Genomic DNA, 115343 nt, shown 5'->3' on the forward strand with positions numbered 1-115343 from the left:
GCCCCGCTCCCCCCCCTCCCCCATCGCCCCCCGGGTGGGGGTCACCGGGGCCCCCCCCCGGGGGGGGGGGCCCCCCCCCCCCCCCCCGCGGGGGGGGGGGGGGGGGGGGGGGGGGGCCCCCCCCGCCCCCTCGCGTGTCCCACCACGTCAGGAGCATGAGATGACCACAGTCGACCAGGAGCAATTCCGCACCGCCCGTGACATGTTCGCCGCCGACACCGCGTCCCGCTCGCTGGGCATCGAGGTGTGCGAGCTGGGCGAAGGCCGGGCCGTCGCGACGATGACCGTGAGCGGGGCGATGGTCAACGGACACGGCATCACCCACGGCGGATACGTCTTCCTGCTGGCGGACACCGCCTTCGCGCTGGCGTGCAACAGCTACGACCAACCCGCCGTCGCCGCACGAGCCGACATCCGGTTCCTGCGTTCCACCAGGCTCGGCGCGGTCCTCACCGCGACGGCGGTCGAACGGTCCCGGTTCGGCCGCAGTGGCCTCTACGACGTCACAGTCACCGACGGGTCGGGTGCGGCGATCGCCGAATTCCGTGGGGACAGTCGGGTGATCGCTCGTCCCTGAGGCTTCCAGGCGTGCTGCCTAGCGCTGCGGATCCGAGGTGACGAGTCCGATCACGACGTCCTCGAACGCGGCGACCGATTCGTTGGTGTCGTCCTTCCGTGAGCACATGAGAACCCGGTTCGGTGGCAGATCGGTCACGGGTAGGAACCGCACACCGGGGTGGGAGTAGAACTGTGCGACCGCGGATGCGGTGATCGCAACACCGTGGCCGGCTGCGCACTGCTCGAGCATCTCCTCCACTGTGGAAATGGCCGGGCCCGTGCGTGCCCGGCTCCCGTCGGGGCGAGGATTGACCAGCCAGTAGTCGATCCACTCCGGATCGCCTGTGGCACTGGGGAGGAACCTCTCGTCTGCGATCTCGTCGAACGTCACGCCGGAGACCCGCTCCGCGAGCCGATGACGAGCGGGCACCAGCACCATACGCGGCTCGCTGAGAATCGGTCGACACCGGAGTCGTTCGGTGTTCGCAGGCTCGCGGACGAACGAGACGTCGACGCGGCCGTCGAGCAGGGCCCGCGTCTGGTCGCCCCATTCGAGGTGCACGAGCTCCACCTCCATCTCCGGCCGCTGACGTTCGACGGACTCGAGAACCTGCTGTGTCAGCGTGCCCGCGCCAGACGCCATGAACCCCAATCGAATCCTCGACGAACCCGATTTCGCGCGTGCGGCCCACGCGTCGAGCTTCTCACTCGCCTCGACCACTGCCCGAGCGAGCGGCACCATGTCGCGCCCGCGCTCCGTCAGTGCCACGGATCGGGACGTTCGCGTGAACACGGCGAATCCCAGCTGATGCTCGAGTTGCCGAATCTGTTGGCTCAGAGCAGGACCGGTCACGAAGAGTCGATCAGCCGCCCGGGTGAAGTGCAGTTCCTCTGCGACTGCCAGAAAGTAGCGCAACATGCGTGGATGCAGATCCATGATGCCCCGAATTCTACGTCGTGCGTCCACACGCTGAGTCGATAACGGAACCTTAATGATCGGCGGAAGATGCGACCTGGTGTCCCTCGACGCAGGCCGGAATAGTGATGCAAGCCACATGATGCCCGTCGGCCAGTGGCTCCCCTCATCACCCCGTCCCGTCGAAGGAGACACCCATGACCCTCGCCGAGCAGACCTCGCGCAACCCGCTCTTCTGGATGACCAGCCCGGGCAACACACCCAAGGGCGACCGTCGCGACTTCTACGCAATGGACGAAACGGACTGGACCGACTGGCTGATGCCCGGTACCCGCTACAAGTTGCTCTACTGCAACCTGGCGACCGGGGCATTCACCCTTCTGTTGCAGGTCGACCCGAACATCCAGGCCACCTCGCACTGGCACATCGGAAATCTCCAGGTCTACATCCTGGAGGGGGGCTTCTACTACGGCGACGGTACCGCGACCGTGAACGGTGAGATCGTGCCCGATGCCGGCCTACCCGACACGTTCACGGTCGAAACCGCAGGCACCGTTCACCAGCCGTTCGCAACCGAGACCGGTTGCATCATGCTGGCGATGTTCGACGGTCCCATCGGCGGCTACACCGAGGACGGGCAGCTGGCCGTCATCGGTGACGCCAGACTGCACTACTACATGGCCCGCGACAACGGCGCAGTTCACAACACGCAGCTCGTCGATTACACCTACGGCTCCACCGAACTCCAGTGACCGACCACAGCATCTCGCCAGCCCACGAGACGAGGTCTCACATGCCCCTTCCCATCTCACCGACGTTCAATCACGTCGGCATCACCGTTCCCGATCTCGATCGGGCAGTCGCCTGGTACCGAGACGTCCTCCATCTCGAGGTCGTCGGCGGACCACTCGAGGTCCATGCAGACGACAAGCCCTTCGGGGAAGTGCTCCAGGACATCTTCGGGTCGTCCTGGGGCGGTGTGCGTGTCGCGTTCCTGGCCACGTCCGAGGGAGTGGGGTTCGAGCTCTTCGAGTTTGTCGAGCCGGCCACCGTCACGACGAAGGCCGAGTACTGGCGGACCGGACCCTTCCACCTCTGCTTCACGTGGCCGAACGTGGCCGAGCTCGTGCACCGAATCTGCGAACACGGAGGCAGGAAGACCAGCAAGGTCTGGACCCTGTTCCCCTCGCGCGACGTCGTCTACTGCGAGGACCCCTTCGGCAACATCCTCGAAATCAGCTCGGGGAGCTTCGAGCGGACCTGGGCGAACCGTGACACCAACGACAACGAAGGGAGCGTCGGGTGACCGCCGCAGACAGGTTCTCGGGCAAGACCGCACTCGTGACCGGAGCCGGGGGAGGGTTCGGTCGCGCCATCAGTGCCCGACTTGCGGCCGGCGGCGCGCAGGTGGCGTTGCTGGACCGGGATCGGTCCGCAGCCGAGGAGACAGCTCGGATCATCGAGGAGGACGGCGGAACCGCGACGGTGTTCGGGGTCGATCTCACCGATCCGGACGCAGTCGACGACGCGGTTTTCGGCACGGTGAAAGCCTATGGTGGACTGCATATCTGCGTGAACAACGCGGGAATCGGTGGAGAGATGTCGCTGCTGGCGGACTATCCGCTCGAGGCGTGGCGCCAGGTCGTCGACGTGAATCTCAACAGTGTCTTCTACTGCCTGCAGTCGCAGCTTCGCGCCATGACGTCCGGCGCAGCGCCCGCCGGAGGAGCGATCGTCAACATCGCATCGATCATGAGCACTGTTGCAATGGCCAACATCAGCGCGTACGTCGCGTCGAAACACGCCGTGCTCGGGCTGACCCGTGCGGCCGCACTCGAATACGGTCCCTCGGGGATCCGCGTCAATGCAGTCGGTCCCTCCTTCTCCCGGGTCGGGTTCACGGCGGAGAAGATCGACGACGACCGTCAGTGGGAAGCGATGGCCGCGCAGCACCCACTCGGGCGGACGGCCACACCGCAGGACGTGGCCACCGCAGTCACGCAGCTCGTCTCCGACGAGGCTGCGTACATCACCGGGCAACTCCATCTCGTCGACGGCGGCTACACGCTGCACTAGATCCGGTCGGTGATCGACAACAAGGGAAGTGGAAGATTTGTCAGTAGAGCCGAAAGTCGCGATCGTCACGGGTGCGAGCGGCGGGATCGGGGCAGCGACGGTCCGCCGCCTCGTTGCGGACGGTGCGCGCGTTGCCGCCGTCGACCTCAACCAGGAAGCGCTGAATTCGCTTGCCGCCGAGGTCGGTGAGCAGTGCCTTCCCATTTGCGCCGACGTGTCCACCCCGGTGGGCGTCGACACCTACGTCCGAGCGACACTCGATCACTTCGGTCGGATCGACCACCTGCACAACAACGCGGGGATCGAGGGCCGGGCCGAACTCGTCGAAGACACCGAACCTGCTCACGTGCAGCGGGTACTCGACGTCAATGTGGGAAGTGTGTATCTCGGCATGCGGGCGGTGCTTCCGGTGCTGTACGCGCAGGGCCATGGGGCAATCGTCAACACCGCGAGCCAGGCGGGGATCAGGGGCGTTCCGCGACTGTCTCCGTATGTCGCGAGCAAGCACGCTGTCGTCGGACTGACGCGCAGCGCGGCGCTGGAAGCCGGTGGACGAGGTGTCCGCGTGAATGCAGTCGCACCGGGCCAGATCGCCACCAGAATGATCGACAGTCTCGAGGAACAGTGGAGCCCGGAGGACTCCACCGCCATCCGCGATCAGCTGATCTCACAGATCCCGCTCGGTAGGTACGGCAGCCCCGGGGAGGTGGCCGAACTCGTGGCCTGGTTGTTCTCCGATTCGGCTTCGTTCGTCAACGGGGCGATCCTGACCGTGGACGGAGGCACCACCGCATAGTCGCCGCGATGCTGTGCACGTGCGACCAAGCAACCGTGCGTCAGCAGACATGAATCCGGCACCGTCTACCGCAATCATCTATGTCGTACATCACATCGGCCCCCCAATTTCGCCTCCACGGCGCGGAATTGGGTGGGCCCCAATGCCGCGGCCACGTTCCGGCACTTCGCCGGATGGACGGACAAGATCACCGGATCCACCATTCCCACGGCCGGCTACTTCGGTCAGCCCACCCTCTCGTACACGGTGCGCGAACCGGTCGGGGTGATCGGCGCGATCATCCCGTGGAACACACCGCTGATGATCACGGCATGGAAGCTCGCCCCGGCACTGGCCGCCGGGAACACCGTGGTGATCAAGCCTCCGGAGGACGCGCCGCTGTCGATCCTGCACCTGGCCGGGCTCCTGCAGGAGGCGGGAGTGCCCGACGGTGTCGTCAGCGTCGTCCCCGGACTCGGCGCGACGGCCGGGGACGCGCTGGTACGGCACCCGGGTGTCGACAAGATCAGTTTCACCGGCAGCCCCCGGGTCGGACGGCTGATCGCGCGCAACGCCGCCGAGACGTTCAAGCGCACAACCCTGGAACTGGGCGGCAAGTCCCCGCAGATCATCCTCGCGGACGCCGACCTCGAGGCCGCGGTGGGCGGCACCGCTATGGGCCTGTTCTTCAACCAGGGTGAGGTGTGTGCCGCGGGAACCCGTGTGCTGGTGCACCGTTCGCTCTACGACCAGGTGGTCGACGGACTCGCCGCGGCAGCCGCGGCCCAGGTGCTCGGTGACCCGTTCGACCCGGCCACCACGGTGGGCGCACTGGTGAACGCCAAGCAACGCGACACCGTCCTCGGCTACATCGAGGCCGGGAAGTTCGAGGGCGCTCGCGTCGCCGCGGGGGGCGGCGCTCCGGACCGGGACGGGTTCTTCGTGCAGCCCACCATCTTCGCCGACGCGCACAACGACATGCGGATCGCTCGCGAGGAGATCTTCGGCCCGGTCGGCACCGTGATCCCCTTCGACGACGTCGACGGCGCGATCCGCATCGCCAACGACACCGACTACGGGTTGGCCGCCGGCATCTGGACGCGCGACGTCTCGCACGCCCACTCACTGGCCGGCCGGGTCCGCGCCGGCGCGGTCTGGGTCAACGGCTGGGCCGCGATCGACCCGGCGTTGCCATGGGGCGGGATGAAGACCAGCGGCGTCGGCCGCGAACTGGGCTGGGCCGGAATCGAAGCCAACACCGAAGAGAAGGTCGTCACCGTCGTTCTCTGAACCGACGCCGACACCATTCCCGACACCGAAACGAGGACACGATGAAATCGCAGGCAGCTGTTCTGTGGGAGCCCGGACGCCCCTGGGAGATCGAGGAACTCGAACTCGACGCCCCGAAGTACGGAGAGGTCAAGGTCGAGTTGGCCGCGTCGGGGATGTGCCACTCCGACGAGCACGTGCGCGACGGCAGCGTCCCGGTGGGACTGTATCCGTTCATCGGCGGGCACGAGGGCGCCGGTGTGGTCACCGAGATCGGCCCGGGCGTCACCAGTGTCGAGGTCGGCGACCACGTCGCGCTCGGGTTCATTCCCGCGTGTGGGCGGTGCAGAGCCTGCGCCACCGGCAAGTCGAGCATCTGCGACCTCGGCGCCCACCTGCTCGGGGGCCACCAGATCTCCGACGGCACCGCCCGCCACCACGTGCGCGGTCAGGGCGCCGGAATCCAGTGTCTGCTGGGCACGTTCGCCCCGGTGACGGTGGTCAACGAGGCGTCCTGCGTGAAGCTGACGAAGGACATTCCACTGGACAAGGCCGCGCTCGTCGGGTGCGGAGTGACGACGGGTTGGGGTTCCTCCGTCTATGCCGCGGGCGTCTCCGCAGGCGAGACGGTGGTCGTCCTCGGTATGGGCGGCGTCGGCTGTGGTGCGGTCCAGGGGGCGGCGCTGGCCGGTGCCCGGCACGTGGTGCTGGTCGACCCGTCGCCCTTCAAACGCGAGCAGGCGAAGGTGTTCGGCGCCACCCACGCCGTGGCGAGCATCGAGGAGGCGCTTCCGCTGCTGCACGACCTGACCTGGGGTCAGCTCGCCGACAAGGTGATCATCACCGTCGCCGTGGCGGACGGCGCCCTCATCGCCCCGGCGATGAGCCTGGTCGCCAAGGGTGGCACCTGCGTCCACGTCTCGGTCGGCGACGTCACCGCCACCGACACCTCGCTGAGCCTGTTCGACCTGACCGCCATGCGCAAGACGCTCAAGGGCGCCTGGTTCGGCAACGCCAACATCCGCTTCGACATCCCGCACCTGCTCCGGCTGTACATGGAGGGTCAGCTCGAGCTCGACGCGATGATCACCCGCACCTACACCCTCGACCAGGTCAACGACGGCTACGAGGCGATGCGCAACGCCGAGAACGTGCGGGGCCTGATCCTGTACTGATCGAAACGTCTGCACGATCGGCCTGCCGGCTTCTCGATCGTCGAGGGGGCGGCGTTCGCCCTCGGACCTGAGGTGAACACGGCAGCCTCGCGTCTGTACGCGGTCGAAAGCCAGTGCTTCGTACTCGCCCCGTGCGGGCTCGTCGGTGAGGCTGCCCATGACGCCTTCGCCGACACCGAGCTGAAGAAGCAGCTGTTGACGCTGGGAGGCGGGCACGCTCGCATCTTCGGTCCCGACGGCCGCGAGCTTGCCGAGCCGCTGCCGGCGACCGAGGAGGGCATCCTGTATGCAGACATCGACTACGCCCACATTCTGGCGGCGAAGAGTGCTGCCGACCCGGTGGGGCACTACTCGCGGTCGGATGTCTTCACCCTCCACATGAGCGCCGCCGGACGACTGCCGAAGGTGGCGTCCGCCAAGCCCGTGCTCACCGTCGGCAGCGAGGGAACCGACGAGAGCGACGCGCTGCCCGAGCTCGCGGCGCCCTGACGGAAGAGACCGAGGTGACAGGGGGCAGGGGCCGGTCGTTTCCGACCGGGCAGAATGGTGCGGGTGAGCCAGACGCAGACGACCGCCGACGTGGATTCGACCGTGCTCGGACCGCGGACCTGTTCCGCGATCTCCGCGCTCGACGAACCGCTGCCGGGGACGGCGGCGCAGGTCGCGGCCTGGTTGTGTCTCGAACACACCGGTGTGTGGGGACGGGACGTGTTCGCCGGCGATGCGTTCGGTCCCGAGTTGTCGGCTCGCCTGCAGGCCCACGTCGACGCCGCCGGGGTTCGGCTGCTGCTGATCCGGCGCGCGGGACGGGTCACGCCCGCGCCGACCCGTACCGTGCTGTTCGCGCGGTCGGCGCCGGACGGCACCTGGTGTGAGCGGTTCGAGGTGACGGACCCGCAGGAGTTGCTCGCCCTCGACCTGACCGCGGCGGCCACCGCGCCCGGCATCGGGCGACCGGTGACCGACCCGGTCGTGCTGGTGTGTGCGCACGGCAAGCGTGACCGATGCTGCGCCGTGCTGGGTCGCCCCGTCGCAGCGGAGCTGACCGCCCGGTTCGGGGACGCGGTGTGGGAGTGCTCGCACACCGGAGGGCACCGGTTCGCGCCCTCGATGATCCTGCTGCCCACCGGCTACACGTACGGCAGGCTCGGCGCCGCCGAGTCGGTCCGTGCGGTCGAGGCCGCGGCCCGGGGCGAGGTGTACCGCACCGGCCTGCGTGGCCGCAGCTGCTGGACTCCGGCCGGTCAGGTCGCGGAAATCGCGGTGCGGGACGGTGTTCCGGCCGGTCCCGCGGACCTGACGGTGACGGGCCCGGACGACTGCCCGGTGGTCCGGCACCGGGACGGTCGGTCGTGGAGCGTCCCCGTCGGCGGCATCGACCTGCCGCCCCGGCCCGCCAGCTGCGGTGCGGACGCGAAGCCTGCGCGGGCGCTCGTTGCCGGTGCCGTGTCCCCACTCGGCGGATAGCTGTCACCAGTGCGTGCCGGGCACCAGCCGGGCCAGGCGCCGGCCCACGCGTAGTGTGCGGTTGGTCCGGTACGGTGAGCGCGACGGTGCCTGCTCGGTGTTCGGGTCCGGCTGCGGGACTTCACCTTTTGCCGCGGGTGAGTCGGGGTACGCCCGGTAGAGCTCGCTGCGCATCCGGTCCGCGATGCGCGGTGCGAAGAGGTGACCGTACTCGCCGAGCGTGCCGATCGGGACGTCGATGCGCTTGGGTCGCTCGACCAGGGCACGTACCACCATCGCCGCGGCGTGCTCCGGGCTGATCGCGCGACCTGGGTTGGCGCGGCCGGTCGGGGCGATCATCGGGGTCCGGACCAGGGGCATGTGGATGGTGGTGAACGTGATTCCGTCGGAGAGGGTTTCGGCGGCGACGGTGTCGGTGAAGCCGTCGAGCGCGGCCTTGCTCGCGACGTAGGCGGAGTAGCGGGGTACCCGCCCCTGCACCCCGGCGGTGCTGACGTTCACCACGTGCCCGAACCGGCGTTCGCGCATCGACGGCAGCAGGGCGAGCACCAGGCGAACGGCACCGAAGTAGTTGACGGCCATCGTGCGCTCGTAGTCGTGGAACCGCTCCGTCGACGCGTACACCCCACGCCGGATGGACCGGCCGGCGTTGTTGACCAGCATGTCGACGTGTCCGTGGTCGGCGAGGACGCGGGCGACGGTGGCGTCGACCGCGTCGCCGTCGGTGATGTCGCACGGGTAGGCGGCGGCGTGGCCGCCCGCACCGCGGATCTCGCCGGCGACCACGTCGAGTTCCTCGGCGCGGCGGGCGATCAGGGCGACGGTCGCTCCCTTCGCCGCGACCGCGCGCGCCGCGGCCCGGCCGATCCCCGAGGACGCCCCGGTGATCAGGACGACCCGGCCGACGAGCGGTCCCGCCGGGTCACGCCGGCGGTGCCGGGTCGGGTCGAGGTGCGCCCGCCAGTACCGCCACAGCGCGTCCGCGTAGGAACCGAACGGCGGCACCGCGATTCCCTGCGCGTCGAGGATCGCGCGGGAGCCGGTGGAGTCGAACGTGCTCGGCAGCGTCAGGAGGTCGACGACGACCGGGGGAATGCCGAGGCGGCGCAGCACGACGTCGCGGACCGGCGACGCCGACAGCACCGGAGCGGCGACCACGGCGGGCAGGTCCGCCACCGGGTGGGGAGCGCCCGCCGCCGCCGCCAGCGCGGCGTACACCTCGCGGACCGGCTGCGGTCGCGGGTTCACCAGATGCGCCGTCCGCCCGTCGAATCCGGGCGCGGAGATCAGTTCGACGATCGCCCGCGCCACGTAGTCGACGGGAACGAGGTTGGTGGCACCGACCTTCGGCACCGCTACGGGCAGCAGTGCCGGGAGCCGACGCAGTTCGGCGATGAGCGGAAAGAGGTAGTAGGGGCCGTCGATCTTGTCCATCTCCCCGGTGCGGGAATCGCCGACGATCGCCGCCGGCCGGTACACCCGCCAGCGCAGGCCCTCGGCCTCGCGCACGAGTTTCTCCGCCTCGAACTTGGTGCGGTGGTACGCGGTGGGGAAGGACTGGCCGAGATCGAAGTCGTCCTCGGTGAAGGGGCCGCGGTGATCGCCCGCGACCGCGATCGACGACACGTGGTGCAGGGTGGCGCCGAGCTGGGTCGTCAGGGCGATCACCGCGGCGGTGCCGTCGACGTTGGTGGCGGCCTGCTCGTCGCCGGCCGTCAGGTCGTAGATCGCGCCGAGGTGCAGTACGTGCTCGGCAGCGGGTGCCGGACCGGTCAGGCCGAGGCCGGGGGCCGTGAGGTCGCCGGGCAGCGGAACGATCCGCTCGCCGCCGGACCAGTCGGTGGCGAGGCGTTCGAGCCGGCCGACGGACCCCGGGCGGACGAGTACGTGGACGTCCGCGTCGGGGTGGCGGCCCAGCAGCAGGGGAAGGACGTGGCGACCGAGGAATCCGGTTCCGCCGGTGACGATGAACGTCGGCATCGAAGCTCCTTCGGGTGGGGCTGTCACCGACGAACTTACTTCAAAGTAAGAAGGTGCGACAGCCCCTACCGGCCGACCGTCAGTGCCCGATGCCGACCTTGTCGTGGATCCTGCGCATCCACGCGGGCGCCCACCAGTTCGCCTCGCCCATCAGTTTCACCAGCGCCGGCACCAGCAGCATCCGAACGACCGTGGCGTCGATGATCAGGGCGATGATCATGCCCACACCGAGGAACCGCATGATCGACAGGCCCGACAGGGTGAATGCCCCGGTCACGATGATCAGCAGCGCGGCGGCCGCCGTCACGATGCGTCCGGTGCGTGCGGTGCCGATCCGCACGGCCTCCTCGGTGCTCGCGCCGTTCGCCCGCGCCTCGACCATCCGGGACATCAGGAACACCTCGTAGTCGGTGGACAGACCGAACACGACCGCGAGGATCAACACGACGAACGTCGGTTCCAGCGGATTCGGGGTGACACCGAGCATGGCCGCGCCGTGGCCCTGCTGGAAGATCCAGGTGAGCATGCCGAACGTCGCGGCCAGGCTCAGGCCCGCCATCGCGACCGCCTTGATCGGCAGCACCACCGACCCGAACGCCAGGAACAGCAGTACCAGCGTCGAGACCACCATGATCGTGATCATCAGCGGCAGGTGCGCCACGATCGAGTCGTTGGTGTCCACGGTCAGCGCGGCGCCGCCACCGACCAGCACCTCGGTGCCCTCCGGTGGGTCGATCGCCCGCAGCGCCTGCACGGTCTCGGCCGGCGGCACGGCGTTCGCGAACGTCGCGTTCAGCACCGACGCGTCACCCGGCGTCGCGACCAGGGTCACCTGCGCGACCCCGTCGAGCGCGCGGGCCTGCGCCGTGAACTCGGCCAGCTGCGGGGTGGTCGGCGGGCTGCCGTCCTCACCACGGAGCAGCACACTGGCGCTGTCCCCGGTGGACGTGAACTCCGTGGACAGCGTTTCGGTGGCGATCCGTGCCGGGTCGTCGGCGGGAAGCGCGGTGTAGGTGATCTCGCCGAGGCTCACCCGCAGCAGCGGAGACGCCAGCACCAGCAACCCGGCGACGATGGTCACGGTGAACACGACCGGCCGCTTCATCACCCCGGTGACCACCCGGCTCCAGAAACGCGACGCCCGTTCCTCTCCGCGCTCGACCGCGCCGCGGCGCCACGCCAGCGAGTTGATCCGGTGACCGAGGATCGCGAGCAGCGCCGGAATCGCGGTCAGCGACAGCAGGGCCGCGCTCGTCACCGCGGCGATCGCGCCGAACCCGAGGGACCGGATCACCGGTTGCGGGAACACCAGCATTCCGGCGAACGCGCACACGAGCAGCAGTCCCGAGAACATCACGGTCCGGCCCGCGGTGAGGACGGTGCGGCGTACCGCGGCCGGCGGTTCGCTGCCTGCGGCGAGCTCCTCCCGGAAACGGCTGACGATGAACAGTCCGTAGTCGATGGCCAGTCCCAGGCCGAGCAGCGACGCCACGTTCAGCGCGAAGGAGGAGACCTCGGTGATCTCGGTGAGCAGACGCAGGGTGCCGAGGGCGCTGAACACGGTCAGCATGCCGACGAAGACGGGGACCGCGGCGGCGGTGACGGTGCCGAAGATGACCACGAGCAGCAGCAGGGTGATCGGCAGGGCGATCGCCTCCGCCTTCACGAGGTCCTGCTGCAGGTGCTGGTTGAACGAATGGCCCACGAGCGTGCCGCCCGCGAACTCGGCGTCGATGCCCGGCGGACTCAGCGCCGACGCCATCGCGTCGAGGTCGGTGAGCCGGGGACCGGCGTCCCAGTCGACGAACACCGTGGCGAGGGCCTTCGTGCCGTCTTCGGAGAGCAGCTGCGTGGCCGACGCCTGATCCACCGACCAGTACGAGGTGACCGACCGCGTCGGCCAGGCCTTCCGGAAGTCGGCGAGCGTCTGCTGCACCTGCGGCCCGATGTCCGCGACCGTCTTGCCGTCGGGCACGTCGTAGATCGCGACGATGTCCGGTGACTGCTGGCCGAGTTCGCGGTTGATGAGCGTACTGACCTGCGCGGCTTCGCTGTTCGGGTCGAAGTAGCCCTCCTGGCTCATCTTCCCGAACACGCCGAGTCCCCACACTCCGGCGACCACGACGGCGAGGACGGCAACGGCCAGTGCCCACCATTTCCGGGAGACGACGAATGTGGCCCAGCGCGTCATTGAATCGAGATCCTCGTCGGTTCGTGGGGTCAGCAAACGCCACGACTCTACCGACGGCCCGTCGGACGATGGCCGGCCTCGGGTGTGGGCTGGCGCACGCCCGGCGATCGGGGGACAGTGGACGGGTGGACGTCCCCGGCACGATGACGGCCTGGCGGGTGCGCGAGCCCGGGCCGATGCGCTCCCGCCCGCTCGCCCAGTTCACCATGCCGGTGCCCGAACCCGGTCCGGACGAGTTGCTGCTCCGGGTGCTGGTGTGCGGGGTGTGCCGGACGGACCTGCACGTCGCCGAGGGTGACCTGCCCGTGCACCGTGACGCCGTCGTCCCCGGACACGAGGTGGTCGGGGAGGTCGTCGGGTGGGGCGAGCGCGTGGGGGACGGGTTCGGGCTCGGGGACCGGGTCGGGATCGGCTGGCTGCGCGGGACCTGCGGAGTGTGCCGCTACTGCCTGCGCGGCGACGAGAACCTGTGTCCCGATTCGCGATACACCGGCTGGGACGTCGACGGTGGTTACGCGCAGTACACGGTGGTGCCTGCGGCGTTCGCGCACCGGCTGCCCGACGGGTACCTCGACGAGGAGCTCGCGCCGCTGCTGTGCGCCGGCATCATCGGCTACCGCGCGCTGCAGTGCGCCGCCGTCCCCGACGGTGGGCGGCTGGGGATCTACGGTTTCGGCGGCAGCGCGCACCTCGCCGCACAGGTGGCGTTGGCGCGTGGCGCCGAGGTGCACGTGATGACCCGGGGCGAGCGGGCCAGGAAGCTGGCCCTCGAACTGGGGGTGGCCTCGGTGCAGGGGCCGAGCGATCCGCCTCCGGTGCCCCTCGACTCGGCGATCCTGTTCGCGCCGGTCGGCACCCTGGTCCCGCCCGCACTCGCGGCGTTGGACCGTGGTGGCACCCTCGCCGTGGCCGGCATCCACCTGACCGACATCCCGCGACTCAACTACCGCGAGCACCTGTTCGAGGAGCGGACCCTGCGCTCGGTCACCGCGAACACCCGAGCCGACGCCCGCGAGTTCCTCGACTTCGCCGGTCGGCACCGGCTTCTCGTCACCGCGAACGCCTACACCCTCGACGAGGCCGATCGCGCCCTCACCGATCTGAGAGAGGGCCGTGTGGTGGGTGCGGCGGTCCTGATCGCCGGCTGAGCCGGGTCCGGGCGGTTCGTTAGGCTGATCGTCATGGTGAACGACGGCCGGCCCCCGACCCTGGGCGAGCTGATCCGGCAGCAACGGGAGCTGGCGGCTGTCCCGATGCGCAAATTCGCGGAGATGGTGGGGATCTCGAATCCCTATCTTTCCCAGATCGAACGCAACCTGCGTGCGCCCAGTGAGCAGGTGCTCGAGGCGATCGCCGAGCACCTGCACGTGTCCGCGGACGTCCTGACCGCGCAAGCTCGGCGCGTCGACGGCGGGTCGGTGCCGGAGGTGGTCGCCGCGATCCGGCGCGACCCGGATCTGACGAAGGCGCAGCGGTCCGCGCTCGAGGAGATGTACGGGACGTTCCGCGAGGTGACCATCGCGAAGCGCCGCCGTGGGGGAGCGGCCTCGCGTGCCGACTCTGCACCGGCCGAGCCGGACGACTGACGCGACTCGGGCCCGGACGGGTTCCCGGGGGAACGCCGTCCGGGCCCGATGGGACACCGGCCGTGAGGGCTGCGGCTACTTCAGCACCTCTCGCGCAGCGGTCGTGGCGGCGGCCGTGACGCCCCGGACGAGCGTTGCCTGCGCCTCGAAGAGTGCGGAGAACGCGTCGATCCGGGTGGCGCCGACGATCGACTTCTGGAAGTCGAGGGTCGAGGTCACGGCCTTCTCGTAGGCGTCGAGGGTGGCGGTGCCGCTGAGCTTCGCGGCCTCGACGAAGCGCTCACCGAGGTCCTGCGCGCGCTCGAGGTTCTCGTCGAACGTCTGGGTGATCGTCTCGACACCACCGGCGACGGCGCCGGCAACAGTCTCGGTGGCAGTGGTCTTGGCGGACTGGGTGTTGTTCTGCGAGGCAGTCGTGGTGGCCATGTGGGCTCCTTTGTTGTCGTGTCGACTGTTAGCAAGTTAGCACGATCACTGCTAACGGTCCAGTGTCAGCCGAACACGTAGGTCCCCGGGGCGTCGCCGAGTGGCGGATGGGTATCGGTGCCCATCGTCGGCGGCGCCTGGAGGTCGCCGGCCCGGGCGGCGGACCACACTGCCCAGTCCTCCCACCAGGACACCGCGGTCGGCTGCGCGGCCTCTCGCCAGACCGTCGAATCCTCCGGCAGCGCTGCGGACTTCGACGTCGGATCGCCCGCGGCCTCGATCCGGCACTTCTTGCCCGGCGGGTTGACGATGCCGGCGATGTGCCCGCCGTTGGACAGCACGTAGCGAACCGAGCCGCCGAACAGTCGGGCGCCCGCGTACGACGAGGTCCACGGCACGATGTGGTCGTCGACCGCGCCGACGACGTACACGTCGCTGGTCACGTCGCCGAGGGAGATCGGTCGGCCGGCGATCTCGAATGTGCCCTTCGCCAAACGGTTCTCGCCGTAGAGGGTGCGGAGGTAGGTGCTGTGCATCGTCGCCGGCATGCGGGTCGAGTCCTCGTTCCAGGCCAGCAGGTCGAACGCCGGCGGCTCCTCGCCCAGCATCCAGCGGGTGACCCAGTACCGGAAGATCAGGTCGTTCGAACGCAGCAGGTCGAAGGTCAGGGACATGTTCGCGCCGTCGAGGTAGCCCTTGGCGGCCATCAGTGTGTCCAGGGCCTCGCGGGACTTCTCGTCGGTCAACAGGCCCAGCTGGCCGGGTTCGGCGTAGTCGAGCAGCGTGTTCGCCAGGGTGATGGTGCCCAGCCGCCGGTCGCCCGAACCGGCGAGGTAGGCAGCCGCGATCGACGCCATCGCGCCGCCGAGGCACAGACCGACGACGTCGACCTTTTCCGCACCGGTGATCTCGCCGATCACGTCCATCGCGGTCGCGACGCCCTTGGTGAGGTAGTCGTCGAACGTGATCCCGCTCATCGATTCGTCGGGGTTGCGGTAGGAGATGAGGAAGACCGTGTGGCCCTTCCGGACCGCCCACTCGACGAAGCTTCGGCCCGGCCCGATGTCCATGATGTAGTACTTGTTGATCCACGGTGGGCACGCGAGCAGGGGGGTGGCGTGCACCTGTTCGGTCTGCGGCGCGTACTGGATCAGCTCGATCAGGTCGTTGCGGTACACCACCTTTCCGGGTGTGGTCGCCATGTTCTCGCCGACGGTGAAGGCGCCGTCGGGCACCCGCTTCGGCCGGCCGCCGCGCTTGACGACGTCTTCGACGAGGTTGGACGCACCGCGGACGAGGCTCTTGCCGCCGGTGGTGATGGCCCGGGTGAGCACCTCGGGGTTGGTGACCGGGTTGTTGGTCGGCGCTGCCACGTCGAACAGCAACTCCACGAACTGGCGCGCCTTGGCGGTGGCGACTGCGTCGTTGGCGCCCGCGTCGAGGAGTTCGTCCGCGTACGAGCGAGTCGCTAGGTAGGACCGCAGCACGGAGTAGTACGCAGGGTTGCCCTGCCAGGCCTGGTTGCGGAACCGGGCGTCGTCGGGGAATTCCACCGCGGGCTCGGTTCCGACCGCGACGCGCGCGGCGTCGGCCGGGATCTGCGCGAGGTCGCGCGCGTACCGTCCGGTCGCCGTGGTGACGGCACCCGGGTTGCGTGCGGCGCAGAGGGCAACCGAGGTGGTCGACGAGAGCCAGCCGACGGGGTCCACCCGGGCGGTGAGCCGACGTTTCGTGGACTCAAGCAAGTTCGCCTCCGGTCAGATAGCGCACGATCATCTGGGCGATGCACACCGGCCGGTCGACGCCGGTGGCGGTGAAGGTGAGCGTCGTGGCGAGCTGGTGACCACCGGCGCACGGCGAGACCGAGGTGATGTCGGCGACGGCGGTGACCGAGGAGCCGACCGGCACGGGCGCGGGGAAGCGGACCTTGTCGAGTCCGTAGTTGATCACCTGGGCGGAGTCGGTGACCTCGAGCAGGTCGAAGAAGAGCTCGACCGCGAGCGAGAGGGTGAGGTAGCCGTGCGCGATCGTTGTGCCGAACGGGCCGGCGGCTGCCCGGACCGGGTCGACGTGGATCCACTGGTGGTCTCCGGTGGCGGCGGCGAACTGGTTGATCCGATCCTGGGTGATCAGGATCGGACGCGACGCCCCGAGGCTGGTGCCGGCGAGGCCGGGCAGGTTCGCCATGGTGACACTGTGTGTCGACGGGCGGCTGGTCGCAGCGGTTGACAATGCATCCCCCTAGTTGTACATTTCCCGATTTTTTCTGGCGAGCTCTCGATTAATTTCGAGACTTCACGTTTTGTGATCGCTCCACATTTTGGGGTGTCCGCGAGATACATTCATTCCGCCCATGTGGACACAACGAATCTCGCAACGATCGAGGTGGAGCATATAGCCGGCTGGGCGCTCTCGCTGGGGAATTGAACGAAGTCGTCGTGAAGGAAATTGCGCGGAAGGCTTACTTTCGAGTCAGAATTCGCGTCACGGGTAATTCTCGAATCGGCCTTAATGGACGTTTGTCCGACACTTTTCCGCCCGCAATTGTCCCCTGTGGCGCAGTTGACGGGACGTACGGTCACATGCGAATGTGTGTTCGAAGCGTCTTCCCCGCTTCGGGTTCGTCGGCAGGTTCTGTCGGCGCTGTCGAGCGGGAGGAGTGTGTCGATGGGCTGGAACAACGGGCCGCCCACCTGGTCGGAGCTGGAGCGGGTGCTCTCGGGGCGGTCGGGGCGCACTCCGCCGGAGGCGATGTACCCCGGTGACGGGAGCGACAGCCCTGCCTGGTCCCGCAAACGGGGTGCCTACCGGGCCGGTGAGGTCGTCCGCGCCGCCGCCGCCGTGCCCTACGTCGAACTGCACGCCCACTCGTCCTTCAGCTTCCTCGACGGTGCAAGCGCGCCGGAGGAGTTGGTCGAGGAGGCGGTCCGGCTCGGCCTCGAGGCGATCGCCCTGACCGACCACGACGGGCTGTACGGAGTGGTCCGGTTCGCGGAAGCCGCGAAGGAACTCCGGATGCGGACGGTCTTCGGTGCCGAATTGTCGCTTCCGGCAACGGGTGCCGTGGCCGCGCCGCCCCGCACCGGAACTCCCGACCCGGACGGCACGCACCTGCTGGTGCTGGCACGCGGGCAGGAGGGGTACCGACGGTTGTCCCGGCAGATCGCGGCCGCGCACCTGGCCGGAGGCGAGAAGGGCAAGCCGCGTTACGACCTCGACTCCCTGGCGGAGGCGTCCGACGGGCACTGGCAGATCCTCACCGGGTGCCGCAAGGGGAACGTGCGCGCCACACTGGCGTCCGAGGGGGAGTCCGCCGCGGAGCGGGAACTGCGTTCGCTGCTGGACAGATTCGGTGCCGACCGGGTGGCGGTCGAGCTCACCGCGCACGGGATCGCCGAGGACGCGGAACGCAACGCGGCGCTGGCCGCGCTGGCGGACCGCTGTGGTGTTCCCGTGGTCGCGACCACCGCCGCGCACTTCGCCGCACCCGACCGGAGCCGACTGGCGATGGCGATGGCCGCGGTCCGTGCGCGGCAGTCGCTGGACGAGGCCGCCGGGTGGCTGGCCCCGACCGGCGGTGCGCACCTGCGGTCCGGGGCGGAGATGGCCCGGCTGTTCGCCGAACACCCGTCGGCTGTCCCCGCCGCCGTGGATCTCGGCCTGGAGTGCGCCTTCGACCTCGCGCTGATCGCTCCGAAGCTGCCGCCGTTCGACGTGCCGGACGGTCACACCGAGGACAGCTGGCTGCGGGAACTGACGATGGCCGGTGCGCGGCACCGTTACGGCACCCCGCGGGAGCGTCCCGACGCCTATCGGCAGATCGAGCACGAGTTGGGTGTCGTTGCACAACTGGGCTTTCCGGGTTACTTCCTGGTGGTGCACGACATCGTGTCGTTCTGCACACGCAACGACATCCTCTGTCAGGGGCGGGGATCGGCGGCCAACTCGGCCGTCTGTTACGCCATCGGCATCACGAACGTCGACCCGGTCGGCAACAAGCTGCTCTTCGAACGATTCCTGTCCCCGGAACGGGACGGGCCGCCGGACATCGACGTGGACATCGAGTCGGATCGGCGCGAGGAGGCCATCCAGTACGTCTACCGCCGGTACGGCCGCGAGTACGCCGCGCAGGTCGCGAACGTCATCACCTACCGAGGCAAGATGGCGGTCCGGGACATGGCCCGCGCCCTCGGCTACTCGCAGGGTCAGCAGGACGCGTGGAGCAAGCAGGTCAGCCGGTGGACCGGCGTCAAGGACGAGAAGGGGACGGACATACCCCCGGCGGTCCTCGAGCTGGCCGGTGCGATCGAGGGCTTCCCCCGGCATCTCGGGATCCACTCCGGCGGCATGGTGATCTGCGACCGGCCGATCGCGGACGTGTGCCCGGTCGAGTGGGCGCGGATGGAGAACCGCAGCGTGCTGCAGTGGGACAAGGACGACTGTGCGGCGGTCGGTCTGGTCAAGTTCGACCTGCTCGGCCTCGGCATGCTCTCGGCGCTGCACTACATGATCGACCTGGTCGCCGAGCACAAGGGCATCGAGGTGGACCTGGCGAAGCTGGACCTGTCCGAGGGTGCGGTGTACGAGATGCTCTGCCGCGCAGACTCGGTCGGGGTGTTCCAGGTGGAGTCGCGGGCGCAGATGGCGACGCTGCCGCGCCTGAAGCCGCGCACGTTCTACGACCTGGTGGTGGAGGTGGCGCTGATCCGGCCCGGCCCGATCCAGGGCGGCTCGGTGCACCCGTACATCCGGCGCCGCAACGGCCGGGAACCGGTCACCTACGACCATCCCAGCCTGAGGCATTCGCTCGAACGCACCCTCGGGGTGCCGCTGTTCCAGGAACAGTTGATGCAGATGGCCGTCGACGTCGCGGGCTTCACCGCCGCCGAAGCCGACCAGTTGCGCCGGGCGATGGGGTCGAAGCGGTCCCCGGAACGCATGGAGCGGCTCAGGGGACGGCTCTACGACGGCATGCGGGATCTGCACGGCATCACCGGCGAGGTCGCGGACCGGATCTACGAGAAGCTGTACGCGTTCGCGAACTTCGGTTTCCCCGAGAGTCATTCGCAGTCGTTCGCGTCGCTGGTGTTCTACTCGGCGTGGTTCAAGTTGCACCACCCGGCGGCGTTCTGTGCCGGCCTGCTGCGGGCCCAACCGATGGGGTTCTACTCACCGCAGTCGCTGGTCGCCGACGCGCGCAGGCACGGTGTCGTGGTGCACGGGCCGGACGTGAACGCCTCCCTCGCGTACGCCGGCCTGGAGCGGGGCGGTACCGAGGTGCGGCTCGGGCTGGACCCGGTGCGGCACATCGGGTCGGCGTTGGCGGAGAAGATCGTCGCCGCCCGCGAGGCGGGAGGACCGTTCACGTCGCTGCTCGATCTGACCGGGCGGGTGGAACTGACCACCGCGCAGGCGGAGTCGCTGGCGACGGCGGGTGCGCTGGCCACTGTCGCCGGGACCCGCAGGCAGGCGCTGTGGGCGGCCGGGGCCGCGGCGGGCGAGCGGCGCGACCGGCTGCCCGGCACCGGGGCGTCCGTGACCGCGCCGACGCTGCCGGGGATGAGCGACGTGGAGCTGGCTGCGGCGGACGTGTGGGCGACCGGCGTCTCGCCGGACTCGTACCCGACCGAGTTCCTGCGGCCCCAGCTCGACGCGCTCGGCGTGATCCCGGCGGCGCGGCTGCTCGCGGTGCCGGACGGGGACCGGGTGCTGGTCGGCGGGGCGGTGACGCACCGGCAGCGGCCCGCGACCGCGGCCGGGGTCACCTTCATCAATCTCGAGGACGAGACCGGGATGGTGAACGTGGTCTGCTCGGTGGGACTGTGGGCCCGCTATCGCACCCTCGCCCACACCGCGCCTGCCCTGCTGGTGCGGGGACGGGTGCAGAACGCGGAGGGCGCGGTGACGGTGGTGGCGGACCGGCTGCAGCGGATGGACCTGCGGATGGCGGGGAAATCGCGGGACTTCCGGTGAGTGGCGTAGCTCTCGATCCGGGGCCGCATATACCCATGGGGGTATATTGGTGGCCGAGAGAAGGGAGTCGACGTGAAGGTCGTCATCGTGGGTGGGGTCGCCGGGGGGATGTCCGCCGCGACCCGGTTGCGGCGGTTGAACGAGGACGCGCAGATCGTGGTGTTCGAACGGGGCGCACACGTCTCGTTCGCGAACTGCGGGCTGCCCTACTACGCAGGTGGGGTGATCGAGGATCGCGCGGCGCTGCTGTTGCAGACCCCCGAATCCCTTGCCGCCCGATTCGGTCTGGACGTGCGGGTGCGCACCGAGGTCACCTCGATCGACACCGTGGCGCGCACGGTCACCGCCCGCGACCTCGCCACCGGCGCCGAGCACGTCGAGACCTACGACGAGCTGGTGCTCAGCCCCGGCGCGAGCCCGGTCGTTCCCGACCTTCCGGGCGCCTCGCGGGCGTTGGTGCTGCGCGACGTCGAGGACGTCGACCGGCTCGTCGCCGCGCTCGACTCCACTGCCCGTACCGCGGTCATCGTCGGTGCCGGCTTCATCGGCGTCGAGCTGGCGGAGAACCTGCGGCGCCGCGACCTCGACGTCACGGTCGTCGAACTCGCCGACCAGGTGCTCGCACCACTCGACCCGGAGATGGCGACACCTGTCGCGGAGAAGCTGCGTGCCAACGGGATTCGGCTCGAATTCGGGACCGGTGTCGTCTCGGTCGGCGCGGACGAGGTCACCCTGGCCGACGGTCGGACGCTGTCCGCGGACATCGTGGTCACGGCGATCGGCGTGCGTCCCGAGTCCGGACTCGCCGTCGCCGCCGGGATCGTGACCGGTCCGGGTGGCGGCATCGCTGTCGACGAGACGATGCGGACCTCCGCGGCGCACGTCTACGCGGTCGGTGACGCGGTCGAGAAGGTCGACGCGCTTTCCGGGGAGCCCGGACTCGTCCCGCTCGCCAACCCGGCCAACAGGCAGGGCCGTCTCGTCGCCGACGTCATCTCCGGGCTGCCAGTCCGGCCGCGTCCGGTCGTCGGCACCGCCATCGTCGGCGTGTTCTCCCTGATGGCCGCCGCCGTCGGATGGAACGAGAAACGGCTGCGTGCCGCCGGGCGGCCGTACCGGGCGATCCACACCCACCCCCAGTCGCACGCGGGGTACTACCCGGGCGCGCAGGGCATGTCGCTGAAGCTGCTGGTCGACCCGGACAGCGACGCGATCCTCGGTGCCCAGGGCGTCGGCGGGGACGGGGTGGACAAACGCATCGACGTGATCGCGACCGCGATGGTCGGCGGCATCACCGCGTCGGAACTCGCCGATCTCGAGTTGGCGTACGCGCCCCAGTTCGGGTCCGCGAAGGATCCGGTGAACATGCTCGGCTACATCGCAGACAATCTGCGGACCGGCACGGCGGACACCGTCCAGTGGCATGAACTCGACTCCGTGGTCGACGACGGCGCCACGCTCGTCGACGTCCGCACTCCCGCGGAGTTCTCGGCCGGATCGATCCCCGGCGCCGTCAACATCGAACTCGATGCACTGCGGGCCCGGGCCGACGAACTGCCCGCCGGCGACATCGTCGTGCACTGCCAGGTCGGCCAGCGCGGTCACACCGCCGCGCGGATCCTGCGACAGCTCGGCCGCGACGTGCGCAACCTCGACGGCGGTTACCGCACCTGGCTGACCGGACAGGCGCACGCCGCCGCTCTGGTCTGATCCTTCGAGTGAACCCCCGGGCGGGCGATCAGTGTTCCGGGTCGGGCTCGGTGTAGTCGTCGGCGCCGTCCGTCGGTCCCGTGCCGGTGTCGTGGTCGTCGTCGAGGGCGCCGACCGCGATGCCGTAGGGCAGGAACCGGACCCGGCGGTGCGGATCGGTGTTCGACTTGTTGGCACGCAGCGCATCGAGTTCGGTGGCGAAGACCTGCTCGACGGAGGCGGTTCCCTCGTCGTCGACGACGAAGACGGCCCAGACGCCGTTGCCGGTCTCGCCGGTGGTGGGCCGGCGCGGGCGGTTGACGGTCACGTCGTCCGGCCCGCTGCCGCTCGACCACACCGTGCCCACCCCCATGTCGCCGAAGATGTTGCCCAGCCTGCCGAGGGCGTCGCGGATGCCTTCTCCGACCTCGCGGGCCTTGCGGTCGAAGTCGTCGGCGTCGAAGCCGAACGGCCCGTTGTTGCTCATGGACCTCTCCTGTCGCTGGGGGATGGGGGAGCGTTCGCCTCTGTGACTCCAGTGTGGCCGCGCGGACCGCGTGCCGCCAGGGAGAACGTGGGATACCCCAAGGGGTACCCTGCGAGTGTTGGTCGTCAACAGGAAGAACAGGTGCCGAAGATGACGGGTGACGAGGAGAGCATCGCCCTGGTGCTGAACCGGTTGCGCCGGGCGCAGGGTCAGCTGGCGGGAGTCATCTCCATGATCGAGAACGGCCGCGACTGCAAGGACGTGGTCACCCAGCTCGCTGCGGTGTCCCGGGCCCTCGACCGCGCCGGGTTCAAGATCGTCGCGACCGGGCTGCGGGACTGCCTCGAGGGCACGAACCGCGACAACCAGGAACCGATGACCGAGGCGGAGCTCGAGAAGCTGTTCCTCACCCTCGCCTGATCGCGAGGGTGGCCCTGCCCGACCGGACGGTGAGATCGTCCGCGTCGGAAGGATGTGTGCTGCGCGCGGTGTGGTGAGGGACCTCCCCACGACCGCGTAGATTGCTGTCTGTTCGTCGCGCGAATGGAGTAGACGCATGTCTGTGGGAATTGGGATCAGGATCGGCAGTCTGGTGTCGACCCTCGTGGTCGCGTCGAACGAACCGGGCACTCCCGACCCGATCGTCATCGTCCGGGACACGGTGCTGTACATCTGCTCCGACGGCCGGGCCCTCCTCGGTGGCGGCGACCCGCCCGAGGGGACCGAGTTCGTCAGCACGGTGTCGGGATTCGTTGCGCGCGTCGGAGATCCGGAGGGCGTCGCGACCAGTGACGGCACCCGGTACCGGGCGGAGGACGTCGTCGTCTCGGCCCTGCGCAGTCTGATCCGTGAGTGCGAACCGTTGCCGACCTTCGGAGGTCGCGACGGTGGCGCGCCCGCCGTCGTCACGACGTATCCCTCCATGTGGGATGCCGATCTGGTGGCGGACCTTCGCAACTCCCTGAACTACGCGGGCCTGAACGAGATCTCGCTCGTCTCCGACGCCGAGGCGGCGGGAGCGTGGTTCGAGTCCGAGGTCGCGGAGCAGCCGGGACAGTTGATCGGCAGCTATCACGTCGACGACGCCGGCGCGACCGTGACGCTGGTCCGCTCGGGCGTCTCGAGCGGTCGTGCCTTCCGGTTCGCCGCGGGTCGCGGATCGTCGCCGACCGCGCAGTTGTCCAGTGCCCTCGGTGCATTCGGGTGGTTGCCGTCGAACCTGGACGCGGTGGTCGTGACCGGCGACGGACTCGTCGCCCGCGACGACGTCGCGATGCGGGGTGTCGCCGACGCCCTGGCAGGCAAGTTCGGTGTGCACGTGGTGGTCGGTCCCGGCCCGGAGCAGGCCGCGGCGCTGGGTGCGGCGATCCTCGCGGCGGGGTTCCGCAGTTCCACGCGGCCGAACCGGCCGATCGGGCTGCCGCCGTCCTACGACGTCACCGAGGTGCTGACCGCGATCCGGGCTCCGCTGCCGGTCGAGGCGGAAGCGGATGCGGCGGCGATCGAGGCGGTCGCGGCGGGTGCCTCGACCGGCGAGCGGTCCGTGCCGGTCCTGGCGTCGGGGGAGATGCCGGTCGTCACGGTGGCGGAGGCGGACGGTTCCGCCGCGACGGAGACCGAGTCCGGCTGGCGTTCGGCGGGGAAGATCCTCGTGTGGGTGCTGGTGGCACTGGTGGGGATCGCCGCGGTCGCCGCGGCGGTGCTGGTGCTCGCGCTCTGACGCGGGCGGACACCGCGTCGGACCGCTGGGCACAAGCGAGGGTTGTGGGCGAGTTATCCTGGCGGCATGCCGCTCTCACCCAGAGTCCCCGAACTCGGTGCTCTCGACGTACTGGTCTCGGTGGCGCGCCTGGGCAGCATGGGCGCCGCCGGGCGCGAACACGGACTCAGCCAGCAGGCCGTCAGCGCGCGGGTGCGGTCCGCGGAGCGTCAGCTCGGCATCAAGGTCTTCGATCGCAACCCGACCGGGGTCACCCCCACGTACGAGGGTGGGCTGGTGCTCGAGTGGGCAGCCGGAACCGTCACCGCGGCAGAGCATCTCGCATCCGGAATCTCAGCGCTGCGGGGGGAGCGGGAGGCGAACCTCACCGTCGCGGCGAGCATGACCATCGCCGAGTACCTGGTTCCGGGCTGGACGGTGACGATGCGGCGCAGGCATCCGAACGTGGTGACGTCGGTGCGCCTGCTCAACTCCACCGACGTGGCGGCGCTGGTCCTCGCCGGCGGGGCGGCCCTCGGTTTCGTCGAGGGCCCCGAGGTGCCGTCGGGACTCGACTTCCGGGAGGTTGCCCGCGACGAACTCGTGGTCGTCGTCCCGCCCGCGCACCCGTGGGCCCGGTCCGGCCCGATCGCGCCGACCGAACTGGCTCGCACCCCACTGATCCAGCGCGAGTTCGGGTCCGGCACCCGCAACACCCTCGAGCAGGCGGTGCCCGGCTGTGTCGCCCCGTTGCTCGAGCTCACCTCGTGCACCGCGGTCAAGGCGGCGGTCGTCGCCGGCAACGCACCCGCCGTGGTGTCGTCGCTCGCCGTCGCCGCCGACCTCGCGGACGGCCGGCTCGTCGCCGTCGAGCTGGCGGGTCTGCGGATTCCGCGCCGACTGCTCGCGGTCTGGGACCGGGATCGGGGACTGCGCGGCTCGGCGCGCGAGTTCCTCGACATCGCTGCCGGCGGCCGGTAATCCGCGCAGCGCGAGCCGAACCCTTCCGCAGGCGCGGCCGCCGAGTCATCCTGTGCCGGTGTACCGGTCCAGCGTGATTGAACTCGAGGCGGTCGAACGTCGCGGCCGCTGCCCGTCGTGCGGCCATCCGGCCTGCACGGCGCCGCCGCAGCGGATCGGCCGACTGCTGCGTCTGCGGCCCGCCCCCGCGCGGTGCGCGGAGATCCTGATGGTCGATCACACCGTGCCGTGTGCCATGTACTGCCAGTGTCAGGACCCGTTCCACGGGTCCTGACGAACCGGCGTCAGACCCCGCTGGTGGCGTCGTCGAGGATGCCTCGGTCCGAGCTGAGACCGGACCGGACGTTCGGGGCCGAGTCGAGCTTGGCGAGGTACTCCGCCATCGCCCGCTTCGCGTAGGCCGTGCCCTCCTCCTCGCTGGGGATCCGGTCGCCGGTCGTCTCCCGCCAGCGCTGCAGTTCCGCGGCCAGCTCCGCCTCCACCGCCGCGAGCGCGGGGGTGCCGGCGAGGTTGACCACCTCGTCGGGGTCGGAAGCCAGGTCGTACAGTTCCCGGCCGGCGCGGGGCACCAGGTGGTCGGTGCCCAGCGCGGCCCGCGACGGGCTGTTCTCGATGTCGAGCGGCAGATCCAGTGCGGGCCGGGGCGCGTAGTTCTCGATGTAGCTGTAGCGCGTCGAGCGCACGGCCCGGATCGGGTCGAAACTGTCGTGGTACGTCTTCTCGGTGAACAGCAGGTCCCGGGCCGGTGCGCCGGTCCGCCCGAGCCATCGGTCGGCGTGGGAGACGCCCGCCACGGACCCCGGGACCTCGACGCCGAGCAGCTCGAGCAGCGTCGGAACGAAATCGACGCCGCTGAAGAGGTTGTCGTCCACGAGGGGGCCCCGGCGCAGCCGGCGCGGCGGACGCACGATCATCGCGATCCCGGTGCCCCGCGTGTACAGCGTCGACTTGGCCCGGGGGAACGCCTCGCCGTGGTCGGTGAAGAACACCACCCACGTGTTGTCGTCGAAGCCCTCCTCGGCGAGGGTGTCCAGCAGCCGGCCGACCGCCGCGTCGGCGACCTCGATGGAGCCGTGGAACGCCGCGAGGTCGTCGCGGACGCCGGGGTGGTCCGGCAGGTACGACGGCACGTCGAAACCGTTCGGGTCGTCGACCGGGTACATGTCCGGCGGGTAGGGGCGATGGGTCTCGAAGAAGCCCGTCGTCAACATGAACGGTGTCGGGGGGTGGCGTGTGAGCCAGTTCGACGCCCGGTCGACGACGAAGTCGCAGTACGAGTTGGACACGTCGTATTCGTGGTACCCCAGCCGGCTCGGATAGGCGGTCTCGTGCTGCATCCCGAAAAGCGCTGTGTACCAGCCCGCCTCGGACAGCACGGACGGCAGGGTCCGGACATCGGGGTGGTACTCCCAACCGTGGTGCGCCAACCCGACCAGACCGTTCTCGTGCGGATACCGACCGGAGAACAGTGCGCCGCGGGACGGGGAGCACAGCGGCGAGGCGGCGTGCGCGTTCGTCAGCAGGATGCCCTCGGACGCCAGCCGGTCCATGTTCGGACTGTGTGCGCCCGACGCCCCGTAGCACCCGAGATGCCTGCCGAGATCGTGCCAGTGCACGACCAGGACGTTGTCGGGTGTGGGCATCTGAACTCCTTCGAACGGTAGACAACGGTCGATTCTGTCGCCCCCACCCGAGCCGTTCAAGACTTCGGCTCACGCCTGTCTCCAGCGGTTGCGCATCGTTGCCGCGACCCTACTGTTGCCCGCATGTCCGAGCCCAGTTCGTATCTTGTCTGCGCGTCCCAGCGCAGTGGAAGCACCCTGCTCGTCGAGTCCCTCCGGGCCACTACGGTTGCGGGCAATCCCGAGGAGTACTTCCAGTACCTGCCGTCCACCAGCCGCTCACCGCAACCCCGGCAGTGGTTCGAGGGTGTGACGGACGAGAGCGTGCTCTCGCTGCTCGCGCCACTCGAGCCGGGCGTCGTCGACACCCGCACCTCCGAGCAGTGGCGCGACCAGCTGCTCAGCCTGGGCCGGACCCCGAACGGCGTGTGGGGCGGCAAGCTCATGTGGAACCAGGTGCCGCTGGTGCTCGACCGCGCAGCGCAGCTCGGGAACCGCTCCGGAACGGGCCTGCGGGCAGCGCTCGACGACATCCTCGGATCCGACCTGACCTTCATCCACGTCTTCCGCGGCGACGTCGTCGCGCAGGCCGTGTCGATGTGGCGGGCGGTGCAGACCCAGGTGTGGCGCGACGACGCCACACCACCCGCCCTCGACGACGGCGCCGAGTACCACGCCGAGGGCATCGCGCACCTGCTCCGCATCCTGCGACACCAGGACGAGCAGTGGCGCACGTGGTTCGACGACGAGGGGCTGGACCACGTGGACGTCAGCTTCGAGGATCTCGTGAAGGACCCCCAGGCCACGGTCGCCAAGGTGCTGGTCGACCTCGGTCAGAATCCGGAGCTGGCGCCCCCGCCGCCGATCAAGCGGCAGAGCGACGGCCGGTCCCGGGAATGGGTGGAGCGGTACCGCGCCGAAGCCGCCGAGAAGGGACTTCCGCTGTGACGGTCGTGGACAACCCGGTGTGGGTGGACGAACTGCGCGCGCTCGAGGCCGAAGCCGTGCACATCATCCGTGAGGTGGTGGCCGAGCTGGAACGCCCCGTCCTGCTGTTCTCGGCGGGCAAGGACTCCATCGTGCTGCTGCGGCTGGCGGAGAAGGCGTTCCGGCCTGCCCCCCTGCCGTTTCCGATCCTGCACGTCGACACCGGGCACAACTTCCCCGAGGTGATCGAGTTCCGCGACCGGTTGGTCGCCGACACCGGTCACCGGCTGATCGTGGCGTCGGTTCAGGACTCGATCGACCGGGGACGGGTGACCGAGGCCGACGGCCCGGGTTCGTCCCGCAACCGGCTGCAGACCCGCACCCTGCTCGACGCGCTCGAGGAGCATCGCTTCGACGCCGCGTTCGGCGGGGCCCGGCGGGACGAGGAACGTGCCCGGGCGAAGGAACGGGTGCTGAGCTTCCGCGACGAATTCGGACAGTGGGATCCGCGCTCGCAGCGGCCCGAACCGTGGTCGCTGTACAACGGCCGCATCCGCCGCGGCGAGCAGGTGCGGGTGTTCCCGCTGAGCAACTGGACCGAGATCGACGTGTGGCGGTACATCCAGCTGGAGAGTCTCGCGCTGCCGTCGATCTACTTCGCGCACGACCGCCAGGTCTTCGAGCGCGACGGCATCCTGCTCGGGCTCTCCGAATACACGATTCCGACCGAGGACGAAACGGTGCACCGCCTCCGGGTCCGGTACCGCACCGTCGGCGATCTCACCATCACCGGGGCGGTGCGCTCCGACGCCGACGACGTCGACGGCGTCATCGCGGAGATCGCCGCGGCGACGGTCTCCGAACGCGGCGAGACCCGGGCCGACGACAGGACTTCCGCAGCCGCGATGGAAGACCGCAAGCGCGAGGGATACTTCTGATGACCAGCACCGCACCCCGCCAACTGCCTCCCCGCCAGTTGCTCAGACTCGCCACGGCGGGCAGTGTCGACGACGGCAAGAGCACCCTGATCGGGCGGCTGCTCCACGACACCGGTTCACTGCCGGCCGACCACCTCGAGGCGGTCACCGGCGACGACGGTGAACCGGACCTCGCCGCGCTGTCCGACGGTCTGCGCGCCGAGCGTGAGCAGGGCATCACCATCGACGTCGCCTACCGCTTCTTCTCCACGACCACCCGCAGTTTCGTGCTGGCCGACACACCGGGTCACGAACGGTACACCCGCAACATGTTCACCGGCGCCTCCAACGCCCACGTCGCGGTGCTCCTGGTGGACGCGCGGGCCGGTGTGCTGCGCCAGACCCGGCGGCACGCACGGATCGCGTCCCTGCTCGGGGTCCCGCACCTGGTCGCGGTGGTGAACAAGATCGACCTCATCGGCTTCGACGAGGTGCGGTTCAAGGAGGTCGAGGCCGAACTCGCCCAGCTCGCGCACCGGCTCGGTGTCCCGGAGATCACGGTGATCCCCGTGTCCGCGACGCGGGGCGACAACGTGGTCACCCGCTCGGATTCCACCGAGTGGTACGAGGGCCCCACCCTGCTCGAGTACCTCGAGGACGTCGAACTCGCCGCGCCGTCCGCCGTCGCGTCCGGTCTGCGCCTGCCGGTCCAGTGGGTGTCGCGTCCCGGTGACGGCCGCCGCCGTCGCTACGCAGGCCGGCTGTCCGCCGGGACCCTCGCCGTCGGCGACGAGGTGGTCGTCCTGCCGTCCGGCTCGCGCAGCCGGGTCGTCGCTCTCGACACCCTCGACGAGGATCGGTCCGTCGCGGTCGCGACGCTGTCGGTGTCGTTGGAGCTCGCGGACGAGATCGACGTCGCCCGCGGGGACCTGATCGTCAGCGCCGCCGCGGACGAGGTCCCGGTGTCCGCCCGCGAGATCGACGCGACCGTGTGCTGGCTCAGCGAGACACCGTTGCGGGCCGGTGACCGGGTGCTGCTCAAGCACACCACGAGCACGGTGCGGGCGACGGTGCAGGAGCTGCACAGCCGCATCGACCCGGAAACGTTGGAGGAGAACGAGTCTCCCAGCGAGCTGGCGCTCAACGACATCGGCCGGATCACCCTGCGGACGAGCACGGTGGTCCTCGCCGACACCTACCGCGCCAACCGCGACACGGGCGCGTTCATCCTGATCGACGAGCACAGCAACGACACGGTCGGAGCCGGAACGGTCGGCGCGACAAGGGAAGTCGTTCCGGGCGAGCAGGCGCGTCGCGACATCACCTGGCACCCGTCCGCGGTCGAGCGGGGACGCCGGTGGGAGTCGACCGGCCAGCGAGGCGCCACGATCTGGCTCACCGGGCTGCCCGCGTCGGGGAAGTCGACCGTGGCGGTGGCGCTCGAACGCGCGCTCGTCGACTCGGGCCGCGCCGCCTACCTGCTCGACGGCGACAACGTGCGGCACGGCATCTCGGACGACCTGGGTTTCACACCGGGCGATCGGGCGGAGAACATCCGCCGTGTCGGGCACCTCACCCGGCTGTTCGCCGACGCCGGAGTCGTCGCCATCGCGTCGATGGTCTCGCCGCTGCGCTCGGACCGGGCCATCGCCCGAGCCCTCAACGAGGCCGCCGACCTGCCGTTCCTCGAGATCCACGTGAGCACCCCGGTAGAGGAGTGCGCGCGACGGGACCCGAAGGGACTGTACGCCCGGGCGAAGGCGGGGGAGTTGCGCGGACTGACCGGCATCGACGCCCCGTACGAGGCGCCCGAGAACCCGGACCTCGCCTTCGACACCACCGGCGCCGACATCGACGCCCTCGTCGATCGCATCCTCGACACGCTGGCCCGGTACGAAGCCGGCCGGGATCAGGGCTGATCGGCAGTCTCCGCGGCGGATCCTCCGTATGCTGACTGCGTGCCTGCGTGGGACGGTCGCGACTACGCCGAGGTGAGTGCGCTGCAGCGCACACTCGCCGAGCAGGCGCTCGCCGGTCTCGATCTCGCCGGTGACGAACGGCTCCTCGACGTCGGGTGCGGGGACGGCTCGGTCACCCTCGAGTTGGCGGAGCGCCTGCCGCGGGGCTCGGTGGTCGGGGTGGACGCGTCCCCGCGGATGATCTCCACGGCCGCGAGCCGTCCGGTGCCCCAGGGGGCCACGGCGCGCTTCCTGGTGGCCGACGCGCGGGACCTGCCGTTCGCGGGCGACTTCGACGTGGCGGTCTCGTTCAACGCGCTGCACTGGGTGGCGGAGCAGCACGAGGCGCTGTCGGCGATCGCCCGGGCCCTGAACCCGTCGGGTCGGGCGATGGTGCAGATGGTGTGTGCATCCGCCCGGCCGAGCATCGAGGACGTCGAGACGGAGGTTGCGCGTCGGCCCGAGTGGGCCGCCGACTTCACCGGCTTCACCGCGCCCTACATCCACCCCGATCCGGAGTCGTATCCGGAACTCGCGGCGTCGTCCGGGCTCGCCGTGACCGCGCTGCGCACCTGGGATGTGGAGTGGGACTTCGGTTCCCGTGACGACTTCACGCGGTGGGCCGCTGTGGGGTCCACCGACTGGACGGGTCGGCTGTCGCCGGACCGGGCCGACCGGTTCATGGCCGAGGTGATCGACGCCTACGAGCAGGTCGTGGACCGGCCCGGCGTGTTCCGCTTCACCCAGATGCGGGTCGAGGCGAGACGGGCCTGACGGAAAGGGCGGGGCGATGGCCGATGTCGAGTTCACCGACGACCAAGTGTGGGCCGCGATCGACGCCCAGCGCCTGCGCACGGCCGACCTGCTGTCCGAGCTGAAACGGAGCGACTGGGACTGCCCGTCGCTGTGCTTCGGGTGGACGGTCCGTGATGTCGCGGCGCATCTGACGCTGCAACAGCTCACGATCGGTGACGTGCTGCGCCTGGCCCTCCGGCACCCGGGGGTGCTCGGCGGGGTGAACCGCGTGATCAGGGAGAGCGCACGCCGGCGGGCGGGGATGCCGACGGACGAGATGATCGCCGCGATCCGGGCGATGGTCGGGTCGCGACGCCACAACATCGGGGTGACTCCCGCCGAAACGCTCGTCGACATCCTCGTACACGGCCAGGACATCGCGATCCCGCTCGGGCGTGATCTCGAGATGCCCACGGAGGCATCGGCCTTCGCGGCCACCCGGGTGTGGTCCACGGTATCCGGGCGGTGGCGCGTGCCCTACCGCGGTGACGGGAAGTCGCGGGTGTTCCGCCGGGTGCCGTCGGAGGAGTTCCGGTTCCGCGCCACCGACATCGACTGGGCCGTCGGGTCGGGGCCGGAGGTGACGGGCCCGATCGACGCGATCCTGCTGTTGCTCACCGGCCGGCGGGCCGCGCTGCCCCGGCTCGGTGGCCCGGGCATCGACGAACTGCGCCGCCGGGCCGCGGTCGCCTGACTCAGACGCCCCCGGCGAAGCCGTGCTGGCGCCACGCCTCGTAGGTCACCACCGCCGCCGCGTTCGACAGGTTCAGCGACCGACGACCGGGGATCATCGGGATCCGCACCCGGCTGGTCACGTGCGGATCGGCGAGTACCTCCTCGGACAGACCCGTCGGCTCCGGACCGAACAGCAGCACGTCCCCGGCGCGGTACTCGATGTCGGCGTACGACGTGTCGGCGTGCGCGGTGAACGCGTACACCCGCTCCGGCGCCAACGCCGCCCACGCCGCCTCGAGGCTCGCGTGCACCGTCACCGACGCCAGGTCGTGGTAGTCCAACCCCGCCCGCCGCAGCTTCGGCTCGGACAGATCGAAGCCCAACGGCTCGACCAGGTGCAGCTCACACCCCGTCCCGGCGACCAACCGGATGGCGTTGCCGGTGTTCGGGGGGATGCGGGGCTCGTGGAACAGGAGACGGAACACCCGACAAGCTTGCCATCGGCGCCGGCGGCGTCGGAGGCGCCCCTCGACACTTGGGTCAGCGACGGCGAACGATGCCCACCACACGTGTTGTGGCGTTGAACGCGGCCTTCATCGCGCGATCCGCCATCGATCCGTCCGGGGGCAGCATGTGGATCTGGCGGGCGAACTCCATCTGGTCGTAGCGCACGGTGTTCGTGTCGACTTTCCCGCCCGCGACGACGAAGTGATCGATGCCCTCGAAGTCGATACGCCGCCCGGTCCCGGCGACGCCGACGAAGGTACCGACGTGACGGCCGGTCACATGCCAGTGGACGAACACGTCGTCGCCGGACTCGGAGATCGACACGACCTCCATCGCGAAGTCGGCCACGGCGGCGAAGAGCTGATCGAAGTAGGCGGCGATCTCGGCGGTTCCACGACAGGTGCCGGTGGGGAAGCGCACGACGGAGTCGGCCGTCCACCAGAAGCTGCGCAGGCTGTCCACGTCGTTGGCGTTGAGGCGGCCGAAAGCCCACCGGACGAGTTCGGTGTTGGAGACGTCCCTCGGCGGGGCGGTGGTGGTCGATGTGTGGCTGGGATCGGACATCTCTGCTCCATGTGCTCCGTGCGGTACTCGGTGCGCGGCAAAGTGCGTCAGCGCGGTGCCGAAGCACCCCTGTCGCCGCCTCTGTCGCGGCGCCGAACGCGCGAGAAGTCGACTACTCGATCACTGATCAAGGGTACGGCGACCGGATGGTGGGTGTCGGACTTTCCGAGGCCGTCCCTCGAGGTGACCGAATCGACATTCGGCGAGACGGTGCGCAGATCAGGGGCCGTGCAGTGAGGTTCCGGCGGTGTGTCCGTGGCGTTCCCGCGACGTTGCCGCGTAGTGCGGCACCACGCTTGCCGAGCAGTCGGTGTCGGCCTGTGATGAAATTCGGGCTGGTCGGCACGTGGGTTGGAGGCTGGATGGGGATCAAGGTCGCGCTCGAGCACAGGACGGTCTACGAGTTCGATCGGCTCGTGGAGATGCATCCGCACGTGATCCGGCTGCGTCCGGCGCCGCACACGCGTACTCCGATCGAGGCGTACTCGCTCACGATCGAGCCGCGCGAGCACTTCGTCAACTGGCAGCAGGACGCGTTCGGGAACTTCCTGGCGCGCGTGGTGTTCCCGGAGCGTGCGCGGAAGCTGTCGATCACGGTGGGACTGGTCGCGGACCTCGAGGTCGTCAACCCGTTCGACTTCTTCATCGAGGACCACGCCGAGTACTTCGGCTGGGAGTATCCGCCGGAACTGGCAGCCGAACTCGAGCCCTACCTGCGGCCCGTCGACGAGGACGAACCCGGTTCGGGGCCGGGCGACGTGGTGCGGAAGTGGTTGCAGGGATTCCACATTCCCGACACGATTCGCACCATCGACGTCCTGGTCACCCTGAACCAGGCGCTCGAACGGGACATCGACTACAGCATCCGGATGGAACCCGGGGTGCAGAGCCCCGACCACACCCTCACCACCGCGGTCGGCTCGTGCCGCGACTCGGCGTGGCTGCTCGTGTCGATCCTGCGGCAACTCGGCCTCGCCGCCCGATTCGTCTCCGGCTACCTGGTGCAGCTCTCGGCCGACGAGGTCGCACTCGACGGCCCCTCCGGCCCCGACACGGACTTCACGGACCTGCACGCGTGGGCCGAGGTGTACGTGCCGGGCGCCGGCTGGATCGGCCTCGACCCCACGTCCGGACTGTTCGCGGGGGAGGGGCACATCCCGCTGTCCGCGGCGCCGCACCCCACGTCGGCCGCCGCGATCACCGGCGCCACGGGGACCTGCGAGTCGACCCTGGACTACTCCAACACCGTCACCCGCATCCAGGAGGATCCGCGGGTCACCCTGCCGTACACCGACGCCCAGTGGGCGAACATCCTGGCTTCGGGTGCGGCACTGGACGAGAGGGCCGCCGCGACCGACCTGCGGCTCACCGTCGGTGGGGAGCCGACATTCGTCTCCGTCGACCACTACGGCACCCCCGAGTGGACCACCGACGCGGACGGTCCGCACAAGCGTGAGCGCGCGTCCGACCTGGCCGAGCGGCTGCGCCGCATCTACGCACCCCGCGGCCTGGTGATGCGCGGGCAGGGCAAGTGGTATCCGGGAGAACCGTTGCCGCGCTGGCAGATCGCCCTGCTGTGGCGTAAGGACGGCGGGGTGCTGTGGCGCGATCCGTCGTTGCTGGCCGATCCGTGGGATCCGGACCGGGTCCACGCGACACCCGTTGCGGGCGCGCACAGCCTGGCATCCGCGCTGGTGGAGCGACTCGGACTGCCCGCCGATGTCGTGCAGCCCGCGTACGAGGACCCGCTGGCCCGGCTGCACCGCTGGGTCCGACTGCCCGCCGGCCCGCCGCCGTCCGGCGACGAGGATCTGCCGCCCGACGTCGACGGCCGTGACGCCCGGCAGGCGCTGCTCGACAAGCTCGACACGGCGGTCGACACTCCGGCGGCGTGGGTGATCCCGTTGCAGTGGGCGGCCGACGACTCAGGTTGGGAAAGTGGACGGTGGCCGATGCGCCGCGGCCGGATCGTGCTCGTGGAGGGCGATTCGCCGGCCGGGCTGCGCCTGCCGATCCGGTCGATCGCGTGGGATCAGCCGGACCCGCGGCCGGAGGCGGACCCGCTCGACAACCGCCCGCCGCTGCTGTTCCAGCCGACGCACCGGCCCGAGCCGACGACGATCGAATCCGCGGTCGTCGACCTGCCGACCTCGCTGGTGACCGAGGTCCGCGACGGGGTGCTGTACGTGTTCCTGCCGCCGCTCGGTGCGCTCGAGCACTTCAGCGACCTGGTCGCCGCAGTGGAACAGGCTTGCGCCGCAACGGGTCTGCCGGTCGTGGTGGAGGGATACGGGCCGCCCGACGACGGCCGCCTGCAGTCCCTGTCGATCACCCCGGACCCCGGGGTGATCGAGGTCAACGTCCAGCCCACCGGCAGTTTCGCCGAGCAGTTGGCGCTGACCGAGACCCTGTACGCACAGGCCCGGTCGGCGCGGCTCGGCGCCGAGTCGTTCGACGTCGACGGCACCCACAGCGGCACCGGCGGCGGCAACCACATCACCCTCGGCGGGGAGCGGCCGAGCGAGTCGCCGCTGCTGCGCCGCCCCGACCTGCTGGTCTCGCTGGTCACGTACTGGCAGCGGCACCCGTCGCTGTCCTACCTGTTCTCGGGTCGGTTCATCGGCCCCACGTCGCAGGCGCCGCGCGTCGACGAGGGCAGGCCGGAAACGCTGTACGAACTGGAGATCGCGTTCAGCGAGATCGCGCGGCTCACGGGTGACGGCAGCCGGACGCCGTCGCCGTGGATCGTGGACCGGGCACTGCGCCACCTGCTCACCGACGTGACGGGCAACACGCACCGCGCGGAGTTCTGCATCGACAAGCTCTACAGCCCGGACTCGGTCCGCGGCCGCCTCGGCGTGCTCGAGCTGCGGGGCTTCGAGATGCCGCCGCATCCGCGGCTGGCGATGGTGCAGTCGCTGCTGGTCCGCGGACTCGTCGCCCGGTTCTGGGACGAGCCGCTGCGGGCGCCGCTGATCCGGCACGGCGCGAATCTGCACGGCCGCCACCTGTTGCCGCACTTCGTTGCCGCCGACATCGCCGACGTCGCCGCCGACCTGCGCGACCACGGCATCGACTTCGACACCTCCTGGCTCGATCCCTTCCTCGAATTCCGTTTCCCGAAGCTGGGTTTCGTCCAGGCCGGCCCGGTCGGGCTGGAACTGCGGTCCGCGATCGAACCGTGGAACGTGCTCGGCGAGGAGGCGACGGCCGGCGGCACCGCCCGCTACGTCGACTCGTCCGTCGAGCGTCTGCAGGTCAGTGTCACCGGCGCCGATCCCGGCCGGTACGTGGTCACCTGCAACGGGGTGCCGCTGTCGCTGCTCGCGACCGACAAGGACGACGTGCAGGTGGCCGGCGTGCGTTACCGGGCGTGGCAGCCGCCGAGTGCACTGCACCCGACGATCGCGGTGCACAGTCCGCTCGTGTTCGACGTCGTGGACCTCGAATCGGGGCGTTCCCGCGGCGGGTGCACGTACCACGTCGTGCACCCGGGCGGCCGTGCCTACGACACGCCGCCGGTCAACGCGGTCGAGGCGCATTCCCGGCGGGGACGCCGATTCGACGACAACGGGTTCACACCGGGCGACTTCGACCTGGCACAGTTGGCCGAGACGCAGTCACGACTTGCCGTGGACCGGACCGCACCGGGCATACTCGACCTGCGCCGGATCGACACCGCCCGGACATGACGGCGCGAGCCGCCGTCGACCCCCGTGCAGGAGGACAGTGAGCGATGACCGAGGCGTTGGCCGATGTGGCACTGAGCGGGTACCGGCCGCCGGCCGGGTCCGGGTACGACGAACTGTACGACGGCAAGGGACGCATTCGCGGCCAGTGGGACGAACTGGCCGCCGGGTTGACCATCCGTGAGCCCGAGATCCTCGCCCAGTACCGGCAGCGGCTGCGCACGCTGATCGACAACCACGGGATCACCTACCACCCGGTCGACCGGACGGACGGGCCGCCGGTTCGCTGGGACGTCGACGGCGTTCCCTTGGTGCTGGCCGCGGACGAATGGGCCGAACTCGAGCGGGGCCTGGTGCAGCGTTCGCGGCTGCTGGACGCCCTGCTCGCCGATCTGTACGGCGACCTGCGGACCGTGCGGGAGGGCCTGATCCCGGCGCGGCTGGTGTTCGCGCACTCCGGCTACGTGCGCGCCGCGCACGGGCTGACCCTGCCCGGACCGCACCAACTGTTCAGCCACGCGGTGGACGTGGCCCGCGGCGCCGACGGCCGGTTCCGGGTGCTGCGGGACCTGACCCAGGCGCCGTCCGGGGTCGGATACGCGATGGCGGACCGGCGGGTGGTGGCGCGGGCGATGCCGGACCTGTACCAGACCAGCAGCCCCCGGCCGCTGTCCCCGTTCGCGCAGGCCATGCGGCTGGCGCTGCGGGACGTCGCCCCCGTCGGGGCGGAGGATCCGGTGGTCGTCGTGCTCTCGCCCGGCGCGGCGTCGGAGACGTCGTTCGACCAGGCCTACATCGCGGGGTTCCTCGGATTCCCGTTGGTCGAGTCCGCCGACCTGGTGGTGCGTGAGGGCCGGGTGTGGATGCGTTCGCTGGGATCACTCACCCGGGTGGATGTCATCCTGCGCCGCGTCGACGCGGCGTACGCCGATCCGCTGGACCTGCGGCCCGACTCGCAGCTGGGCGTGGTGGGGCTCGTGGAGGTCCTGCGCCGCGGCGGTGTCACGGTCGTCAACACTCTCGGCAGCGGTGTTCTCGAGAATCCCGCGCTGGCGAGCCTTCTGCCGACGCTGTGCCGGGCGTTGCTCGACGAGGACCTGCTGCTCGACTCGTTGCCCTCCTTCTGGGGCGGCACCCCGGAGGGACTGTCGGCGATCACCGCACGGTTCCCGGACCTGGTGATGAAGTCGGCGGTCTCGTCGCAGTCCGTGGTCGTCGGCGCACTCGCCTCGTCCGAGCGGGAGGACCTGCTGGCCCGGGTGCGGGCCGAGCCGGAACGCTGGGTCGGATGCAGCCGGGCCGAGTACTCCCAGGCGCCGACGCTGTCCGGTCGGAGCACGGAGATCACCGCCGCGCCGGCCCGCGTGCGGCTGTTCACCGTCGCGCAGCGGGTCGGGTTCACCCCGATGGCCGGCGGACTGGGCGAGGTTCCGGGTTACGGGGATTCCGGCCGGGTGCTCGCGAAGGACGTGTGGGTGCGCTCCCGGACCCTCGCCGTCACGGCCGACTCGGCCGCCGCGACCGAACCGCTGCCCGATTTCGCGGTACCCGCGGTGGACGTCGTCACCTCGCCCCGTGTGCTCGGTGACCTGTTCTGGATCGGCCGCTACTCCGAACGGGCCGAGGACGCGGCGCGGCTGCTCATCGCGGTCCGGGAGCGCTACCAGGACTACCGGTTCCGGCCCTGGCTCGAGGGCAGCGGGTGCCTGCCGGTGCTGCTCGGGACGCTGACCACCGCCGCACCGTCGACCTTCGCCGTCGCGGACCCGGCGGCGACACCGGAGGCATCCGGGTCCACCCTCGACGCCTACCGCACCGCCACCGCCGAATTCCGGTCCCTGACCGTGGACCCGGAGCGGCTCGGCTCACTGGCACAGTCGTTCGCCGGTCTCGACAAGGCGGCCCGTTCGGTGCGCGACCAACTCTCGGCCGACACCTGGTCGGTGCTCGCCGACGTGCAGCGCGCACTCGACGCCCTCGCCGACGAACCCGGCGACGACGGCGCGCTGCTCGGCGTCACCCAGTCCGCGGTGCTCGGCGGCATGCTCGCGCTCTCGGGACTGGGCGCGGAATCGATGGTGCGGGACCTGGGCTGGCACGTGATGGACATCGGCAAGCGCATCGAGCGGGCGCTGGCGCTGTCGGCGCTGCTGTCGGCGACACTGACCGAGGTGCGTGACCCGGCCACCGAACGGGCGCTGATCGACTGCGTGCTCGTCGCGGCCGAGAGCGCGGTGACCTTCCGTCGCCGCCACCGCCGGGTCCGGCTCGCCGCGGTCGCGCAGCTGCTGCTGTTCGACACCACCAATCCCCGTTCGCTGGCGTACCTGCTCGACCAGATCCGGGACAACGTTCGCGCCCTTCCTGATTCGTCCGGTGCCTCGCGGCCGGAACTGATCGTCGAGGAGCTGCTCGCCCGGTTGCGGCGTGCGGACCCGGTCGACCTCGAGACGGTCGAGGACGGCGGCAGACCCGAACTCGCGGACCTGCTCACGGCGATCCACGGCGGGCTCTCCGAACTGTCCGACGTGCTGCTGCGCGGCCCGCTGTCCCTGCCCGGTGGAACGCGCCCGCTCTGGGGCGGTGCGCAGAACAGGATTTCGACGTGACCGACGACGCCCGCCGCTACCGGATCGTGCACCGCACCACCTACCGCTACTCGGGCTCGGTCACCTCGTCCTACGGACGCGGCTACCTCACACCCCGGGACACGGACCATCAGCGGGTCCTCACCACCGATCTGAGCGTCGATCCGCTGCCCGCCGACTCCTCCACCGGTGTCGACATCTGGGGGAACCGGGACCTGTACTTCCACGTGACGCAGCCGCACGACACCCTGGTGGTGACCGCGCGGACCGACGTGGAGGTGACGCCACCCGATCCGGGCCGGCTGTCGGGTCCGGCCGAAGAGCCGTGGGAGTCGGCCCGTCCCGCCGGGACGCTCGGCGCGCTGGCGGCCGACTTCGTGCTCGACCTCGACCCACCCGAGATCGACGCGGCCGTGATCGCCTACGCTGCACCGTCCTTCCTCCCGGGACGCCCGCTGCGGGACGTCGTGGTCGACCTCACGCACCGGATCTTCACCGACTTCACCTACCGCTCCGGCTCCACCCTCGTGTCCACGCGGGTGGCCGAGGTGCTCGCCTCCCGCTCCGGTGTGTGCCAGGACTTCGCGCGGCTCGCGATCGCCTGCATGCGCGCCAACGGGCTTGCCGCGCGGTACGTCTCGGGTTACCTGGCGACCGACCCGCCGCCCGGCAGGGAACGGATGGTCGGCATCGACGCCACCCACGCGTGGGCGGCGGTGTGGATGCCCGGCGAGGTCTGGCTCGCCTTCGACCCGACGAACGATCAGCTCGTCGACGAGCGGTACACCACCGTCGCGTGGGGTCGTGACTACGCGGACGTGCCGCCGCTGCGCGGCGTCATCTACACCGAGGCGACCGGGAGCGTCATCGAGGTGTCGGTGGACGTCGCGCCGGTGTCGGGAGACGCCGATGCGTGACTTCGCCTGCCCCTCCTGCGGGCACCAGTTGGCGTTCGAGAACTCGCTGTGCCTGCGGTGCAACACCCGCATCGGGTTCGACCCGGAGTCGGTCACACTCGTCGCGATCGTCGAGGACGCGCAGCGGCCGAGCGACGGTGAGGTGCCCGCGGACGCATTTCGGTTGTGCGACAACATGCATCTCGCCCGGTGCAACTGGATCGTCCGCGTCGACGAGGACGCGTCCGGTCCGGCGCTGTGCCCGTCGTGCGCACTGACCCGCACCCGTCCCACCGACGACGACACCGCGGCACTCGACGCGTTCGCCGAAGCGGAGGCGGCCAAGCGCCGGCTCCTCGTCGAGCTGACCGAACTGCGGCTGCCGGTGGTCAGCCGGGACGAGGACCCGGAGTCGGGTCTGGCGTTCGACCTGCTGTCGAGCCGCGACCGCCCGGTGACCACCGGGCACGCGTCCGGGGTGATCACCCTCGACCTCGCCGAGGGCGACGACGCCCATCGCGAGCAGTTGCGGGTGGCGATGGCCGAGCCGTACCGGACGCTGCTCGGTCATTTCCGGCACGAGATCGGCCACTACTACCAGTCCGTCCTGGTGGCCTCGGACGAGAGCCGTGCGCGGTTCGTCGAACTGTTCGGCGACCCGGAGGAGGACTACCGCGCGGCACTCGACAGGTACTACGCGGACGGTCCGGTCGCCGGCTGGGCCGACATCCACGTGTCGGCGTACGCCTCGATGCACCCCGCCGAGGACTGGGCGGAGACCTTCGCCCACTACCTGCACCTGCGCGACACCCTCGACACGGCTGCGGAATTCGGGCTGGCGCCGGCGCGGACCAGCCTGGACCGCCGCCGCGTCGAGCCGGGGGAGTTCGACCGGCTCATCGAGTCCTGGCTGCCGCTGGCATGGTCGCTGAACATGCTGAACCGGTCGATGGGCCGCCCGGATCTGTACCCGTTCGTACTCGCGCCCGCGGTCCTGGACAAGATGCGGTTCGTGCACGCCCGGATCGCGGATCCACCGGCCCCGGGAGGCGCCGACCCGGTGTCCGGTCGAGCGGAGGCCGCTTCGAGCCGGTGACCTGGGCGAATGCCGGCCTGTCGCCCGGGAGGGGCAGTATCGGGGTATGTCAGCAGCGCAGGAGATCCAGGACATCGTCGGTGAGGACTTCTCGGATGCCCGGCTGCCGCGGCAGCACTGGGTCAGGCAGCACTACACGGGCTGCACGTTCCGCGACGCCGACCTCAGCGAACTGCGCACCGAACACGTCGTCTTCACCGACTGCGATTTCACCGGCGCCGACCTGTCCGACGGGGTGCACACGGTGACGGCATTCCGGTCGTGCACCTTCGCTCGGACATCGCTGTGGCACAGCACATTCCACAGCTGCACGCTGATGGGGTCGACGTTCGAGCAGTGCCGGATGCGGCCGATCGAATTCGACGAGGTGGACCTCACCCTCGTCTCGTTGGGGCGTGCCGACCTACGCGGCGTCGACTTCACCGACTGTCGGCTGCGGGAGGCGAACCTCGTGGAGACGGACCTGCGGAAGGCTGATCTGCGCGCGGTGGACCTGCACGGCGCCCGCACCTTCGGGATCCGCCTCGAGGACGCGGACCTGCGGGGCGCCCACGTCGATGCGGTGCTGTGGACCACCGCGAAGCTGACCGGCGCGAGGATCGACCTCACCCAGGCCGTCGCGATGGCCGCCGCCCACGGACTGGTGGTCGAACGGTGAGGCCGCGCCGCTGACCTCAGCGCACGAACTCGCGGGCCAGCAGATCCATCAGCAGTCCGTCGTCCCAGGTGCCGTCGTGGCGCATCTCGTACTCCCGCATCACCCCGACGTCCATGAACCCGACCTTGCGGTAGCAGGCGATGGCCGCGGTGTTCGACGCCTTCGGGTCGACGACCAGGCGGTGGTAGCGGTGGTCGTCGATCAGGTGTGCGCACAGCACCCGCACCGTCTCGGTGCCGAGACCGCGACCGTGCACGTCGGCGGTCAGGAACAGGTCGAGCCCGGCGTGCCGGTACATCGGGTCGGGTTCGAGGTACCACTGCGCGAAGCCGACGATCCGGTCGCTCTCGAACACCGTGTACGCGGTGGTGTCGGAGTCGGTGGCCTCCGGCCAGTCGTCGTCGGGCATCTGCCACCAGCGCCGCACCTCGGGCTCGCGGTGGATCTCCCGCAGCCGCACCCGGTGGTCGCGACGCAGCGGCGTCAGTACCACTCGCGGGCCTCGCAGTTCCGGCGTGAGTTCAGGACTGTCTGCCATCACTCCAGTGTCACCTGAAACAATGGTGCCCGTGACTGCAACGATCCTGGATGGCAAAGCGACCCGTGACGAGATCTTCATCGACCTGAAGGCCCGGGTCGACGCACTGAAGGACAAGGGCATCACCCCCGGACTCGGCACCGTCCTCGTCGGTGACGACCCCGGCTCGGCCTCCTACGTGCGCGGCAAGCACGCCGACTGCGCGAAGGTCGGCATCAACTCCCTGCGCCGCGACCTGCCCGCGGACATCACCCAGGCCGAGCTCGAGGCCGTCATCGACGAACTCAACGCCAACCCGGAGTGCACCGGCTACATCGTGCAGCTGCCGCTGCCCAAACACCTCGACGAGAACGCCGCCCTCGAGCGGATCGACCCGGAGAAGGACGCCGACGGCCTGCACCCGGTGAACCTGGGCCGGCTCGTGCTCGGCAAGGAGTCGACGCTGCCGTGCACCCCGCGCGGTGTCGTGCACCTGCTGCGTCGCTACGACGTGCCGATCGACGGCGCCCGCGTCACCGTCGTCGGTCGTGGCGTCACCATCGGCCGCCCGATCGGTCTGCTGCTGACCCGTCGCAGCGAGAACGCCACGGTCACCCTCTGCCACACCGGAACCAAGGACCTTGCCGCCGAGGTGCGCCGCGCCGACATCGTCGTCGCGGCGGCCGGTGTCGCGGGTCTGATCACCGCGGACATGGTCAAGCCGGGTGCCGCGGTCCTCGACGTCGGGGTCAGCCGCACCCCGGACGGACTGCGCGGCGACGTCGCCGACGACGTCCGTGAGGTGGCCGGCTTCCTGTCCCCGAACCCGGGCGGCGTCGGACCGCTGACCCGCGCGTTCCTGCTGAGCAACGTGGTCGAGCGCGCCGAGCAGCTCGCGCCCGAGTCGGCCTGACCGCGGTGACCGCCACGGCCGGCTCCACGAACCGGTGGGTGAGGTTCGCCCGCCGCAACCTCCCACTGCTCGTGGTGTCGGCGGTGGTCCTGGTCGGGATCGGGTTCGTGCTCGCCGAGCGGTGGCGGCGCGGCGCGTTCGTGTTCGGGATCGCGACGCTGCTCGCCGCCGGCTTCCGGCTCTGCCTGCGACCCGAGGAGGTCGGGCTGCTCGCCGTGCGCAGTCAGACCTTCGACGTCGCCGCCCTCACCGTGGTCGGTGGCACCATCGTCTGGCTCGCGGTGTCGATCGACCCGCTGGGCACGGGCTAGCGGGTCACGGACCCGGCCCGGCCCTCGCGGGCCAGCGCCATCGTCTCGCCGAGCAGGCCGGTCACCCACTCCGCCTCGGTCAGGAAGCCGTCGTGGCCGTCGCGGGAGTGGACCACCCGCAGGCCCTCACACCCGCCGAGGTGCGCGGCGATCTCCTCCTGCTGACGCAGGGGATACAGCCGGTCCGAGTCCACACCGCCGACGATCGCCGGGACGGTGCTCGACGCCAGCGCCGCCTCGACGCCGCCGCGCCCGCGTCCGACGTCGTGCCGGTTCATCGCCTCGCTCAACAGCACGTAGGTGGCGGCGTCGAACCGGGCCACCAGCTTCGCGGCCTGGTGTTCGAGGTAGCTCTGCACGGAGTAGCGGCCACCGTGCCACGGATCCTCGCCGTCCTGGGCGGTGTTGGCGAAGCGGGCGTCGAGTTCGCCCTCGGTGCGGTACGTCAGGTGCGCGATCCGGCGGGCGATGCCGAGTCCGGCCTCGGGGAACCGGCCGGTGCCGTGATAGTCGCCGCCCTGCCAGTGCGGGTCGCTCGTGATCGCCGCGATCTGCGTGGTCTGCGTGCCGATCTGATCCGCGGACGCCCGCGCACCGACGGCGAGGACGAGCGCGGAGGTGACGCGGTCCGGGTAACCGATGATCCATTCGAGGGTGCGCATACCGCCCATCGAGCCACCGACCACCGACGCGAACCTGTCGATGCCGAGGAGGTCCGCCAGCGCGGCCTCCGCGGCGACCTGGTCGCGGATGGAGATCTCCGGGAACCGCGAACCCCACGGGCGACCGTCGGGCGCGATCGACGACGGCCCGGTGGTGCCGCGGCAGCCGCCGAGCACGTTCGAGGCCAGTACACACCACTCGTCGGTGTCGATCGGGGCGCCCGGCCCGATCATGCCGTCCCACCAGCCGGGGGACGGGTGCTCCGCATCCGCGGGACCGGTGACGTGCGAGTCGCCCGTCAACGCGTGTTCGACGAGGATGACGTTGTCGCGGGTCTCGTTCGGCTCGCCCCACACCTGCACCGCGAGGGTGACCTCGGGCAGCACCGCGCCGCTCTCGAGCGTCAGCGAGCCGATGGAAAGCGGGGTCAACCGCCCGTCCGGCGTCGGGAACCCCTCACGGGACCCGGCCGGACGGGCGGTTGACACGGAGCCGACTGTCAAGACGCCGCCGCCGCGAAACCGGTCTCGAGATCGGCGAGGATGTCGTCGATCCCCTCGATGCCGACGGCCAGGCGAACCAGGCCGGGGGTGACACCGGACGCCAGCTGCTCCTCGGGGGTCAGCTGCGCGTGGGTGGTGGAAGCCGGGTGGATGACGAGCGAACGCACGTCCCCGATGTTAGCGACGTGGCTGTGCAGGGTGAGCGCGTCGACGAACTTCTTGCCCGCCTCGATGCCCCCGGCCAGCTCGAACGCGACGATCGCGCCCGCGCCCTTCGGGGCGAGCTTCTGAGCCCGCTCGTACCAGGGGGAGCTGGGCAGACCGGCGTAGGCGACCGAGGTGACCTCGTCCCGGCCCTGCAGGAACTCCGCGACCCGCTGCGCGTTCTGCACGTGCCGCTCCACCCGCAGGCTCAGCGTCTCGATGCCCTGGCTGATCAGGAACGCGTTGAACGGGGACACCGCCGACCCGAGGTCGCGCAGCAGCTGAACACGCGCCTTGAGCGCGTACGCCGGCGCACCGAGGTCCGCGAACACCACGCCGTGGTAGCTGGGGTCCGGGGTGGTGAAGCCGGGGTGCCTGCCCTGCGTCCAGTCGAAGGTGCCGCCGTCGACGATGACACCGGCGATCGCGGTGCCGTGGCCGCCGAGGTACTTCGTCGCCGAGTGCACCACGATGTCCGCGCCGTGCTCGAGCGGGCGGAGCAGGTACGGGGTGGCGACGGTGTTGTCGACGATCAGCGGGATCCCGGCCGCGTGGGCCACCTCGGAGATGCCGGGGATGTCGAGGACGTCGTTGCGGGGATTGGAGATCGATTCGCCGTAGAACGCGACGGTGTTCGGGCGGACGGCGGCGCGCCACTGCTCGAGATCGTCCGGGTCGTCGACGAACGACACCTCGATGCCCAGCTTCGGCAGGCTGTAGTGGAAGAGGTTGTAGGTGCCGCCGTACAGGCTCGGGCTCGACACCACGTGGGAGCCCGCGCTCGCGATGTTCAGGAGCGCGAACGTCGACGCCGCCTGACCGGACGACAGCAGCAGCGACGCCACGCCACCCTCGAGCGCGGTGATCCGCTGCTCGACCGCGTCCTGCGTCGGGTTCATGATGCGGGTGTAGATGTTGCCGGGCTCGGCGAGACCGAACAGCGCGGCGGCGTGATCGGTGTTGTCGAAGGTGTACGACGTCGTCTGGTAGATCGGCAGTGCACGCGCCTTGGTGGTGGCGTCCGACGTCTGGCCGGCGTGGATCTGCTTGGTCTCGAAGGTCCAGTTGACGGTCGGATCGACAGGAATGTTCTCGCTCATGGGTTGTCTCTACTCCAGGAATGCGGGGGAGAGGGCGCAGCGGCGCCCGGGGCTGCTGGGGCCTATCTGCGACAACAACACATGGTGAACCTCCGGTGGGTCGTGGCCCGGTTGTGGGTCCGTCCCAGCGGACCCGCGCTTGTCCTCCGACTGCCCGGAGGACCAGGTCATCACCCGGGGCACCCCACCGCGGATGGAGGGTTGCCGACCAGCGAGCCGGGGCTTGGCGCTGGCACTCATGACCTGCCAGGGATCTTAGCGGCTCGGGTGGCGTCGTCGACAGCCGGGACTCGACCCGAACTGCTGCGCCGGAGGGCGCTGCCGATTTCCGGGTAGCGGACTACTCGTGACGCGGCAACCCGGACGCGTCACCGTGGACTGACAGCGACCCGTTCCCGAGTGCCCAGTGGTGATCCGCAATGTCGCGCGTGTTCCTCAGTCATTCCAGCCGTGACAACCGGCAGGCGATCGCGCTCAAACACTGGCTGGTCGAGAAGGACCCCGGACTGGCGGACGAGATCTTCCTCGACCTGGACCGTCACACCGGCATCCCCGTCGGCGTGCGCTGGAAGGACGCGCTGACGCGGGCCAACGCGCGCTGTGAAGCAGTGATCTGCCTGCTCTCCCGGCACTGGGACGACTCCCGCGAATGCCAGGCCGAGTACCGGACCTCGGAGAACCTGAACAAGCCGATCTTCTGCGCGCGACTGGAACCACGCGTCGGACGCGAGATCACCGCGGAGTGGCAGCGTTGCGACCTGTTCGGGGAGGGGCCGACCACCGCGATCACGATCGCCGGCGAACCGGAACCCGTCGTGTTCCTGACCGAGGGGCTGGAGCGGCTCTACGACGGGCTGGTGCGGGCCGGGGTCGGTGCGGGTGGCTTCCCGTGGCCGCCGCCGGGCGACCCGGGCCGGGCGCCCTATCGCGGGTGGGAGCCGCTCGACGAGGTCGATGCGGCCGTGTACTTCGGCCGGGACGCGCAACTCGTGCGCAGTCTCGGAGCGCTCCGCGGCATGCGCACCTCGGGCGCCGACACCCTCTTCGTGATCCTCGGCCCGTCGGGGGCCGGGAAGTCGTCGTTCCTCCGAGCGGGCCTGTTGCCGCGACTCGCTCGTGACGACCGGCATTTCCTACCGCTCGACGTCGTCCGGCCCGGGCGACGACCACTGACCGGTGACGGCGGACTCGCGGACGCGGTCCACGCGCTGCGCACCCGGCTCGGCCTGACCCGGCCGACGTTGGGTGAGATCAAGGCGGCCTGCCTCGACGAGGGCGAGCGGCTCGCGCAGTGGCTGCACGAGGCGCAGGACGCGGCGCTCGGCAGGCTGGTCGACGTTCCGGTCGGGATGCCGCCGCCGACGCTCGTGCTGCCCGTGGATCAGGCCGAGGAGTTCTTCGGCGCGGAATCAGGTCCGGAGGCAGCGCAACTCCTCGCCCTGCTCGCGCGACTGCTGGACACCGGCACCGGCACCGGCGCGGCGCTGCCGATGCTCGTGGTCTTCGCGATTCGCTCGGACTGCTACGAGCCGCTGCAGACGGCCCCCGAACTGGCGGCGCTCGGGTCGGTCGTGTTCGACGACCTCAAACCGATGCCCCCGACCCAGTTCAAGGAGGTCGTCGTCGGGCCCGCCGACAGGGCGACCGAGGCCGGCCGGCCGCTCACCGTCGAGCCGGAACTGGTCGACCGGCTGCTCGACGAGTCCACCCACGGTGCGGACACCCTGCCGCTGCTGGCACTGACCCTGTCGCGGCTCTACCGGGACTACGGGGGAGACGGCGACCTCACCGTGGCCGAATACGAGGCGATGGGCGGGATGCGGCAGGTCGTGCAGACCGAGATCGACGCACTGCTCGCCCGCGACCCCGACGAACGGGCGCGGCAGCTCGAGCGGCTGAAGGCGGCGTTCATCCCCTGGCTGGCCACTGTCAACCCGGACAACGACCAGCCCCTGCGACGTGTCGCCCGCTGGTCGGATCTGCCCTCGGACAGTCGTGCGCTGATCGACGCGTTCGTCGCCCGACGCCTGCTGGTCAAGGGCGAGCGGAACGGCGAGGTCGTGGTGGAGGTGGCCCTCGAGTCGCTGTTGCGGCAGTGGGCCGACCTGGTCCGGTGGCTCCGCGCCGAAGGGGCCGACCTCAAAGGGGCCGACGACCTGGAGCGGACCGCGGCGGCCTGGGAGAAGAACGACAGGAGCGAATCCTGGCTGCTCGGCGGCGAGCGGCTCGCCGACGCCGAAACCCTCGCTGCCAAACCGGGTTTCCGGGACCGCCTGAGTCCGACCCGCGAGTACCTGCTCGCGTCCAGGAGACGCGAGGACGCCCGCCTCGCGGACGAGAAGCGGCGCAGGGACGCGGAACTGCAGGCCGCCCGGGACCGGCAGCAGGCCGCCGAAGCCCTCGCCGCCGCCGAGTCCGAGGCCAAGGAGAAGGCGCAGGCGCACGCCACCGCGCTACGCAAACGGACCCGGACTCTGCGGGCCGTGGTGGCGGTGACCACGGTGGTCGCGGTCGTCGCGGCCGTCGGATGGGTGCGGGCGAAGATCGCGGAGGGCGAGGCCGACACCCGGGCCCGCGAACAGGCCGCAATGGTGATGATGGCAAGCGCCACAATCGAGTTCGACGGTCTGAACCCGGGCGCCAACGACGCGACAGCCATCCAGCGCGTCCTCACCGCACATGCGGTCGACCCCGGCGACAACACGAAGTACGGACTCATGCACGCCGCGCTCGCCGAGCGCGACCTCGTCAGGATCATCGATGCGCCGAACTGGGTCATGGGCGTCGCGGTCAGTCCCGACGGCCGCCGCATCGCCTCCGCCGGCTGGGACGACAGCGTGCAGCTGTGGGATGCCCGGACCGGACAGCCGATCGGTGATCCGATGACCGGGCACGAGAACACGGTGGCGAGCGTCGCCTTCAGTCCCGACGGACGCCGGATCGTCTCGGGAAGCTGGGACAAGACCATCCGCATCTGGGATGCCGACACGCAGCAACCGGTCGGGGATCCGCTCCGTGGCCACGAGAACCTGGTCCTGAGTGTGGCATTCAGCCCGGACGGGCGACGCATCGTGTCGGGAAGCGGGGACAAGACCCTCCGAATCTGGGACGCCGACTCACGAACACAGATCGGTGACCCCCTGACCGGACACGGTGATCAGGTCAACAGCATCGCCCTGAGTCCGGACGGGCGACGCATCGTGTCGGGAAGCACGGACGGGACTGTCCGGATCTGGGATGCGGACACGCACCGGCAGGTCGGGGGGCCGCTGGAGGGGCACACCTCCTGGGTTGTCGGTGTCGCGTTCAGTCCGGACGGGCGCACCGTCGTCTCGGGCAGCACGGACAAGACGATGCGCCGCTGGAACGCCGAGACCGGTGCACCGATCGGCGAACCCCTGACGGGGCACACCCAGGCACTCGAAGCTGTCGCCTTCAGCCGCGACGGGTCACGGATCGCGTCGGGCAGCGACGACAAGACCGTCAGACTCTGGGACGCGAACACCGGTCAACCGATCGGTGACCCCTACACCGGTCACGAATGGTTCCTGTCGAGTGTCTCCTTCACGCCCGACGGCGATGTCGTGTCGGGCAGTTGGGACCGGACGATCCGGGTGTGGTCCACGAAATCCGTTCGTTCTCTCCCGTCACCGGCCGGCGAGGACTCGTGGGTGCTCGCAGTCGCCGTCAGTCCCGACGGTCGCCGGATCGCGACCGGTGGTCTCGACGGGGCGGTGCGGATCTGGGACCGGGAATCCGGCCTGCCGATCGGGGTCACGCCCGCCGTGCCCGAGGGCGTGACCGGCGTCGCCTTCGGCGCCGACGGCCGTCTCCTCGTGTCCGCCGGCGCCGACAGCACGATCCGGCGATGGGATCCGGTCACCGCGACGCCGATCGGTCCGCCGCTGATCGGGCACCGCGACGTCGTGAACATGGTTGCGGTCAGCCGCGACGGACGCCGTATCGCGTCGGCGAGTGACGACGGCACGGTACGGCTGTGGGATGCCGACAGTGGTCAGGAGCTGAGGCGGTTCGACCACGAACAGAACGTGCGGAGCGTGGCGTTCAGCCCCGACGGTCGTCGTCTCGTCACCGGCAGCACCGACGGGAAGGTACGTGTCTGGGATGCGGACTCGGGGAATCTCGTGGGCACGCCGTTCGAGGGGCACACCGGCTGGGTGACGAGTGTCGCCTTCAGCCCGGACGGAAGCAGGATCCTCAGCGGGAGCACGGACCGGATGGTGCGACGGTGGGACGCGGCGACCGGCGAACCGATCGGTGAGCCGATGTGGGGGCACGACGGATACGTGAACAGCGTCGCGTACAGCCCGGACGGGACCCGGATCGTGTCCGGGGGCGCGGACAACAACCTCCGGATCTGGGATGCGGAATCGGGGGAGACGGTCGGCCCGCCCCTCACCGGTCACCACGGCGCGGTGACGAGCGTTGCGTTCGCTCCCGACGGCGGGAGCATCGTCTCGGGTAGCGCCGACTCGACCACGCGAGTCTGGGCGGTTCCGGAGGCGACCGCGGAGGCGTTGTGCGCCAAGATCACCGAGAACATCAGCCGTGAGGTGTGGCGGGACTGGGCACCGGACGGAGCCGGGTACGAGGAGATCTGCGACGGCCTTCCGGTTCCGCCGGACACCTCGGGCGATGCGAGTGCCGGAGGTGACCGATGAGCACCGAGGGCCGGGTGAATCGGGCCGACATGATCGTTGCCTCGATGTGGGACAACCGCATTCGCTGGTCGCGCGCGGCGGATTCCGGGAAGCGGCGGATCGGCCGGGCCCGCGCCGCCGTGCTGGGTCTGAGCAGTGTCGGCGCGATCGCCGCGACGCTGACCGCGACGGTTCTGCAGACTCCCGGCCCGCTGCGGGTACTGGCCGCGACAACGGGTGCCGTGTGCCTGGGGCTGGCGACGGTGGTCTCCGCGATGTACCTCACCGGCGACGCGATCCGCCGGTGGACCCGGGCGCGTGCCACGTCGGAGGGCATCAAACAGCTGGTGTTCCGGTACCGGGCCGGGGCGCTGTCGGACGGGGGTGACGCACTGGAGCGGTTGCAGGAGGAGTACGCCGAGATCGAGGAGGCGTCCGCGGACCTGCTGACGATGATCGCCGACGTCCACTTCGGGGGGTCGGCGGCGCCGGGGCCGATGTCACCCCGGGAGTACGTCCGAGACCGGGTCGAGGCACAGGTGTCCGGGTACTACCTGCCGCGAGCGCGGGAGCACCTCGCCCGCGCGCGCCGGCTCCGGAGACTCGCGCTGACACTGAGCGTCGTCACCGCGGTGGTCGCCGCCGTGGCCGCGGGTGTGGCCGGTCGGGCAGGAACGCAGGCCGCGGGTCTCGCGCCGTGGGTGGCGGTGCTGACCACGCTCGGCGGCGCGGTGGCCGCACACCGCGCCGCGTGCCGGTACGACTTCCTGGCGATGAGTTTCGCCGCGACCGCGGCCAGACTGCAGCGACACCTGAATCGCCGGCGCAGCCAGGGTTCACCGACGGACCCGGTGAGCTGGATCCGCTTCGTCGACGAGTGCGAGGCCGCGATCGCGGCGGAGAACGCGAGCTGGATGGCGAAGTGGTGCGAGAACAAGGCGGAGCCGGCCTGACCGGACGCCGGACCCGCTGCCACCGAGGACGTGACGGTCGTACGCTGGTCTGATCCGTCGCCGGGAGGTGCCGCATGGACAGCGTGGTCGTCGGGACCGGTCCGCTGAGCCCGGTCGAGGTGTCGGCCGTGGCCCGGGAGGGCGCCTCGGTGCGGGTGGCCGACGCCGCGACGGCCGCGATGGCCGAGACCCGCAGCCGCATCGAGGATCTCGCGGCGCAGGAGCGTCCGGTCTACGGGGTCTCCACCGGATTCGGTGCCCTCGCCACCCGATACATCGCACCGGATCTTCGGGTCCGCTTGCAGCACAGCCTGATCCGGTCACATGCCGCCGGGAGCGGTCCGCCGGTGGAGCGGGACGTGGTCCGCGCCATGATCCTGCTCCGCCTGGCCACCCTCGCGACCGGCCGCACCGGGGCTCGGCCCGTCGTCGCCACCACCTATGCGGCGCTGCTCAACTCCGGGATCACTCCCGAGGTGCCCGAACACGGCAGCCTCGGCTGCTCCGGAGACCTGGCGCCGCTGGCCCACGTGGCGCTCGCCGCGACCGGGGAGGGCCACGTGCGGGACGCGACCGGTGCCCGGGTGCCTGCCGCCGTGGCGCTGGCCGCGGCCGGGATCACCCCGCTGGTGCTCGCCGAGAAGGAGGGACTGGCGCTGGTCAACGGCACCGACGGGATGCTCGGGATGCTGATCCTCGCCTGCTCCGACCTGCACCGGCTGCTGCAGCTCGCGGACGTCGCGGCCGCGATGAGCGTCGAGGCGCTCCTCGGCAGCGACCGGGTGTTCGCGGCCGACCTGCAGGCGCTGCGCCCCCACCCCGGGCAGGCCGTCGCGGCCGCGAACACGGCCGCGATGCTCGCCGGCTCCGACATCGTGGCCAGCCACGCGAACCCCGGCTGCCCGATCGTCCAGGATGCCTACTCGCTGCGGTGCGCACCTCAGATCGCCGGCGCCGTCCGCGACACCCTCGCCCACGCCGAGCTCGTCGCGGGCCGCGAATTGGCCAGTGCCATAGACAACCCCGTCGTCACGACGGACGGCCGGGTCGAATCGAACGGCAACTTCCACGGCGCCCCACTCGCTCACGTCCTCGACTTCCTCGCGATCGGGGTCGCGGATCTGGCGAGCGCGAGCGAACGCCGCACCGACCGGTTCCTCGATCCGGCCCGCAACCACGGCCTGCCGCCCTTCCTGGCTCACGACCCCGGCGTGGACAGCGGACACATGATCGCGCAGTACACGCAGGCCGCGATCGTCTCCGACCTCAAGCGGCTCGCGGTCCCGGCGAGTGTCGACTCGATCCCCTCGTCGGCGATGCAGGAGGACCACGTGTCGATGGGGTGGTCCGCGGCCCGCAAGCTGCGGCGCTCGCTGGACGGGCTGACCCGGGTACTGGCGATCGAAACACTGACTGCGGCACGAGCGCTGGATCTGCGGTCGCCGCTGACTCCGTCGCCGGCGACCGCGGCGATACGTGCGGTGATCCGCACCCGGGTGCCCGGCCCGGGCGTCGACCGGTACCTGGGGCCCGAGATCGAGGCCGTTGCCGGCCTCGCTGCCTCCGGTGCGCTGGTCGCCGCCGCGGAGAGTGTGGTCGGACCGCTCGGCTGACCTAGCCCCCGCCGCCGCGGCGGGTGACGACACGGTGGACCAACCCGGCCGCGGTCCGCGCGGTGCGGTTGTCGATGTCGTAGCGGGGATTGAGTTCCGCGACATCGACCAGCGCCAGTTTCCCGCCGGCGGCAACCATCTCGCACACCCGCGTGACCACTTCGAGCGGCACCCCGAAGGCCGCCGGCGCGCTGACACCGGGCGCGACGGCGGCCGGAAGCACGTCCAGGTCCACACTCAGGTGTACCGCGTCGCAGCGTCGGAGGAACTCGTCGACGAACGCCTCGACCGCGGGGAGAGTCGCCGTCGTGCACCAGTCGTCGAGCAGGTAGCGGACGCCGAGGGTGTCGGCTCGCCGGAACAGGTCGACGGTGTTGCTCGACTGCGCGATGCCGATCACCGCGTAGTTCAGCGATCGTCCCAGTGTCGCTTCGTACTCGGCGATCTGCCGGAACGGTGTCCCCGAGCTCGGCACCGCGTCCGCACGCAGGTCGAAGTGCGCGTCGAGGTTGAGTACCCCGAGCCGGACACCGGGCGCGAGCAGCCCGGACTCGGCGATCCCGAGGTGACTGCCGAACGCGACGTCGTGACCGCCGCCGAGGACGACGACGAAGTGGCCGTGCCCGAGAAGGTCGGCGACGACGCCGCCGAGTCGGCGCTGGGCTCCCGCGAGGTCACCTCCGACGACCTCGATGTCGCCTGCGTCGAGGATCCGCACCGGCGTGGGCAGCGCCAGCGACGACAACTCGTGCCGGAGCGTGACCGGACCGCGGACGGCGCCGGGGCGGCCCTGGTTCCGCCGCACCCCCTCGTCGGAGCGGAAGCCGACCAGTGTGCAGGCGCCCGGCGGGTCGCCTGGCCGCAGTGGTGTCACCGCGCCGTGCCAGCGCAGGTGCTGCGGTCCGGGTCCGTCGTCGCGTCCGGACCACTCGCGCGCGGGAATGTCGGCTGTCGGCGCCGGTCGTGTCATCGCAACACACCGTCCTTCCACACCTCGTGGACCAGAGCGACCCCCGGCCGGTAGGCCAGGTGCAGGTGTGACGGGGCGTCGAGCCCGATCATGTCGGCTCTCGACCCGACGCGCAGGACACCGATGTCGTTGCGCCGCAACGCCACCGCCCCGCCCGCCGTCGCCGACCACACCGCCTCGTCGGGCGTCATGTTCATCTCGCGGACCGCGAGGGCGACGACGAACGGCATGCTCGTGGTGAAGCTGGTGCCCGGGTTGCAGTCGGTGGCCAGCGCGACGGTGACGCCGGCATCGAGTAGTCGACGTGCATCGGGATACGGTCCGCACGTGGAGAATTCGGCTCCGGGCAGAAGTGTTGCCGCGGTCGGGCCGCCGGCCAGGGCGTCGACGTCCCCGGCGTCGACGTGGGTGACGTGGTCGACCGACGCGGCACCCACGTCGACCGCCAGCCGGACGCCCGGTCCGGGCCCGAGCTGGTTGCCGTGCACCCGGGCTCCGAGCCCGGCGCCGATGCCGGTCTGCAGTACCGCGCGGCACTGGTCGGCGTCGAACGCGCCCTGCTCGCAGAACACGTCGATCCACCGGGCATGGGGTGCGCACACCGGAATCATCCGTTCGCACACCATCGTCACGTACTCGTCCGCGCGGCCGGCGAACTCGGGCGGGGGGACGTGCGCGGCCAGCAGCGTCCTCTCCGTCGTGAAGGCGGCGGCGACCCGTAGGCCGCGCAACTCGTCGGCGACCGTCTGGCCGTACCCGGACTTGATCTCCACCGTCGTCGTGCCCGAGCGCAACGCCTCCGCGACCAGCCGCCGGGTGGTCGCGGTGAGTTCGGTGTCCGTGGCGGATCTCGTGGCGGCGATCGTGGTGAGGATCCCCCCGGTTCGGTAGGCGTCGCCGCGCATCCGGGCCGCGAACTCGTCGGCCCGGTCGCCGCAGAACACCAGGTGCGCGTGGGAGTCGACGAAACCGGGGAGCGCGGCGCGCCCCTGCAGGTCGTATCGGGAATCCGAGGCGGGCAGGCGGTGGCGTGGGCCCACCCACCGCACGAGACCGTTCTCGACCACGACCGCGGCGTCCCGGATCACACCGAGGGGGCCTGATCCCACCCGGGCGTCGTTGGTGACGAGGGTGCCGATGTTGTCGACGGCGGAGGCCGTCATCGCCTCTCCTGCATCGGGATCCGGATGTCGTGCGCCTGCGCGACCTCGACGGCTCGCTCGTATCCGGCGTCGGCGTGCCGCAGCACCGCCGTCGCCGGGTCGTTGGACAGCACCCGCTCGATCTTGCGGGCGGCGATGTCGGTGCCGTCGGCGACGCAGACCTGACCGGCGTGGATCGAGCGCCCCATCCCGACCCCGCCGCCGTGGTGGATCGACACCCAGGACGCCCCGGACGCGGTGTTGACCAGGGCGTTGAGCAGTGGCCAGTCGGCGACCGCGTCGGACGTGTCGGCCATTGCCTCGGTTTCCCGGTACGGGGAGGCCACGGATCCGCCGTCCAGGTGGTCGCGCCCGATCACGATCGGCGCGGACAGCTCCCCGGACGCGACCATCTCGTTGAACCGCAGCCCGGCCCGGTGCCGGTCGCCGTGGCCGAGCCAGCAGATCCGGGCGGGCAGTCCCTCGAACCGCACCTTCTGCCCGGCCAGGGTGATCCAGCGGTGCAGGTGCGTGTCGCCGGGGAGCAGGTCGCAGATCGCACGGTCGGTGGCGGCGATGTCGGCGGGATCGCCGGACAACGCCACCCACCGGAACGGACCGCGCCCCTCCTCGAACAGCGGCCGGATGTAGGCGGGGACGAAGCCGGGGAACGCGAACGCCCGGCCGTAGCCGCCCTTGCGGGCCTCGTCGCGGATCGAGTTGCCGTAGTCGAACACCTCCGCGCCGGCATCCTGGAATCCGACCATCGCCTCGACGTGCCGGGCCATCGACGCCCGGGACTGTTCGGTGAACCAGACCGGGTCCTTCGCGGCCAGCCGGTGCCAGTCCTCGACGGTGACCCCGAGCGGGAGGTAGCTCAGCGGATCGTGCGCGGAGGTCTGATCGGTGATGACGTCGATCGGCGCACCCGCCGCCAGCAGTCGCGGCAGGACGTCGGCAGCGTTCCCGAGCAGGCCGATCGACAGCGGAAGGTGTTCGTCCCGGGCCGAGGTCGCCAGGGCCAGCGCCTCCTCGACGTCAGCGGTCCGGGTGTGGAGGTAGCCGTGGTCGAGGCGGCGGGTGATCCGTGCCGGGTCCACCTCCGCGCAGATCGCGACGCCGCCGTTCATCGTGATCGCGAGCGGTTGCGCTCCGCCCATCCCGCCGAGACCGGCGGTCAGGGTGATCGTGCCGGCCAGTGACTCCCGGCCGAGTGCGCGCGCGACCGCGCCGAACGTCTCGTAGGTGCCCTGCAGGATGCCCTGGCTGCCGATGTAGATCCACGATCCGGCGGTCATCTGCCCGTACATGATCAGGCCGAGGGCCTCGAGCCGGCGGAACTCCTCCCAGTTCGCCCAGTCCCCGACGAGGTTCGAGTTGGCGATCAGCACCCGCGGCGCCCACTCGTGGGTGCGCAGCACCCCGACCGGCTTGCCGGACTGCACCAGCAGCGTCTCGTCGTCACCCAACACGGTCAGTTCGGCGACGATCGCGTCGAAGGCCGCCCAGCTGCGCGCGGCCCGGCCGGTGCCGCCGTAGACCACGAGGTCGTCGGGGCGTTCGGCGACCTCGGGATCGAGGTTGTTCATCAGCATCCGCAGCGCCGCCTCCTGCGGCCAGCCGCGGCAGGTCCGCGTCGTCCCGCGCGGGGCACGTACCGGTCGGGGCCCCGGGGTGTCGGTCATCGGCTGCTCCCGTCCGGTCGTCGACCTCGTGAATGCGAGGCTGCTCACGCCACTTGGCCACTGTCACAACTGTGCTCCGATTCGGCCTCGCTGTCTGCATTACGGTTCGTGTGCGATGGGAGGGTTCTCGCCAGGGTGCGGCCGTCGGAGATCTCCCGCACAACGGGAAACGGTCGTCGGTGGGCGTGTACCGCCGATCTAGCGTGAGCGAATGTCCGACCCGAGGATCCACATAGTCGACCGCGTGACAACCGCGCCGGGACGAGGCCGAGCCTTCGTCGACGCGTACACCGCCGAGTACGTGCCGCAGGCCGTACGGATCGGGATGACGCTCGACCGGGTGCTGGTGAGCCCTCCGGTGTGGCTCGACGACGACGGGAACACGGTGACGGCGATCTGGACGGTCTCCGGCCACGAGCAGTGGTGGCAGACCGCGATCGCCCGCCGGTTCGACGCGGGGTTCGTCGACTTCTGGCGTCGCGTCGAACCGATGGTGGCGGAACGCTCCCGCTCGATGGCGGCGGCCGCCGAGAGCGTCGAGGGCATGTGCCGTGTTTAGTGTGACCCGCCTGGTTCACCTGGTCGATCCGAGCGATGCCTCCGGGGCGGACGGCGTCGTCCGCCGGATCCGTGCCGCCGTGGATGCGGCGCCGGGGAGGTACGCGCTGGTGCAGCCGACGCTCGACGGTGTCCGCAACGGCGGCGACGTGCTCGTCCACCTCCGATTCGCGACCCGGGCGGGGTGGGAGAGCTGTCGGGACGCCGTCGAGTCGGCGATCGGTGGACCGGACGTGCGCCGCGTCGACGGCGCCGACTACGAGGGGTGCGTCGAGCAGGGTTCGCGCACCGGCCCGGCATCACCCACGGTGTACCGCACACTGCTCCTGAGGGTCGACGACACGGCCGAGCGGGACGCCGTGGAGGCGTTCGAGCGGGAACTGCTCACGATGCCGCGGCACGTCGCGTCCATGCGGTGGTGGCAGCTGAGCCGTGTCACGCCCACGACCGGTGCCGGCGAGTGGACCCACGTGTGGGAGCAGGCCTTCACCGACGTCGACGGCCTTCTCGGGGAATACATGGCCCACCCCGTGCACTGGGGGTACGTCGACAGGTGGTTCGACCCGGAGAGCGTCGACCGCATCGTGAAAGACCGTGTCTGCCACAGCTTCTGCCTTCTGCCCGATCGGATTCCGGTCGACCTGGAGCAGGGCGGAGTGCGCCGCTGACGGCTCAGGGGAGCGGGAAGCGGGTCGCCGCGATCGAGTCCAGGTTGGTGCCGTCGTGTCCGATGAGCCAGTACCCGCCCTGCCGCTTGCAGGTGGCGATCTCGTCGACGACCCGGAGCAGGAAGTAGAGGGACTCCTCGGGTGCCGGGGTGGAGGCCAGCTGGTGCGACTCGCCGGGACGGACCATGTCGAGCCACACCCCGGACCGGCCGTCGAGCCGCAGGCCGACCACGTGTGTGGCATCCACGAACTGGTACTTGCGCTGCTGCCACGGCGTACCGTGCGCAAAACCCTGCTCGAGAACCTGGATCAGTACGGTCATCGGACCCTCCCCACGTTCGGCCACTCGCATTATCGCCCTGGTCACACCCGTAAATCCAGGTGTCGGTGCGGGGTGCTTGGATGGTCCCCGTGGTGCATGCGGTGTGGTCGCCCGGGGCCGGGTTGATGCTGTGGCGCGACGCCGGTGCACCCGGTGACGGGGCGGACCTGCCGTCGCCGCTGCCCGGTCTGCTCGGCCGCCGGTTCCGGCACCGGGCCACCGTCGCGCTGCCGAACGGGGACGGCACCCTCTCCGAGGTGACGGTCCCGGCCCTGGCGCTGGCCCCCGCCGCCGCGGCGTCGCTGCTGCTCGACCTGCCGGCGGGCGACCCGAGACTGCCCGGCGACCTGCGGTACCTCGTGCACGTCGCGCGCGGGATCCGACGGTGGGCGGAGGGCGGCAGGGTGGTGCCGGAGCTGCGTCGCGAGGACGGGACGTGGTGGGCGCGCTGGCGGCTGCTCGGCGACGCCCGTCAGCGGGCGTGGCTCACCGAACTGGCCGTCGCGATGCCCGGTGTGCTGCGCGAGGCGGGGGGTCGGCAGGCACTCGAGGACTTCGTCGACCGGATCACCGACCCCATCGTGCGGGACCGGCTCGGTCGACGCGACAGCGCGCACCCGCTGCTGCACGCCCTGCTCAGGGACGTTCCGCTCGCCGCGGGCAGCAGCCGGATCGAGGGGGAGCTGACCCGGTGGCGCCAGTCCCTCGCCGTCGAGGAACCGGACGTCGTGCTGCGCCTGGTCGAACCCGACGGCGACATCGACGCCGAGATGGTGCTGTGGCGGCTCGAGGTGTGCCTGCGTCCGGTCGGGGCGGCGCCCGCGCCGGTACCGGTGCGGTTCACCAATCCGGAGACGATGCGGGTCGCGTTGCGCGGGCTGGCCGTCGCGATGGAGGCCTACCCGCGACTGCGGGCCGTACCGTCGGCGTCGGACAGTCTCGATCTGCTGCTGCCGCTGCCGGTGGTCACCGATCTCGTCGCGCACGGCGCGCGGGCGCTGGCCGACGCGGGGGTGACGCTGCTGTTGCCACGCGAGTGGGTGCTGGCGGCGCCGTCGCTGCGGTTGCGGGTCACCAGCCCCCCGGTGCTGCTCGACACCGACGAGCGGGCCGTCGGCATGAGGCAGTTGCTGTCCTACAACTGGGAACTCGCGGTCGGCGACATGGTGCTCACCGCGGACGAACTGGACCGGTTGGCCCGCTCCACCGCGGACCTGGTGCGGCTGCGCGGGCAGTGGGTGCAGGCGGACGGCGCGGTACTCGCGAAGGCCGCGAGGTACGTCGGCGCCCACGACCCCGGGCCGGACGCGACCCTCGGCGGACTGCTCGCGCAGCTGACGTCGGCGGGCCCGCCGCCGGTGCCGGTGGAGGAGATCACGTCCACCGGCTGGGCTTCGGAGCTGTTCGACGCGCGGACCCGGCCGACGGAGGTGCCGGCGCCGCCCGGGCTGGCGGCGACGCTGCGGCCGTACCAGCAGCGGGGCCTGGACTGGCTGGCGCTGATGAGCCGGCTCGGGCTCGGCGCGATCCTCGCCGACGACATGGGGCTGGGCAAGACGGTGCAGCTGCTGGCGCTGCTCGCGCACGAGCGGGAAAAGGACGCGCCGGGCGCGACGCTGCTGGTGTGTCCGATGTCGGTGGTGGGGAACTGGCAGCGCGAGGCGGCCGCGTTCACCCCGGGGCTGCGGGTGCACGTCCATCACGGCGGGTCGCGGCTGCGGGGGGAGGCGCTGGTCGCCGCCGTCGCCGAGCACGACGTGGTGGTGACGACCTACGCCCTCGCTGCGCGTGACGTGGAGACCCTCTCCGGAATCGATTGGGGCAGAGTCGTTCTCGACGAGGCTCAGCACGTGAAGAACTCGGGGACGGCGCAGGCGCGGGCCGTGCGGTCGATCCCGGCCCGGCACCGGATCGCACTGACCGGCACCCCGGTCGAGAACCGGCTCGACGAGCTGCGCTCGATCCTCGACTTCGCGAACCCCGGCCTGCTCGGATCGCCGCAGCAGTTCCGCGCGCGGTTCGCGGTGCCGATCGAACGCGAGCAGGACGAGGGCGCGCTCGCCCGCTTGAAGGCGGTGACGTCGCCGTTCGTGCTGCGCCGCGTCAAGACCGATCCCGCGGTGATCTCCGACCTGCCGGACAAGTTCGAGATGACGGTGCGGGCGAACCTGACCGCCGAGCAGGCGGGCCTGTACCGGGCGGTGCTGGACGACATGACCGAGCGACTGCGAGGCGCGGACAACCCCCGCTCCCGCAAGGGCGTCGTACTCGCCGCGCTGACGCGACTCAAGCAGGTGTGCAACCACCCCGCGCACTACCTCGCGGACGGGTCGGCGGTGCTGCGGCGGGGCAGGCACCGGTCCGGCAAGCTGGCGCTGGTCGAGGACATCGTGGATTCGGTTCTCGCGGACGGCGAGCGGGTGCTGCTGTTCACCCAGTTCCGCGAGTTCGGGGCGATCGTCGAGACCTATCTCGCCGAGCGGTTCGGGGTGCCGGTGCCGTTCCTGCACGGCGGCGTCGCGCGCGGCGCGCGGGACGAGATGGTGCACGCGTTCCAGCACGACCGTTCCGGCCCCGACACCCCGATCATGGTGCTCTCCCTCAAGGCCGGCGGCACCGGACTGAACCTGACCGCCGCCAATCACGTTGTGCACCTGGATCGGTGGTGGAATCCCGCGGTCGAGAACCAGGCCACAGACCGGGCGTTCCGGATCGGTCAGCGGCGCGACGTCCAGGTGCGCAAGCTGCTGTGCGTCGGCACGCTCGAGGAACGGATCGACGCGATGCTCACTGGCAAGGCCGAGCTGGCGGACCTCGCGGTCGGGGTGGGCGAGAAGTGGATCACCGAGATGAGCGACGAGGAACTGCGTGCGTTGATGGTCCTCGGGGACGAGGCGGTGGGCGAGTGAGCAGCCGCAGCGTGCCGCGGCGGTCCGCCGGGTCGGGTTGGGGCCGGTCGCTGCTGTCGGCGCTCGAACGGAGCGTCGAGGGCGCCCGGCTCGGCCGAGGTAGCGCGCATGTCCGGGCCGGACAGGTCCTCGCGGTACGGACGGCACCCGGGTTGGTCGTCGGCGAGGTGCAGGGCAGCCAGAACGAGCCGTTCACCGCGACGTTCACGCTGCGCCGCCTCGACCCCGACGCAATCGAGGAGCTGATCGAGCGGGTCCGCACCAGTCCGGGAATGCTCGCGACCATCGCGTCGGGGTCGCTGCCCGCCGAACTCGGTGCGCTGCTGCTACCCGCCGATTCCACCGACATCGACTTCGGGTGCACCTGCCCGGACCAGGGTTGGCCGTGCCGGCACGCGGCGGCACTGGTGACGGTGACCGCGCAGCGCCTGGACAGCGACCCGACTCTCCTGCTCGCCCTGCGCGGGGTGGATCTCGACGCACTGATCCGGGGTGTCGAGGAAAGCCCTGATGCGCCAACGGATCCCGGTGACTGGTTCGGTGGCGCCACCGAGCTGCCCGCCCTGCCGCGGCCCGCGTACGTCCCCGCCACGCAGGACCTGAACCCGGTGCACCTGCGCGCCGCCCTGCGCGGGTCGGTGACCGATCCGGCCGAGGTCGCGCAGGCCCTGCGCGACCTCGACGGCCTGTACCGCGCGCTCACCGGCGAGTAGATGCTTCGGCGACGAGGGCCGGCAGGGTCGGGGCGTAGTGCACGCCCGAGACCTGCCGGCCCTCGATGCCGCTGGTCGATCAGCTGAATGCGGCCGCCGCGCCGATGACGGCCAGGGCCGCACCCAGGCCGGTGACGACGGTGCCCACACCGCTGACGATCGGCTGGATCTGCTTGATGAGCGCGAGGTCTTCGTCGGACGATCCCATGAAACGACTCCTGTTTTCCGGTAGTGAAATTCGGCGCACCGATCGTGCGCCCGAGAATTGGTATCACGCCCGTTCGTCACGAGACCAGGGCGGTTCCGAAACTGGCAGAAGGCTGCCAGGAACTCGAATGGTGTTCGCACGCAGGTCATATCGTGGAGAGCTCGTGGTTCCGATCGGTGATCGAGGGCGCAGATTCCCAGCCGATTGCCAGGATGGGCAACGGATGTGAAGCAGGTGGACAGCAGATTGCCAGCCGCCTTCAGGGTTTCCTGCCAGGATTCGTTGCGAGAGTGACACAGTCAGCCGGAGCAAGGTACGCGGCCCAGACCCGGAACGGGACGAACCCACCCGTCCGATGGCGGGCCCGGCAGAGGGTGAGCGGCTGACATCTCGCCGCCCCGGCACTGACGTGCCCGGGCGGCGAGATGGGTTCTCACTGCACTCGACGACACGGATCGTGGTGACGCTCGGCGCCTGTGCGGCCGCACCCGAGCCGCACCGCGCCGATCTACATCCGCTGCGAGGAGATGTTGCCGCCGTCGACGACGAGCTCGGTGGCGGTGATGTAGCTGGCCTCGTCCGACAGCAGGAACCGCACCGCACGTGCGACCTCCTCGGGTCGGCCCAGTCGGCCCAGGAGGATGCGGCGTTCGTAGGTGCCGTCGGGGAGGGCGTCGACGCTCGGTTGCAGCATCGGGGTGAGGATCTGCCCGGGGGAGACGCAGTTGATCCGGACGCCGTCGGGTCCCAGGCGGTCGGCAAGCGAGCGGACCAGGGAGAGCATGCCGCCCTTGGCGGCGCTGTACACCGGGTTGACGGCGTTGCCGAGGGTGGCATTGATCGACGCGATCCCGACGATCGCCGAACCCGGGTTGGCGGTCAGATCCGGCAGGAGTTCCTTGGTGAGCAGCGCGAGCGGGCGCAGGTGGGTGTTGATCCCGCGTTCCCAGACGTCGACGGTGACGCCCTCGAGGGAGCCGGTGTCGACGACGCCGGCCGCGTGCACCAGTCCGCCGATGCGGCCGACCGCGGCACGGGTGCCGGCGAGGGCGTCGGCGTAGAGGTCGGGGTCGCCGAGGTCGACGCCGACGCCGATCGCGGCGACGCCGAAGTCGGCGGTGATCGCGTCCGCGCCGGCTTTCGCCTTCTGCTCGTCGATGTCCCAGAGGGCGACCGGTCGACCGGCTTCGGCGAGCGCGCGGGCCGAGGCGAGACCGATTCCGGAGGCGCCACCGGTGACGACGACCGCGGTGGTGGGGTGGGTGGTGTTCGTGGATGCAGCCATGTGGTCGAGCGTCGGACGGGTGAGCGTCTCCCGCAACCCCGGTCTCCCGCTGAGCGGCTGCTTCTAGACATACATGGACATCCAACTATAGGATGGGCATGTATTCGAGATCGCTCGGCCATCGCAACACGTCAGGACAGGAAAAATGGTTCAGGAACTCACCCACTTCGTCGGTGGCAAGCGTGTCCCCGGCACCTCTGACAAGTTCGGCGACGTCTACGACCCCAACACCGGCGAGGTGCAGGCCCGGGTGCCGCTCGCCGACAAGGCCGAGACGGAGGCGATCATCGCCAACGCGGTCGACGCCCAGCGTGAGTGGGCGGCGTTCAACCCGCAGAAGCGTGCCCGCGTCCTGATGAAGTTCCTGCAGCTGGCGCAGGAGGAGATGGACTCGCTCGCCCGGCTGCTGTCCTCCGAGCACGGCAAGACCGTCCCGGATGCCAAGGGCGACATCCAGCGCGGCCTCGAGGTCATCGAATTCGCGCTCGGCGCACCGCATCTGCTCAAGGGTGAGTACACCGAGTCCGCGGGCGCCGGCATCGACGTCTACTCGATGCGTCAGCCGCTCGGTGTCGTCGCCGGCATCACCCCGTTCAACTTCCCGGCGATGATCCCGCTGTGGAAGGCCGGCCCCGCCCTGGCCGCGGGCAACGCGTTCATCCTCAAGCCGTCCGAGCGCGACCCGTCGGTGCCGCTGCGCATCGCCGAGCTGTTCGTCGAGGCCGGTCTGCCCGCCGGTGTGTTCAACGTCGTCAACGGTGACAAGGAGGTCGTCGACGTCCTGCTGACCGACGACCGGATCAAGGCCGTCGGGTTCGTCGGCTCCACCCCGATCGCGCAGTACATCTACGAGACCGCGGCCGCGCACGGCAAGCGCGCCCAGTGCTTCGGCGGCGCGAAGAACCACGCGATCGTGATGCCCGACGCCGACCTCGACGAGGTCGCCGACGCCCTGATCGGCGCCGGGTACGGCTCGGCCGGTGAGCGCTGCATGGCGATCTCGGTGGCCGTGCCGGTCGGTGAGGAGACCGCCGACGCGCTGGTCGCCAAGCTCACCGAGCGGGTCGGCAAGCTCAAGATCGGCCGCTCCGATGACGAGGGCGCCGACTTCGGCCCGCTGGTCAGCAAGGACGCCCTCGACCGGGTGAACAACTACATCCAGATCGGCATCGACGAGGGCGCCGAGGCCGTCGTCGACGGTCGCGGGTTCACCCTCGACGGTCACGAGAACGGCTTCTTCGCCGGTGCCACCCTGTTCGACAAGGTCACCACCGACATGCGGGTCTACCAGGAGGAGATCTTCGGTCCGGTGCTGCTCGTCGCCCGCGCCGCGGACTACGAGGAGGCGCTGCGCCTGCCCACCGAGCACGAGTACGGCAACGGCGTGGCGATCTTCACCCGCGACGGGGACACCGCCCGCGACTTCGTCTCCCGTGTCAACGTCGGCATGGTCGGCGTCAACGTCCCGATCCCGGTGCCGATCGCCTACCACACCTTCGGTGGCTGGAAGCGGTCCGGATTCGGTGACCTCAACCAGCACGGCCCGGACTCGTTCCGCTTCTACACCAAGACCAAGACGGTCACCCAGCGTTGGCCCTCCGGCACCAAGGAGCACGCCACCAACCACTTCGTCATCCCGACGATGAACTAGGCGGAGAAGGATGTTCACCCTCACCGACGACGAGCGGGCGATCGTCGAGACCGCCCGCGACTTCGCCGCGGAGTACCTGGCCCCCAACGCCATCGAGTGGGACCAGACCAAGCACTTCCCGGTGGACGTGCTGCGCAAGGCCGGGGCACTCGGCATGGGCGGCATCTACATCCGCGAGGACGTGGGCGGGTCGGGCCTGACCCGGCTCGACGCCGCCCGCATCTTCGAGCAGCTCGCGATCGGCGACCCGTCGATCGCGGCGTACATCTCGATCCACAACATGGTCACGTGGATGATCGACACCTACGGCACCGACGAGCAGCGGCACCGCTGGGTGCCCGCGCTCGCCGCGATGGAGCACCTCGGCAGCTACTGCCTCACCGAGCCCGGTGCCGGGTCGGACGCGGCGTCGCTGGCCACCAAGGCCGTCCGCGACGGCGACGACTACCTGCTCACCGGCGTCAAGCAATTCATCTCCGGTGCCGGGACGTCGGACGTGTACGTGGTGATGGCCCGTACCGGCGGCGCCGGGTCGCGGGGGATCTCGGCGTTCATCGTGCCGAAGAACTCGGACGGGCTCTCGTTCGGCGCCAACGAGAAGAAGATGGGCTGGAACGCGCAGCCGACCCGGCCGGTGATCATGGACCAGGTCCGGGTCCCGGCCGAGAACCTGCTCGGCGGTGAGGGCAACGGGTTCCGGATCGCGATGTCCGGGCTCAACGGCGGCCGGCTGAACGTCGCGGCCTGCTCGGTCGGCGGTGGTCAGGCGGCACTGAAGAAGGCCGTCGACTACCTCGGGGAGCGCAAGCAGTTCGGTGCGCCGCTGATCGATTCGCAGGCACTGCAGTTCGGGCTCGCGGACATGCGCATCGAGCTCGAGGCGGCCCGCACCCTGCTGTGGCGGGCGGCGGCGGCACTCGACGCCGATGCCGACGACAAGGTCGAGCTGTGCGCGATGGCCAAGCGGTTCGCCACCGACACCGGATTCGACGTCGCCAACAAGGCACTGCAGATGCACGGTGGTTACGGCTACCTTGCCGAGTACGGTCTGGAGAAGATCGTCCGGGATCTGCGTGTGCACCAGATCCTCGAGGGCACGAACGAGATCATGCGGGTGGTCGTCGCTCGCAGTGTCATGGCGGGAAAGGTGGGAGCCGTATGAGCCAGCAGGCGGAGGACCAGGAAGTGATCGTCACGCGGACCGGTGGGGTGGGCCGACTGACCCTGAACCGACCGAAGGCGATCAACGCCCTCAACCACACGATGGTGCGGACGATGGCCGTCGCGCTGCTCGAGTGGGAGTCCGACCCGGGGGTCCGGGTCGTCGTCGTCGACGGGGCAGGCGAGCGCGGCCTGTGCGCGGGCGGCGACATCGTCGCGATCCACGACGACGCCAAGTTCGGCCGTCCCGGTTCCCGCGAGTTCTGGCGTGACGAGTACGTCCTCAACGCCGCGATCGGCAACTACCCGAAGCCGTACGTCGCGATCATGGACGGCATCGTGATGGGCGGCGGCGTCGGTATCTCCGCGCACGGCAGCGTCCGCATCGTCTCCGAACGGTCGTCGATCGCGATGCCGGAGACCGGAATCGGATTCGTCCCCGACGTCGGGGGCACCTACCTCCTCTCGCGCACCCCGGGCGAGATCGGCACCCACATCGCCCTGACCACCGGACGGCTGAACGCCGGGGACGCGATCGCCCTCGGCTTCGCCGACCACTTCGTGCCGTCCGAGTCGCTCGGCGGCTTCGTCGCGGCGCTCGGGGACGGTTCCGTCGCGGACGCCCTCGCCCAGTTCGAGCAGCCCGCGCCGGAGTCCCCCCTGCTCGCGCAGCGGGAGTGGATCGACGCCGCGTACTCCGCGGACACCGTCGAGGAGATCGTCGAACGGCTGCAGGCCGCCGGTGTCCCGGAGGCCGCGAAGGCCGCCGACCAGGTGCTCGCGAAATCGCCGGTGGCGCTGAAGGTCACCCTGCGCTCGCTGCGCCACGCCCGCGACCTCACCAGCCTCGAGGCCGTCCTCAACGAGGAGTTCCGGGTGTCGGTGGCGGCACTGTCCTCGCACGACCTGGTCGAGGGCATCCGCGCGCAGGTGATCGACAAGGACCGCAACCCGCAGTGGTCCCCGGCCACCCTCGCCGACGTCACCGCCGCCGACGTCGACCGCTACTTCCAGCCGCTCGGCGAGCTCGAACTCGGGCTCGCCGCACCCGATCTCGAAGGGGCCCGACAATGAGCACACTTCCTTCCGTCGCCTTCCTCGGCCTCGGCCACATGGGTGGGCCGATGGCGGCGAACCTGGTCAAGGCCGGCTACGAGGTCACCGGATACGACCCGGTGCCCGCCGCGCAGGAGCAGGCTTTCAAGGACGGGTTGTCCGTCGCCGACACCGCGATCGCGGCGGTCGCCGACGCGGACGTCGTGATCACGATGCTGCCCAACGGCAGACTGGTCATCGACCTGTACGACGAGATCCTGCCGGTCGCCAAGACCGGCACCCTGTTCATCGACAGCTCGACCATCGACGTCGCCGACGCGAAGACCGCGGCGAAGAAGGCACACGGCGCCGGCCACCGGGCCATCGACGCGCCCGTCTCCGGCGGTGTCGCGGGCGCCGCGGCGGGCACCCTCGCGTTCATGGTCGGCGGGTCCGAGGCCGACTTCGCCTCCGCGCACCCGCTTCTCGACGTCATGGGCGCCAAGGTGGTGCACTGCGGCGGGTCCGGGGTCGGGCAGGCCGCGAAGATCTGCAACAACATGATCCTCGGCATCTCGATGATCGCGGTCAGCGAGGCGTTCGTCCTCGGCGAGAAGCTGGGCCTGACCAACCAGGCGCTGTTCGACGTCGCGTCCAACGCGTCCGGTCAGTGCTGGTCGCTGACCAGCTACTGCCCGGTCCCCGGACCGCTGCCGACGAGTCCCGCGAACAACGACTACCAGCCCGGCTTCGCCGCCGCGCTGATGGACAAGGACCTCGGGCTCGCGTCGAACGCGTTGCGCGCCAACGGTGTCGAGGACGGACTCGGGCTGCGCGCCGCCGAGATCTACCACCGCTTCAACACCGAGGGCAATGGGGGACTGGACTTCTCCGCCATCGTCAACGACATCCGCACCCGATCCCAGGAAAGCCGAGAGAGCAAGCAGTGAGCAGCCACGTGAGCGAGTACGAGACCATCCTGACCGAGCGCAAGGGACGCGTCGGCATCGTCACCCTCAACCGGCCGAAGGCACTCAACGCCCTCAACAACCAGTTGATGGGGGAGGTCGTCGCCGCGGTCGAGTCGTTCGACGCCGACGGCGAGATCGGCGCGATCCTGCTCACCGGGTCGGAGCGGGCCTTCGCCGCCGGCGCCGACATCAAGGAGATGCAGCCGAAGACGTTCGCGGAGGTCTACGCGGAAGACCTGTTCTCGCAGTGGGATCGGCTGTCGTCGGTGCGCACACCGATCGTGGCCGCGGTCGCCGGGTACGCGCTCGGCGGCGGCTGCGAGCTGGCGATGCTCTGCGACTTCATCATCGCCGCCGACAACGCCAAGTTCGGCCAGCCGGAGATCAAGCTCGGTGTCATCCCTGGCATCGGCGGCTCCCAGCGGCTCACCCGGGCGGTCGGCAAGGCGAAGGCGATGGACCTGTGCCTGACCGGACGCAACATGGACGCGGAGGAGGCCGAGCGCGCCGGCCTCGTCGCCCGGATCGTGCCCGCAGCGGACCTCCTCGACGTCGCCCTCGAGGCCGCCACTACCATCGCGTCGATGTCGCTGCCGATCGCGCGGATGGCGAAGGAGGCGGTGAACCGGTCGTTCGAGACGACCCTCGCCGAGGGCGTGAAGTTCGAGCGCCGCGTGTTCCACTCGACGTTCGCGACCGCCGACCAGAAGGAAGGCATGGCCGCTTTCGTCGAGAAGCGTTCGCCGAAGTTCGTCAACGGCTGATCCGGGTGGCGAGGCCGGTTCGGTCTACAGCCCGAGGCTCTTGGCGATGATCGTCTTCATGACCTCGCTGGTGCCACCGTAGATCCGGGTGACACGGGTGTCGGCGTACAGGCGCGCGATCGGGTACTCGGTGACGTAGCCGTAGCCGCCGTGCAGCTGCAGGCACTTGTCGATGACCCGGCCCGCCGCCTCGGTGCAGAACAGCTTCGCCTTCGCCGCGTCCGGCACGGTCAGCTCGCCGGCGTCGTGCAGTTCGATCGCCCGGTCCACCATCAGCTGGATCGCCTGCACCTCCGTCGCGCATTCGGCCAGCACGAACTTGGTGTTCTGGAACGCGGCGACGGGCTTCCCGAACACCTTGCGGTCCTTGACGTACGCGATGGCGTGGGACAGCGCCGCCGTCGACGTGGCCGCCGCGCCGAACGCGATGGTCAGGCGTTCCTGCGCGAGATTGTGCGTCAGGTAGGAGAAGGCCGCGCCCTCGTCGCCGAGGCGATCGGCGACCGGCACCTTCACGTCGGTGAACGACAGCTCGGCGGTGTCGGACGCCTTCAGGCCGATCTTGTCGATCTTGCGGCCGACCGCGAAACCCTCGGCGGTGGTGTCGACGACCAGGATCGTCAGGCCCGCGCGCCGATCCTCCGGGGTGCTCGGCGCGGTGCGGCACACGACGAGGATGCGGTCGGCCAGGGCGCCGCCGGTGATGAAGGTCTTGGCGCCACCCAGCACGTAGTGGCTGCCGTCGTCGGACAGCTTCGCCGACGTCGCGATGTTCGCGAGGTCGGAGCCGGTGCCGGGTTCGGTCATCGCGATGGCGAACATCAGATCGCCGGACACGAAACCGGGCAGCCACCGCTGCTTCTGCTCGTCGCCGGCGTACTCCATCAGGTACGGCAGGATCAGGTTGCTGTGCACCGAGTAGCTGCCGAAGGACACGCCCGCCGCGGCGATCTCCTCGGCCACGACCACGTTGAACTTGATGCTCGACTCGCCGCCGCCCCCGAACTCCTCGGGGGCCTGGATGCCGAGAACACCGAGTTCCCCGAGCCTGCGGTAGAAGTCGCGCGGCGGGTGGCCGGCCGCCTCCCACTCGTGGTGGACGGGCGAGACCTCCTTGGCGATGAAGTCGCGGATGGTCTTGCGGAAGGCTTCGTGGTCCTCGCCGAAGACGGTTCGTTGCACGGGTTTCTCCTCTGGCGTTCGTTACGGGTCCGGCGCACGCCGGTGCGGCGACGGCGGCCGTCGCGATCCCTGCCAGCATGCACCCCGCAGCGGCGCCGCGACCAACACCGATCGGCTATGCAACCGATCGTGGCAGCCAATACCCCCCATACCGCACTGCCCATAGGTTTCGTCTAACCGTCGGTTAAACAAGTGCGGATTGTCCCAGTGATCAGTGTCACCTTGAATATGGAGGTCGGCGCGTGCATGCACCGCCATCCCCTCGGCCTCCGGGTCGACCGTCCCGTGAAGGATCCCCCGTGACCTCAGGCAACCTGGCGCCCGATCGCCCCGCTCCTGCCGTTTCGTCGACCGGTGCCCCCCTCGTCAACGCGAAGCGCGCGTGGGGGATGACCGGTCTCGTCATCTTCCTCTACGTCGTCAACTACGCAGACAAGGCGGTGCTCGGCATCATCGCGCAGCCCCTGGCGCGTGAGCTCGGCCTGAGCTCGTCGCAGATCGGGCTGGTCGGTTCGCTGTTCTTCCTGACCTTCACGATCGGCGGATTCCTCGCCGGGCCGATGAACAAGTACATGACGCTGCGGTGGGCGCTGCTCGCCCTCGGTCTGGTCTGGTCGGTCGTGATGCTGCCGCTGGTGGTGTCCGCCAGCCTCGCGATGCTGATCGTCTGCCGGATGCTGCTCGGCTTCGCCGAGGGCCCGAGCTCGGCGCTGATGCACACCGCCGCGTACTCGTGGCACGCGCCGGCCAAGCGCGGTCTGCCGGGCGCATTCCTCACCGGCTCCGCATCCGTCGCGAAGATCGCCCTCGCACCGGTCCTGACCTACATCACCGTCGAATGGGGATGGCGCGCCGCCGTCGTGTCGCTCTCGATGCTCGGCGCGGTGTGGGTGGTGTCCTGGCTGACCGGCTGGGTGGAGGGTCCCTTCACCGCCAAGGCGGTCACGAAGGGCGACGCGACGGCCGCGGCCACCCACACCGAGCCGAGCGTCCCGTGGCGCCGCATCCTGCTCAGCCGGACGTTCGTCAGCTGCTCGTTCCTCGTCATGGCCGTGTACGCCCTGACCACCGTCGTCTTGACCTGGCTGCCGTCGTACTTCGAGGTGGGCCTGGGTTACTCGGCCCTGCAGGCGGGTTCGATGTTCGCGCTGCCGTCGATCATCGGTCTGGTGCTGATGGTGATCTCCGGTGCCGTCACCGACCGGATGATCCAGCGTGGGGCGAAGTCGCGGGTCGTCCGGATCATCGTGCCGTGCGCCGGCGTGCTGTTCTGCGGTGTGGTCCTCACGGCACTGCCGCTCATCAAGACGCCCATCGCCGCCGTGCTGGTGCTCTCGGTCGGTTACGCGTTCGCCGCGATCGTGTTCCCCCTCGTCAACGCCGCGATCTCCGAGCTGTGCCCGCCGCAGCAGACCGCGGGCACCATGGGTGTGTTCCTCGCACTGATGGCCATCGGCGGCCTCGTCGCCCCGTACATGACCGGCGTCATCGTCGACCACGCGGCGAGCAAGGCGGACGGCTACGCCCAGGCGTTCCAGGTGATCGGGATCGTCGGCGCGATCGCGGCGGTGGTCGTGCTCGTCTTCGCCAACCCGGATCGCGACCGCGCCCGCATCAGGGCCGGGGCATAACCTCCGGCTATCGGTCCCATCCGCCGAAAGTCATTGTCGGACCGGCCGGCTACGTGATCGACTCGACGTCGAGCCCCGCGTAGCCGGCCGGCCTCGTTCCGTTCTCGAACTCCCTGTCCTCCTGGAGGTAACCATGCGCGACGCCGTGATCGTCGATGCGGTCCGCACACCCATCGGCCGTCGTGGAGGTGCGCTCGCCGACGTCCATGCCGTCGACCTGTCCGCACACGTGCTGACCGCCCTCGCCGCCCGCACCGACCTCGACCCGGCGCTCGTCGACGACGTCGTGTGGGGCTGCGTCAGCCAGGCGGGCGAGCAGGCGGGCAACGTTGCGCGCAACGCGGTGCTCGCGGCGGGGTGGCCCGAGTCGGTGCCCGGTGTCACCCTCACCCGGGCGTGCGGATCGAGCCAGCAGGCGGTCTCCTTCGCGGCGTCGGCGGTGATCGCCGGCCAGTACGACGTCGTCGTCGCGGGCGGCGTCGAGACGATGACCCGGGTTCCGATGGGGTCCGCCAGCAAGAACGGGGAGCACCTGCCGCAGTCCGTCCGCGACCGCTACGGCGTCGAGGGATTCAGCCAGGGTGTCGGCGCGGAGATGATGGCCGAGAAGTGGGGCCTGTCGCGCACCACGCTCGACGAGTACTCCCTGCGTTCCCACGAACTCGCCGACGCCGCCACCGAAGCCGGCGCCTTCGACGGCCAGCTCGCGCCGATCGCCGGCCTGACCCGGGACGAGGGCATCCGCCGCGGCGGCTCGCTCGACTCGCTCGCCAAGCTCAGGACGGTCTTCCAGGAGGACGGTGTCGTCCACGCCGGCAACTCCTCGCAGATCTCCGACGGCGCCGGTGCCCTGCTGATCACCACCGGCGAGTACGCCGCGGCGCGGGGATGGCGCCCGCTGGCCCGGATCCACACCGCGGCCGTGGCCGCCGACGATCCGGTCATGATGCTCACCGGACCGATCGCCGCGACCGCCACGGCACTCGAGCGCTCCGGTCTGTCACTCGACGACATCGGCGCCTTCGAGGTGAACGAGGCCTTCGCGCCGGTGCCGCTCGCCTGGCAGATCGAGACCGGTGCCGCGGCCGACCGCCTCAACCCGCTCGGCGGCGCGATCGCCGTCGGTCACCCGCTCGGCGGCTCCGGTGCGATCCTGATGACCCGCCTGGCACATCACATGCGGGACAATGGCATTCGTTACGGCCTGCAGACGATGTGCGAGGCCGGCGGGATGGCCAATGCCACCATTCTCGAACTGCTCTGATCGGAAAGTAGACATGGACGCGAACAGCTTCTCCGGACTTCACCTGACCTACCCGCAGGTCTCGATGGCGGTGTGGGCGCCGAGCATGGGCGCCGCCTACGGCGACCGACCGGCGCTCGTCGACGGCGAGCAGGTCTGCACGTACCGGGACCTCGACGAGCGTTCCGCGCAGTTCGCCGGCGGCCTCGTCGCGGCCGGTGTCGCCGCGGGCGACGTCGTGCTGCTCCACATGAGCAACTGCATCGAGTTCTTCGTCGCGTACTACGGCGCCCTGCGCGCCGGCGCCACCGTCACGCTGGTCAACCCGCTGCAGCCGCAGCCCGGACTGCGCAGGCAGATCGAGGAGACCACCGCGGTCGTCGCGGTCACGCAGCCCGCGCAGCTCGACACGTTGCGTGCGGCCGCGGCCGGGACCACGGTCGGCACCGTCGTCGTGGTCGGCGGGGAGTGCGACTCGGACGGGATCGTCGGGTTCGAGCAGTTCCTCGACGGCAACTCCACGTCGTTCCCTCCGGTCGAGGTGAGCGTCGAGGACGTCGCGCATCTCGCGTTCACCGGCGGGACCACCGGCGTCTCCAAGGGGGTGCGGGTGCTGCACCGCAACGTCGTCGCGAACGTGACCCAGATGTGCGCGTGGCGGGCCGGGCACGCGGTGGTGCGGACCGAGGCGGGCCTGGTGGAGCTGCGGCCGATCGGCGACCTCGAGGTCTACGGCGTCCAGCCGGGCAAGGGCAGCACCGTCGTGGTGTCGCCGCTGTTCCACGCGCACGCCCTGATCAACTCGTCGTTCCTGCTGATGTGCGGCGTCACCCAGGTGATGGCCGGACGGTTCGATCCGGCGCGCATGCTCGAACTCGTCGAGCGGTACCGCGCGAGTTACGTCACCGGCAGCCCGGCGATGTGGCACGCGCTCGCGACCCACCCGGACGCCGCGACCCGCGACACCGCGTCGGTGCGTGTCGTCGCCTCCGGTGCCGCCCCGATCGACCGTCCCACCCTCGAGGCGCTCGGTGTCGCGTTCCCCAACGCGAAGGTCACCGAGGGCTACGGACTGACCGAGGCCACGTGTGTCGTCACGGCCGCACCGCTGGTGATCGGCGCCGAGTACCGGCTCGGCGCGGTCGGGATCCCGATGTTCGACACCGAGGTCCGGATCCGCCCGCAGGACGATCCGACCGCCGAGGTGCCTGCCGGGGAGCGTGGCCAGCTCTGGGTGCGGGGTCCGCAGGTCACCGGCGGATACCTGAACCACCCGGAGATCACCGCCCAGCAGTTCGTGGACGGCTGGTTGGACACCGGCGACATCGCCTACAAGGACGACGACGGCTACGTCTACATCTGCGACCGGGCCAAGGACATGCTGATCTACAAGGGCTACAACGTCTATCCGCGGGAGCTCGAGGACATCCTGGTGTCGCACCCGTCGGTGTCGACGGCCGCGGTGGTCGGCCGCGACGCCGGCGCCGTCGGGGAGGAGCCGATCGCGTTCGTCGTCCCGGCGCCCGGCGCCACGGTGGACGAGCAGGAGCTGATGGCCTTCGTCGCCGAACAGGTGTTGCCGTACAAGAAGATCCGGGACGTCGTGGTGCTCGATGCGCTGCCCACCTCGGCGGCGGGCAAGATCCTCAAGACCGATCTGCGGACCCGGCTGCAGGCGGCGCTGCCGCACTGACCGTGACGTGCTGGTGGGCGGTATCCGTCCGGATGCTGCCCACCGGCCGAGCGCCCGCGGTCAGTTCCCCGGCTCGACGTCGGAATCGACTGTCGTGCGGATCGATTCGACGAAGGCCCGGCCGACGGGCGACAGGGTCGCCGGGTCGTACGCCAGCCCGAACGCGCGGGTGAAACTGGGTTCGCACCGGCGCACCACGGCACGATCCCGCACCGACTCCGCCACCGATCGCTCCATCAGGGAACCTCCGACACCGGACAGCACCAGCGGCAGTCGCGCCTCGCGGTGCTCGATGATCACCGCCGGCGACGGGTGGGCGCCCGCGTCGTGGATCGCCTCCTCGATGGTGTCGCCGAGCGACCCGCCCCGAGGAACGAACACCATCGGAATGTCCGGCAGCTCGGCCAGTCTCACCGGTCCCTCGGCAAGCTCGGTGCCCGGCGGGTACACCAACCAGAACTCCTGGGCGCCGAGCTCGATCACCTCGAGGCCCTCGCCGTCGATCGGAAGGTGGGCGACGACGAATTCGCAGTGTCCGTCCCGGATCAGGGAGGCCGAAGCGGCCTCGTCGCGCAGGTCGGCGAGCTGGACGGTCACCTTCGGATACGTCGTGCGGAAGCGGGCGATCAGGTCGATGATGGTGCCGGTCGCGAGTGCGGGGAACGCCATCACGTCGAGTCGGCCGGCGAGGTCGCCGCCCGCGCCCCCGGCGAGCATGTCCCGCGCCGCGGTGACGTCGCGCAGCACCTGCCTGCTCGGCCCGACGAGGCTGCGTCCCGCGGCGCTGAGCACCATGCCCCGGCCGATCCGGTGGAACAGCTGCACCCCGAGTTCGCGTTCGAGCCCCCGCAGGGACTGCGACACCGTCGGCTGCGCGACGCCGAGCGCCGCGGCGGCGCCGTTGATGCCGTCCTGCTCGACGACGGCGAGGAAGTACTCGATCTGACGGAAGTCCACGGCTACACCTGCACCGGTGATGCGGTGGCGGCGGTGACGAACGCCGCCGCGGCGGGGGACGGTTCGCCGGACCGGAGCACGAGTCCGATCGGCCTGGTGAGCGGCGGATCGAGACTGCGCAGGACGATCTCGGGTGTCTGGTCGTAGGGGGTGTTGCGCGAGGTGAACGTCGCGCCGGTCCCGCGCAGCATGAATTCCCAGGCCGCGACCGGCTGCGCGCAGTCGACGACGACGTTCGTCGACTCGCCGCCGATCAGCGCGCCCACCCGCCCCACGGTCGAGCGGTTGCTCAGGTCGACGATCAGGGGGATGTCCCGGACGTGCGTGTGGGGGAGCGGATCGGGCAGTCCGTTCGCGAGCCTCTCGTGCATCGCGAGGACGAGGTCCTGTTCGGCCAGCGGAATTGTCACCATGCCGGGATGCTCGACGGACAGATCGCTCACCCCGATCTCGGCCTCGCCGCGACGCAGGGCGGTGTGCACGCCGGCGGGGCCGTCGGCGTCGACCACGTTCACCAGGATCCGGGGGTGCCGGGATCGGAACCGGCGGACGAGGTCGACGAGGGGGTCGAGGGAGAACGCGGAGTAGGTCACCACGTCGACCCGCCCGGATTCGAGTTCACGGACCGCGGCGACCTTCTGCTTGGCCCGGGCGACGTCGGCGAGGATGCGTCGCGCCGCGGTGTCGAGGCGTTTGCCGTCCTCGGTCAGTTCGAGCCGGCGGCCGGTCCGGTCGAACAGGGTGGTGCCGAGCCGCCGCTCGAGGGTGCGGATCGCCTGCGAGAGCGACGGCTGCGAGATGTAGAGGGACTGCGCGGCCTTCGTGATACCACCATGATCGACGACGGCGATGAAGTACGTCACGAGGTGCAGGTCCACCGGCTCATCCTACCGGTGGGTCAGTGGACCGATACCCGGTGTTCCGGGGGCCGGGCAGGCGGCGCTCACCGCCTGCCCGGCGTCTCGGCTATTCGCCGCGCCACACCGGAGCGCGCTTCTCGGCGAACGCCTTCGCGCCCTCCTGCGCGTCCGACGACGCGAACACCGGGTCGATGAACCTGCGCTGCGCGACGAAGGCGTCGGGGTCGGTGTACGACACCGCCATCGACACGACCTGCTTGGTGGCACGGACCGCGAGCGGACCGTTGGCGGCAACGCGGGCGGCGAGCTCGCGCGCCACCTCGAGCGCCTGGCCCGGCTCGGCGAGCCGGTTCACCAGCCCGTGCTGGTGCGCGAGCTCCGCGGACAGCGGATCGCCGGTGATGGCGATCTCCATCGCCAGCGGGTACGGCAGGATCTTCGGCAGGCGCAGCAGGCCACCGGCCGCGGCGGCGAGCCCGCGCTTGACCTCGGGAAGGCCGAACTTCGCCTCCCGCGACGCCACGATCAGGTCGGCGGCCAGGGCCAGCTCGCAGCCGCCCGCCAACGCCCAACCCTCGACGGCGGCGATCAGCGGCTTCGTCGGCGGCGCCTCCGTCAGGCCGCCGAAGCCGCGACCGGGAATCGACGGACGCTCGCCGCGGGTGAACGCCTTGAGGTCCATGCCGGCGCAGAACGTGCCGCCGGCGCCGGTGAGAATGCCGATCGTCAGGTCCGGTCGCGCCTCGAACTCGTCGATCGCCGCGGCAAGAGCCTTGGCGGTTTCGAGGTCGATCGCATTCTTCGCTTCCGGCCGGTTGAGGGTGAAGACGGCGACGCCGTCGGCGAATTCGGTGAGGACGGTGCTCATGTGGTGCTCTCCGGTGTGCGTGGTGCGGTGATTAGGGTGGGACCGCGGTCGGTGGTCCACGGTCGAGGTGACCGGGGGAGTGACGGACCTCGCGGCCGCGGTCAGGCGTGCCGCCCGGCGGCGAGGTCGGCGCGGATCGACTTCTTGAGAATCTTTCCGCTCGCGTTGCGGGGCAGCTCGCTGACGAAGTGGATGCGCTGCGGCTTCTTGTACGACGCCAGCCGTGCGGTGGTGAATGCGACGAGTTCGCTTTCGGTGGGAGGGGTTTCGCCGTCGACGAGGCGCACGACCGCCGTCACGGCCTCGCCCCACCGGACGTCGGGGACACCGACCACGGCGACCTCCGCGACGGCGGGATGCTCGGCGAGGATCACCTCGACCTCGACGGGGTAGACGTTCTCGCCGCCGGTGATGATCATGTCCTTGACCCGGTCCGTGACGAACAGGTAGCCGTTCTCGTCGACGTGGCCCGTGTCGCCGGTGCGCAGGAAACCGTCGTCGGTGAGCAGTCCGTCCGAGTCGCGGAGCCAGTACCCGGCGACGTTGTTGCGCGAGCGGCACACGATCTCGCCGGTCTCCCCGGCAGGCAGCGGCTCGCCGGTGGCGAGGTCGCGGATCTGGACCTCCACGCCCGGCATCGGCCTGCCCGCCGAACGGAGCAGTGCCGCACGCTCTCCCGACGGGTCGTGGTCCTCGACGGACAGCGCGGTGACCGAGCCGGTGGTCTCGGTCATCCCGTACCGCTGCACGAAACCGCACTGCAGGGTGTCCATGGCGCGGCGCAGCAGCGTGGGCGTGATCGGGGAGGAACCGTAGGCGACCACCTGCAGGCTCGTCAGGTCGTGGTCGGCGAGGCCGGGCAGGTCGAGCAACGCCTGGATGGTCGACGGCACGAGGAACGCGTGCGTGATCCGGTGGCGGTCGATCAGCGCCGCGACGGTCGCGGCCCGGAACTCACCCAGCAGGACGAGCGGGATCCCCGCGGACACACAGGTACTGAGGAATCCGGCGCCCGCGATGTGGAACAGGGGCATCGCGTTCAGCGCGACGGCGTCCTCACGGAACCGGTAGATCTGCAGCCCTTCCGGGTCGTTGTGCAGGTTGCGGTGCGTCGCGACAACACCTTTCGGGCGACCTGTCGTCCCGGACGTGTAGAGCTGCAGCACGCTCGCGTCGGGGTCGCCACCGAGGCCGGGATCGGTGTCGGAGCCGGACGCGACCAGCTGCCCCCACGTCGTCGCGGTCGGCAGCACGGTCGGGTCGGAACCGATCACGACGACCCGCACGTCGGGCAGGGCCAGGGCGATCGCGGCGGCCGCGGCGGCGAACTCGGGGTCGACGATCAGCACGTCGAGCCCGGCGTCCACGGCGATGGCCGCGGCCTCGTCCGGGTTGAGGCGCCAGTTCAGTGGCACGAAGACCAGCCCCGCCTTCGCGCACCCGATGAACGTCTCGGCTCCCGCGAGCCCCATGCGGGCCAGCACGCCGACCCGGCCGCCGGGGGCCGTCGTCGCGGCCAGTGCACTCGCGACCCGGGTGGTGCTCGCGTCGAACTCTGCGTGGGTGAGCACCGACTCTCCGGCGATGACCGCCGTCCCCGTGGGGTTCTCGACGGCGTGCAGACGAACACGATCGGGTAGGTGGAGGCCGCTCAACGTCACGCTCCTGAAGGTCGCCGGACCGGGCGCGCCGCTGCGTCCCGTCCCGCCAGTCGACCACCGGACCGGCGTCGGCGGCAAAGTCGTGACACCGCACGGTTCGTTAGGAATCGCCTATGGGTCGTGGCCCGGTCACCACTTGGTGGGGACGTCCCCGGTGTCGAAGTCTCCGGCCTCGCGGCGCAGCTCCGCCAGGATCCGCACGAGGGTGTCCAGCTTGTCCGCGGACAGTCCCGGCTTCGAGAAGACCTGGCTGTTGAGCCTTTCCGTCGCGTCGAACGCCAAATCCCGTCCCGCCTGGGTGATCTCGATCAGCGTCGCGCGGCGGTCACTGGGGTGTGGCACCCGCCGTACCAGTCCCGCCTTCTCCAACCGGTCGACGGCGTTGGTCACGGACGTCGGGTGAACCTGGAGGCGCGCACTGGCCTTCGCCATCGGCAATGCACCCGACCGGGTGAAGGTGAGCAGCGTCAGGAGTTCGTATCGCGAGAACGTCAGTCCGGTCGGTTTGAGGGTCTCCTCCACCCGGGCGATCATGATCTGCTGCGCGCGCATCACCGAGGTCACCGCGGCCATGCCGTCGGCGACGTCAGCCCAGCCGTGTGCTTCCCACTGGCGGTGGGCCTCCTCGATCGGGTCGAGCGGCAACGGTTGTGACGGCATGCCCGCCATCATCCCACGAGGCCGCTCCGCCGCTCCTGCGTGCTCGACGTGTCCCCGGACCCGGTGTCCGCACGCGAGCGTGCGGCGTCCACCAGCCGCTCTGCGCGGGTCCGGAGCAGTTCGGCGGCGCGGTCGCGGTCGGTGAAGATCCAGAAGTCGCCCGCGGCGATCCCGGTGAACAGGGCCTCGGCGGCCGCCTCGGCCGTCACGCCGCGCTCGGCGAGAAAGCCGCGCATCCGGTCCCGCAGTTCCGTTCCGGCCGCGCCGTCCGCCGCGGCGCTGTCGTAGATCCCGGTGTGCACCGGGCCGGGCAGGAAGGCCGCGACGCGGACGGGTTTGCGCTCCTGTGCGAGTTCGAGTGCGAGGCATTCCGTCAGGGCCAGCGCGGCGTGTTTGCTCGCGACGTAGGCGGCCTGCGCGGGCATGGTGGTGACCGACCCGATCGATGCGACGGTCACCACGATCGCCTCCCGGTCGGGGGTCGCCGACTCGAGCAGCCGGGGAACGAAGGCCCGGATACCGTGGAAGACGCCTGCGACGTTGACCCCGAGCACCTGGTCGAACCGGTCCGGTGGGAGTTCCCACAGCCGGCCGGTGCTCTCCACTCCGGCGTTGCCGACGAACAGGCGCACGAAACCGAATTCACGGCACACCGTGTCGGCGAGCCGGTCGACGGCGGCGGCGTCCCGGACGTCGCAGACCACCGGGTGAACGACCGCGCCGGTGCCGGTCAGGTCGGATGCCGTGCGGTGCAGCGGTTCCCGGTCGCGGTCGACGAGGACCACCCGCATCCGCAGTGCGGCGGCGCGTCGGGCCACGGCGGCGCCGATGCCCGATGCCGCGCCGGTCACGACGGCGGTCTGACCGGCCAGCTTCCGCAGGTCGAGTGCACTCATGCGGGCAACGCTAGGGCTCCCAGCGGTGTGGCTGGGTGCGGTCTCCCTGTCACCGGGAGGTGTCGTTCGGGTGCCCGGGACCCTGCCGGGAAGCTTGCTTCGTGTAGGTATTTAAGCGTGACAGAACTCCGTACACCCTGGGCGCAGCATGTCCTGATCCAGGCGGCGCTCTTCCTCATGGGTGCGGACCTGTTTCTCGCGTCCCCTCTGCTGCCCACCATCTCGGAGGATTTCGGCACGACGGTGTCCGCGACCGCCGCGATGGTGACCGTGTTCGGCCTGTCCTACGCCGTCGCGAGTCCCCTGCTCGGTGCCCTGACCGAACATCTGCCCCGGAAGAAGGTGATCCTGGCCGGCATCGTCGTCTTCGTGACGGCGGAGGCGCTGTGCGCGATCGCCCCCTCCCTCGGGTGGCTGCTCGCCGCCCGCGCGATCGCCGGCATCGGCGGCGCACTGCTCAGTCCCGCGATGTGGGCGTACGTCGCGGAGACCGCGGTACCGCGCGAACGTGGCCGCGCCATCGCCCGCGCTGCCGCCGCCTATGCGGGCGGGCAGATCGTCGGCGTGCCGTTGGCGACGTTCGCGGCTGCGGCGCTGAGCTGGCGGTTCGCGTTCGCGGCGGTGGCCTTCGGCCTGGTGGTCGCCGGTGGCCTGATCGCCTGGCGGCTGCGCTCGACGGTCCCCGCGTCCCTGACCCGGGTCCGCCCGGCGGCGGCGTTGCGGTCGTCGTTCGCGCTGTGGCGCGTCGGGCCGTTCCGCATGATCATGGCCGGCAACTTCTTCGTCCAGGCCGCCCGGCTCGGCACGTATGCGTACGCGGGCGCGCTGTTCACGACGAAGTTCGGATTCGACATCGGCGTACTGGGCCTGGTCGGGATGGCCGTCGGTCTCGGGTCGATGACCGGGTCGATGGTGATCGGACCGTTGATCGACCGGTGGGTGTCGGCAGGCAGGGAGGTCGCCGTGCTCAGCGTCGGCTGGGGACTGCTGACGGCCGTCGGGCTCGCGGTCGCGACGACCGGCGGAACGTGGCAGCTGTCGATCGCAGGGTTCGTGTTCACCTCCTTCGCCGGGTCAGGGTTCTTCAGCGCCGTGCAGGTGAACCTGACGACGGTGATGGCCGACCGCCGCTCGGCCGCCCTGTCGTGGAGCAACTCGGTGCTCTACATCGGCGGTGGCGTGGGCACCACCGTTCTCGGCTTCACCGCGCTCGGCAGCACCGCCTTCGCGGCGTGTGCCGTCGCCTTCGCACTGTGCGCGGCCGGATTCAGCGCGCTGTTGGTGCGTAAACACAGCTGAGCCGCCGGCACATTCGAATCACGCTGAGCGCAAACCTTCTCGCGGCGCCGGGGACACGGCACAGTACAGGGCGATGCGGGTGTGGCTGAGTGGCTAGGCACCGGCCTGCAAAGCCGTTTACACGGGTTCGAGTCCCGTCATCCGCTCGAAGAGAAGGAGCCCGGCAGGTGATGTCACTTGTCGGGCTCCGGACGTTGTCGGGTGTCAGCCGACGCTCGGCGGCGAGTCGACGAGCTGGGCCAGGTACAGCTGCTCACCGAGCTTGTCGATCAGTTCGAGCTGGGTTTCGAGGTAGTCGACGTGGTCCTCTTCCTCGGCGAGGATCTTCTCGAAGATGCCGGCCGTGGTGTGGTCGCCCTTGGAGCGGCACAGGGTGATGCCGGGACGGAGGCGCTCGACGACCTCGACTTCGATGGCGAGGTCGGAGGTGAACTGCTCACGGATCGTCTGGCCGATGCGCAGCGGCAGGATGCGCTGGTAGTTCGGCAGGGCCTCGAGCATCAGAATGCGGTCGGTGAGCATCTCCGCGTGCTGCATCTCCTCGAAGGACTCCTGCCGGGTCTTCTCCGCGATCCGGGTCAGGCCCCAGTTGGCCTGCATCTTCGAGTGGAGGAAGTACTGGTTGATCGCCGTGAGCTCGCTCGTCAGCTGCTCGTTCAGAAGGGCGATGATCTCATCGTCGCCACGCATGGCAGTACCTCCGGTGAGTTTGGCGGGACAGTGGTCTCAGCCTAACCCCCACCGGGGGAGTTATCTCGGTGTATTTGTGTCGCGTCGCCCTTTTCGGCGTTCGGCGCCTATGCGCTGATCGGCTCTGCCTCGCATTCCTCGACGAGTGCGTAGTGCTGTTCGATCATCGACTTGATGCGGTCACGGCACATGCCGCAGCCTCGTCCACGTCCCGCGCCGCAACCCATCGCGACGTGCTTGGCGGTGCGTGCGCCCGCAGTGATGCACTGGTGCACCGTGTCTTCGGTTGTGGCCTCGCAAACGCAGACGTACATTCCGTGATCCTCCAGCCGCTACTTCTTGAGGGAAGGCTACCTTAAGGAGGCGTCCTGGAAAAGGGTAGGCTAACCCAAATTTTTGATCTTGATTCCCTGGTCAGCTCGCCGCCGCCCGGATCCCGTCCGGTTCCGACGCGGCTCAGGTGTCCATGCGCGGAGCAGCGATTCGCTCAAGTCGTACTTCATGGCGCGCAGATGGATGTCGGGGGTCCCCCGCGGGTCGAGGGACTCTCGGAGGACCTGTCGAAACCTGGCGGGGGTGACGCCGAAGTTCTCCATCAGGTCGGCCGGGCTCGCCCCGCCGAACGGCGCCCATCTGATCGCGAAGTCCACGACGCGCCTCCCGTGGGGACTCAGTGCCTGAGCCTGGGCGAGGGCGGTGCACTGCCGGAGCCACGTCTGGAACTGCTCCCGGGGGGAGGGGCTCTCGCTCATCGGGTGCCCGACCTGATGGGGGCGTCGCAGGAGTTGACGGCGAAGACCGGGAACCGGTCGCCGGGGGACGACGGGCGGAACCGGACGCGCACGCGTCGGTCGGGCAGGTCGGGGATGTCACCCTCGACCCACGTGTAGATCAGGGGGCCCTCGTCGAGTTCAACGATCGCGTTCACGGCCGGACTCCCGCCGGGTGCGGCCTTCCACGACACGATCGCGCCCGTGCCCGGGGAGGGAATGGCGGTGAGGTCGGTGCTCCCGCAGGTGGGGCAGATCTCGGTCAGCGGCGCGTACAGCGTGGTGCAGGCCGTGCACTGCTTGACGAGCAGCGTGCCGGGATCGAGGGGGCGTCGGTGGTCGGCGCCGGCGGCGGTGTGCGGGTTCTCGGGCATGGTGACCTCGGAAGACTCGGGAGCGCGGGGTGTGATGCGACTCACAGTCTCGTGAGGTTTGGGTCCCGTGACGACGGCAGTACTACCTACGCGACTACCTGTTTTTCGGATTGGGTGTAACGCCGGCGGTGCTTAGGTGTATTGCCCAAAGGCCTGTTGGCCCGCACCCGAAGAAATATATAATCTCCGGTACCGCCTACTTTGTTCGCGGGAGGCGACATGGCCGCTTACGACGTCGTGACCATTCGTTCTCGGCAACTGCTCACTGTCGACCGTCTACTCGACACCCCGCGGGTGCGCCGATCTGTTCAGCCGGGTCGAGGCCGTCCCACACGAATCCGCATCTTCGACGACACGGAGACGTGGACGTCGCCGGCCGGGTACGCCGCTGCCCTCGACGCGTTGCCCCTCGGCCCGAACGACTCCTGCACGGATTCCCCCAGGACTCCCGGTGGTGGGGGGGCGGTCTCGTCGCTGTTGCACGCGCGGGTTTTCCGGACCGTCGCTCCGGATCTGCGCGGCGCGTCGCCCGGTGCGCGGCGCTGGGAATCACCTCTGGAGGGAGACACCGAACCGCTCGTCGACCTCCGCCTCCGTCAGGCCGTACTCCGCGAGGGTGTAGCGGTGCGCCGGCCTGCGGTCGCCGGACCGGGACTCCGCGTGCACGGTCTCCATCGCCCGCTGCGCCGCCGTGCTCAGCGGGATGCCGAAGCGTGAGTAGACGCCCTCGACGGTGCCGAGCGGGTCGGCCACGAAGTCGGTGTAGTCGACGTCGACGAACTGCGCCGGGTCGAACCTCGCGCGGGCCGCGGTGAACATCTCGAGGCCGCGGGCCCACAGTTCGAGCTGGCCGCGGCCGATGACCTCGCCCCGGAACCGGTTCGACCACCCCTCCGTCGCCTGCTCGGCGAGGCTGCACGCCGACGCCATGATCGTGCTCGGCGGTCGGTGGGTCTGCACGATCAGCGCGTCCGGGTACACCGCCATCAACTCGTCGAGCGCGAACAGGTGACTCGGGTTCTTGAGCACCCAGCGCCGGTCCCGGTCCGGCAGCCCGATCAACTGCAGGTTCCTCTTGTGACGAGCGTAGGCGTTGGTCCAGTCCTGGCCCGCGAGCCATTTCGAGTAGGTGGGCAGGTGCGCCAGGCACTCGTACGACACGGATTTGAACGTCTGCCGCAGCAGCTGCCAGCACTCCTCGACCTCCGCTGCCGACATGTAGTGCACACCCATGAACTCGGGGTGCTCGACGTGATGCTGCCGGAACTGGGCCTCGATGCCCTGGAAGACGGGATTCGACTCCCACGTCTCGCGCGGCGGCCGCGGCTGTGGCATCTCCGTCAGCCACATCTCCAGGCCCTGGTGCGCCGGGTCGACCGTCAGGAGGCGGTGCAGCGCGGTGGTTCCGGTGCGGGGGAGTCCGGTGACGAAGATCGGCCGCTCGATCGTCACGTCCGTGTGCTGCGGATGCTGTTGCCAGGCGGCCTCGGACAGCAGTCGCGCGACGAGGGCGCCGCGCAGGAACACCCGGGAGATCTTGCTGCCGACGGGCGTCAGGTCCTCGTCGCGGGCGTAGGAGTCGAGCAGAACGCCGAGGGCCTCGCTGTAGTCGTCGACGCCGAAGTCGCTCAGACCCGTCAGTCGGGTGGCAGAGGCGTGCAGGTCCTCGGCCGTGCCGACCGTGGTGCGCTCGGTGCTGCCGGGTTCGGTCATGTCGCCTCCTTCTAGTGGTGGAACTCGCCGCAGTTGACGTCGAGGCACTGCCCGGTGATGCCGCTGGCCATCGGGGAGGACAGGAAGATCACCGCGTCGGAGACCTCCTCGGTGGTGGGCAGCCGCCCCAGGTCGGTGCCCGCGGCAGTGTGCTCGTAGATCTGCTCGACGGTGGTGCCGTACTTGCTCGCCTGGTGCGCGAAGTACTGCTGCAGAGTCTCACCCCAGATGTAGCCGGGGGCGACCGAGTTGATGCGGATTCCCTTGGGGCCCAGTTCCGTTGCCAGCGACTGTGACACCGACAGCAGCGCCGACTTGGCCATCTTGTAGCTGCCGTACCGCTCCTGCGAGTGCCGCAGCACCATCGAGTTCACGTTCACCACCGCTCCCTTCGACGCCTCCAGTGCCGGGGTGAACAGCTGGGTCAGCCGCAACGCGCCGAACACCGTCAGCTCCACCGCGTCCCGCATGTGCTGGAAGTCGGTGCGCTCCAGCGGTTTCATCGACGGCACCGAGAACGCGTTGTTGATCAGGACGTCGGCCCTGCCGTACGCCTCGTCGGTGGCCGCGACCAGGTTCAGGGCCGACGCGTGGTCGGTGATGTCGGTCGGCACGGTCACCGCGCGCCGCCCGCGATCGGCGACCTCCTTGGCCACCTTGTCGAGCCGCGACCGGGTGCGGGCGGCGAGCACGAGGTCGGCGCCGGCCTCGGCGCAGCGCAGCGCCAGCGTGCGTCCGAGCGCCGGGCCCACGCCGGAGATGACGACGATTCTGTCCTGCAACAGTTGTGGCTGGGTCACGGTGGTGTCCTATCCGAGCATCCGGTCGGCGACGGCGGCCTGGCGCGCCGCGATGCGGGCGGTCCAGTCCTCCGGGGTGATCTTGTTCTGTTCGTGGAAGGGCAGTTTCGCGGCGACCTCGTCGATCCCGACGACCTCGACGGTCGGGCCGTCGTCGGGGGTCGGCTCGCGGGACGTGCGCTGCCAGCGGAACTGCAGGATGCCGCGCGGGTGGCCGACGGTCTCGATCCAGTTGATGATGCCCGGATTGCGCTCCGCGACGACCATGCGGATCATCCCGTCCGGATCCACCTGGGCCTGGGTGTTGTTCAGTGACGTCTGGTGGCCGGTGTAGTCGAGCGAGATGTACCACATGCTGCCGAGCTGGAAACCCTGGTACGGCGCATCGGATTTCGGGACGGTGATGATCATCGCCTGGTCCGCGCCGAGGTCGTAGTGGCCGACCGAGGAGAACTGGGTGGCCAGGCCGCCGGGCGTCAGGCGTGGTTCGGTCATCGTGTTCACCGGCAGCTTCAGGTAGAACCACTCCGGGAACTGCAGCCACGTCCTGACCCGGCTCACCAGCGCCTTGCCCGCGCGGGCGAAGCGCTTCGCCGTCTCCTCGGGGGTCAGTGCGTCGAAGGGAACGCCGCGACGGTCCACCCGCTCGATCCGGACGGTGCCGCGGCGCTGGGTCCAGTCGCTGTAGACCTCGCGGATGACCAGCTGCGACGCGCCGGGCGCGAGGACGTAGTGGTTGCGGCGTCCGGCCGCGTGTCGTGCCCACTCGCCGCCGGCGGGGCCGAAGCGGACCTCGAAGCGGCCGTCGGCGTCGATGTCGACGGCCCGGTCGTCGAAGGCGGACTCGCTGCCGGGCACGGTGGAGTCGGTGTAGTTGCCGCTGAGGACCTGGAAGCTGAGATCGACGGTGGTGCCGCGGGTTCCGGTGACGACGTACTCGGCGTCGTCGTTGATCCGGGCGCCGAAGTACAGCGTGTCCGGGTTGTCGAGGCCCATCTTCGTGTACGGGCCGGTGCCCTGGATGAGGGTCGGGTGCGTCTTCTCGGTGGCCCAGGCCGCGTGAACGCAGGCCAGAATGCCGCCGGCCAGGTACTGGTAGCCCTCGAGCAGATCCTGCTCGGACCGGATGTGCGGCGCGGCCGCGACGAGCTCCTCGGCCTCGGCGATGGCGCCGCGGAGCGGGGCGGTGAGGGCGGAAGGCAGTCGAACGGGGGATGTTTCGGCCCGCGGGTCGGTCGGCACGGCCACTCCTCGCATCGGTGGTACAAATGTGTACCCAAGGGGTAGGGAAGCTGCCCCCGACCATAGAACGCGTTCTAAGGAGTGGTCAATGGCCGTGGATCCGGACGCCCCCACCGGACGTCGCTCGCCACCGACCGAGCGCGTGATGCAGGTGCTCGACCACCTGGTCGCGCGCCCCGATCGTCGCTTCGGACTGTCGGAACTCGCCCGCGCCCTCGACATCAGCAAGCCGACCTGCCTCGGCATCCTCACCGCCCTGGTCGGCGGCGGCTACCTCACCCGCGACGCCGACGCGAGGTACGGGCTCGGGCCCGCGTTGATCGCGGCCGGGCGCGCCGCGCAACGCGGACTCGCGGTGGGCTCGATCGTGCGCCCGCACCTCGAGGACCTCGCGCGACGCTTCGGTGCGGTCTGCACCGCATCCGGCGTGGTGGGGGACCAGGTGATGATCCTCGACGTCGCCGCACCGCCCGGCGTCGAGGCGGGCCGGACCGCGGCCCGGGTGGGGCAGGTGTACCCGTTCGCGCCACCGGTCGGGCTGATGTACGTGCTCTGGAGTCACGACGACGAGCTCGCGCGGTGGCTGCGCCGCGAGCCGGCCTTTCCGGTCGTCCTCGACCGCGACCTGTTGCGCACCGTCGTCGAGGACTGCCGGGCCGCCGGCTATCTCGTCGAGCGTCTGACGCCGACGGGCCGGCGGCTGTTCTCGCTGATGGCGGGGGTTGCCGGGCGCGACCTGCCCGACGAGCTCCGCGAGCTCGTCGGGGAGATGGTGTCGAGTCTCGGTGAGCGCGTCTACCTCGGGCGAGAGACACTGGACGACGTCGAGTACCCGGTCAGCCTCATCGCCGCACCGTGTCACGACGCGGACGGTACGCAGTCGATGGTGCTCACCCTGGACGTCGGGGGGGCGATCAGCGGGGCGGAGATCGCGCGCCGGGGACGGCTGCTGGCCGCGGCGGCCGAAGCCGTGACGAGCGAGGTGGGTGGTCGCTCGCCGGTGTGGAAGCGGGTGTCCTCCGGGCATTGACCGGTCCTGTAACGCGTTCTAGAGTCGGCAGCAATCCGCCATTGGTACCGACACGGTACAAAAATGTACCGACTGTGAACCGGAGCTGCGATGACCGCATCGTCCCCGCCCGACTACCAGCTCGCGCACCTCGGAGCGCTCGAGGCCGAAGCGGTGCACATCTTCCGCGAGGTCGCCGCGACCTTCGAACGGCCGGTCCTGCTCTTCTCCGGCGGCAAGGACTCGGTGGTGATGCTGCACCTGGCGGCCAAGGCGTTCTGGCCCGCCGCGCTGCCGTTCGCGGTCATGCACGTGGACACCGGGCACAACTTCGACGAGGTGATCGAGTTCCGCGACCGCGTCGTCGACCGGCTCGGGCTTCGGCTGGTCGTGGCGAGCGTGCAAGACGACATCGACGCCGGCCGGGTCGTCGAGGACACCGGCCCGCGCGCCAGCCGTAACCGCCTGCAGACCCGCACCCTGCTCCGCGGCATCCGGGACGGCGGCTTCGACGCCGTGTTCGGCGGGGCCCGCCGCGACGAGGAGAAGGCGCGCGCGAAGGAGCGGGTGTTCAGCTTCCGCGACGAGTTCGGACAGTGGGATCCGCGCGCCCAGCGGCCCGAACTGTGGCACCTCTACAACGGCCGGCACCGCAAGGGTGAACACATCCGCGTCTTCCCGCTGTCCAACTGGACCGAACTCGACATCTGGCAGTACATCGCCGACGAGGGCATCGATCTGCCGTCGATCTACTACGCGCACCGCAGGCCGGTCGTCGACCGGGACGGAATGCTGCTGGCGCACACCAGGTTCCTGACACTGCTTCCCGGCGAGGAGCCGCACGAGACGTTGGTGCGGTTCCGGACGGTGGGCGACGCGACCTGCACCGGGTGCGTCGAGTCCTCGGCGCGCACCGCCGCCGCCGTCGTCGCGGAGGTGGCCGCCAGCCGGATCACCGAACGCGGCGCCACCCGGGCGGACGACCGGATCTCGGAGGCGGGCATGGAAGACCGGAAGAAGGAGGGGTACTTCTGATGGGCGCACAGTTGCTGCGGGTGGCAACGGCCGGATCCGTCGACGACGGGAAGTCGACGCTGATCGGCCGGTTGCTGTACGACTCGAAGTCGATCTTCGAGGACCAGCTCGAAGCCGTCGAACGCAGCAGCCGCGAACGCGGTGACGAACGCGCGAACCTGGCCCTGCTCACCGACGGCCTGCGCGCCGAACGCGAGCAGGGCATCACGATCGACGTCGCGCACCGCTACTTCGCCACGCCGCGGCGCAGGTTCGTCATCGCCGACACCCCCGGTCACGAGCAGTACACCCGCAACATGGTCACCGGCGCGTCCACCGCCGACCTCGCACTGATCCTCGTCGACGCCCGCAACGGCATCGTCGAACAGACCCGCAGACACGCCTTCCTGTCCACGCTGCTCGGCATCCCGCACCTGGTGGTGTGCGTGAACAAGATGGACCTCGTCGACTGGTCCCGAGCCCGGTTCGAGGAGATCTGCGAGGAGTTCCGCCGGTTCGCGGCCAAACTCGACGTCCACGACCTCACCTTCGTCCCCGTCTCGGCGCTGCTCGGCGACAACGTCGCCGCCCGCACCGAGAACATGCCCTGGTACGAGGGGTCGTCGCTGCTGCACCTGCTCGAGGAGGTGCACGTCGCCTCGGACCGCAACCTGATCGACGCTCGGCTACCGGTGCAGTACGTGATCCGGCCGCAGCGCCGGACCGACTCCGACCTGCACGACTTCCGCGGCTACGCGGGCACCGTGGCCAGCGGTGTGTTCAAACCGGGCGACGAGGTCGTCGCGTTGCCGTCGGGATTCACGTCCACGATCGCGGCGATCTGGGGCCCGGGCGGCGAACCCGTGGAGGAGGCGTTCGCGCCGTCCGCGGTGTGTGTGCAACTCACCGACGATCTCGACGTCGGCCGCGGCGACACCCTGTGCCGGCCCAACAACAGGCCGCTGGTCGGTCAGGAGCTCGACGCGATGGTCTGCTGGCTGACCGCGGACACGACCCTCGCCGAGCACGGCCGGTACGCGCTGCTGCACACCACCCGATCCACGCGGGCGCATGTGGTCCGGCTCGACTACCGCCTCGACGTCAACACCCTGCATCGCGACGAATCCGCGGAGTCGCTGGCGCTCAACGAGATCGGGCGGATCCAGCTGCGGACGACGCAGCCGCTGCTGTTCGACCCGTATCGCCGCAACCGGGTCACCGGAAGCTTCATCCTGATCGACGAGACCACCGGCAACACCGTCGCCGCGGGCATGATCACCGGGCCGACGCCGAATCGGTCTCGGGTCGTCTGGCACGCGTCCGCGGTGAGCCGCGCCGACCGCGCGACCCGCGGCGCCACGATCTGGCTGACGGGACTGTCGGCGTCCGGAAAGTCCACGGTGGCAGTCGAACTCGAACGCCGGCTCGTGGCCGCCGGGATCCCCGCGTACCGGCTCGACGGCGACAACCTGCGGCACGGTCTCAACGCCGATCTCGGATTCGGTGCGACCGACCGCGCCGAGAACGTGCGGCGGGTCGGGGCGGTCGCGCAACTGTTCGCCGACTCGGGTGTCGTCGCGATCGCGTCCCTGATCAGTCCGTACTGCGTGGACCGCGACCGCGTGCGGGCCGCGCACGAGGCCGCGGGGCTGCGCTTCGTCGAGGTGTTCGTCGACACCCCGATCGAGCAGTGCGAGGCCCGCGACCCGAAAGGCATGTACGCGAAGGCCCGGGCGGGGGAGATCACCGGGTTCACGGGCGTCGACGACCCCTACGAATGTCCCGAGCACGCCGAACTGGTGCTCCGCCCCGAAGACGGCGATCCGGTCGCGCAGGCCGTCGCGATCATGGAGTATCTGAGCCTGTGACAATCGACTTCGATCTCGACGACGGGCAGTTGGCGGCCGAGCTCGCCGCCCGCGCCGGGGACCTGCTGCTGGAGCTGCGCGAGCGTGAGCTGGGTGAGGAGCCGCTGCCGAAGGACGCGGCCCGGGAACTGAGCAGGCGCGGCGACAAGGAGGCCGACGCCCTGCTACTGCGGATGCTCGCCGAGCACCGGCCGTCGGATGCCGTGCTGTCGGAGGAGTCCGCCGACGACTCGCACCGGCTGGACGCGGACCGCGTCTGGATCATCGACCCGCTCGACGGTTCCCGCGAGTACGGCCTGCCCGGGCGTACCGACTGGGCCGTGCACGTCGCGCTGTGGGAACGCGGGGAGGGCGTCACCGCCGCGGCCGTCGCGCAGCCCGCCCTCGGCCGCGTGTTCCGCAGCGACACCTGTACCGCCGCCGCCGGGGAACGTGATCGTCCCCGGATCGTGGTCAGCGACAGCCGTCCTCCCGAGTTCGTGGGCGCGCTCGCCGACCGAGCCGGCGCCGACGTCACGCCGATGGGGTCGGCCGGGGCCAAGGCGATGGCGGTGCTGCGGGGCGAGGCCGACGCGTACGTCCACGCCGGCGGGCAGTGGGAATGGGACTCCGCGGCGCCGGTCGGTGTCGCGGTGGCGGCCGGTCTGCACTGCTCACGCATCGACGGAACACCGCTGGTCTACAACCAGGCGCACCCGTACCTCCCCGACCTGCTGATCTGCCGCCGCGACCTCGCGGAGACGCTGCTGGCGTCGATCGCGGACCTGACAGGCGCGTCGGCGGACAGCCCGCGCGTGGCGATGGCGCGGGAGTACCTCGGCTCGCTGCTCACCCACGACGCAACCAAGGTGCGGCTGGCGGCCGACTGCCGCCGCGTCGAGAACGGCAGGCGGACAGGCGATTCCGGATCGGAAATCGCGCGCGAGCTGGAAACCGGGGAGCAGTACCGGCCGCTCACCGGGATCCGGGACCTCACGTTCGGCGAGTTCGGGACCGACGTCGTCGCCCGCTTCCTGCTCGACATGGCCGTCGGCGACGAGACCCACACCGTCGCGGTGACCGAGCACTTCGCCGTGCCGGGCGCCGAGATCACGGCCATCACGGCGATCATCGAGCCCCACCCCTCCACGAAAGGTAGTACGCCATGACCCCCGACGCCGTCGTGACCGAGTTCTGTTCCCGCTGGGCCGACCCGGATGTCGAGACCCTCGTCGCGTACTTCACCGAAGGCGCTGTCTACCACAACATCCCGATGGAACCCGTGGTGGGTAAGGACGCCATCCGGGAGTTCCTCACCGGATTCGTCGGCCAGTTCGGTGGCATCGACTTCCGCATCCACCGCCAGGCGTCGAACGGTCCGGTCGTGATGAACGAGCGGACCGACGTGCTGACGATGAACGGCACCACCGTGGAGTTGCCCGTCATGGGCGTCTTCGAGGTGACCGAGGACGGCAGGATCTCCGGGTGGCGCGACTACTTCGACATGGCACCCATCGCCGCGCTCGGCTGAGAGGTCCCGCACGCGTCAGAGCCCCGGCCGACGATGTCGACCGGGGCTCTGACGTGGACTGCGGTGCACTCGAAACGCGAGTGCCCCCGGCAGGATTCGAACCTGCGACCTTTCGCTCCGGAGGCGAACGCTCTATCCCCTGAGCTACGGGGGCGCACCGATGACTCGGTGTGCCGGTTGGGCTGGCTTAGCGTAGCGCATGCCGTGCCGGAATCCACAAACCGGCCCCCGCTCCCGATAAAGTCGCAGGTGAGCCCGACCTGGCACCTCTCGAGACCGGACGGAAGGGACGACAGATGGCGGAGCAGGACACCCGGACCCCTCACCACACCGACGAGTACTCCGACGACGACCTCGCGCTCGACCTGCGGTGGTGGGCGGCGGCCAACTACCTCACGGTCGCCCAGATCTACCTGCAGGACAACTCCCTGCTCCGCGAGCCCCTCCGGGCCGAGCACATCAAGCCCCGCCTTCTCGGGCACTGGGGGACCAGTCCCGGTCTCTCGGCGATCTACACGGTCCTCAACCGCCACATCCGCCGCACCGGTGCCGAGTGGCTGTACGTCACCGGTCCCGGGCACGGCGGGCCCGCGCTCGTCGCCGCCACGTACCTCGAAGGCACCTACTCCGAGATCTATCCGCAGGTGAGCCGGGACGCGGCCGGTATCGAACGGCTCTGCCGCCAGTTCTCGGCACCCGGCGGTGTGCCGAGCCACGTCAGCGTCCAGACCCCGGGGAGCATCCACGAGGGCGGCGAACTCGGCTACGCCCTCGCCCATGCCGCCGGCGCGGCGTTCGACCGGCCCGACCTGCTGGTCGCCTGCGTGATCGGCGACGGCGAAGCCGAGACCGGGCCGCTGTCCGCGTCCTGGAAGCTGCCCGCTTTCCTGAACCCGCGGCGCGACGGCGCGGTGCTGCCGATCCTGCACCTCAACGGCGCGAAGATCGCGGGACCGACGGTGCTCGGCCGCAGCAGCGACGCCGACGTCGCCGCCTACCTGTCCGGCCAGGGCTGGGCGCCGGAGTTCGTCGAGGGCGACGACCCCCGGCAGGTCTTCCGTGACCTGTCCGCGGCGGTCGACGCGGCGCACGCCCGGATCACGGCGATCCAGCGGGCGGCCCGCTCCGGCGCGGGAGCCGACACCCGACGCTGGCCGGCGATCGTGCTGCGGACACCGAAGGGGTGGACGGGGCCGCACACCGTCGACGGGGCGGTCGTGGAGGGCACTCACCGTGCCCACCAGGTGCCGCTGTCGGGGGTCCGCGAGAATCCCCACCACCTGGCGCGGCTCGAGGAGTGGCTGCGGTCCTACCACCCGGAGCGTCAGTTCGACGAGAACGGCACCCTGGCGGGCGAACTCGCCGCACTGGCGCCGGACGGCGACCGGCGGATGGGCTCGACGCCCTACGCCAACGGCGGGCGACTGCGCAGGCCACTGCGGATCCCGCCGCTCGAACGCTACGCACTCGACGTCGACGCGCCGGGGGAGACCTTCCACGAGACCACCCGTGTGTTCGGTGAACTGATGCGCGACATCTACGCCGAGGGCCTGCGTCCCGACGGCGGCGGCGACTTCCGGCTGTTCTGCCCCGACGAGACGGCGAGCAACCGGCTCGGGGCCGTGTTCGAGATCACCGACCGGTGCTGGCAGCTACCCGTCACCGACGCCGACGACGGTCTCGGCGCCGACGGGCGGGTGATGGAAGTGCTCAGCGAGCACCTCTGCCAGGGCTGGCTCGAGGGATACCTCCTCGCCGGCGGGCACGGCGTGTTCGCGAGCTACGAGGCCTTCGCCATGGTGAGTGTCTCGATGCTGATCCAGCACGCCAAATGGCTCCAGCACGCGCGCACCCTGCCCTGGCGCGAACCGGTGTCGTCACTGAACGTGCTGCTGACCAGCACCTGCTGGCGCAACGACCACAACGGTTTCAGTCACCAGGGACCCGGCATGATCGACGCCGCCATCCCGCTGGCTCCGGACGTGGTGCGGATCTGGCTGCCGCCGGACTCGAACACCCTGCTCTCGATCGCCGACCACTGCCTGCGCAGCACCGACCACGTCAACCTCGTCGTCGTCGACAAGCAGCCGCACCTGCAGTACCTGACCCTCGAGCAGGCCGCCGACCACTGCGCGGCCGGCGCCTCGGTGTGGCACTGGGCGGGCACCGAGGACGACACCGACGGCTCACCGGACGAGCCCGACGTCGTGCTGGCCGCGGCGGGCGACGTCCCGACGCAGGAGATCCTCGCGGCCGCCGAGCTGCTGCGGACGTGGGTGCCCTGGCTGAGGGTGCGGGTGGTCAACGTCGTCGATCTGATGGCGCTGCTGCCCGCGGACAACCACCCGCACGGCTACTCCGACACCGTGTTCGAGAACCTGTTCACCGAGGACACGCACGTGGTGTTCGCCTTCCACGGGTACTCACGAGCCGTGCACGAACTGCTGCACGGCCGGCCCAACCCGGACCGGTTCCACGTCCGCGGGTTCAGCGAGCAGGGAACCACGACGACCCCGTTCGACATGGTGGTCCTGAACCGGATGAGCCGCTACCACCTGGCGCTCGAGGCGCTGCGGCGGAGCCGGCGGGTGCCCGAACACGGTGACGAGCTGGCCCGGTACTGCCGGGCCCAGCTCGACCGGCACCGGCAGTACGTCGTCGCGCACCTCGAGGACATGCCCGAGGTGCGCGACTGGACGTGGGGATCGCTCGGTTCGCAGGCGCTCAGTTCGCAGGAAGCGGAGCCGCGCCCTTCTCGCTGAGCAACTGCGTCATCCGGGCGGACTCGCTCTGCTGGGTGTCGACCATCGTCTGGGCGAGAGTGCGCACCACGCGTTCCTGCGCGTGCTCGGCCGCGTACTCCATCATCGGCAGCCCGCCCTGGTGGTGGCGGAGCATCAGCTGCAGGAACAGCACGTCCACCGCCTCGCCGCGGGCCTGCCGCAGCGCCGCCATCTCCTCGGAGGTGGCCATTCCGGGCATCTGGGCGCTCCCCGGCGACGCCGCGGCGGTCGCCGACGCGGTCGTGCCGCCGTGATCGTGACCGTCGCTTCCCTCGCTCATCCAGGCCATGTGCCCGGCGGACGACGCGATCGGCTGATCCCACAGCGACAACCAGCCGGTCATCTGGCCGATCTGGTTCTGCTGCGTGGTCAGGATGTCGTAGGCGAAGTCGCGGACCAGCGGATCCGACGCGTTCGCCAGCGCGATCGCCGACATCTCCACGGCCTGGTCGTGGTGCTCGATCATGTCCTGCGCGAACCCGACGTCGACGGAGCCGGCGACCGGGGTGGCGGTGTCGTCGTGCAGGAACTGGTTCGCGAGGAATCCGAGCCCGAACCCGACCGCGATGGCCGCGACCAGGCCGAGGATCGCGAGCGCCGTGCGCTGGCTGCGCACGCTGCCCGACTGTTCGTTCGGCTCGGTCACGTCAGCTGCCCGGGGTGGGCTCGGGCGCCATCGGGAGGCCGGTGCTGCCGCCGGTCTCGGAGGCGTCCGGCGTCAGGCCCGCGCCGTCCATCGTCACCGCGTCGGGGCCCGGCGGCGTCGGATCGAACGCGGGCGGGTTGTCGGGGTCGAACGCACCCGGGACGGTCGAGCACGATGCACCGACCTCGGGGTACACGCCGAAGTTGTTCAGGCGCAGCGCCGCGACGAACTGGCCGATCCGCTCGTCGTCGGCGCTGTCGACCTTGAGTTGGTGGCCCCAGCTCTGCAGCGAGATGGGGGAGTCGAGACCCGGGTACGGCGACATCAGCATGTACGACGTGCCCTCGACCTTGTCGGCCAGTGCCTGCCGATCCTCGTCCGACAGGGTGTCGGGGTTGTACGTGATCCACACGGCGCCGTGCTCGAGCGAGTGGACGGCGTTCTCGGTGCGGATCGCGTTCGGGTACACGAAACCGGTGCAGGTGGCCCAGGTGGCGTCGTGGGGGCCGCCGAACGGCGGGCTCTGGTCGTACGCGACCCGCTGCGTCGCCGAGACGTGCAGCGCGGCCGGGTAGTCGATCTTGACGACGCCCTCGATGGCCGTCGACGGGTCGGGATTCGACTCGCTCGGAGCGAACTTGTCGGCCTCGGTCTTCTCCTGGTACTTCGGCACGAGGTTGACGGCGAGCAGTGCGATCAGGGCGATCACGGCGACCGAGGCACCGATCGTCAGCCAGGGGATCTCCCGCTTCTTCGGTATCCCGCCCTTGCGGGAACCGCCGGACCCCTTGTTTGCGGCTCTGATCGCCTTGGCTGACTTGGCGCTGCTGCGTGCGCCGCGATTATCCGGACCGCTGGGCATCGTGTGGGTGCTCTTTCGACGAATGGACTTCGGTGACGACTCGGCGCCGGGATCGAACGGGCGGGCGACCGCGTGGCCGTCCCACTCTACGTTCCCTGCCTGAGCGCAGCCTTTGAACCGCCAGACCATAGGATGGATACCCGTGACTCCCGCCGACCTTGCCGAACTCCTTCGCGTCACCGCCGCGAAGGTCCTCACCGAACACGGACTCGACGCCGACGTGCTCCCCGCGACACTGACCGTCGAGCGTCCGCGCAACCCCGAACACGGGGACTACGCCAGCAACGTCGCGATGCAGGTCGGCAAGAAGGCCGGGGCCAACCCGCGGGATCTGGCGACCTGGCTCGCCGCGGCTCTGACCGCGACCGACGGCATCGAGTCCGCCGACGTCGCCGGGCCGGGATTCCTCAACATCCGGCTCGCCGCGGCCGCGCAGGGCGCCATCGTCGCGAAGGCGATCGCCGCAGGTCAGAGCTACGGAAGCTCGACCGCTCAGGCGGGACGGCGGATCAACCTCGAGTTCGTCTCTGCCAACCCCACCGGGCCGATCCACCTCGGCGGCACCCGCTGGGCGGCCGTCGGGGACGCGCTCGGCCGGATCCTCGCCGCTCAGGGCGCGGACGTCACCCGCGAGTACTACTTCAACGACCACGGCGCCCAGATCGACCGGTTCGCGCGGTCGCTGATCGCGTCGGCCAAGGGCGAGCCGGCCCCCGAGGACGGCTACGCGGGCGCGTACATCGTCGACATCGCCGCCGAGGTGGTGCGCCAGCGACCGGACGCGCTGGAACTGGCCACCGACGAGCAGCAGGAGGTGTTCCGCGCGGTCGGCGTCGCGATGATGTTCGACCACATCAAGAGGACCCTGCACGAGTTCGGCACCGACTTCGACGTCTACTTCCACGAGAACTCGCTGTTCGAGTCCGGCGCCGTCGAGAACGCCGTCGCGACCCTCAAGGGCAGCGGCAACCTCTACGAGGAGGACGGCGCCTGGTGGCTCAAGAGCACCGACTTCGGTGACGACAAGGACCGCGTCGTCATCAAGTCCGACGGCAACGCCGCGTACATCGCCGGCGACATCGCGTACTTCCAGGACAAGCGCTCGCGCGGCTTCGACCTGTGCATCTACATGCTCGGCGCCGACCACCACGGCTACATCGGCCGGCTCAAGGCCGCGGCGGCCGCCTTCGGGGACGACCCGGCGACCGTCGAGGTGTTGATCGGCCAGATGGTCAACCTGGTCCGCGACGGAGTCGCGGTGAAGATGAGCAAGCGGGCGGGCACCGTCATCACCCTCGACGACCTGGTCGAGGCGATCGGTGTCGACGCCGCGCGGTACGCGATGATCCGCTCGTCGGTGGACTCGAGCCTGGACATCGACCTGGAGCTGTGGGCGAGCACCACCAGCGAGAACCCGGTCTACTACGTCCAGTACGCGCACGCGCGGCTCGCGTCGCTGGCCCGCAACGCCGCGGATCTCGGACTCTCCACCGACGACCCGAGGTTCGAACTGCTCACCCACGACCGCGAGGGCGACCTCATCCGGACCATCGGCGACTTCCCGAAGGTCGTGGCCGCGGCCGCCGACCTGCGCGAACCGCACCGCGTGGCCCGCTACCTCGAGGAGTTGGCGGGCACGTACCACCGCTTCTACACCGACTGCCGGGTGCTGCCGCAGGGCGACGAGCCGGCCGGCGACCTGCACACCGCGCGACTGGCGCTGTGCGGCGCCACCCGTCAGGTACTCGCCAACGGCCTGGGGCTGCTCGGCGTCAGCGCACCGGAGCGGATGTGAGCGCGCACCCCGCCGGCCCGCGCCACGCGGAGATCCCGCACGCGCCCGGTCTGCCGCCCCGCCCGACCGACCCGTCGCACATGACGGCGCTGCCCGCTGCGGTGTGGCCGCGCGGCGCGACCCGCGGCGAGGACGGCGTCGTCCGGCTCGCCGGGGTTCCCGTGACCGAGCTGGCGCAGCAGTACGGCACCCCGCTGTTCGTGATCGACGAGGACGACTTCCGTTCCCGCTGCCGCGACATGGCGCGGGCCTTCGGATCGGCGGAGCGCGTGCACTACGCGTCGAAGGCGTTCCTGTGCAGTGAGATCGCGCGGTGGGTCGCCGACGAGGGCCTGTCGATGGACGTCGCCTCGGGTGGCGAACTGGCTGTCGCCCTGCACGGCGGCTTTCCCGCCGAGCGAATCACCATGCACGGCAACAACAAGTCCGTCGCCGAGCTGCGCGCCGCGGTCGCCGCGGGCGTCGGGCACGTGGTGATCGACTCGGTCCAGGAGATCGAGCGCCTCGACGCCGTCGCCGCGGAACTCGGCGTCGTGCAGGAGGTCCTGATCCGGATCACCGTCGGGGTCGAGGCGCACACGCACGAGTTCATCGCCACCGCCCACGAGGACCAGAAGTTCGGCTTCTCGCTGTCCGGCGGCGCCGCACTCGACGCCGTGCGCCGGGTGTTCGAGACCGACAACCTCAAACTCGTCGGCCTGCACAGCCACATCGGATCGCAGATCTTCGACGTCGACGGGTTCGAACTGGCAGCGCACCGGGTGATCGGTCTGCTGCGGCAGATCGTCGACGGCTTCGGGATCGAGAAGACCTCGCAGGTGTCGATCATCGACCTCGGCGGCGGCCTGGGTATCTCGTACCTGGCCAGCGACGACCCGCCGCCGGTGGACGACCTCGCCGCGAAGCTCGCCAACATCGTCGAGACCGAGTCGGCGGCGGCGGGACTGCCGGTGCCGACCCTGATGGTCGAACCCGGTCGTGCCATCGCCGGACCCGGCACGGTGACGCTCTACGAGGTCGGCACCGTCAAGGATGTCCGCCTGGACGGCAACGCAACCCGTCGGTACGTCAGCGTGGACGGCGGAATGAGCGACAACATCCGGACGGCGCTCTACCAGGCCGAGTACGACTGCCGGTTGGTCTCGCGCGACAGCCACGCCGAACCGGTCGTCGCCCGGGTGGTGGGCAAGCACTGCGAGAGCGGCGACATCGTCATCCGCGACACCTGGCTGCCTGAGGACGTCGGTGCCACGGATCTGCTTGCGGTCGCCGCCACCGGCGCATACTGCTATTCGATGTCCAGCCGCTACAACCTGCTCACCCGGCCCGCCGTGGTCGCGGTCCGGGACGGCCAGTCCCGGCTCGTCCTGCGCAGGGAGACCGTGGAAGATCTGCTCAGCTTGGAGGTACAGCAAGATGACTGAACCGAACGCCGTGATCGGTGTGGCGGTACTCGGCCTCGGCAACGTGGGCAGCGAGGTCGTGCGGATCATTCGCGAGCACACGCGCGATCTCGAGGCCCGGATCGGTGCCCCGCTGGTCCTGCGCGGAATCGCGGTCCGGCGCATCGAGGACCGCGGGGTGCCCGCGGAACTGCTGACCACCGACGCGGATTCGCTGGTCACGCGGGACGACGTCGACCTGGTCGTCGAGGTGATCGGCGGTATCGAGGTGCCGCGCAAACTGATCCTGGCCGCGCTGAACGCGGGCAAGTCGGTGGTCACCGCCAACAAGGCCCTGCTCGCCGACTACACGGGTGAGCTGGCGGAGGCGGCCGAGGCCCGCAACGTGGACCTGTACTTCGAGGCCGCGGTCGCCGGTGCGATCCCGGTGATCCGGCCGCTGACCCAGTCGCTCGCGGGCGACCGCGTCAACAAGGTCGCCGGAATCGTCAACGGCACCACCAACTTCATCCTCTCCGCGATGGACGAGACCGGGGCCGACTACGCGGACACCCTCGCCGAGGCGGGCCGCCTGGGCTACGCGGAAGCCGACCCGACCGCGGACGTCGAGGGATTCGACGCCGCGGCGAAGGCCGCGATCCTCGCGTCCATCGCGTTCCACACCCGCGTCACGGCCGCCGACGTCCACCGCGAGGGCATCTCGTCGATCACGTCGGCCGATCTCGAGGCCGCGAGGTCGCTGAACTGCACGGTCAAGCTGCTGTCGATTTGTGAGCGGATCGTCGCGGCGGACGGCACCGAGCGGGTCTCCGCCCGCGTCTACCCGTCCCTCGTGCCGCGCGACCACCCCCTCGCAGCGGTGGGCGGTGCGTTCAACGCCGTCGTGGTCGAGGCGGAAGCCGCGGGCCGGCTGATGTTCTACGGGCAGGGTGCCGGTGGTGCCCCGACCGCGTCCGCCGTGATGGGCGACGTGGTGATGGCCGCTCGCAACAAGGTCAACGGCGGTCGGGGACCGCGGGAGTCCAGCTACGCGGCACTGGCGATCGCGCCGATCGGGGAGATCCCGACCCGCTACTACGTCAACATGCAGGTCGCGGACCGGGCCGGCGTGCTGTCCGCCGTGGCCGCCGAGTTCGCCAAGCACGACGTGTCGATCTCGACGGTCCGCCAGGAGGGCGAGGGCGACGGCGCCCGGCTGATCGTCGTCACGCACCGGGCCACCGATGCGGCGCTCTCCAAAACAGTTGCCTCCCTTGGCAAACTCGACTTCGTCACCGCCGTCACCAGCGTTCTCCGATTGGAAGGTTCCAGTGAATAGCCCTCGCCAGCACACCCCCGTTCACACGCCCTGGCCGGGCCTGATCGAGGCGTACCGGGACCGACTCGCGATCGGCGAGAACTGGAAGACCATCACCCTCCGTGAGGGCGGCACGCCGCTGATCCCCGCCGGTTACCTGTCCGAACTGACCGGCTGTGACGTCCACCTCAAGGTCGAGGGGCTCAACCCGACCGGGTCGTTCAAGGACCGCGGCATGACGATGGCCGTCACGGACGCCCTCGCCCGCGGCCAGAAGGCCGTGCTGTGCGCGTCGACCGGCAACACGTCCGCGTCGGCCGCCGCCTACGCCGCGGTGGCGAAGATGACGTGCGCGGTGCTCGTCCCCGAGGGCAAGATCGCGATGGGCAAGCTCGCCCAGGCGGTCATACACGGCGCCAAGATCATCCAGGTGCAGGGCAACTTCGACGACTGCCTCGAACTGGCGCGCAAGACCACCGCCGAGTTCCCCACCATCGGCCTGGTGAACTCGGTGAACCCGGTCCGCATCGAGGGTCAGAAGACCGCCGCCTTCGAGATCGTCGACGCGCTCGGCAAGGCACCCGACATCCACGCACTGCCGGTCGGCAACGCGGGCAACATCACCGCGTACTGGAAGGGGTACTCCGAGTACCACGCCGACGGCATCTCGACGTCTCGGCCGCGGATGCTCGGTGTCCAGGCTGCGGGCGCCGCTCCGCTGGTCAACGGCGCACCCGTCAAGGATCCCGAGACCATCGCCACCGCGATCCGGATCGGTTCGCCCGCATCGTGGGACGGCGCGGTGAACGCGAAGGAAGAGTCGAACGGCGCATTCCGCGCGGCCACCGACGAGGAGATCCTCGAGGCGTATCGCCTGGTCGCGCGCACCGAGGGCGTGTTCGTCGAGCCCGCATCGGCGGCGTCCGTCGCCGGTCTGCTCGCCGCGCACCGGGAGGGCTGGCTCGATCGCGGCCAGACCGTCGTGTGCACCGTCACCGGCAACGGTCTGAAGGACCCCGACACCGCCCTGCTGGGAATGCCTGCCGTCCAGCCCATTCCGGTCGACCCCGTCGCGGTCGCCAGGTCACTCGAGCTCGTGTAGTGACCGCCTCGCGAATCGACGAGACAGCGATGAGTCAGACGTTGCCGGTGGGCCTGACCGTGACGGCGCGGGTGCCCGCGTCCACGGCCAACCTCGGTCCGGGTTTCGACACTCTCGGCATGGCGCTCGCGCTGTACGACGAGATCACCGTCACCACAACCGAGTCCGGATTGAAGATCCGGGTCGAGGGGGAGGGCGCCGACGACGTCCCGTGGGGTCCGTCGCACCTGGTGGTTCGGGCGATCGAACGGGGCCTCGAGGCCGCGGGCGTCTGGGCGGGCGGCCTGGACGTCGTGTGTCGCAACGTCATTCCACACTCGCGTGGCCTCGGCTCGTCCGCCTCGGCGGCCGTCGGGGGCCTCGCGGCGGCGAACGGCCTGGTCACGCTCATCGACCCGGACCTCGCCCTGACCGACGCCCAGCTCGTGCAGCTGTCGTCCGAGTTCGAGGGCCATCCCGACAACGCCGCCGCGAGCGTGCTCGGCGGTGCGGTCGTCTCGTGGAGCTCGGCGCAGACCGAGCCCGACGCGCCGCCGACCTTCGGGGCCGTCCGACTCGACGTCCACCCGAGCATCCGGATCGTCGCGCTCGTGCCGGAGGACCGGTCAGCGACCGCACACACCCGCGGCCTGCTGCCCGACACCGTTGCGCACGCCGACGCCGCGTTCAACGTCAGCCGGGGTGCGCTCGCCGTGGTGGCGTTGACCACCCGGCCCGATCTGCTGCTGCTCGCCACCGAGGACCGGCTGCACCAGCGGCAGCGGGCGTCCGCTCTTCCGGTGACGACCCGCTGGGTGGCCGCGCTGCGCAACCGGGGGATCGCCGCCGTGGTGTCCGGAGCCGGACCGACCGTCCTGGCGCTCGCCACCGAGCCGTTCCCCGCGGATCTGCGTTCCGCGGCGGAGGCGGAGGGACTGCGGGTCCTCGACCTCGAGGTCGCAGACGGCGTTCGGGTCTCCTGACCACAACCCGCCGGTGTGGTACGGCACACCGGCGGGTTCACCTTGCCCGTAACAGCGTTCACGGCTATCCTGAGGTCGTTCGCCCATCGTGCGTATCAGTCGCCGGTGCTCTTCAGGGCAATCACTCCCGAAATCAGGAGTTCCCCGATCGGATTCCCTACGATCGCGAGACTCGGAAATCACGGACAGCCCCCGAGTTCCGGATTGCGTGTCTTCCGCCCGAAACCCGTGTGTACGAGCAATCGGCATCCACGGTCTCGGCTCGGACAAGGCTCCTGCGTGCGAGACCGGGCGGGCAGCCCGACATCTTCCGAAACATGTCCGGCACATCCGAGTTCACTCATTGAACTGCGGGACGAACCCTCGACTCTGCGCCGCGCGAGCGAGGGAAGGAAAGGACATCCGTGACCGATACGGACCTGATCGCCGCTCCGGTGCTCGACTCTGCGGCGTCCACCGCGCCGAGCTCGACCGGCGGTGCACAGACTTCAGACACGGCTCCGGCCGTAGCCGCCGCGACCAAGCGCGCCGACGCGCGTCGCGGTTCCGGCCTTTCCGGGATGGTGCTCGCCGAACTGCGGACACTCGCCGGTGAGCTCGGTATCAAGGGCACGTCGGGCATGCGCAAGGGCGATCTGATCGCCGCGATCAAGGACCGGCAGGCGGGCGTTCCCGCCGCGAAGCCGGCCAAGAGCGAGGCGCCCGCCAAGCGTGAGCGCGCCAAGGCCGAAGCTCCCGAGACGAACGCCGATGCGCCCGCGGCGCCGGCGAAGACCGACGCGCCCGCGAAGAACATGGAGCCGTCCGGGCAGACCAGCCTTCTCGACGCCGAGGTCCCCGCCGAGGCCGAGGGCGGTCGTCGTGGGCGTCAGCGTCGTGGCCAGGGGCGGATCGCCGGTGCGGCCGCCGACCAGGCGCGGCCCGTGGCCGAGCAGCCCGGCGAGACGGCCGAGCCGGTGGCGGAGCGTCAGGCCAACCGCCAGGACCAGGGCACGCGCCAGGACCAGGGGACGCGCCAGGACGGCGGCGACCAGCGTCCCCGCCGCGAGCGCAACCAGGGCGAGCGCGGTGACCGCAACCAGGGGGAGCGCAACCAGGGCAACGGCCCCCGCGGTGAGAGCCGGGACAACCGGGGCGACGACGACGGCGAGGGCCGGGGTCGTCGCGGGCGCCGCTTCCGGGAGCGGCGTCGCGGCCGCGACCGCGGCGAAGGCGGCGGCGGTGAGGTCGAGATCCGCGAGGACGACGTCCTGCAGCCCGTGGCCGGCATCCTCGACGTGCTCGACAACTACGCGTTCGTGCGGACCTCCGGCTACCTCGCGGGGCCGAACGACGTGTACGTCTCGATGAACCTGATCCGCAAGAACGGCCTGCGCCGCGGTGACGCGATCACCGGTGCGGTCCGCGTCCCGCGCGAGGGGGAGAACGCCGGCAACCAGCGGCAGAAGTTCAACCCGCTGGTGCGCATCGACACCGTCAACGGTGGCGACGTCGAGGCGGCCAGGCGTCGTCCGGAGTTCAACAAGCTCACCCCGCTGTACCCGAACCAGCGGCTGCGGCTCGAGACGGCTCCGAACGTCCTGACCACCCGCGTCATCGACCTCATCATGCCGATCGGCAAGGGGCAGCGCGCCCTGATCGTCTCGCCGCCGAAGGCGGGTAAGACGACGATCATGCAGGACATCGCCAACGCGATCGCGACGAACAACCCCGAGTGCTACCTGATGGTCGTGCTGGTCGACGAGCGACCCGAAGAGGTCACCGACATGCAGCGTTCGGTCAAGGGTGAGGTCATCGCCTCCACCTTCGACCGGCCGCCGTCAGACCACACCTCGGTCGCGGAGCTGGCGATCGAGCGGGCCAAGCGGCTCGTCGAGAACGGCCGCGACGTGGTCGTGCTGCTGGACTCGATCACCCGGCTCGGTCGCGCGTACAACAACTCGTCGCCCGCCTCGGGACGCATCCTCTCCGGTGGTGTCGACTCGACCGCGCTGTACCCGCCCAAGCGGTTCCTCGGCGCGGCCCGCAACATCGAGAACGGCGGCTCGCTCACCATCATCGCCACCGCGATGGTGGAGACCGGCTCCACCGGCGACACCGTGATCTTCGAGGAGTTCAAGGGCACCGGTAACGCGGAGCTCAAGCTCGACCGCAAGATCGCCGAGCGTCGCGTGTTCCCGGCCGTCGACGTCAACCCGTCGGGTACCCGCAAGGACGAGCTGCTGATGAGCCCCGACGAGTTCGCGGTGGTGCACAAGCTGCGCCGCGTGCTGTCGGGTCTGGACTCGCACCAGGCGATCGACCTGCTCATCGACCGGCTCAAGAAGTCCAAGACCAACGTCGAGTTCCTGATGCAGGTCACCAAGACCGCACCCGGAGCGATGAACGACGACTGATCGTCGGTCAGCCGGCCGCCGGGAACAGACTCGGCGGCCGGGCCGTTTAGGAGAACGTAGGCGGCCTCTGGCAGAATGACCGATCGCGCATCAGGCATCTGCCGTGTGCACGTACAACCATGTCCGGTTCCGGTTCACGTCTTCGATCGGCGAAGGCGACCCGGCGACCAACGAAAGGGACACCATGAAGGCAGGAATTCACCCCGAGTACGTGGCGACCACCGTCGTCTGCGGTTGCGGGAACACGTTCGAGACCCGCAGCACCAAGGAGTCCGGACGGATCACCGTCGAGGTCTGCTCGCAGTGCCACCCGTTCTACACCGGCAAGCAGAAGATCCTCGACACCGGCGGTCGCGTCGCGCGCTTCGAGGCTCGCTACGGCAAGCGCGCCGGCAAGAAGGCCGCTGCCGACAGCTAGCGACATCGCCGACGCCCGTCCTGCGTTCCTGCAGGCCGGGCGTCGGCTTTTTTGCATCCCCACCCTTCTTGCACCACACCCCTGAACCTGGAGCGAACCATGGCGGGCACGACCCAGCCGTCGGCCATCGACGACATTCTGGCCGAACACGCCGGCCTCGAACTGCAGCTGGCGGATCCGTCACTGCACAACGATCCGGCCGCGGCGAGGCGGGTCGGCAAGCGGTTCGCCGAACTCGCGCCGATCATGGCGACCCACACCAAGCTGCTCGCGGCCCGCGAGGATCTGGAGGCGGCACGTGAGTTGGCCGCCGACGACGCGAGTTTCGCCGCGGAGGTGCCCGCACTCGAGGCCCGCGTCGCCGAACTCGACGTCGCGCTGACCGACCTGCTCGCCCCGCGCGACCCGCACGACGCCGACGACGTGGTGCTCGAGGTCAAGTCCGGTGAGGGCGGCGAGGAGTCTGCGCTGTTCGCCTCCGACCTGGCCCGGATGTACGTGCGCTACGCGGAGCGGCACGGCTGGCGCGTCGAGGTCCTCGACGCCACGATCTCCGATCTCGGTGGCTACAAGGACGCGACGATCTCGATCAAGTCCAAGGGCGACGTCCGGGACGGCGTCTGGGCCCGGTTCAAGTTCGAGGGCGGCGTGCACCGGGTGCAGCGTGTCCCGGTGACCGAATCGCAGGGCCGTGTGCACACCTCCGCGGCCGGCGTGCTGATCTACCCCGAACCCGACGAGGTCGAGCAGGTGCAGATCGACGAGGGCGACCTGCGCATCGACGTCTACCGGTCGTCCGGCAAGGGTGGTCAGGGCGTCAACACCACCGACTCGGCGGTCCGCATCACCCACCTGCCGACCGGCATCGTGGTGACCTGCCAGAACGAGCGTTCGCAGCTGCAGAACAAGGCACGCGCCATGCAGGTCCTCGCGGCCCGGCTGCAGGCCGCCGCCGAGGAGGCCGCCGACGCCGAGGCGTCCGCAGGCCGGGCGAGCCAGGTTCGCACCGTCGACCGGTCCGAACGCATCCGCACCTACAACTTCCCCGAGAACCGGATCACCGATCATCGCATCGGATTCAAGGCCCACAATCTCGACGCGGTCCTCGACGGCGACCTGGACGCCCTGCTCGACGCGCTCGGCAAGGCCGACCGCGACGCGCGCCTCGCCGCGGAGTAACCGACCGGGCATGGCAGGCTGAGCGCGTGAGTCGACAACCGTTGCGCCTGGCGATCCTCGACGCCACCCGACTCCTCGAGGAAGCGGGAGTCCCGAGTCCCCGGACCGACGCGGAGCTGCTCGCCGCCCACGTCGTGGGCGTCGAACGCACCCGGCTGGGGCTGGTTCCGCTCGTCGACCCGGAGGTCGTCGACACCTACCGGGCCCTCGTGGGTCGTCGTGCGCAGCGAATCCCGTTGCAGCACATCACCGGTGTCGCGTCGATGGGTGCGATCGACCTCGCCGTCGGACCCGGGGTGTTCGTCCCGCGGCCCGAGACCGAGCTCCTGCTGGCCTGGGCACTCGCCGTCCTGGAACACACGCCGACGCGTCCGCCGGTCGTACTCGACCTGTGCACCGGATCCGGCGCGCTCGCCCTGGCGATCGCACACGCCCGCCCGGACGCGGTCGTGCATGCCGTCGAGTTGGAGCCCAAGGCGCTCGCATGGGCCCGCCGCAACGCCGACACGCAGGCCGGACGCGGTGACACGCCGATCACCCTCTACCACGGTGACGTGACGGACCGAACGGTGCTGACGGACCTCGAGGGCGGCGTCGACCTCGTGGTGTCGAACCCGCCGTACATTCCCGAGGGCGCGGTCCTCGACCCGGAGGTGGCCGAACACGACCCCGGCTCCGCGCTGTTCGGCGGACCCGACGGGTTGTCGGTGATCGCGCCGATGATCTCGAACATCGCCCGCTGGCTGCGGATCGGCGGTGCACTCGCCATCGAGCACGACGACAGCAACGGCGGCCAGGTCGCCGCACTGCTGCGGGAGCGGCGGGTGTTCGGCGAGGTCGCCGAGCACCCCGACCTGGCGGGCAAGCCGAGATTCGTGGTGGCGCGCCGGGTCGCAACCGAAACCGAATCCGCTCGGCGGCAGTGACCCGAGTCCGCTCCGCGGTGGTGACCCGAGTCCGCTCCGCGGTGGTGACCCGAGTCCGCTCCGCGGTGGTGACTCGAGTCCGCCCCGCGGTGGTGACTCGAGTCCGCCCCGCGGTGGTGACTGCCGGGTGGAGGGCTTCTCGAGGTGGACCGGAACCGGCCCCCGGTGGCCGGGTGAAAGGATGAACAGGTGAGCATCGTCTACGACTGCGGACAACCCGAAACCCGTGAGGCGGGCCTGCGGGCCGCCGCCAACGCACTCAAGGCAGGCCGCCTCGCGGTCATCCCGACCGACACCCTCTACGGCCTCGCCGCCAACGCCTTCGACGGTGAGGCCGTCGCGAGCCTGCTCCGGGCGAAGGGGCGCGGCCGGGACATGCCGGTGCCGGTCCTCGTCGGATCGTGGAACACGATCGACGGGCTCGTGTTCACCGTCCGCCCGGAAGCCCGCGAACTGATCCGGGCCTTCTGGCCGGGAGGGCTCAGTCTCGTTGTCCAGCAGGCGCCCTCCCTCGCCTGGGACCTCGGCGACACCCGCGGCACGGTGATGCTGAGGATGCCGCTGCACCCGGTGGCCCTCGAACTGCTGCGCGAGGTCGGGCCCCTCGCGGTCTCGAGCGCGAACATCTCCGGGCAGCCCCCCGCGGCGACCGCGGAGGACGCCCGCAACCAGCTCGGCGGTGTTGTCAGCGTGTACCTCGACGGCGGGCCCGCCGAACACGCACTCGCGTCGACGATCGTCGATCTCACCGCCGACGCGCCGCGCATCCTGCGGGAGGGCGCCGTCCCGACCGAGGCGGTCGCCGAGGTGCTCGGCGTGACGATCGAGAGCCTCGTCGGGGGCGGAGCCCGAGGGTGAGCACCGCACTGTGACCGTCGCCGACACCGCACTCCTGCTCGCCGCCGACGCCCAGTCGAACCGTGGCGCGGGCGTGCCCCTGCGGGAACTGCTGCTCGTGCTGTTCACCGCCGCGGTCGTGACGTTCCTCGCCACCGGGGCAGTGCGGTTGTTCGCGCTCAAGTTCGGTGCGGTCGCCGTGCCCCGGGACCGCGACGTCCATGTCACCCCGACACCGCGGCTCGGCGGCCTCGGCATGTACCTCGGCTTCGCCGCAGCTCTGCTGTTCGCGCAGCAGTTGCCGGCGCTGACCAGAGGATTCGAGTTCAACACCAAGGACATTCCCGCCGCGCTGGTGTCGGCGACGGTGATCGTGGCCGTCGGGTTCGTCGACGACCGCTGGGGGCTGGACGCCCTCACCAAATTCGTCGGACAGGTCACCGCGGCCGGCGTGATGGTGGTGATGGGCGTCAGCTGGCTGGTCCTCTACGTCCCGTTCGGCGGCGGAACCACGTGGGTGCTCGACCAGCTCCAGGGCGGCCTGTTCACGGTTCTCGTCGCCGTCGTGATGATCAACGCGATGAACTTCGTGGACGGTCTCGACGGCCTCGCCGCCGGCCTCGGGCTGATCGCGTCGCTGGCGATCCTGGTGTTCTCGGTGGGCCTGCTCCACGAACAGGGTGGCGACGTCAGCGCCTATCCGCCCGCCATGCTCGCCGCCGCGCTCGCCGGCGCCTGCCTCGGCTTCCTGCCCCACAACTTCCAGCCCGCCCGCATCTTCATGGGTGACTCCGGCTCGATGCTGATCGGACTGATGCTGGCCGCGATCTCGACGAGCGCGTCGGGCCGGATCCCGCTGAACGCGTACGGTTCTCGCGACATCGTCGGTCTGCTGTCGCCGCTGCTGCTGGTCGGTGCCGTCATGTTCATCCCGATCCTCGACCTGCTGCTCGCGGTGGTGCGCCGCACCATGGCCGGGCGCAGTCCGTTCGCCCCCGACAAGATGCACCTGCACCACCGGCTGCTGCAGATCGGGCACTCGCACCGCCGGGTCGTGCTCCTGATCTACCTGTGGGTCGGGGTCCTGGCGTTCGGCGCGGTCGGCACGGCACTGTTCGACCGTCGCATCGTGGTGCTCCTGCTCGCCGGCGGACTGGTGTTCGCGCTGGTCGTCACGGCAGTTCCGTCGCTGCGGGTGCAGCAGGTGCGCGGCCGCGAGCCGGGCGAGAACTGAGCGCGGCTAGGCTGGACGACCGTGAGCTTCTCTCCGACACCGCTGCCTGATCCGTCCGCGCCCCTGCGTGCCGCCGTCCGATGGGGCCTGATCGGCCTGGTGGCGCTCGCGGTCGTCGGCTCGGTGGTCGCGGCACTGTTCGCCGGATGGGCCGGGCTGTGGGGAGCGTTGATCGGCGTCGCCGTCGGCGGCGGGTTCATCCTCTGCACGGCGCTCGCCGTGCTGTTCACGGAGAAACTGCCGCCCGCGACGTCCGGGCTGATCCTGCTCGGCAGCTGGCTGCTGAAGATGCTCATCGCCATCGTGGTGCTCGGACTGCTCAAGGGATTGGACTTCTACAGCAAGCCTGCCCTGGTCATCGTCATCGTCCTGTCCCTGGTAATCGTCCTCGGAGCCGAGACCTACGGGCTGCTCCGGGTGAAGGTCCCGTACGTCGATTCGGCGGAACCGAAGTCCGACAGCGAGTAAGTTGCCCGGTTCGAACTCCCCGGATCAGGGGCCCCCGTCTACACAACGTCGTAGATGTGTTGATAAGGTCAGGGCCACGCGGGTGCTGGAATGGCGCGAATCAGACGAATCAGCGTCGCCCGGCAATCGCACAGGTGCTTCCCGTTCGAGCGTTTCGCCCAGTCGAAACCGCACGCGGCGGGTCCGCCGAGTCGACGACAGTCGCCGACACCGACAGACGCGAGGCCGCTGAGAATCCCATCGGGAGAGGGCGGGCCGCAGCGGCTGACGAATACGCGAGCCGACCTGGTCGACTTGTTAGTTCGTCAATGTCCGATCGAACCGCAGGCGATGCCGCCTGCGGCCACGACTACGGGAGAGACCGCTGAGCGTCACCACCTTGGCCGCGGAGTTCCATCCGCCGTCACTCGAAGACTTCTTCCCTCCCGCCGTGCTGTTCGCGGGCACACCGGTCGAACTCGACCGGCTGATGCTCATCCGCGTTCTCATGACGGTCGTCCTGCTCGGATTCTTCGTGTACGCGATGCGCAGCCCGAAGCTGATCCCGCGTGGCGCGCAGAACGTCGCCGAGTACGGACTGGCCTTCGTCAAGAACCAGATCGCCGACGAGGTGCTCGGCAAGGAACAGGGCAAGCGGTTCCTGCCCGTGCTGGTCACGATCTTCTTCACCGTGCTGTTCCTGAACGCGTCCAGCATCATCCCCTTCCTGAACATCTCGTCGAACGCCCGCGTCGGCATGCCGATCGTCCTCGCCGCGCTCGCGTACGTGGTGTTCAACTACGTCGGCATCAAGAAGTACGGCTTCTTCAAGTACGTCAAGAGCAGCATCGTCGTCCCGAACGTTCCGATCGCACTGCACGTCCTGCTGATCCCGATCGAGTTCATCTCGACGTTCATCCTGCGGCCCTTCACGCTGACCGTCCGACTCATGGCCAACATGCTCGCCGGCCACATCATGCTCGTGCTGTTCTTCAGCGCCACCCAGTTCTTCTTCTTCGAGGCTGCGGCGGGGATGAAGGTCTTCGGTGTGTTCTCGCTGGCAGCCGGCTTCGGCTTCACCCTCTTCGAGATGCTGGTGATCTTCCTGCAGGCGTACGTCTTCGCCCTGCTGACCGCTGTGTACATCGACCTGGCGTTGCACGCCGACTCGCACTGATCCTCGGATCACGCCTGCACTGACTGCTTCACACCACACAAACTGACCCTCCGCCGATCCGGCGGCGGGCAACAGAAAGGGAACGGAAAACCTCATGAGCCTCGCGTACCTGGCACAGGAAGCCGTCGAGCAGACCACCACCGGTAAGGGCTACGGCGCCATCGGTTACGGCCTCGCCGCCATCGGCCCCGGCATCGGCGTGGGCATCGTCGTCGGCAAGGCCATCGAGGGCATCGCGCGTCAGCCCGAGCTGGCCGGCCAGATCCGCACCAACATGTTCCTCGGTATCGCGTTCACCGAGGCCCTGGCGCTGATCGGCCTCGTCGCCGGCTTCATTTTCTGATCTCGACATGTCGAACATCGCAGTGATCGCGGCCTCGGAGGGCGAGGACATCAATCCTCTGCTCCCCGAGACCTATGACATCGTCTGGTCGCTGATCTGTGTCGCTGTCATCGGCTTCGTCTTCTGGAAGTACGTGCTTCCGAAGTTCCAGCAGGTCCTGGCCGATCGTTCCGACCAGATCGAAGGCGGCATCAAGCGGGCCGAGGAGGCCCAGGCCGAGGCGAAGGCCGCGCTCGAGCAGTACCGCGCGCAGCTCGCCGAGGCACGGACCGAGGCTGCGGCCATCCGCGAGGATGCCCGCAACCAGGGGCAGCAGATCATCAACGAGATGAAGGTGCAGGCCCAGGAGGAGAGCGACCGTATCGTCGCCGCCGGCAACAGCCAGCTCAACGCTCAGCGTCAGCAGATCGTGGCGGAGCTGCGCAGCGATCTCGGCCGCACCGCGGTCGACCTCGCCGAGAAGGTCATCGGTGAGTCCCTCGCCGACGACGTGAAGCGGGCCGGCACGATCGACCGTTTCCTCAGTGAACTGGACGCCGTCAGCGCTGACTCCGCAAACGGAAAGTGAGCACCATGTACGCAGCAAGCCGTGAGGCGCTGGCTCATACGAGGAGCGCCCTGGAATCAGCGTTGGCCGGGGTTTCGGCCGGCGCGGCGACCGCGGCTGCGGCACAGACCGGCGCGGAGCTGTTCACGGCGGTCGAGGTCCTCGACGGCCAGCGCACCCTCCGCGCCGCGTTGGCCGATCCGTCGGCCCCCGTGGCCGTCCGGCAGGCGCTCGTCGAGCAGGTGTTCTCCGGCAAGGTTTCCGCCGAGACGCAGGCGACGCTGAAGGCGGCGGCCGGTCAGGACTGGTCGACGTCCGGGGACCTGCGCAACTCGCTGGTCCTGCTGGGCCGGGAGTCGCTGCTGCGTGCAGCCGACGACCAGGATCAGCTCGACACCGTCGAGGACGAGCTGTTCCGGCTCGGTCGCATCGTGGCGGGCAACCCGGAGCTCGAGCAGAACCTGTCCGATCGGGCCCGTCCCGCATCGGCCAAGCGCGAGCTGCTGTCCAAGCTGCTGTACGGCAAGGTCACGGCGGTCACCGAGGCACTGGCGACGCAGGCGATCGGCAGGCTGCAGACGGCCCCGGCGGATGCGTTCAACGAGCTGTCCGAACTGGCTGCGGCCCGACGCGAGAAGGCGGTCGCGCACGTGCGCAGCGCCACCCCGCTGTCCGCCGCCCAGAGCGAACGCCTCGCCGCGACGCTGACCAGAACCTACGGGAAGCCGGTCACCGTGCACGTGGAGGTCGACCCCGAGCTCCTCGGTGGACTCGTGGTCCGCGTGGGTGACGAGGTCATCGACGGCAGCGCCGCGGGACGACTCGCGTCGCTGCGCAAGAACCTCAAGTAGCCGGCGTCCACCTGCTGCGCCCCGCAGCACCCACCCTCTTCGAACCAATTTCGAGACCAGATACCGAGAGCAGGAAGAACATGGCGGAGCTGACGATCTCCTCCGACGAGATCCGTAGCGCGATCGAGAACTACACCGCGAGCTACTCCCCGGAGGCCTCCCGTGAGGAGGTCGGCACGGTGTCCGACACCAGTGACGGCATTGCGCACGTCACCGGCCTGCCTTCGGCGATGGCCAACGAACTGCTGGAGTTCCCCGGCGGCGTGCTCGGTGTGGCGCTGAACCTGGACGCCACCGAGATCGGTGCCGTCATCCTGGGTGACTTCCAGGACATCGAGGAGGGTCAGCAGGTCAAGCGGACCGGCGACGTCCTCTCCGTGCCCGTCGGCGACGGCTTCCTCGGCCGCGTCGTCAACCCGCTCGGCCAGCCGATCGACGGTCTGGGCGAGATCGAGTCGACCGAGACGCGCGCCCTCGAGCTGCAGGCCGCGACCGTGCTCGAGCGTCAGCCCGTCGAGGAGCCGCTGCAGACCGGCATCAAGGCCATCGACGCGATGACCCCGATCGGCCGCGGACAG

101 protein-coding genes, 2 tRNA genes, 1 pseudogene and 1 riboswitch (1 of these 105 cut by a window edge) are annotated in these 115343 nt (G+C 70.1%); of the genes and pseudogenes, 69 read left to right on the top strand and 35 right to left on the bottom strand.

The features are described from left to right. Positions 1–160: 160 nt before the first annotated feature. Positions 161–577: a hydroxyphenylacetyl-CoA thioesterase PaaI gene (gene paaI, locus ACFYVR_RS10485; protein WP_387472464.1), complete on the top strand. Its 417-nt coding sequence runs from the start codon at positions 161–163 to the stop codon at positions 575–577. Positions 578–595: 18 nt separating this feature from the next. Here paaI and ACFYVR_RS10490 read toward each other — a convergent pair whose 3' ends face one another. Further along, entirely contained in the window at positions 596–1495 is a 900-nt protein-coding gene (locus ACFYVR_RS10490; protein WP_387472466.1) for a LysR family transcriptional regulator, read from the bottom strand. A 176-nt stretch (positions 1496–1671) separates the two neighbouring features. Between ACFYVR_RS10490 and ACFYVR_RS10495 the strand changes: the two genes are divergently transcribed. The 8 genes and pseudogenes from ACFYVR_RS10495 to ACFYVR_RS10530 all read left to right on the top strand — a co-directional run bounded on the left by ACFYVR_RS10495 (position 1672) and on the right by ACFYVR_RS10530 (position 8236). Then, positions 1672–2226, top strand: coding sequence for a cupin domain-containing protein (locus ACFYVR_RS10495; protein ID WP_387472468.1), 555 nt, complete (start codon positions 1672–1674; stop codon positions 2224–2226). Between the two features lie 41 nt (positions 2227–2267). Continuing rightward, positions 2268–2780: a VOC family protein gene (locus tag ACFYVR_RS10500; protein ID WP_387472470.1), complete on the top strand. Its 513-nt coding sequence runs from the start codon at positions 2268–2270 to the stop codon at positions 2778–2780. Continuing rightward, a complete protein-coding gene (locus ACFYVR_RS10505) occupies positions 2777–3550 on the top strand; it encodes an SDR family NAD(P)-dependent oxidoreductase (protein ID WP_387472472.1) in 774 nt (257 codons plus the stop codon). The genes ACFYVR_RS10500 and ACFYVR_RS10505 overlap by 4 nt, the downstream gene beginning before the upstream one ends. Positions 3551–3587: 37 nt before the next feature. After that, complete coding sequence (locus ACFYVR_RS10510) at positions 3588–4346, top strand: SDR family NAD(P)-dependent oxidoreductase (RefSeq protein WP_387472474.1); 759 nt, start codon at positions 3588–3590, stop codon at positions 4344–4346. Positions 4347–4484: 138 nt separating this feature from the next. Further along, positions 4485–5615 (top strand): annotated as a pseudogene (locus ACFYVR_RS10515) (aldehyde dehydrogenase family protein); the annotation flags it as partial. Between the two features lie 41 nt (positions 5616–5656). Beyond that, on the top strand, positions 5657–6769 hold the full coding sequence (locus ACFYVR_RS10520) for an NDMA-dependent alcohol dehydrogenase (RefSeq protein WP_387472476.1): 1113 nt from the start codon (positions 5657–5659) through the stop codon (positions 6767–6769). A gap of 72 nt (positions 6770–6841) precedes the next feature. Beyond that, entirely contained in the window at positions 6842–7258 is a 417-nt protein-coding gene (locus ACFYVR_RS10525; protein ID WP_387472478.1) for a nitrilase-related carbon-nitrogen hydrolase, read from the top strand. 63 nt (positions 7259–7321) lie between these two features. Then, positions 7322–8236: a sucrase ferredoxin gene (locus ACFYVR_RS10530; protein ID WP_387472480.1), complete on the top strand. Its 915-nt coding sequence runs from the start codon at positions 7322–7324 to the stop codon at positions 8234–8236. A gap of 3 nt (positions 8237–8239) precedes the next feature. Here the strand turns inward: ACFYVR_RS10530 and ACFYVR_RS10535 are convergent, their stop codons facing one another. Further along, positions 8240–10216, bottom strand: a complete 1977-nt coding sequence (locus tag ACFYVR_RS10535) for an SDR family oxidoreductase (protein ID WP_387472482.1) — start codon at positions 10214–10216, stop codon at positions 8240–8242. A gap of 79 nt (positions 10217–10295) precedes the next feature. Then, positions 10296–12407 (bottom strand): MMPL family transporter, encoded by a 2112-nt coding sequence (locus tag ACFYVR_RS10540; protein ID WP_387472484.1) that lies wholly within the window; start codon positions 12405–12407, stop codon positions 10296–10298. Positions 12408–12550: 143 nt separating this feature from the next. Between ACFYVR_RS10540 and ACFYVR_RS10545 the strand changes: the two genes are divergently transcribed. Further along, on the top strand, positions 12551–13555 hold the full coding sequence (locus tag ACFYVR_RS10545) for a zinc-binding alcohol dehydrogenase family protein (protein ID WP_387472709.1): 1005 nt from the start codon (positions 12551–12553) through the stop codon (positions 13553–13555). A 33-nt stretch (positions 13556–13588) separates the two neighbouring features. Then, entirely contained in the window at positions 13589–13993 is a 405-nt protein-coding gene (locus tag ACFYVR_RS10550) for a helix-turn-helix domain-containing protein (protein ID WP_387472486.1), read from the top strand. A gap of 75 nt (positions 13994–14068) precedes the next feature. Here the strand turns inward: ACFYVR_RS10550 and ACFYVR_RS10555 are convergent, their stop codons facing one another. The 3 genes from ACFYVR_RS10555 to ACFYVR_RS10565 form a co-directional block, all read right to left on the bottom strand. Further along, a complete protein-coding gene (locus tag ACFYVR_RS10555; RefSeq protein ID WP_387472488.1) occupies positions 14069–14419 on the bottom strand; it encodes a hypothetical protein in 351 nt (116 codons plus the stop codon). Between the two features lie 65 nt (positions 14420–14484). Further along, complete coding sequence (locus tag ACFYVR_RS10560; protein WP_387472490.1) at positions 14485–16164, bottom strand: PHA/PHB synthase family protein; 1680 nt, start codon at positions 16162–16164, stop codon at positions 14485–14487. After that, positions 16157–16606, bottom strand: coding sequence for a MaoC family dehydratase (locus tag ACFYVR_RS10565; RefSeq protein WP_387472492.1), 450 nt, complete (start codon positions 16604–16606; stop codon positions 16157–16159). Before ACFYVR_RS10565 ends, ACFYVR_RS10560 begins: the two co-directional genes overlap by 8 nt. Before the next feature lie 480 nt (positions 16607–17086). Here ACFYVR_RS10565 and ACFYVR_RS10570 point away from each other — a divergent pair, with 480 nt between their 5' ends. Together ACFYVR_RS10570 and ACFYVR_RS10575 are read left to right on the top strand one after the other, a co-directional pair. Beyond that, the gene (locus ACFYVR_RS10570) at positions 17087–20392 is read left to right on the top strand and encodes an error-prone DNA polymerase (RefSeq protein WP_387472494.1); all 3306 of its coding nucleotides are present in this window, start codon (positions 17087–17089) and stop codon (positions 20390–20392) included. Between the two features lie 72 nt (positions 20393–20464). Next, the gene (locus tag ACFYVR_RS10575) at positions 20465–22102 is read left to right on the top strand and encodes an FAD-dependent oxidoreductase (RefSeq protein ID WP_387472496.1); all 1638 of its coding nucleotides are present in this window, start codon (positions 20465–20467) and stop codon (positions 22100–22102) included. Positions 22103–22130: 28 nt separating this feature from the next. Here the strand turns inward: ACFYVR_RS10575 and ACFYVR_RS10580 are convergent, their stop codons facing one another. Next, positions 22131–22568: a hypothetical protein gene (locus ACFYVR_RS10580; protein WP_387472498.1), complete on the bottom strand. Its 438-nt coding sequence runs from the start codon at positions 22566–22568 to the stop codon at positions 22131–22133. A gap of 150 nt (positions 22569–22718) precedes the next feature. On the opposite strand from ACFYVR_RS10580, the gene ACFYVR_RS10585 reads away from it, so the two are divergent. The 4 genes from ACFYVR_RS10585 (at position 22719) to ACFYVR_RS10600 (ending at position 25522) form a co-directional block, all read left to right on the top strand. After that, entirely contained in the window at positions 22719–22988 is a 270-nt protein-coding gene (locus ACFYVR_RS10585) for a metal-sensitive transcriptional regulator (RefSeq protein WP_387472500.1), read from the top strand. 136 nt (positions 22989–23124) lie between these two features. Then, positions 23125–24288 carry a hypothetical protein gene (locus tag ACFYVR_RS10590; RefSeq protein WP_387472502.1) on the top strand — a complete coding sequence of 388 codons (1164 nt, stop codon included), beginning with the start codon at positions 23125–23127 and terminating at the stop codon, positions 24286–24288. Positions 24289–24354: 66 nt separating this feature from the next. Next, on the top strand, positions 24355–25248 hold the full coding sequence (locus ACFYVR_RS10595) for a LysR family transcriptional regulator (protein ID WP_387472504.1): 894 nt from the start codon (positions 24355–24357) through the stop codon (positions 25246–25248). 73 nt (positions 25249–25321) lie between these two features. Beyond that, entirely contained in the window at positions 25322–25522 is a 201-nt protein-coding gene (locus ACFYVR_RS10600) for a hypothetical protein (protein ID WP_387472506.1), read from the top strand. Positions 25523–25532: 10 nt separating this feature from the next. Here the strand turns inward: ACFYVR_RS10600 and ACFYVR_RS10605 are convergent, their stop codons facing one another. Further along, a complete protein-coding gene (locus ACFYVR_RS10605) occupies positions 25533–26891 on the bottom strand; it encodes a sulfatase (protein ID WP_387472508.1) in 1359 nt (452 codons plus the stop codon). 123 nt (positions 26892–27014) lie between these two features. Between ACFYVR_RS10605 and ACFYVR_RS10610 the strand changes: the two genes are divergently transcribed. From ACFYVR_RS10610 to ACFYVR_RS10630, 5 genes are read left to right on the top strand one after another with little or no spacing between them, the layout of a single operon-like run. Beyond that, positions 27015–27818 carry a Stf0 family sulfotransferase gene (locus ACFYVR_RS10610; RefSeq protein WP_387472510.1) on the top strand — a complete coding sequence of 268 codons (804 nt, stop codon included), beginning with the start codon at positions 27015–27017 and terminating at the stop codon, positions 27816–27818. Then, positions 27767–28735: a sulfate adenylyltransferase subunit CysD gene (cysD, locus tag ACFYVR_RS10615; protein ID WP_387472512.1), complete on the top strand. Its 969-nt coding sequence runs from the start codon at positions 27767–27769 to the stop codon at positions 28733–28735. Before ACFYVR_RS10610 ends, cysD (ACFYVR_RS10615) begins: the two co-directional genes overlap by 52 nt. Beyond that, positions 28735–30633 (top strand): adenylyl-sulfate kinase, encoded by a 1899-nt coding sequence (cysC, locus tag ACFYVR_RS10620; protein ID WP_387472514.1) that lies wholly within the window; start codon positions 28735–28737, stop codon positions 30631–30633. The genes cysD (ACFYVR_RS10615) and cysC (ACFYVR_RS10620) overlap by 1 nt, the downstream gene beginning before the upstream one ends. A 39-nt stretch (positions 30634–30672) precedes the next feature. Next, on the top strand, positions 30673–31446 hold the full coding sequence (locus tag ACFYVR_RS10625; RefSeq protein WP_387472516.1) for a class I SAM-dependent methyltransferase: 774 nt from the start codon (positions 30673–30675) through the stop codon (positions 31444–31446). A gap of 16 nt (positions 31447–31462) precedes the next feature. Then, entirely contained in the window at positions 31463–32161 is a 699-nt protein-coding gene (locus tag ACFYVR_RS10630; protein ID WP_387472518.1) for a maleylpyruvate isomerase family mycothiol-dependent enzyme, read from the top strand. A gap of 1 nt (position 32162) precedes the next feature. Here ACFYVR_RS10630 and ACFYVR_RS10635 read toward each other — a convergent pair whose 3' ends face one another. Together ACFYVR_RS10635 and ACFYVR_RS10640 are read right to left on the bottom strand one after the other, a co-directional pair. Continuing rightward, on the bottom strand, positions 32163–32627 hold the full coding sequence (locus tag ACFYVR_RS10635; protein WP_387472520.1) for a tRNA (cytidine(34)-2'-O)-methyltransferase: 465 nt from the start codon (positions 32625–32627) through the stop codon (positions 32163–32165). A 55-nt stretch (positions 32628–32682) separates the two neighbouring features. Next, positions 32683–33213, bottom strand: a complete 531-nt coding sequence (locus ACFYVR_RS10640) for an ester cyclase (RefSeq protein WP_387472522.1) — start codon at positions 33211–33213, stop codon at positions 32683–32685. A 362-nt stretch (positions 33214–33575) separates the two neighbouring features. Between ACFYVR_RS10640 and ACFYVR_RS10645 the strand changes: the two genes are divergently transcribed. The 5 genes from ACFYVR_RS10645 to ACFYVR_RS10665 are packed head-to-tail and all read left to right on the top strand — an operon-like array spanning position 33576 to position 42140. Beyond that, positions 33576–36905 carry a DUF2126 domain-containing protein gene (locus tag ACFYVR_RS10645; protein WP_387472524.1) on the top strand — a complete coding sequence of 1110 codons (3330 nt, stop codon included), beginning with the start codon at positions 33576–33578 and terminating at the stop codon, positions 36903–36905. Between the two features lie 44 nt (positions 36906–36949). Then, a complete protein-coding gene (locus tag ACFYVR_RS10650) occupies positions 36950–39511 on the top strand; it encodes a circularly permuted type 2 ATP-grasp protein (RefSeq protein ID WP_387472526.1) in 2562 nt (853 codons plus the stop codon). Beyond that, complete coding sequence (locus ACFYVR_RS10655; RefSeq protein ID WP_387472528.1) at positions 39508–40407, top strand: transglutaminase N-terminal domain-containing protein; 900 nt, start codon at positions 39508–39510, stop codon at positions 40405–40407. Before ACFYVR_RS10650 ends, ACFYVR_RS10655 begins: the two co-directional genes overlap by 4 nt. Further along, on the top strand, positions 40400–41482 hold the full coding sequence (locus tag ACFYVR_RS10660; protein ID WP_387472530.1) for a putative zinc-binding metallopeptidase: 1083 nt from the start codon (positions 40400–40402) through the stop codon (positions 41480–41482). The genes ACFYVR_RS10655 and ACFYVR_RS10660 overlap by 8 nt, the downstream gene beginning before the upstream one ends. Positions 41483–41528: 46 nt before the next feature. After that, on the top strand, positions 41529–42140 hold the full coding sequence (locus ACFYVR_RS10665; protein ID WP_387472532.1) for a pentapeptide repeat-containing protein: 612 nt from the start codon (positions 41529–41531) through the stop codon (positions 42138–42140). 16 nt (positions 42141–42156) lie between these two features. On the opposite strand, the gene ACFYVR_RS10670 is transcribed toward ACFYVR_RS10665, so the two are convergent. Further along, a complete protein-coding gene (locus tag ACFYVR_RS10670) occupies positions 42157–42678 on the bottom strand; it encodes a GNAT family N-acetyltransferase (protein WP_387472535.1) in 522 nt (173 codons plus the stop codon). A 31-nt stretch (positions 42679–42709) separates the two neighbouring features. Here ACFYVR_RS10670 and ACFYVR_RS10675 point away from each other — a divergent pair, with 31 nt between their 5' ends. Then, a complete protein-coding gene (locus ACFYVR_RS10675; RefSeq protein WP_387472537.1) occupies positions 42710–43570 on the top strand; it encodes a bifunctional methylenetetrahydrofolate dehydrogenase/methenyltetrahydrofolate cyclohydrolase in 861 nt (286 codons plus the stop codon). A 5-nt stretch (positions 43571–43575) separates the two neighbouring features. After that, the gene (locus ACFYVR_RS10680) at positions 43576–43881 is read left to right on the top strand and encodes a DUF3017 domain-containing protein (protein ID WP_387472539.1); all 306 of its coding nucleotides are present in this window, start codon (positions 43576–43578) and stop codon (positions 43879–43881) included. On the opposite strand, the gene ACFYVR_RS10685 is transcribed toward ACFYVR_RS10680, so the two are convergent. Together ACFYVR_RS10685 and ACFYVR_RS10690 are read right to left on the bottom strand one after the other, a co-directional pair. After that, complete coding sequence (locus ACFYVR_RS10685) at positions 43878–45032, bottom strand: homoserine O-acetyltransferase (protein WP_387472541.1); 1155 nt, start codon at positions 45030–45032, stop codon at positions 43878–43880. The two genes, ACFYVR_RS10680 and ACFYVR_RS10685, sit on opposite strands and share 4 nt — an antisense overlap. 11 nt (positions 45033–45043) lie before the next feature. Next, entirely contained in the window at positions 45044–46351 is a 1308-nt protein-coding gene (locus tag ACFYVR_RS10690; RefSeq protein ID WP_387472543.1) for a bifunctional o-acetylhomoserine/o-acetylserine sulfhydrylase, read from the bottom strand. 130 nt (positions 46352–46481) lie between these two features. Beyond that, positions 46482–46595, bottom strand: a riboswitch (SAM riboswitch). Between the two features lie 175 nt (positions 46596–46770). Here ACFYVR_RS10690 and ACFYVR_RS10695 point away from each other — a divergent pair. From ACFYVR_RS10695 to hutH, 3 genes are all read left to right on the top strand, one after another. Beyond that, complete coding sequence (locus ACFYVR_RS10695) at positions 46771–51033, top strand: TIR domain-containing protein (RefSeq protein WP_387472545.1); 4263 nt, start codon at positions 46771–46773, stop codon at positions 51031–51033. Next, positions 51030–51965, top strand: coding sequence for a DUF4231 domain-containing protein (locus tag ACFYVR_RS10700; protein ID WP_387472547.1), 936 nt, complete (start codon positions 51030–51032; stop codon positions 51963–51965). Before ACFYVR_RS10695 ends, ACFYVR_RS10700 begins: the two co-directional genes overlap by 4 nt. Before the next feature lie 74 nt (positions 51966–52039). Then, positions 52040–53578, top strand: a complete 1539-nt coding sequence (gene hutH, locus ACFYVR_RS10705) for a histidine ammonia-lyase (RefSeq protein ID WP_387472549.1) — start codon at positions 52040–52042, stop codon at positions 53576–53578. Between the two features lies 1 nt (position 53579). Here hutH and hutG read toward each other — a convergent pair whose 3' ends face one another. From hutG to hutU, 3 genes are read right to left on the bottom strand one after another with little or no spacing between them, the layout of a single operon-like run. Continuing rightward, on the bottom strand, positions 53580–54548 hold the full coding sequence (gene hutG / locus ACFYVR_RS10710) for a formimidoylglutamase (protein WP_387472551.1): 969 nt from the start codon (positions 54546–54548) through the stop codon (positions 53580–53582). Next, the gene (hutI, locus tag ACFYVR_RS10715) at positions 54545–55711 is read right to left on the bottom strand and encodes an imidazolonepropionase (RefSeq protein WP_387472553.1); all 1167 of its coding nucleotides are present in this window, start codon (positions 55709–55711) and stop codon (positions 54545–54547) included. The genes hutG and hutI overlap by 4 nt, the downstream gene beginning before the upstream one ends. Beyond that, on the bottom strand, positions 55708–57375 hold the full coding sequence (gene hutU, locus ACFYVR_RS10720; RefSeq protein WP_387472555.1) for a urocanate hydratase: 1668 nt from the start codon (positions 57373–57375) through the stop codon (positions 55708–55710). Before hutU ends, hutI begins: the two co-directional genes overlap by 4 nt. 211 nt (positions 57376–57586) lie before the next feature. On the opposite strand from hutU, the gene ACFYVR_RS10725 reads away from it, so the two are divergent. Then, positions 57587–57934 carry a hypothetical protein gene (locus tag ACFYVR_RS10725; protein ID WP_387472557.1) on the top strand — a complete coding sequence of 116 codons (348 nt, stop codon included), beginning with the start codon at positions 57587–57589 and terminating at the stop codon, positions 57932–57934. Position 57935: 1 nt separating this feature from the next. Continuing rightward, entirely contained in the window at positions 57936–58601 is a 666-nt protein-coding gene (locus tag ACFYVR_RS10730) for a Dabb family protein (RefSeq protein WP_387472559.1), read from the top strand. Positions 58602–58605: 4 nt separating this feature from the next. Here ACFYVR_RS10730 and ACFYVR_RS10735 read toward each other — a convergent pair whose 3' ends face one another. Next, entirely contained in the window at positions 58606–58923 is a 318-nt protein-coding gene (locus tag ACFYVR_RS10735) for a hypothetical protein (RefSeq protein WP_387472561.1), read from the bottom strand. A gap of 80 nt (positions 58924–59003) precedes the next feature. Here ACFYVR_RS10735 and ACFYVR_RS10740 point away from each other — a divergent pair, with 80 nt between their 5' ends. Continuing rightward, positions 59004–61832 (top strand): DEAD/DEAH box helicase, encoded by a 2829-nt coding sequence (locus ACFYVR_RS10740; protein ID WP_387472563.1) that lies wholly within the window; start codon positions 59004–59006, stop codon positions 61830–61832. Continuing rightward, positions 61829–62545, top strand: coding sequence for an SWIM zinc finger family protein (locus tag ACFYVR_RS10745; protein WP_387472565.1), 717 nt, complete (start codon positions 61829–61831; stop codon positions 62543–62545). Before ACFYVR_RS10740 ends, ACFYVR_RS10745 begins: the two co-directional genes overlap by 4 nt. A 79-nt stretch (positions 62546–62624) precedes the next feature. On the opposite strand, the gene ACFYVR_RS10750 is transcribed toward ACFYVR_RS10745, so the two are convergent. Further along, a complete protein-coding gene (locus tag ACFYVR_RS10750) occupies positions 62625–62753 on the bottom strand; it encodes a hypothetical protein (protein ID WP_387472567.1) in 129 nt (42 codons plus the stop codon). Between the two features lie 508 nt (positions 62754–63261). Then, the gene (locus ACFYVR_RS10755; RefSeq protein ID WP_387472569.1) at positions 63262–64038 is read right to left on the bottom strand and encodes an SDR family NAD(P)-dependent oxidoreductase; all 777 of its coding nucleotides are present in this window, start codon (positions 64036–64038) and stop codon (positions 63262–63264) included. 145 nt (positions 64039–64183) lie between these two features. On the opposite strand from ACFYVR_RS10755, the gene ACFYVR_RS10760 reads away from it, so the two are divergent. Genes ACFYVR_RS10760 through ACFYVR_RS10780 form a run of 5 tightly spaced genes read left to right on the top strand, consistent with a single transcriptional unit; the run spans position 64184 to position 69620 of the window. Continuing rightward, the gene (locus ACFYVR_RS10760; protein ID WP_387472571.1) at positions 64184–65689 is read left to right on the top strand and encodes a CoA-acylating methylmalonate-semialdehyde dehydrogenase; all 1506 of its coding nucleotides are present in this window, start codon (positions 64184–64186) and stop codon (positions 65687–65689) included. Positions 65690–65699: 10 nt separating this feature from the next. Then, positions 65700–66851: an acyl-CoA dehydrogenase family protein gene (locus ACFYVR_RS10765; RefSeq protein WP_387472573.1), complete on the top strand. Its 1152-nt coding sequence runs from the start codon at positions 65700–65702 to the stop codon at positions 66849–66851. Then, complete coding sequence (locus tag ACFYVR_RS10770; protein WP_387472575.1) at positions 66848–67924, top strand: enoyl-CoA hydratase/isomerase family protein; 1077 nt, start codon at positions 66848–66850, stop codon at positions 67922–67924. Before ACFYVR_RS10765 ends, ACFYVR_RS10770 begins: the two co-directional genes overlap by 4 nt. Then, positions 67921–68835 carry a 3-hydroxyisobutyrate dehydrogenase gene (gene mmsB, locus ACFYVR_RS10775; RefSeq protein ID WP_387472577.1) on the top strand — a complete coding sequence of 305 codons (915 nt, stop codon included), beginning with the start codon at positions 67921–67923 and terminating at the stop codon, positions 68833–68835. Before ACFYVR_RS10770 ends, mmsB begins: the two co-directional genes overlap by 4 nt. A gap of 8 nt (positions 68836–68843) precedes the next feature. Further along, positions 68844–69620 (top strand): enoyl-CoA hydratase, encoded by a 777-nt coding sequence (locus tag ACFYVR_RS10780; RefSeq protein ID WP_387472711.1) that lies wholly within the window; start codon positions 68844–68846, stop codon positions 69618–69620. A 24-nt stretch (positions 69621–69644) separates the two neighbouring features. Here the strand turns inward: ACFYVR_RS10780 and ACFYVR_RS10785 are convergent, their stop codons facing one another. Next, a complete protein-coding gene (locus ACFYVR_RS10785) occupies positions 69645–70802 on the bottom strand; it encodes an acyl-CoA dehydrogenase family protein (protein WP_387472579.1) in 1158 nt (385 codons plus the stop codon). Between the two features lie 299 nt (positions 70803–71101). Here ACFYVR_RS10785 and ACFYVR_RS10790 point away from each other — a divergent pair, with 299 nt between their 5' ends. From ACFYVR_RS10790 to ACFYVR_RS10800, 3 genes are all read left to right on the top strand, one after another. Continuing rightward, positions 71102–72433: an MFS transporter gene (locus ACFYVR_RS10790; protein WP_387472581.1), complete on the top strand. Its 1332-nt coding sequence runs from the start codon at positions 71102–71104 to the stop codon at positions 72431–72433. 133 nt (positions 72434–72566) lie between these two features. Continuing rightward, positions 72567–73697, top strand: coding sequence for a thiolase family protein (locus ACFYVR_RS10795; protein ID WP_387472583.1), 1131 nt, complete (start codon positions 72567–72569; stop codon positions 73695–73697). 13 nt (positions 73698–73710) lie between these two features. Continuing rightward, positions 73711–75369 carry a class I adenylate-forming enzyme family protein gene (locus tag ACFYVR_RS10800; RefSeq protein WP_387472585.1) on the top strand — a complete coding sequence of 553 codons (1659 nt, stop codon included), beginning with the start codon at positions 73711–73713 and terminating at the stop codon, positions 75367–75369. A gap of 60 nt (positions 75370–75429) precedes the next feature. Here the strand turns inward: ACFYVR_RS10800 and ACFYVR_RS10805 are convergent, their stop codons facing one another. From ACFYVR_RS10805 to ACFYVR_RS10830, 6 genes are all read right to left on the bottom strand, one after another. Beyond that, complete coding sequence (locus ACFYVR_RS10805) at positions 75430–76326, bottom strand: LysR family transcriptional regulator (RefSeq protein ID WP_387472587.1); 897 nt, start codon at positions 76324–76326, stop codon at positions 75430–75432. Between the two features lie 2 nt (positions 76327–76328). Then, positions 76329–77204 (bottom strand): LysR family transcriptional regulator, encoded by an 876-nt coding sequence (locus ACFYVR_RS10810; RefSeq protein WP_387472589.1) that lies wholly within the window; start codon positions 77202–77204, stop codon positions 76329–76331. Positions 77205–77292: 88 nt separating this feature from the next. Continuing rightward, positions 77293–78054 carry a crotonase/enoyl-CoA hydratase family protein gene (locus ACFYVR_RS10815; protein WP_387472591.1) on the bottom strand — a complete coding sequence of 254 codons (762 nt, stop codon included), beginning with the start codon at positions 78052–78054 and terminating at the stop codon, positions 77293–77295. Positions 78055–78155: 101 nt separating this feature from the next. After that, positions 78156–79709 carry a long-chain-fatty-acid--CoA ligase gene (locus ACFYVR_RS10820; protein WP_387472593.1) on the bottom strand — a complete coding sequence of 518 codons (1554 nt, stop codon included), beginning with the start codon at positions 79707–79709 and terminating at the stop codon, positions 78156–78158. Positions 79710–79844: 135 nt separating this feature from the next. Next, on the bottom strand, positions 79845–80375 hold the full coding sequence (locus tag ACFYVR_RS10825; RefSeq protein ID WP_387472595.1) for a MarR family winged helix-turn-helix transcriptional regulator: 531 nt from the start codon (positions 80373–80375) through the stop codon (positions 79845–79847). 8 nt (positions 80376–80383) lie between these two features. After that, a complete protein-coding gene (locus ACFYVR_RS10830; RefSeq protein WP_387472597.1) occupies positions 80384–81271 on the bottom strand; it encodes an SDR family NAD(P)-dependent oxidoreductase in 888 nt (295 codons plus the stop codon). Positions 81272–81388: 117 nt separating this feature from the next. Here ACFYVR_RS10830 and ACFYVR_RS10835 point away from each other — a divergent pair, with 117 nt between their 5' ends. Beyond that, complete coding sequence (locus tag ACFYVR_RS10835; RefSeq protein ID WP_387472599.1) at positions 81389–82570, top strand: MFS transporter; 1182 nt, start codon at positions 81389–81391, stop codon at positions 82568–82570. A gap of 75 nt (positions 82571–82645) precedes the next feature. After that, positions 82646–82716, top strand: a tRNA-Cys gene (locus tag ACFYVR_RS10840). 58 nt (positions 82717–82774) lie between these two features. Here the strand turns inward: ACFYVR_RS10840 and bfr are convergent. The 6 genes from bfr to ACFYVR_RS10870 all read right to left on the bottom strand — a co-directional run bounded on the left by bfr (position 82775) and on the right by ACFYVR_RS10870 (position 88159). Beyond that, positions 82775–83260: a bacterioferritin gene (gene bfr / locus ACFYVR_RS10845; RefSeq protein ID WP_387472601.1), complete on the bottom strand. Its 486-nt coding sequence runs from the start codon at positions 83258–83260 to the stop codon at positions 82775–82777. A gap of 107 nt (positions 83261–83367) precedes the next feature. Further along, entirely contained in the window at positions 83368–83574 is a 207-nt protein-coding gene (locus ACFYVR_RS10850) for a bacterioferritin-associated ferredoxin (RefSeq protein WP_387472603.1), read from the bottom strand. Positions 83575–84008: 434 nt separating this feature from the next. Then, on the bottom strand, positions 84009–84404 hold the full coding sequence (locus ACFYVR_RS10855; RefSeq protein ID WP_387472605.1) for a Zn-ribbon domain-containing OB-fold protein: 396 nt from the start codon (positions 84402–84404) through the stop codon (positions 84009–84011). 549 nt (positions 84405–84953) lie between these two features. Further along, positions 84954–86117 carry a sulfotransferase family protein gene (locus ACFYVR_RS10860; RefSeq protein ID WP_387472607.1) on the bottom strand — a complete coding sequence of 388 codons (1164 nt, stop codon included), beginning with the start codon at positions 86115–86117 and terminating at the stop codon, positions 84954–84956. An 11-nt stretch (positions 86118–86128) separates the two neighbouring features. Next, complete coding sequence (locus ACFYVR_RS10865) at positions 86129–86917, bottom strand: SDR family oxidoreductase (protein WP_387472609.1); 789 nt, start codon at positions 86915–86917, stop codon at positions 86129–86131. A gap of 9 nt (positions 86918–86926) precedes the next feature. Beyond that, positions 86927–88159 (bottom strand): hypothetical protein, encoded by a 1233-nt coding sequence (locus ACFYVR_RS10870; protein WP_387472611.1) that lies wholly within the window; start codon positions 88157–88159, stop codon positions 86927–86929. A gap of 88 nt (positions 88160–88247) precedes the next feature. Here ACFYVR_RS10870 and ACFYVR_RS10875 point away from each other — a divergent pair, with 88 nt between their 5' ends. The 5 genes from ACFYVR_RS10875 to ACFYVR_RS10895 all read left to right on the top strand — a co-directional run bounded on the left by ACFYVR_RS10875 (position 88248) and on the right by ACFYVR_RS10895 (position 93560). Further along, the gene (locus ACFYVR_RS10875; protein ID WP_387472613.1) at positions 88248–89189 is read left to right on the top strand and encodes an IclR family transcriptional regulator; all 942 of its coding nucleotides are present in this window, start codon (positions 88248–88250) and stop codon (positions 89187–89189) included. A gap of 90 nt (positions 89190–89279) precedes the next feature. After that, positions 89280–90203 carry a sulfate adenylyltransferase subunit CysD gene (cysD, locus tag ACFYVR_RS10880; protein ID WP_387472615.1) on the top strand — a complete coding sequence of 308 codons (924 nt, stop codon included), beginning with the start codon at positions 89280–89282 and terminating at the stop codon, positions 90201–90203. Then, the gene (gene cysC, locus ACFYVR_RS10885; RefSeq protein ID WP_387472617.1) at positions 90203–92050 is read left to right on the top strand and encodes an adenylyl-sulfate kinase; all 1848 of its coding nucleotides are present in this window, start codon (positions 90203–90205) and stop codon (positions 92048–92050) included. Before cysD (ACFYVR_RS10880) ends, cysC (ACFYVR_RS10885) begins: the two co-directional genes overlap by 1 nt. Then, positions 92047–93198 (top strand): 3'(2'),5'-bisphosphate nucleotidase CysQ, encoded by a 1152-nt coding sequence (locus ACFYVR_RS10890; protein WP_387472619.1) that lies wholly within the window; start codon positions 92047–92049, stop codon positions 93196–93198. Before cysC (ACFYVR_RS10885) ends, ACFYVR_RS10890 begins: the two co-directional genes overlap by 4 nt. Further along, the gene (locus ACFYVR_RS10895; protein WP_387472620.1) at positions 93195–93560 is read left to right on the top strand and encodes a limonene-1,2-epoxide hydrolase family protein; all 366 of its coding nucleotides are present in this window, start codon (positions 93195–93197) and stop codon (positions 93558–93560) included. Before ACFYVR_RS10890 ends, ACFYVR_RS10895 begins: the two co-directional genes overlap by 4 nt. A gap of 81 nt (positions 93561–93641) precedes the next feature. Here the strand turns inward: ACFYVR_RS10895 and ACFYVR_RS10900 are convergent. Beyond that, a tRNA-Arg gene (locus tag ACFYVR_RS10900) sits at positions 93642–93714 on the bottom strand. Between the two features lie 142 nt (positions 93715–93856). Here ACFYVR_RS10900 and ACFYVR_RS10905 point away from each other — a divergent pair. Further along, positions 93857–96322, top strand: coding sequence for a phosphoketolase (locus ACFYVR_RS10905; RefSeq protein WP_387472622.1), 2466 nt, complete (start codon positions 93857–93859; stop codon positions 96320–96322). On the opposite strand, the gene ACFYVR_RS10910 is transcribed toward ACFYVR_RS10905, so the two are convergent. After that, positions 96285–96989, bottom strand: a complete 705-nt coding sequence (locus tag ACFYVR_RS10910) for a DUF305 domain-containing protein (RefSeq protein ID WP_387472624.1) — start codon at positions 96987–96989, stop codon at positions 96285–96287. The two genes, ACFYVR_RS10905 and ACFYVR_RS10910, sit on opposite strands and share 38 nt — an antisense overlap. Position 96990: 1 nt before the next feature. Next, positions 96991–97851, bottom strand: a complete 861-nt coding sequence (locus ACFYVR_RS10915) for a DUF3105 domain-containing protein (RefSeq protein ID WP_387472626.1) — start codon at positions 97849–97851, stop codon at positions 96991–96993. A 142-nt stretch (positions 97852–97993) separates the two neighbouring features. Between ACFYVR_RS10915 and argS the strand changes: the two genes are divergently transcribed. The 17 genes from argS to atpA all read left to right on the top strand — a co-directional run. Next, positions 97994–99646 (top strand): arginine--tRNA ligase, encoded by a 1653-nt coding sequence (argS, locus tag ACFYVR_RS10920; RefSeq protein ID WP_387472628.1) that lies wholly within the window; start codon positions 97994–97996, stop codon positions 99644–99646. Continuing rightward, entirely contained in the window at positions 99643–101070 is a 1428-nt protein-coding gene (gene lysA, locus ACFYVR_RS10925; RefSeq protein ID WP_387472630.1) for a diaminopimelate decarboxylase, read from the top strand. Before argS ends, lysA begins: the two co-directional genes overlap by 4 nt. After that, complete coding sequence (locus ACFYVR_RS10930) at positions 101063–102367, top strand: homoserine dehydrogenase (protein WP_387472632.1); 1305 nt, start codon at positions 101063–101065, stop codon at positions 102365–102367. Before lysA ends, ACFYVR_RS10930 begins: the two co-directional genes overlap by 8 nt. Then, on the top strand, positions 102360–103448 hold the full coding sequence (gene thrC / locus ACFYVR_RS10935; RefSeq protein ID WP_387472634.1) for a threonine synthase: 1089 nt from the start codon (positions 102360–102362) through the stop codon (positions 103446–103448). Before ACFYVR_RS10930 ends, thrC begins: the two co-directional genes overlap by 8 nt. Positions 103449–103477: 29 nt before the next feature. After that, positions 103478–104410 carry a homoserine kinase gene (gene thrB, locus ACFYVR_RS10940; RefSeq protein WP_387472636.1) on the top strand — a complete coding sequence of 311 codons (933 nt, stop codon included), beginning with the start codon at positions 103478–103480 and terminating at the stop codon, positions 104408–104410. 404 nt (positions 104411–104814) lie between these two features. Continuing rightward, positions 104815–106806, top strand: a complete 1992-nt coding sequence (gene rho, locus ACFYVR_RS10945) for a transcription termination factor Rho (protein WP_387472638.1) — start codon at positions 104815–104817, stop codon at positions 106804–106806. A gap of 184 nt (positions 106807–106990) precedes the next feature. Continuing rightward, positions 106991–107224: a 50S ribosomal protein L31 gene (gene rpmE, locus ACFYVR_RS10950; protein WP_387472640.1), complete on the top strand. Its 234-nt coding sequence runs from the start codon at positions 106991–106993 to the stop codon at positions 107222–107224. A gap of 99 nt (positions 107225–107323) precedes the next feature. Continuing rightward, positions 107324–108403 carry a peptide chain release factor 1 gene (gene prfA, locus ACFYVR_RS10955; protein WP_387472642.1) on the top strand — a complete coding sequence of 360 codons (1080 nt, stop codon included), beginning with the start codon at positions 107324–107326 and terminating at the stop codon, positions 108401–108403. Positions 108404–108429: 26 nt separating this feature from the next. After that, entirely contained in the window at positions 108430–109329 is a 900-nt protein-coding gene (prmC, locus tag ACFYVR_RS10960) for a peptide chain release factor N(5)-glutamine methyltransferase (RefSeq protein WP_387472644.1), read from the top strand. Positions 109330–109518: 189 nt separating this feature from the next. Further along, the gene (locus tag ACFYVR_RS10965; protein WP_387472646.1) at positions 109519–110187 is read left to right on the top strand and encodes an L-threonylcarbamoyladenylate synthase; all 669 of its coding nucleotides are present in this window, start codon (positions 109519–109521) and stop codon (positions 110185–110187) included. 10 nt (positions 110188–110197) lie between these two features. Next, the gene (locus tag ACFYVR_RS10970; RefSeq protein WP_387472648.1) at positions 110198–111400 is read left to right on the top strand and encodes a glycosyltransferase family 4 protein; all 1203 of its coding nucleotides are present in this window, start codon (positions 110198–110200) and stop codon (positions 111398–111400) included. A gap of 21 nt (positions 111401–111421) precedes the next feature. Beyond that, entirely contained in the window at positions 111422–111868 is a 447-nt protein-coding gene (locus ACFYVR_RS10975) for a hypothetical protein (RefSeq protein ID WP_387472650.1), read from the top strand. 430 nt (positions 111869–112298) lie between these two features. Next, complete coding sequence (gene atpB, locus ACFYVR_RS10980; protein WP_387472712.1) at positions 112299–113024, top strand: F0F1 ATP synthase subunit A; 726 nt, start codon at positions 112299–112301, stop codon at positions 113022–113024. A 94-nt stretch (positions 113025–113118) separates the two neighbouring features. Continuing rightward, a complete protein-coding gene (locus ACFYVR_RS10985) occupies positions 113119–113367 on the top strand; it encodes an ATP synthase F0 subunit C (protein ID WP_027503025.1) in 249 nt (82 codons plus the stop codon). 7 nt (positions 113368–113374) lie between these two features. Beyond that, entirely contained in the window at positions 113375–113935 is a 561-nt protein-coding gene (locus ACFYVR_RS10990; RefSeq protein WP_387472653.1) for a F0F1 ATP synthase subunit B, read from the top strand. 5 nt (positions 113936–113940) lie between these two features. Continuing rightward, a complete protein-coding gene (locus tag ACFYVR_RS10995) occupies positions 113941–114765 on the top strand; it encodes a F0F1 ATP synthase subunit delta (RefSeq protein ID WP_387472655.1) in 825 nt (274 codons plus the stop codon). A gap of 80 nt (positions 114766–114845) precedes the next feature. Beyond that, positions 114846–115343, top strand: partial view of a F0F1 ATP synthase subunit alpha gene (gene atpA / locus ACFYVR_RS11000; RefSeq protein ID WP_387472657.1) — the 5' end (the start) only. It continues 1146 nt past the right edge of the window; 498 of the gene's 1644 nt are visible here — the first part of the coding sequence; its start codon is at positions 114846–114848; its stop codon lies beyond the right edge, outside the window.

The organism is Rhodococcus sp. NPDC003318 (assembly GCF_042879035.1).
GTDB lineage: Bacteria > Actinomycetota > Actinomycetes > Mycobacteriales > Mycobacteriaceae > Rhodococcus_G.

What these genes read in the sequence shown, in the direction of transcription:
- paaI (WP_387472464.1), top strand. Translation starts at nt 161, where the DNA reads ATGACCACAGTCGACCAGGAGCAATTCCGCACCGCCCGTGACATGTTC.
- ACFYVR_RS10490 (WP_387472466.1), bottom strand. Translation starts at nt 1,495, where the DNA reads ATGGATCTGCATCCACGCATGTTGCGCTACTTTCTGGCAGTCGCAGAG.
- ACFYVR_RS10495 (WP_387472468.1), top strand. Translation starts at nt 1,672, where the DNA reads ATGACCCTCGCCGAGCAGACCTCGCGCAACCCGCTCTTCTGGATGACC.
- ACFYVR_RS10500 (WP_387472470.1), top strand. Translation starts at nt 2,268, where the DNA reads ATGCCCCTTCCCATCTCACCGACGTTCAATCACGTCGGCATCACCGTT.
- ACFYVR_RS10520 (WP_387472476.1), top strand. Translation starts at nt 5,657, where the DNA reads ATGAAATCGCAGGCAGCTGTTCTGTGGGAGCCCGGACGCCCCTGGGAG.
- ACFYVR_RS10535 (WP_387472482.1), bottom strand. Translation starts at nt 10,216, where the DNA reads ATGCCGACGTTCATCGTCACCGGCGGAACCGGATTCCTCGGTCGCCAC.
- ACFYVR_RS10540 (WP_387472484.1), bottom strand. Translation starts at nt 12,407, where the DNA reads ATGACGCGCTGGGCCACATTCGTCGTCTCCCGGAAATGGTGGGCACTG.
- ACFYVR_RS10545 (WP_387472709.1), top strand. Translation starts at nt 12,551, where the DNA reads ATGACGGCCTGGCGGGTGCGCGAGCCCGGGCCGATGCGCTCCCGCCCG.
- ACFYVR_RS10550 (WP_387472486.1), top strand. Translation starts at nt 13,589, where the DNA reads ATGGTGAACGACGGCCGGCCCCCGACCCTGGGCGAGCTGATCCGGCAG.
- ACFYVR_RS10555 (WP_387472488.1), bottom strand. Translation starts at nt 14,419, where the DNA reads ATGGCCACCACGACTGCCTCGCAGAACAACACCCAGTCCGCCAAGACC.
- ACFYVR_RS10565 (WP_387472492.1), bottom strand. Translation starts at nt 16,606, where the DNA reads ATGGCGAACCTGCCCGGCCTCGCCGGCACCAGCCTCGGGGCGTCGCGT.
- ACFYVR_RS10570 (WP_387472494.1), top strand. Translation starts at nt 17,087, where the DNA reads ATGGGCTGGAACAACGGGCCGCCCACCTGGTCGGAGCTGGAGCGGGTG.
- ACFYVR_RS10580 (WP_387472498.1), bottom strand. Translation starts at nt 22,568, where the DNA reads ATGAGCAACAACGGGCCGTTCGGCTTCGACGCCGACGACTTCGACCGC.
- ACFYVR_RS10585 (WP_387472500.1), top strand. Translation starts at nt 22,719, where the DNA reads ATGACGGGTGACGAGGAGAGCATCGCCCTGGTGCTGAACCGGTTGCGC.
- ACFYVR_RS10590 (WP_387472502.1), top strand. Translation starts at nt 23,125, where the DNA reads ATGTCTGTGGGAATTGGGATCAGGATCGGCAGTCTGGTGTCGACCCTC.
- ACFYVR_RS10595 (WP_387472504.1), top strand. Translation starts at nt 24,355, where the DNA reads ATGCCGCTCTCACCCAGAGTCCCCGAACTCGGTGCTCTCGACGTACTG.
- ACFYVR_RS10605 (WP_387472508.1), bottom strand. Translation starts at nt 26,891, where the DNA reads ATGCCCACACCCGACAACGTCCTGGTCGTGCACTGGCACGATCTCGGC.
- ACFYVR_RS10610 (WP_387472510.1), top strand. Translation starts at nt 27,015, where the DNA reads ATGTCCGAGCCCAGTTCGTATCTTGTCTGCGCGTCCCAGCGCAGTGGA.
- cysD (WP_387472512.1), top strand. Translation starts at nt 27,767, where the DNA reads ATGGGTGGAGCGGTACCGCGCCGAAGCCGCCGAGAAGGGACTTCCGCT.
- cysC (WP_387472514.1), top strand. Translation starts at nt 28,735, where the DNA reads ATGACCAGCACCGCACCCCGCCAACTGCCTCCCCGCCAGTTGCTCAGA.
- ACFYVR_RS10630 (WP_387472518.1), top strand. Translation starts at nt 31,463, where the DNA reads ATGGCCGATGTCGAGTTCACCGACGACCAAGTGTGGGCCGCGATCGAC.
- ACFYVR_RS10640 (WP_387472522.1), bottom strand. Translation starts at nt 33,213, where the DNA reads ATGTCCGATCCCAGCCACACATCGACCACCACCGCCCCGCCGAGGGAC.
- ACFYVR_RS10645 (WP_387472524.1), top strand. Translation starts at nt 33,576, where the DNA reads ATGGGGATCAAGGTCGCGCTCGAGCACAGGACGGTCTACGAGTTCGAT.
- ACFYVR_RS10650 (WP_387472526.1), top strand. Translation starts at nt 36,950, where the DNA reads ATGACCGAGGCGTTGGCCGATGTGGCACTGAGCGGGTACCGGCCGCCG.
- ACFYVR_RS10660 (WP_387472530.1), top strand. Translation starts at nt 40,400, where the DNA reads ATGCGTGACTTCGCCTGCCCCTCCTGCGGGCACCAGTTGGCGTTCGAG.
- ACFYVR_RS10665 (WP_387472532.1), top strand. Translation starts at nt 41,529, where the DNA reads ATGTCAGCAGCGCAGGAGATCCAGGACATCGTCGGTGAGGACTTCTCG.
- ACFYVR_RS10670 (WP_387472535.1), bottom strand. Translation starts at nt 42,678, where the DNA reads ATGGCAGACAGTCCTGAACTCACGCCGGAACTGCGAGGCCCGCGAGTG.
- ACFYVR_RS10690 (WP_387472543.1), bottom strand. Translation starts at nt 46,351, where the DNA reads ATGAGCGAGAACATTCCTGTCGATCCGACCGTCAACTGGACCTTCGAG.
- ACFYVR_RS10695 (WP_387472545.1), top strand. Translation starts at nt 46,771, where the DNA reads ATGTCGCGCGTGTTCCTCAGTCATTCCAGCCGTGACAACCGGCAGGCG.
- ACFYVR_RS10700 (WP_387472547.1), top strand. Translation starts at nt 51,030, where the DNA reads ATGAGCACCGAGGGCCGGGTGAATCGGGCCGACATGATCGTTGCCTCG.
- hutH (WP_387472549.1), top strand. Translation starts at nt 52,040, where the DNA reads ATGGACAGCGTGGTCGTCGGGACCGGTCCGCTGAGCCCGGTCGAGGTG.
- hutG (WP_387472551.1), bottom strand. Translation starts at nt 54,548, where the DNA reads ATGACACGACCGGCGCCGACAGCCGACATTCCCGCGCGCGAGTGGTCC.
- hutI (WP_387472553.1), bottom strand. Translation starts at nt 55,711, where the DNA reads ATGACGGCCTCCGCCGTCGACAACATCGGCACCCTCGTCACCAACGAC.
- hutU (WP_387472555.1), bottom strand. Translation starts at nt 57,375, where the DNA reads ATGACCGACACCCCGGGGCCCCGACCGGTACGTGCCCCGCGCGGGACG.
- ACFYVR_RS10725 (WP_387472557.1), top strand. Translation starts at nt 57,587, where the DNA reads ATGTCCGACCCGAGGATCCACATAGTCGACCGCGTGACAACCGCGCCG.
- ACFYVR_RS10735 (WP_387472561.1), bottom strand. Translation starts at nt 58,923, where the DNA reads ATGACCGTACTGATCCAGGTTCTCGAGCAGGGTTTTGCGCACGGTACG.
- ACFYVR_RS10740 (WP_387472563.1), top strand. Translation starts at nt 59,004, where the DNA reads ATGGTCCCCGTGGTGCATGCGGTGTGGTCGCCCGGGGCCGGGTTGATG.
- ACFYVR_RS10750 (WP_387472567.1), bottom strand. Translation starts at nt 62,753, where the DNA reads ATGGGATCGTCCGACGAAGACCTCGCGCTCATCAAGCAGATCCAGCCG.
- ACFYVR_RS10755 (WP_387472569.1), bottom strand. Translation starts at nt 64,038, where the DNA reads ATGGCTGCATCCACGAACACCACCCACCCCACCACCGCGGTCGTCGTC.
- ACFYVR_RS10760 (WP_387472571.1), top strand. Translation starts at nt 64,184, where the DNA reads ATGGTTCAGGAACTCACCCACTTCGTCGGTGGCAAGCGTGTCCCCGGC.
- ACFYVR_RS10765 (WP_387472573.1), top strand. Translation starts at nt 65,700, where the DNA reads ATGTTCACCCTCACCGACGACGAGCGGGCGATCGTCGAGACCGCCCGC.
- ACFYVR_RS10770 (WP_387472575.1), top strand. Translation starts at nt 66,848, where the DNA reads ATGAGCCAGCAGGCGGAGGACCAGGAAGTGATCGTCACGCGGACCGGT.
- mmsB (WP_387472577.1), top strand. Translation starts at nt 67,921, where the DNA reads ATGAGCACACTTCCTTCCGTCGCCTTCCTCGGCCTCGGCCACATGGGT.
- ACFYVR_RS10795 (WP_387472583.1), top strand. Translation starts at nt 72,567, where the DNA reads ATGCGCGACGCCGTGATCGTCGATGCGGTCCGCACACCCATCGGCCGT.
- ACFYVR_RS10800 (WP_387472585.1), top strand. Translation starts at nt 73,711, where the DNA reads ATGGACGCGAACAGCTTCTCCGGACTTCACCTGACCTACCCGCAGGTC.
- ACFYVR_RS10815 (WP_387472591.1), bottom strand. Translation starts at nt 78,054, where the DNA reads ATGAGCACCGTCCTCACCGAATTCGCCGACGGCGTCGCCGTCTTCACC.
- ACFYVR_RS10825 (WP_387472595.1), bottom strand. Translation starts at nt 80,375, where the DNA reads ATGCCGTCACAACCGTTGCCGCTCGACCCGATCGAGGAGGCCCACCGC.
- ACFYVR_RS10830 (WP_387472597.1), bottom strand. Translation starts at nt 81,271, where the DNA reads ATGAGTGCACTCGACCTGCGGAAGCTGGCCGGTCAGACCGCCGTCGTG.
- bfr (WP_387472601.1), bottom strand. Translation starts at nt 83,260, where the DNA reads ATGCGTGGCGACGATGAGATCATCGCCCTTCTGAACGAGCAGCTGACG.
- ACFYVR_RS10850 (WP_387472603.1), bottom strand. Translation starts at nt 83,574, where the DNA reads ATGTACGTCTGCGTTTGCGAGGCCACAACCGAAGACACGGTGCACCAG.
- ACFYVR_RS10855 (WP_387472605.1), bottom strand. Translation starts at nt 84,404, where the DNA reads ATGCCCGAGAACCCGCACACCGCCGCCGGCGCCGACCACCGACGCCCC.
- ACFYVR_RS10860 (WP_387472607.1), bottom strand. Translation starts at nt 86,117, where the DNA reads ATGACCGAACCCGGCAGCACCGAGCGCACCACGGTCGGCACGGCCGAG.
- ACFYVR_RS10875 (WP_387472613.1), top strand. Translation starts at nt 88,248, where the DNA reads ATGGCCGTGGATCCGGACGCCCCCACCGGACGTCGCTCGCCACCGACC.
- cysD (WP_387472615.1), top strand. Translation starts at nt 89,280, where the DNA reads ATGACCGCATCGTCCCCGCCCGACTACCAGCTCGCGCACCTCGGAGCG.
- cysC (WP_387472617.1), top strand. Translation starts at nt 90,203, where the DNA reads ATGGGCGCACAGTTGCTGCGGGTGGCAACGGCCGGATCCGTCGACGAC.
- ACFYVR_RS10895 (WP_387472620.1), top strand. Translation starts at nt 93,195, where the DNA reads ATGACCCCCGACGCCGTCGTGACCGAGTTCTGTTCCCGCTGGGCCGAC.
- ACFYVR_RS10905 (WP_387472622.1), top strand. Translation starts at nt 93,857, where the DNA reads ATGGCGGAGCAGGACACCCGGACCCCTCACCACACCGACGAGTACTCC.
- ACFYVR_RS10915 (WP_387472626.1), bottom strand. Translation starts at nt 97,851, where the DNA reads ATGCCCAGCGGTCCGGATAATCGCGGCGCACGCAGCAGCGCCAAGTCA.
- ACFYVR_RS10930 (WP_387472632.1), top strand. Translation starts at nt 101,063, where the DNA reads ATGACTGAACCGAACGCCGTGATCGGTGTGGCGGTACTCGGCCTCGGC.
- thrB (WP_387472636.1), top strand. Translation starts at nt 103,478, where the DNA reads ATGAGTCAGACGTTGCCGGTGGGCCTGACCGTGACGGCGCGGGTGCCC.
- rpmE (WP_387472640.1), top strand. Translation starts at nt 106,991, where the DNA reads ATGAAGGCAGGAATTCACCCCGAGTACGTGGCGACCACCGTCGTCTGC.
- prfA (WP_387472642.1), top strand. Translation starts at nt 107,324, where the DNA reads ATGGCGGGCACGACCCAGCCGTCGGCCATCGACGACATTCTGGCCGAA.
- ACFYVR_RS10985 (WP_027503025.1), top strand. Translation starts at nt 113,119, where the DNA reads ATGAGCCTCGCGTACCTGGCACAGGAAGCCGTCGAGCAGACCACCACC.
- ACFYVR_RS10990 (WP_387472653.1), top strand. Translation starts at nt 113,375, where the DNA reads ATGTCGAACATCGCAGTGATCGCGGCCTCGGAGGGCGAGGACATCAAT.
- ACFYVR_RS10995 (WP_387472655.1), top strand. Translation starts at nt 113,941, where the DNA reads ATGTACGCAGCAAGCCGTGAGGCGCTGGCTCATACGAGGAGCGCCCTG.